This is a genomic window from Paracoccus sp. Ld10 (genome assembly GCF_045064235.1).
GTDB lineage: Bacteria > Pseudomonadota > Alphaproteobacteria > Rhodobacterales > Rhodobacteraceae > Paracoccus.
Genome location: NZ_JBISHD010000023.1, coordinates 169,347 through 279,360, shown reverse-complemented (window position 1 = coordinate 279,360; position 110,014 = coordinate 169,347). Strand labels below are relative to the sequence as shown.

General features: G+C 66.8%; 112 protein-coding genes and 1 tRNA gene (2 of these 113 only partly in view). 63 read left to right on the top strand and 50 right to left on the bottom strand.

Going from position 1 to position 110,014, the window contains the following annotated elements; translation table 11 throughout:
• The 4 genes in view from ACJJVR_RS06690 to ACJJVR_RS06675 are tightly spaced (at most 54 nt apart) and all read left to right on the top strand, a layout consistent with a single transcriptional unit that may run on beyond the window.
• Positions 1 to 17, top strand: the final stretch of a protein-coding gene (locus ACJJVR_RS06690; protein WP_405403216.1) for a response regulator. 682 nt of this gene lie to the left of the window's left edge; the window shows 17 of its 699 coding nt (coding positions 683-699); its start codon lies off the left edge, out of view; it ends in the stop codon at positions 15 to 17.
• A gap of 27 nt (positions 18 to 44) precedes the next feature.
• Positions 45 to 851, top strand: coding sequence for a uracil-DNA glycosylase family protein (locus ACJJVR_RS06685; RefSeq protein ID WP_405403215.1), 807 nt, complete (start codon positions 45 to 47; stop codon positions 849 to 851).
• Between the two features lie 54 nt (positions 852 to 905).
• Positions 906 to 2,234 (top strand): efflux RND transporter periplasmic adaptor subunit, encoded by a 1,329-nt coding sequence (locus ACJJVR_RS06680; protein ID WP_405403214.1) that lies wholly within the window; start codon positions 906 to 908, stop codon positions 2,232 to 2,234.
• A complete protein-coding gene (locus ACJJVR_RS06675; RefSeq protein ID WP_405403213.1) occupies positions 2,227 to 5,568 on the top strand; it encodes an efflux RND transporter permease subunit in 3,342 nt (1,113 codons plus the stop codon). The genes ACJJVR_RS06680 and ACJJVR_RS06675 overlap by 8 nt, the downstream gene beginning before the upstream one ends.
• Here the strand turns inward: ACJJVR_RS06675 and ACJJVR_RS06670 are convergent.
• Positions 5,565 to 6,365, bottom strand: a complete 801-nt coding sequence (locus ACJJVR_RS06670; protein ID WP_405403212.1) for a protein-disulfide reductase DsbD domain-containing protein — start codon at positions 6,363 to 6,365, stop codon at positions 5,565 to 5,567. The genes ACJJVR_RS06675 and ACJJVR_RS06670 overlap by 4 nt on opposite strands.
• Positions 6,366 to 6,465: 100 nt before the next feature.
• On the opposite strand from ACJJVR_RS06670, the gene ACJJVR_RS06665 reads away from it, so the two are divergent.
• Positions 6,466 to 7,062, top strand: a complete 597-nt coding sequence (locus ACJJVR_RS06665) for a YqgE/AlgH family protein (protein ID WP_405403211.1) — start codon at positions 6,466 to 6,468, stop codon at positions 7,060 to 7,062.
• 151 nt (positions 7,063 to 7,213) lie between these two features.
• Here the strand turns inward: ACJJVR_RS06665 and map are convergent, their stop codons facing one another.
• Positions 7,214 to 8,011, bottom strand: coding sequence for a type I methionyl aminopeptidase (map, locus tag ACJJVR_RS06660; RefSeq protein ID WP_405403210.1), 798 nt, complete (start codon positions 8,009 to 8,011; stop codon positions 7,214 to 7,216).
• Between the two features lie 101 nt (positions 8,012 to 8,112).
• Here map and ACJJVR_RS06655 point away from each other — a divergent pair, with 101 nt between their 5' ends.
• Entirely contained in the window at positions 8,113 to 8,853 is a 741-nt protein-coding gene (locus tag ACJJVR_RS06655; RefSeq protein ID WP_405403209.1) for a competence/damage-inducible protein A, read from the top strand.
• On the top strand, positions 8,850 to 9,572 hold the full coding sequence (locus tag ACJJVR_RS06650) for a GNAT family N-acetyltransferase (RefSeq protein ID WP_405403208.1): 723 nt from the start codon (positions 8,850 to 8,852) through the stop codon (positions 9,570 to 9,572). The genes ACJJVR_RS06655 and ACJJVR_RS06650 overlap by 4 nt, the downstream gene beginning before the upstream one ends.
• A gap of 274 nt (positions 9,573 to 9,846) precedes the next feature.
• Here the strand turns inward: ACJJVR_RS06650 and ACJJVR_RS06645 are convergent, their stop codons facing one another.
• The 7 genes from ACJJVR_RS06645 to ACJJVR_RS06615 all read right to left on the bottom strand — a co-directional run bounded on the left by ACJJVR_RS06645 (position 9,847) and on the right by ACJJVR_RS06615 (position 17,648).
• Complete coding sequence (locus ACJJVR_RS06645) at positions 9,847 to 10,065, bottom strand: hypothetical protein (protein ID WP_405403207.1); 219 nt, start codon at positions 10,063 to 10,065, stop codon at positions 9,847 to 9,849.
• Positions 10,066 to 11,009: 944 nt separating this feature from the next.
• A complete protein-coding gene (locus tag ACJJVR_RS06640; RefSeq protein ID WP_405403206.1) occupies positions 11,010 to 11,264 on the bottom strand; it encodes a hypothetical protein in 255 nt (84 codons plus the stop codon).
• A gap of 146 nt (positions 11,265 to 11,410) precedes the next feature.
• Positions 11,411 to 11,539: a hypothetical protein gene (locus tag ACJJVR_RS06635; protein WP_405403203.1), complete on the bottom strand. Its 129-nt coding sequence runs from the start codon at positions 11,537 to 11,539 to the stop codon at positions 11,411 to 11,413.
• 1,609 nt (positions 11,540 to 13,148) lie between these two features.
• Positions 13,149 to 13,520: a hypothetical protein gene (locus ACJJVR_RS06630; RefSeq protein ID WP_405403202.1), complete on the bottom strand. Its 372-nt coding sequence runs from the start codon at positions 13,518 to 13,520 to the stop codon at positions 13,149 to 13,151.
• A 174-nt stretch (positions 13,521 to 13,694) separates the two neighbouring features.
• A complete protein-coding gene (locus tag ACJJVR_RS06625) occupies positions 13,695 to 14,039 on the bottom strand; it encodes a hypothetical protein (protein ID WP_405403201.1) in 345 nt (114 codons plus the stop codon).
• Between the two features lie 1,182 nt (positions 14,040 to 15,221).
• Entirely contained in the window at positions 15,222 to 16,490 is a 1,269-nt protein-coding gene (locus ACJJVR_RS06620; protein WP_405403200.1) for a DUF4202 family protein, read from the bottom strand.
• 96 nt (positions 16,491 to 16,586) lie between these two features.
• A complete protein-coding gene (locus ACJJVR_RS06615; protein ID WP_405403198.1) occupies positions 16,587 to 17,648 on the bottom strand; it encodes an NAD(P)/FAD-dependent oxidoreductase in 1,062 nt (353 codons plus the stop codon).
• On the opposite strand from ACJJVR_RS06615, the gene mnmD reads away from it, so the two are divergent.
• The 3 genes from mnmD to ACJJVR_RS06600 all read left to right on the top strand — a co-directional run bounded on the left by mnmD (position 17,647) and on the right by ACJJVR_RS06600 (position 20,132).
• Positions 17,647 to 18,330: a tRNA (5-methylaminomethyl-2-thiouridine)(34)-methyltransferase MnmD gene (gene mnmD / locus ACJJVR_RS06610; RefSeq protein ID WP_405403197.1), complete on the top strand. Its 684-nt coding sequence runs from the start codon at positions 17,647 to 17,649 to the stop codon at positions 18,328 to 18,330. The genes ACJJVR_RS06615 and mnmD overlap by 2 nt on opposite strands.
• Before the next feature lie 108 nt (positions 18,331 to 18,438).
• Positions 18,439 to 19,368 (top strand): ABC transporter ATP-binding protein, encoded by a 930-nt coding sequence (locus ACJJVR_RS06605; protein ID WP_405403195.1) that lies wholly within the window; start codon positions 18,439 to 18,441, stop codon positions 19,366 to 19,368.
• A 2-nt stretch (positions 19,369 to 19,370) separates the two neighbouring features.
• Positions 19,371 to 20,132: an ABC transporter permease gene (locus ACJJVR_RS06600; protein WP_405403561.1), complete on the top strand. Its 762-nt coding sequence runs from the start codon at positions 19,371 to 19,373 to the stop codon at positions 20,130 to 20,132.
• Here ACJJVR_RS06600 and ACJJVR_RS06595 read toward each other — a convergent pair.
• Positions 20,129 to 20,599, bottom strand: coding sequence for a hypothetical protein (locus ACJJVR_RS06595; protein WP_405403194.1), 471 nt, complete (start codon positions 20,597 to 20,599; stop codon positions 20,129 to 20,131). The genes ACJJVR_RS06600 and ACJJVR_RS06595 overlap by 4 nt on opposite strands.
• A 247-nt stretch (positions 20,600 to 20,846) precedes the next feature.
• Here ACJJVR_RS06595 and rimO point away from each other — a divergent pair, with 247 nt between their 5' ends.
• From rimO to ettA, 3 genes are read left to right on the top strand one after another with little or no spacing between them, the layout of a single operon-like run.
• Positions 20,847 to 22,217 carry a 30S ribosomal protein S12 methylthiotransferase RimO gene (gene rimO, locus ACJJVR_RS06590; protein ID WP_405403193.1) on the top strand — a complete coding sequence of 457 codons (1,371 nt, stop codon included), beginning with the start codon at positions 20,847 to 20,849 and terminating at the stop codon, positions 22,215 to 22,217.
• Positions 22,207 to 23,106: a sulfotransferase family protein gene (locus tag ACJJVR_RS06585; RefSeq protein WP_405403192.1), complete on the top strand. Its 900-nt coding sequence runs from the start codon at positions 22,207 to 22,209 to the stop codon at positions 23,104 to 23,106. Before rimO ends, ACJJVR_RS06585 begins: the two co-directional genes overlap by 11 nt.
• A gap of 55 nt (positions 23,107 to 23,161) precedes the next feature.
• Positions 23,162 to 24,817, top strand: coding sequence for an energy-dependent translational throttle protein EttA (gene ettA / locus ACJJVR_RS06580; RefSeq protein ID WP_405403191.1), 1,656 nt, complete (start codon positions 23,162 to 23,164; stop codon positions 24,815 to 24,817).
• Positions 24,818 to 24,886: 69 nt separating this feature from the next.
• On the opposite strand, the gene ACJJVR_RS06575 is transcribed toward ettA, so the two are convergent.
• On the bottom strand, positions 24,887 to 25,468 hold the full coding sequence (locus ACJJVR_RS06575; protein ID WP_405403189.1) for an outer membrane protein: 582 nt from the start codon (positions 25,466 to 25,468) through the stop codon (positions 24,887 to 24,889).
• A 504-nt stretch (positions 25,469 to 25,972) separates the two neighbouring features.
• Positions 25,973 to 26,293: an HNH endonuclease gene (locus ACJJVR_RS06570; RefSeq protein WP_405403187.1), complete on the bottom strand. Its 321-nt coding sequence runs from the start codon at positions 26,291 to 26,293 to the stop codon at positions 25,973 to 25,975.
• 60 nt (positions 26,294 to 26,353) lie between these two features.
• On the opposite strand from ACJJVR_RS06570, the gene ACJJVR_RS06565 reads away from it, so the two are divergent.
• Positions 26,354 to 26,971, top strand: coding sequence for a DsbA family protein (locus tag ACJJVR_RS06565; RefSeq protein ID WP_405403185.1), 618 nt, complete (start codon positions 26,354 to 26,356; stop codon positions 26,969 to 26,971).
• On the opposite strand, the gene zapE is transcribed toward ACJJVR_RS06565, so the two are convergent.
• Entirely contained in the window at positions 26,968 to 28,077 is a 1,110-nt protein-coding gene (gene zapE / locus ACJJVR_RS06560; RefSeq protein WP_405403184.1) for a cell division protein ZapE, read from the bottom strand. The genes ACJJVR_RS06565 and zapE overlap by 4 nt on opposite strands.
• Before the next feature lie 130 nt (positions 28,078 to 28,207).
• Between zapE and ACJJVR_RS06555 the strand changes: the two genes are divergently transcribed.
• Together ACJJVR_RS06555 and ACJJVR_RS06550 are read left to right on the top strand one after the other, a co-directional pair.
• Complete coding sequence (locus ACJJVR_RS06555; RefSeq protein ID WP_405403182.1) at positions 28,208 to 28,816, top strand: 5'-methylthioadenosine/S-adenosylhomocysteine nucleosidase; 609 nt, start codon at positions 28,208 to 28,210, stop codon at positions 28,814 to 28,816.
• Positions 28,817 to 28,886: 70 nt separating this feature from the next.
• Positions 28,887 to 30,686 (top strand): ABC transporter transmembrane domain-containing protein, encoded by a 1,800-nt coding sequence (locus tag ACJJVR_RS06550; protein ID WP_405403180.1) that lies wholly within the window; start codon positions 28,887 to 28,889, stop codon positions 30,684 to 30,686.
• On the opposite strand, the gene ACJJVR_RS06545 is transcribed toward ACJJVR_RS06550, so the two are convergent.
• Positions 30,683 to 31,159, bottom strand: coding sequence for a CAP domain-containing protein (locus ACJJVR_RS06545; protein WP_405403178.1), 477 nt, complete (start codon positions 31,157 to 31,159; stop codon positions 30,683 to 30,685). The genes ACJJVR_RS06550 and ACJJVR_RS06545 overlap by 4 nt on opposite strands.
• A 60-nt stretch (positions 31,160 to 31,219) precedes the next feature.
• Complete coding sequence (locus ACJJVR_RS06540) at positions 31,220 to 31,756, bottom strand: CAP domain-containing protein (protein ID WP_405403177.1); 537 nt, start codon at positions 31,754 to 31,756, stop codon at positions 31,220 to 31,222.
• 169 nt (positions 31,757 to 31,925) lie between these two features.
• Between ACJJVR_RS06540 and lysM the strand changes: the two genes are divergently transcribed.
• Together lysM and ACJJVR_RS06530 are read left to right on the top strand one after the other, a co-directional pair.
• On the top strand, positions 31,926 to 32,426 hold the full coding sequence (gene lysM, locus ACJJVR_RS06535; RefSeq protein WP_405403176.1) for a peptidoglycan-binding protein LysM: 501 nt from the start codon (positions 31,926 to 31,928) through the stop codon (positions 32,424 to 32,426).
• 159 nt (positions 32,427 to 32,585) lie between these two features.
• Positions 32,586 to 34,469 (top strand): acyl-CoA synthetase, encoded by a 1,884-nt coding sequence (locus ACJJVR_RS06530; protein ID WP_405403175.1) that lies wholly within the window; start codon positions 32,586 to 32,588, stop codon positions 34,467 to 34,469.
• A gap of 19 nt (positions 34,470 to 34,488) precedes the next feature.
• Here ACJJVR_RS06530 and ACJJVR_RS06525 read toward each other — a convergent pair whose 3' ends face one another.
• Genes ACJJVR_RS06525 through accD form a run of 3 tightly spaced genes read right to left on the bottom strand, consistent with a single transcriptional unit; the run spans position 34,489 to position 37,131 of the window.
• Positions 34,489 to 34,854, bottom strand: a complete 366-nt coding sequence (locus tag ACJJVR_RS06525) for a DUF983 domain-containing protein (RefSeq protein WP_405403173.1) — start codon at positions 34,852 to 34,854, stop codon at positions 34,489 to 34,491.
• 27 nt (positions 34,855 to 34,881) lie between these two features.
• A complete protein-coding gene (locus ACJJVR_RS06520; protein ID WP_405403171.1) occupies positions 34,882 to 36,150 on the bottom strand; it encodes a bifunctional folylpolyglutamate synthase/dihydrofolate synthase in 1,269 nt (422 codons plus the stop codon).
• 57 nt (positions 36,151 to 36,207) lie between these two features.
• A complete protein-coding gene (accD, locus tag ACJJVR_RS06515) occupies positions 36,208 to 37,131 on the bottom strand; it encodes an acetyl-CoA carboxylase, carboxyltransferase subunit beta (protein ID WP_405403169.1) in 924 nt (307 codons plus the stop codon).
• Between the two features lie 88 nt (positions 37,132 to 37,219).
• Here accD and cls point away from each other — a divergent pair, with 88 nt between their 5' ends.
• Complete coding sequence (gene cls, locus ACJJVR_RS06510) at positions 37,220 to 38,647, top strand: cardiolipin synthase (protein WP_405403167.1); 1,428 nt, start codon at positions 37,220 to 37,222, stop codon at positions 38,645 to 38,647.
• Here the strand turns inward: cls and ACJJVR_RS06505 are convergent, their stop codons facing one another.
• Positions 38,648 to 39,109, bottom strand: a complete 462-nt coding sequence (locus ACJJVR_RS06505; protein ID WP_405403166.1) for an Lrp/AsnC family transcriptional regulator — start codon at positions 39,107 to 39,109, stop codon at positions 38,648 to 38,650. It lies immediately after the preceding gene.
• A gap of 120 nt (positions 39,110 to 39,229) precedes the next feature.
• Here ACJJVR_RS06505 and phhA point away from each other — a divergent pair, with 120 nt between their 5' ends.
• The 7 genes from phhA to ACJJVR_RS06470 all read left to right on the top strand — a co-directional run bounded on the left by phhA (position 39,230) and on the right by ACJJVR_RS06470 (position 45,538).
• Entirely contained in the window at positions 39,230 to 40,021 is a 792-nt protein-coding gene (gene phhA, locus ACJJVR_RS06500) for a phenylalanine 4-monooxygenase (protein ID WP_405403165.1), read from the top strand.
• 13 nt (positions 40,022 to 40,034) lie between these two features.
• A complete protein-coding gene (locus ACJJVR_RS06495; protein WP_405403164.1) occupies positions 40,035 to 40,373 on the top strand; it encodes a 4a-hydroxytetrahydrobiopterin dehydratase in 339 nt (112 codons plus the stop codon).
• 134 nt (positions 40,374 to 40,507) lie between these two features.
• Positions 40,508 to 41,293: a DUF6478 family protein gene (locus tag ACJJVR_RS06490; RefSeq protein WP_405403162.1), complete on the top strand. Its 786-nt coding sequence runs from the start codon at positions 40,508 to 40,510 to the stop codon at positions 41,291 to 41,293.
• A gap of 10 nt (positions 41,294 to 41,303) precedes the next feature.
• Positions 41,304 to 41,696, top strand: a complete 393-nt coding sequence (locus ACJJVR_RS06485) for a hypothetical protein (protein WP_405403161.1) — start codon at positions 41,304 to 41,306, stop codon at positions 41,694 to 41,696.
• A 111-nt stretch (positions 41,697 to 41,807) separates the two neighbouring features.
• A complete protein-coding gene (gene nspC, locus ACJJVR_RS06480) occupies positions 41,808 to 42,902 on the top strand; it encodes a carboxynorspermidine decarboxylase (protein WP_405403559.1) in 1,095 nt (364 codons plus the stop codon).
• Between the two features lie 35 nt (positions 42,903 to 42,937).
• Complete coding sequence (locus ACJJVR_RS06475; RefSeq protein ID WP_405403159.1) at positions 42,938 to 44,164, top strand: saccharopine dehydrogenase NADP-binding domain-containing protein; 1,227 nt, start codon at positions 42,938 to 42,940, stop codon at positions 44,162 to 44,164.
• A 126-nt stretch (positions 44,165 to 44,290) separates the two neighbouring features.
• On the top strand, positions 44,291 to 45,538 hold the full coding sequence (locus tag ACJJVR_RS06470) for an AI-2E family transporter (protein WP_405403157.1): 1,248 nt from the start codon (positions 44,291 to 44,293) through the stop codon (positions 45,536 to 45,538).
• Between the two features lie 53 nt (positions 45,539 to 45,591).
• Here the strand turns inward: ACJJVR_RS06470 and ACJJVR_RS06465 are convergent, their stop codons facing one another.
• Positions 45,592 to 46,008: a pore-forming ESAT-6 family protein gene (locus ACJJVR_RS06465; RefSeq protein ID WP_405403156.1), complete on the bottom strand. Its 417-nt coding sequence runs from the start codon at positions 46,006 to 46,008 to the stop codon at positions 45,592 to 45,594.
• 316 nt (positions 46,009 to 46,324) lie between these two features.
• On the opposite strand from ACJJVR_RS06465, the gene ACJJVR_RS06460 reads away from it, so the two are divergent.
• Entirely contained in the window at positions 46,325 to 46,744 is a 420-nt protein-coding gene (locus ACJJVR_RS06460) for a hypothetical protein (RefSeq protein WP_405403155.1), read from the top strand.
• 124 nt (positions 46,745 to 46,868) lie between these two features.
• On the opposite strand, the gene ACJJVR_RS06455 is transcribed toward ACJJVR_RS06460, so the two are convergent.
• The 8 genes from ACJJVR_RS06455 to ACJJVR_RS06420 all read right to left on the bottom strand — a co-directional run bounded on the left by ACJJVR_RS06455 (position 46,869) and on the right by ACJJVR_RS06420 (position 53,980).
• Positions 46,869 to 47,300 carry a MarR family winged helix-turn-helix transcriptional regulator gene (locus tag ACJJVR_RS06455; RefSeq protein ID WP_405403154.1) on the bottom strand — a complete coding sequence of 144 codons (432 nt, stop codon included), beginning with the start codon at positions 47,298 to 47,300 and terminating at the stop codon, positions 46,869 to 46,871.
• A gap of 59 nt (positions 47,301 to 47,359) precedes the next feature.
• The gene (locus tag ACJJVR_RS06450) at positions 47,360 to 48,367 is read right to left on the bottom strand and encodes a YeiH family protein (protein WP_405403152.1); all 1,008 of its coding nucleotides are present in this window, start codon (positions 48,365 to 48,367) and stop codon (positions 47,360 to 47,362) included.
• Between the two features lie 50 nt (positions 48,368 to 48,417).
• Positions 48,418 to 49,464, bottom strand: coding sequence for a TRAP transporter substrate-binding protein DctP (gene dctP / locus ACJJVR_RS06445; RefSeq protein ID WP_405403150.1), 1,047 nt, complete (start codon positions 49,462 to 49,464; stop codon positions 48,418 to 48,420).
• 20 nt (positions 49,465 to 49,484) lie between these two features.
• Positions 49,485 to 50,774 carry a TRAP transporter large permease gene (locus ACJJVR_RS06440; RefSeq protein ID WP_405403148.1) on the bottom strand — a complete coding sequence of 430 codons (1,290 nt, stop codon included), beginning with the start codon at positions 50,772 to 50,774 and terminating at the stop codon, positions 49,485 to 49,487.
• The gene (locus ACJJVR_RS06435; RefSeq protein WP_405403146.1) at positions 50,774 to 51,367 is read right to left on the bottom strand and encodes a TRAP transporter small permease; all 594 of its coding nucleotides are present in this window, start codon (positions 51,365 to 51,367) and stop codon (positions 50,774 to 50,776) included. Before ACJJVR_RS06435 ends, ACJJVR_RS06440 begins: the two co-directional genes overlap by 1 nt.
• Positions 51,368 to 51,430: 63 nt before the next feature.
• Entirely contained in the window at positions 51,431 to 51,937 is a 507-nt protein-coding gene (locus tag ACJJVR_RS06430; protein WP_405403145.1) for a flavin reductase family protein, read from the bottom strand.
• Positions 51,934 to 52,824: an aldo/keto reductase family oxidoreductase gene (locus tag ACJJVR_RS06425; RefSeq protein ID WP_405403143.1), complete on the bottom strand. Its 891-nt coding sequence runs from the start codon at positions 52,822 to 52,824 to the stop codon at positions 51,934 to 51,936. Before ACJJVR_RS06425 ends, ACJJVR_RS06430 begins: the two co-directional genes overlap by 4 nt.
• Position 52,825: 1 nt before the next feature.
• Positions 52,826 to 53,980 carry an LLM class flavin-dependent oxidoreductase gene (locus tag ACJJVR_RS06420; protein ID WP_405403141.1) on the bottom strand — a complete coding sequence of 385 codons (1,155 nt, stop codon included), beginning with the start codon at positions 53,978 to 53,980 and terminating at the stop codon, positions 52,826 to 52,828.
• 92 nt (positions 53,981 to 54,072) lie between these two features.
• Between ACJJVR_RS06420 and ACJJVR_RS06415 the strand changes: the two genes are divergently transcribed.
• The 4 genes from ACJJVR_RS06415 (at position 54,073) to ACJJVR_RS06400 (ending at position 57,820) form a co-directional block, all read left to right on the top strand.
• Complete coding sequence (locus ACJJVR_RS06415) at positions 54,073 to 54,789, top strand: GntR family transcriptional regulator (RefSeq protein ID WP_405403139.1); 717 nt, start codon at positions 54,073 to 54,075, stop codon at positions 54,787 to 54,789.
• 16 nt (positions 54,790 to 54,805) lie between these two features.
• Positions 54,806 to 55,906, top strand: coding sequence for a Gfo/Idh/MocA family protein (locus ACJJVR_RS06410; protein WP_405403558.1), 1,101 nt, complete (start codon positions 54,806 to 54,808; stop codon positions 55,904 to 55,906).
• Between the two features lie 88 nt (positions 55,907 to 55,994).
• Positions 55,995 to 57,149, top strand: coding sequence for a cytochrome b/b6 domain-containing protein (locus ACJJVR_RS06405; RefSeq protein WP_405403138.1), 1,155 nt, complete (start codon positions 55,995 to 55,997; stop codon positions 57,147 to 57,149).
• 92 nt (positions 57,150 to 57,241) lie between these two features.
• Positions 57,242 to 57,820 carry a YceI family protein gene (locus tag ACJJVR_RS06400; RefSeq protein WP_405403137.1) on the top strand — a complete coding sequence of 193 codons (579 nt, stop codon included), beginning with the start codon at positions 57,242 to 57,244 and terminating at the stop codon, positions 57,818 to 57,820.
• 174 nt (positions 57,821 to 57,994) lie between these two features.
• On the opposite strand, the gene ACJJVR_RS06395 is transcribed toward ACJJVR_RS06400, so the two are convergent.
• Both ACJJVR_RS06395 and ACJJVR_RS06390 read right to left on the bottom strand, forming a co-directional pair.
• A tRNA-Met gene (locus ACJJVR_RS06395) sits at positions 57,995 to 58,071 on the bottom strand.
• 78 nt (positions 58,072 to 58,149) lie between these two features.
• Positions 58,150 to 58,833 carry a FadR/GntR family transcriptional regulator gene (locus ACJJVR_RS06390; RefSeq protein WP_405403136.1) on the bottom strand — a complete coding sequence of 228 codons (684 nt, stop codon included), beginning with the start codon at positions 58,831 to 58,833 and terminating at the stop codon, positions 58,150 to 58,152.
• A 144-nt stretch (positions 58,834 to 58,977) separates the two neighbouring features.
• On the opposite strand from ACJJVR_RS06390, the gene ACJJVR_RS06385 reads away from it, so the two are divergent.
• The 5 genes from ACJJVR_RS06385 to hydA are packed head-to-tail and all read left to right on the top strand — an operon-like array spanning position 58,978 to position 63,888.
• Entirely contained in the window at positions 58,978 to 59,778 is an 801-nt protein-coding gene (locus tag ACJJVR_RS06385; RefSeq protein ID WP_405403134.1) for a transporter substrate-binding domain-containing protein, read from the top strand.
• Between the two features lie 45 nt (positions 59,779 to 59,823).
• Positions 59,824 to 60,495, top strand: coding sequence for an amino acid ABC transporter permease (locus ACJJVR_RS06380; RefSeq protein WP_405403133.1), 672 nt, complete (start codon positions 59,824 to 59,826; stop codon positions 60,493 to 60,495).
• A gap of 1 nt (position 60,496) precedes the next feature.
• A complete protein-coding gene (locus ACJJVR_RS06375) occupies positions 60,497 to 61,234 on the top strand; it encodes an amino acid ABC transporter ATP-binding protein (RefSeq protein ID WP_405403130.1) in 738 nt (245 codons plus the stop codon).
• 12 nt (positions 61,235 to 61,246) lie between these two features.
• The gene (locus ACJJVR_RS06370) at positions 61,247 to 62,488 is read left to right on the top strand and encodes a cysteine desulfurase-like protein (RefSeq protein ID WP_405403127.1); all 1,242 of its coding nucleotides are present in this window, start codon (positions 61,247 to 61,249) and stop codon (positions 62,486 to 62,488) included.
• Positions 62,485 to 63,888 (top strand): dihydropyrimidinase, encoded by a 1,404-nt coding sequence (gene hydA, locus ACJJVR_RS06365; protein WP_405403124.1) that lies wholly within the window; start codon positions 62,485 to 62,487, stop codon positions 63,886 to 63,888. The genes ACJJVR_RS06370 and hydA overlap by 4 nt, the downstream gene beginning before the upstream one ends.
• An 877-nt stretch (positions 63,889 to 64,765) precedes the next feature.
• Here hydA and ACJJVR_RS06360 read toward each other — a convergent pair.
• The gene (locus tag ACJJVR_RS06360) at positions 64,766 to 65,806 is read right to left on the bottom strand and encodes an NAD(P)-dependent alcohol dehydrogenase (protein ID WP_405403121.1); all 1,041 of its coding nucleotides are present in this window, start codon (positions 65,804 to 65,806) and stop codon (positions 64,766 to 64,768) included.
• A 236-nt stretch (positions 65,807 to 66,042) separates the two neighbouring features.
• Between ACJJVR_RS06360 and ltnD the strand changes: the two genes are divergently transcribed.
• The 8 genes from ltnD (at position 66,043) to ACJJVR_RS06320 (ending at position 74,392) form a co-directional block, all read left to right on the top strand.
• On the top strand, positions 66,043 to 66,951 hold the full coding sequence (gene ltnD / locus ACJJVR_RS06355; protein ID WP_405403119.1) for an L-threonate dehydrogenase: 909 nt from the start codon (positions 66,043 to 66,045) through the stop codon (positions 66,949 to 66,951).
• A complete protein-coding gene (gene otnK, locus ACJJVR_RS06350) occupies positions 66,948 to 68,195 on the top strand; it encodes a 3-oxo-tetronate kinase (RefSeq protein WP_405403118.1) in 1,248 nt (415 codons plus the stop codon). The genes ltnD and otnK overlap by 4 nt, the downstream gene beginning before the upstream one ends.
• Positions 68,192 to 68,818: an aldolase gene (locus ACJJVR_RS06345; protein ID WP_405403116.1), complete on the top strand. Its 627-nt coding sequence runs from the start codon at positions 68,192 to 68,194 to the stop codon at positions 68,816 to 68,818. The genes otnK and ACJJVR_RS06345 overlap by 4 nt, the downstream gene beginning before the upstream one ends.
• Position 68,819: 1 nt before the next feature.
• Positions 68,820 to 69,608: a 2-oxo-tetronate isomerase gene (otnI, locus tag ACJJVR_RS06340; RefSeq protein ID WP_405403114.1), complete on the top strand. Its 789-nt coding sequence runs from the start codon at positions 68,820 to 68,822 to the stop codon at positions 69,606 to 69,608.
• Positions 69,605 to 70,387 carry a DeoR family transcriptional regulator gene (locus tag ACJJVR_RS06335; RefSeq protein ID WP_405403112.1) on the top strand — a complete coding sequence of 261 codons (783 nt, stop codon included), beginning with the start codon at positions 69,605 to 69,607 and terminating at the stop codon, positions 70,385 to 70,387. Before otnI ends, ACJJVR_RS06335 begins: the two co-directional genes overlap by 4 nt.
• The gene (denD, locus tag ACJJVR_RS06330) at positions 70,384 to 71,313 is read left to right on the top strand and encodes a D-erythronate dehydrogenase (RefSeq protein ID WP_405403110.1); all 930 of its coding nucleotides are present in this window, start codon (positions 70,384 to 70,386) and stop codon (positions 71,311 to 71,313) included. The genes ACJJVR_RS06335 and denD overlap by 4 nt, the downstream gene beginning before the upstream one ends.
• Positions 71,314 to 71,362: 49 nt before the next feature.
• On the top strand, positions 71,363 to 72,760 hold the full coding sequence (locus tag ACJJVR_RS06325; protein WP_405403108.1) for a GntP family permease: 1,398 nt from the start codon (positions 71,363 to 71,365) through the stop codon (positions 72,758 to 72,760).
• Positions 72,761 to 72,895: 135 nt separating this feature from the next.
• Positions 72,896 to 74,392 carry a phospholipase D-like domain-containing protein gene (locus tag ACJJVR_RS06320; protein ID WP_405403106.1) on the top strand — a complete coding sequence of 499 codons (1,497 nt, stop codon included), beginning with the start codon at positions 72,896 to 72,898 and terminating at the stop codon, positions 74,390 to 74,392.
• Here the strand turns inward: ACJJVR_RS06320 and ACJJVR_RS06315 are convergent.
• Complete coding sequence (locus tag ACJJVR_RS06315) at positions 74,389 to 74,994, bottom strand: autoinducer binding domain-containing protein (protein WP_405403556.1); 606 nt, start codon at positions 74,992 to 74,994, stop codon at positions 74,389 to 74,391. The two genes, ACJJVR_RS06320 and ACJJVR_RS06315, sit on opposite strands and share 4 nt — an antisense overlap.
• A 405-nt stretch (positions 74,995 to 75,399) precedes the next feature.
• On the opposite strand from ACJJVR_RS06315, the gene ACJJVR_RS06310 reads away from it, so the two are divergent.
• Both ACJJVR_RS06310 and ACJJVR_RS06305 read left to right on the top strand, forming a co-directional pair.
• Entirely contained in the window at positions 75,400 to 76,458 is a 1,059-nt protein-coding gene (locus ACJJVR_RS06310; protein ID WP_405403104.1) for an aldo/keto reductase, read from the top strand.
• A gap of 57 nt (positions 76,459 to 76,515) precedes the next feature.
• A complete protein-coding gene (locus tag ACJJVR_RS06305; protein ID WP_405403102.1) occupies positions 76,516 to 77,463 on the top strand; it encodes a DnaJ C-terminal domain-containing protein in 948 nt (315 codons plus the stop codon).
• Here ACJJVR_RS06305 and ACJJVR_RS06300 read toward each other — a convergent pair.
• The 3 genes from ACJJVR_RS06300 to ccmI all read right to left on the bottom strand — a co-directional run bounded on the left by ACJJVR_RS06300 (position 77,427) and on the right by ccmI (position 79,435).
• Positions 77,427 to 77,612: a DUF1289 domain-containing protein gene (locus tag ACJJVR_RS06300; RefSeq protein WP_046001294.1), complete on the bottom strand. Its 186-nt coding sequence runs from the start codon at positions 77,610 to 77,612 to the stop codon at positions 77,427 to 77,429. The two genes, ACJJVR_RS06305 and ACJJVR_RS06300, sit on opposite strands and share 37 nt — an antisense overlap.
• A 120-nt stretch (positions 77,613 to 77,732) precedes the next feature.
• Positions 77,733 to 78,209: a Holliday junction resolvase RuvX gene (gene ruvX / locus ACJJVR_RS06295; RefSeq protein WP_405403099.1), complete on the bottom strand. Its 477-nt coding sequence runs from the start codon at positions 78,207 to 78,209 to the stop codon at positions 77,733 to 77,735.
• Positions 78,206 to 79,435, bottom strand: a complete 1,230-nt coding sequence (gene ccmI / locus ACJJVR_RS06290) for a c-type cytochrome biogenesis protein CcmI (RefSeq protein ID WP_405403097.1) — start codon at positions 79,433 to 79,435, stop codon at positions 78,206 to 78,208. The genes ruvX and ccmI overlap by 4 nt, the downstream gene beginning before the upstream one ends.
• Before the next feature lie 173 nt (positions 79,436 to 79,608).
• On the opposite strand from ccmI, the gene ACJJVR_RS06285 reads away from it, so the two are divergent.
• From ACJJVR_RS06285 to der, 9 genes are all read left to right on the top strand, one after another.
• Positions 79,609 to 80,874: a sarcosine oxidase subunit beta family protein gene (locus tag ACJJVR_RS06285; protein ID WP_405403095.1), complete on the top strand. Its 1,266-nt coding sequence runs from the start codon at positions 79,609 to 79,611 to the stop codon at positions 80,872 to 80,874.
• A gap of 91 nt (positions 80,875 to 80,965) precedes the next feature.
• A complete protein-coding gene (locus tag ACJJVR_RS06280; protein ID WP_405403092.1) occupies positions 80,966 to 81,214 on the top strand; it encodes a hypothetical protein in 249 nt (82 codons plus the stop codon).
• A gap of 165 nt (positions 81,215 to 81,379) precedes the next feature.
• Positions 81,380 to 81,727, top strand: a complete 348-nt coding sequence (locus ACJJVR_RS06275) for a sarcosine oxidase subunit delta (protein WP_405403090.1) — start codon at positions 81,380 to 81,382, stop codon at positions 81,725 to 81,727.
• Entirely contained in the window at positions 81,724 to 84,654 is a 2,931-nt protein-coding gene (locus ACJJVR_RS06270) for a sarcosine oxidase subunit alpha family protein (protein WP_405403088.1), read from the top strand. The genes ACJJVR_RS06275 and ACJJVR_RS06270 overlap by 4 nt, the downstream gene beginning before the upstream one ends.
• Positions 84,647 to 85,165: a sarcosine oxidase subunit gamma gene (locus ACJJVR_RS06265; RefSeq protein WP_405403086.1), complete on the top strand. Its 519-nt coding sequence runs from the start codon at positions 84,647 to 84,649 to the stop codon at positions 85,163 to 85,165. Before ACJJVR_RS06270 ends, ACJJVR_RS06265 begins: the two co-directional genes overlap by 8 nt.
• A 111-nt stretch (positions 85,166 to 85,276) precedes the next feature.
• Positions 85,277 to 85,876: a superoxide dismutase gene (locus tag ACJJVR_RS06260; protein WP_405403084.1), complete on the top strand. Its 600-nt coding sequence runs from the start codon at positions 85,277 to 85,279 to the stop codon at positions 85,874 to 85,876.
• A 130-nt stretch (positions 85,877 to 86,006) separates the two neighbouring features.
• On the top strand, positions 86,007 to 86,648 hold the full coding sequence (locus ACJJVR_RS06255; protein ID WP_405403082.1) for a tetratricopeptide repeat protein: 642 nt from the start codon (positions 86,007 to 86,009) through the stop codon (positions 86,646 to 86,648).
• A gap of 26 nt (positions 86,649 to 86,674) precedes the next feature.
• Positions 86,675 to 87,991, top strand: a complete 1,317-nt coding sequence (locus ACJJVR_RS06250) for a PQQ-binding-like beta-propeller repeat protein (RefSeq protein WP_405403080.1) — start codon at positions 86,675 to 86,677, stop codon at positions 87,989 to 87,991.
• Positions 87,988 to 89,472: a ribosome biogenesis GTPase Der gene (gene der / locus ACJJVR_RS06245; RefSeq protein ID WP_405403078.1), complete on the top strand. Its 1,485-nt coding sequence runs from the start codon at positions 87,988 to 87,990 to the stop codon at positions 89,470 to 89,472. Before ACJJVR_RS06250 ends, der begins: the two co-directional genes overlap by 4 nt.
• Positions 89,473 to 89,478: 6 nt before the next feature.
• Here der and ACJJVR_RS06240 read toward each other — a convergent pair whose 3' ends face one another.
• From ACJJVR_RS06240 to ACJJVR_RS06230, 3 genes are all read right to left on the bottom strand, one after another.
• On the bottom strand, positions 89,479 to 90,222 hold the full coding sequence (locus ACJJVR_RS06240) for a hypothetical protein (protein ID WP_405403076.1): 744 nt from the start codon (positions 90,220 to 90,222) through the stop codon (positions 89,479 to 89,481).
• A gap of 54 nt (positions 90,223 to 90,276) precedes the next feature.
• Entirely contained in the window at positions 90,277 to 91,569 is a 1,293-nt protein-coding gene (gene serS, locus ACJJVR_RS06235; protein WP_405403074.1) for a serine--tRNA ligase, read from the bottom strand.
• An 86-nt stretch (positions 91,570 to 91,655) separates the two neighbouring features.
• Positions 91,656 to 92,054, bottom strand: coding sequence for a SoxS protein (locus ACJJVR_RS06230; RefSeq protein ID WP_405403072.1), 399 nt, complete (start codon positions 92,052 to 92,054; stop codon positions 91,656 to 91,658).
• A gap of 124 nt (positions 92,055 to 92,178) precedes the next feature.
• Between ACJJVR_RS06230 and meaB the strand changes: the two genes are divergently transcribed.
• The 4 genes from meaB (at position 92,179) to ACJJVR_RS06210 (ending at position 95,262) form a co-directional block, all read left to right on the top strand.
• On the top strand, positions 92,179 to 93,150 hold the full coding sequence (meaB, locus tag ACJJVR_RS06225) for a methylmalonyl Co-A mutase-associated GTPase MeaB (RefSeq protein ID WP_405403070.1): 972 nt from the start codon (positions 92,179 to 92,181) through the stop codon (positions 93,148 to 93,150).
• A gap of 65 nt (positions 93,151 to 93,215) precedes the next feature.
• The gene (locus ACJJVR_RS06220) at positions 93,216 to 94,250 is read left to right on the top strand and encodes a bifunctional transcriptional activator/DNA repair enzyme AdaA (protein ID WP_405403069.1); all 1,035 of its coding nucleotides are present in this window, start codon (positions 93,216 to 93,218) and stop codon (positions 94,248 to 94,250) included.
• Positions 94,251 to 94,377: 127 nt separating this feature from the next.
• Positions 94,378 to 94,674, top strand: coding sequence for a 50S ribosomal protein L28 (rpmB, locus tag ACJJVR_RS06215; protein WP_405403067.1), 297 nt, complete (start codon positions 94,378 to 94,380; stop codon positions 94,672 to 94,674).
• Positions 94,675 to 94,788: 114 nt separating this feature from the next.
• Entirely contained in the window at positions 94,789 to 95,262 is a 474-nt protein-coding gene (locus ACJJVR_RS06210; RefSeq protein ID WP_405403065.1) for a copper chaperone PCu(A)C, read from the top strand.
• Between the two features lie 6 nt (positions 95,263 to 95,268).
• On the opposite strand, the gene ACJJVR_RS06205 is transcribed toward ACJJVR_RS06210, so the two are convergent.
• Together ACJJVR_RS06205 and ACJJVR_RS06200 are read right to left on the bottom strand one after the other, a co-directional pair.
• Positions 95,269 to 95,913, bottom strand: coding sequence for an arylesterase (locus tag ACJJVR_RS06205; RefSeq protein ID WP_405403063.1), 645 nt, complete (start codon positions 95,911 to 95,913; stop codon positions 95,269 to 95,271).
• Entirely contained in the window at positions 95,910 to 98,141 is a 2,232-nt protein-coding gene (locus ACJJVR_RS06200; RefSeq protein ID WP_405403062.1) for a heavy metal translocating P-type ATPase, read from the bottom strand. Before ACJJVR_RS06200 ends, ACJJVR_RS06205 begins: the two co-directional genes overlap by 4 nt.
• 125 nt (positions 98,142 to 98,266) lie before the next feature.
• Between ACJJVR_RS06200 and ACJJVR_RS06195 the strand changes: the two genes are divergently transcribed.
• The 3 genes from ACJJVR_RS06195 to yghX are packed head-to-tail and all read left to right on the top strand — an operon-like array spanning position 98,267 to position 100,881.
• Complete coding sequence (locus tag ACJJVR_RS06195; RefSeq protein WP_405403060.1) at positions 98,267 to 98,827, top strand: L,D-transpeptidase; 561 nt, start codon at positions 98,267 to 98,269, stop codon at positions 98,825 to 98,827.
• Positions 98,828 to 98,829: 2 nt separating this feature from the next.
• A complete protein-coding gene (mnmH, locus tag ACJJVR_RS06190; protein ID WP_405403059.1) occupies positions 98,830 to 99,939 on the top strand; it encodes a tRNA 2-selenouridine(34) synthase MnmH in 1,110 nt (369 codons plus the stop codon).
• Positions 99,940 to 99,996: 57 nt separating this feature from the next.
• Entirely contained in the window at positions 99,997 to 100,881 is an 885-nt protein-coding gene (gene yghX / locus ACJJVR_RS06185; RefSeq protein ID WP_405403057.1) for a YghX family hydrolase, read from the top strand.
• Here yghX and ACJJVR_RS06180 read toward each other — a convergent pair.
• The 9 genes from ACJJVR_RS06180 to ACJJVR_RS06140 form a co-directional block, all read right to left on the bottom strand.
• Positions 100,869 to 101,675: a purine-nucleoside phosphorylase gene (locus ACJJVR_RS06180; RefSeq protein ID WP_405403056.1), complete on the bottom strand. Its 807-nt coding sequence runs from the start codon at positions 101,673 to 101,675 to the stop codon at positions 100,869 to 100,871. The genes yghX and ACJJVR_RS06180 overlap by 13 nt on opposite strands.
• Positions 101,659 to 102,687 (bottom strand): ABC transporter permease, encoded by a 1,029-nt coding sequence (locus ACJJVR_RS06175; RefSeq protein ID WP_405403053.1) that lies wholly within the window; start codon positions 102,685 to 102,687, stop codon positions 101,659 to 101,661. Before ACJJVR_RS06175 ends, ACJJVR_RS06180 begins: the two co-directional genes overlap by 17 nt.
• Positions 102,684 to 103,790: an ABC transporter permease gene (locus tag ACJJVR_RS06170; protein ID WP_405403052.1), complete on the bottom strand. Its 1,107-nt coding sequence runs from the start codon at positions 103,788 to 103,790 to the stop codon at positions 102,684 to 102,686. Before ACJJVR_RS06170 ends, ACJJVR_RS06175 begins: the two co-directional genes overlap by 4 nt.
• Positions 103,790 to 105,436 (bottom strand): ABC transporter ATP-binding protein, encoded by a 1,647-nt coding sequence (locus ACJJVR_RS06165; RefSeq protein ID WP_405403051.1) that lies wholly within the window; start codon positions 105,434 to 105,436, stop codon positions 103,790 to 103,792. The genes ACJJVR_RS06170 and ACJJVR_RS06165 overlap by 1 nt, the downstream gene beginning before the upstream one ends.
• A complete protein-coding gene (locus ACJJVR_RS06160) occupies positions 105,436 to 106,425 on the bottom strand; it encodes a BMP family protein (RefSeq protein WP_405403049.1) in 990 nt (329 codons plus the stop codon). Before ACJJVR_RS06160 ends, ACJJVR_RS06165 begins: the two co-directional genes overlap by 1 nt.
• A gap of 80 nt (positions 106,426 to 106,505) precedes the next feature.
• Positions 106,506 to 106,925: a GNAT family N-acetyltransferase gene (locus tag ACJJVR_RS06155; protein ID WP_405403047.1), complete on the bottom strand. Its 420-nt coding sequence runs from the start codon at positions 106,923 to 106,925 to the stop codon at positions 106,506 to 106,508.
• Positions 106,922 to 107,530: a tRNA (adenosine(37)-N6)-threonylcarbamoyltransferase complex dimerization subunit type 1 TsaB gene (gene tsaB, locus ACJJVR_RS06150; RefSeq protein WP_405403046.1), complete on the bottom strand. Its 609-nt coding sequence runs from the start codon at positions 107,528 to 107,530 to the stop codon at positions 106,922 to 106,924. Before tsaB ends, ACJJVR_RS06155 begins: the two co-directional genes overlap by 4 nt.
• The gene (locus ACJJVR_RS06145) at positions 107,523 to 108,086 is read right to left on the bottom strand and encodes a NifU family protein (RefSeq protein ID WP_405403044.1); all 564 of its coding nucleotides are present in this window, start codon (positions 108,084 to 108,086) and stop codon (positions 107,523 to 107,525) included. Before ACJJVR_RS06145 ends, tsaB begins: the two co-directional genes overlap by 8 nt.
• A 62-nt stretch (positions 108,087 to 108,148) precedes the next feature.
• Positions 108,149 to 108,607 carry a universal stress protein gene (locus tag ACJJVR_RS06140; RefSeq protein ID WP_405403042.1) on the bottom strand — a complete coding sequence of 153 codons (459 nt, stop codon included), beginning with the start codon at positions 108,605 to 108,607 and terminating at the stop codon, positions 108,149 to 108,151.
• A 162-nt stretch (positions 108,608 to 108,769) separates the two neighbouring features.
• On the opposite strand from ACJJVR_RS06140, the gene ACJJVR_RS06135 reads away from it, so the two are divergent.
• Positions 108,770 to 109,564 carry a sugar transferase gene (locus tag ACJJVR_RS06135; RefSeq protein ID WP_405403040.1) on the top strand — a complete coding sequence of 265 codons (795 nt, stop codon included), beginning with the start codon at positions 108,770 to 108,772 and terminating at the stop codon, positions 109,562 to 109,564.
• On the opposite strand, the gene truA is transcribed toward ACJJVR_RS06135, so the two are convergent.
• Positions 109,525 to 110,014, bottom strand: the 3' portion of a protein-coding gene (truA, locus tag ACJJVR_RS06130) for a tRNA pseudouridine(38-40) synthase TruA (protein ID WP_405403038.1). 299 nt of this gene lie beyond the right edge of the window; 490 of the gene's 789 nt are visible here — the last part of the coding sequence; the start codon falls outside the window, past its right edge; the stop codon is at positions 109,525 to 109,527. The genes ACJJVR_RS06135 and truA overlap by 40 nt on opposite strands.

The window sequence follows — 110,014 nt, the reverse complement described above, 5'->3', positions numbered from 1 at the left end:
TGCTGGTGGTGGACTAGGGCGGTCCGCGGCCCTAGCGTGCGGCGATGAACGATCAGGCCACATATCGGGGAATCACGCTGGACGGCGACAGCGCGCTGGCGCTGCTGGACTGGCAGTTGGAGATGGGCTGCGACGTGCCCATGCTGGATGCGCCGGTCGACCGGTTCGACCTGCCGACGCGCGTGGCCCCCGCCGCCCCCGTGGCGCAGGCACCCCTGCCGCCCGCCGATGACGATCTGGCCGGTCGTGTGGCGCAGGCGCAGGCGCTGGCCGACGGGGCCGGCACGCTGGCCGCGCTGGCCGAGGCGCAACAGGGGTTCGACGGGATCGAACTGAAAAAGGGCGCGCGCAATTTCTGCTTTGCTGACGGCAACCCCCGCACCCGCGTCCTGATCCTGGGAGAGGCGCCCGGCGACGAGGAGGACCGGCAGGGCCGTCCCTTTGTGGGTCGCGCGGGGCAGATGCTGGACCGCATGTTCGCGGCCATCGGGCTGGCGCGCGACGGGGTCGATGCCGAACATGCATTCTATGTCACCAACGTGCTGACATGGCGCCCGCCCGGCAATCGCGACCCCGAGCCCGATGAAATTGCCGTGAGCCTGCCGTTCCTGCGGCGCCATGTCGACCTGGTGAACCCCGACCTGATCGTGCTGATGGGCAACATCGCCTGTCAGGCCGCGATCGAGAAACGCGGCATCCTGCGCCTGCGCGGCCAGTGGGTGCAGGCGTTCGGGCGTCCTGCGCTGCCGATGACGCACCCGTCCTATCTGTTGCGCAACCCTGCCGCCAAGCGCGACGCATGGGCGGACCTTCTGTCGCTGCAGGCGCGGCTGGAATCGCTTTCCGTTTAGGTTTCGTTTGCCCATCATGCGCTATCCCGGCCATCCCATAGATGGACCATCCGCATGCGTTTCCTGTCCCGCAGCCTTTTGGGGCTGTTCCTGACCTTTCTGACGCTGGCCCTGCTGCTGCTGGCAGCGGGGATGGTGTGGCGTGCCGTGACCCCGGACGGGGACGGTGCCACCGCGCGTGCGCCCGCCGAACAGGTCTATGCCGCGCGGCTGGTGACGGTCGCGCCGGTGGTGGTCCAGCCCCAGATGGAGGTCTTTGGTCAGGTCTGGTCGCGACGCGAATTGCAGCTGCGCGCGGGCGCGGGGGGGCGGATCGTCCAGCTGGACCCGGCCCTGCAGGAGGGCGGCACGGTGGTCGCGGGCCAGTTGCTGGCGCGCATCGACCCCGCGGCCGCGCAGGCGGCGCTGGACAGCAGCCAGGCGGAACGCGCCGACGCCCAGGGCACGCTGGAGGATGCGGGCCGCCGCGTCGACATCGCGGCCCAGGACGTGTCCGCCGCGGAACGCCAGGCCGAGCTGCGCGAGGCCGCCGTGACGCGGCAGGAACAGCTGGCCGACCGGGGTCTGGGCACCAGCCTGGACCGGGAGACCGCCGAACTGGCCGCATCCACGGCCAGCCAGACCGTGATCGCCGCCCGCGCGGCCCAGGCCGATGCGCTAAGCGCCGTCACCGCCGCCGAAAACGCCCTGCGTCGGGCCGAGATCGCCGTGACCGAGGCCCGCCGCGGCTTGGTCGACACCGAACTGCGCGCGGGGTTCGACGGGCACGTCACCGCCGTGACCGCGGTCGAGGGCGCGTTGGTCAGCGTGAACGAACAGCTGGCGACCGTCATCGACCCCGGCGCGCTGGAATTGCAGATCCCGCTGTCGCTGGACCAGTTCGGACGTCTGCTGGACCCGGATGGGGCGCTGTTGGACCGAACCGTGACGGTCACGCTGGACGGCAGCGCGGGCCCGCTGGTCGCGCAGGCCCGGCTGGACCGGGCGGCGGCATCCGTGGCCGAGGGGACGACGGGGCGGGTGGTCTATGCCCGGCTGATCGACGGGGCGCAGGCGTTGCGTCCGGGCGATTTCGTGACCGCGTCGATTGCTGAACCGGCGCTGTCCGACGCCGCGATCATTCCTGCGGCGGCACTGGGGTCGGACGGCGCGGTGCTGGTGGCGGGGGACGATGGGCGCCTGCAGGCGACCCCTGTGACCGTGCTGCGCCGCCAGGCCGACGACCTGATCATCGCGGTGCCGGCCGATCTGGCGGGCGCGCGCATCGTCGCCGAACGCGCGCCGCAACTGGGCACCGGCATCCGCGTGCGCGACGCGGCCGACCCTGCCCCGGCGCGGGCGCCCGATCAGCGCGTGCAGGGCCGGGGCCCCGCTCGTGGATAAGCGCCCCGGCCTGATCGGCACCTTTGTCCGCCACGCCACGCTGGCCAACCTGCTGTTGGCGGTGATGGTCGTGGCGGGACTGTATTCCGCCCCGCGCCTCAGGGCGCAGTTCTTTCCCGACACCGTGGTTCAGCAGATCCAGGTCGTCGTCCGTTGGGACGGGGCTGGGGCTGACGACGTGGACCGGTCCGTTGTCGGCGTGCTGGAGCCCGCGCTGATCGCGGTCGAGGGGGTGTCCCTGACCGAGAGTCAGTCCAGCCAGGGCGCCGCCCGCATCACGCTGGAGTTCGAGCCGGACTGGGACATGTCCCGCGCCACCGGCGAGGTCGAGGCCGCCATCGCCGCCGCGGGCGACCTGCCCGAGGGCGCCGAGGACCCCGAGGTCACCCGCCGCGCCTGGCGCGATTCGGTGACCGATGTGGTGATCTCCGGCCCCGTCGGTCTGGATCAGCTGGGCCGCATCGCGGACGACCTGACCAACCGCCTGTATGCCCGCGGGATCACGCGGCTGTCCGTCACCGGCCTGTCCGCCCCAGAAACCCTGGTCGAGCTGCGCATGGCCGACCTAGTGCGCCACGACGTCACGCTGGAACAGATCGCGTCCACCATCGCCGCCGCCGCCGCGCCGACGCCTGCGGGTGATGTGGCGGCGGGCCTGTCGCGCGTGCGGACGGGGGCGGACACGCGCACGCCCGAACAGGTCGCGGCACTGGTGCTGTCAGCCGCGCCCGACGGCACCCAACTGACCATCGGCGACGTGGCGCAGGTGCGCGACACCGGCATCGACCGGGGCGTGGCCTATTTCGTCGAGGGCAACCCGGCGGTCACCATCTCTGTCCAGCGCAGCGCGTCGGGGGACGCGATCGGCATGCAGCAGGAGGTGCAGGCCGCGGTCGATGCCGTGGCCCCGACCCTGCCGCAGGGGGTCACGGCGGACCTGATCCGGGCGCGGGCCGAACAGATCTCGGCCCGGCTGTCGCTGTTGATGGACAACGCCGTGCTGGGTCTGGGGCTGGTGCTGGGGCTGTTGTTCCTGTTCCTGAACGCGCGCACCGCGATCTGGGTCGCGGCGGGTATCCCGGCCGCGCTGCTGGCGGCGGTGGCGATGATGTACGCGGTGGGCATGACGATCAACATGATCTCTCTGTTCGCGCTGATCCTGACACTGGGCATCATCGTGGACGATGCCATCGTGGTGGGCGAACACGCCGATTACCGCGCCCGCAAGCTGGGCGAACCGCCCCTGATCGCCGCCGAACGCGCCGCGGGCGCGATGGGCGCGCCTGTGATCGCATCGACCCTGACCACAATCATCGCGTTCGCGGGGCTGGTGCTGATCGGCGGACAGTTCGGATCGCTGGTGTCCGACATCCCGCTGACGGTGATTCTGGTGCTGGCGGCATCGCTGATCGAATGTTTCCTGGTCCTGCCCAACCACATGGCCCACGCGCTGGCCCATCACGGCAAGGACCGCTGGTACGACCGGCCATCGGTCTTTGTGAACCGCTGGCTGGACCGTTTCATTGCCACGCTGCTGCGACCGCTGGCGCGGGTGGTGCTGTTGGCGCGCTATCCGGTGCTGGCTCTGGTCATGGTGGGGTTCGCGTGGTCTGCGGCGGCGCTGATCAGCGGGTCGGTGCCGTGGCGGTTCTTTGATTCGCCCGAACAGGGCAGCGTGTCGGGCAATTTTGCCATGCTGGAGGGCGCCACCCGTGACGACACCCTGCGTGTCATGGGGCTGGTTCAGGACGCGGTCGATCAGGTCGCGGCGACCTATGAGGACGAATACGGCATCAACCCGCTGACCCATGTGATGACCCAGGTGGGCGGCAATTCGGGCCGTCCCCTGCCGGGGGCCGAGACCAAGGACGCCGACCTGCTGGGTGCCGTCCAGATGGAACTGATCGACCCCGATTTCCGCCCCTATTCCAGCTTTGAACTGGTCGCCGCCCTGCAGGAGGCGATGCCCGCCGATCCGCGTCTGGAAACGATCAGCTTTCGCGGCGGCCGATCGGGGCCGGGTGGCGATGCGATTTCGGTCGTGATGACCGGGGCCGAGGCTGCGACCCTGAAGGCCGCCGCCGAGGCGCTCAAGGCGCGGCTGGCCGAGGCACCGGAGGTCTCCGCGCTGGAAGACAGCCTGGATTACGACAAGGACGAACTGGCCCTGCGCCTGACGCCGCAGGGCGAGGCCGTGGGGTTCACCACCGACGGTCTTGCGCGCGAATTGCGACAGCGCCTTGGCGGGATCGAGGCCGCGACATGGCCCGAAGGCACCCGCACCGGCGCCATCACCGTCGAGCTGGCCGAGGACGACCGCCGCGCCGATTTTCTGCAGCGGATGCAGATGCGCACCGCGTCGGGGGCGTGGGTGCCGTTGGGCGATATCGTCTCGGTCACCACCGAGGCCGGGTTTTCCGTCGTCCGCCGCGAAAACGGAGAGCGGATGATCGAGGTCACGGGCGACATTTCCGGCGATGATCCGGCCCGCGCGGCGGCGATCACCGCCGACCTGCAGACCCGCCTGCTGCCCGACATCGCCGCCGAATTCGGCATCAGCTATGACGTGACCGGTCTGGCCCAGCAGGAACGCGAGTTCCTGTCAGAGGCGCTGATCGGGTTCGCGATGGCCCTGACCGGGATCTACATGGTGCTGGCCTGGATCTTTGCCAGTTGGACGCGGCCGCTGGTCGTGATGTCGGTCATTCCGTTCGGGCTGATCGGTGCGGTCTGGGGACATGCGGCATGGGGCCTGCCGCTGAGCCTGTTTTCGGTCGTCGGGCTGATCGGCATGTCCGGCATCATCATCAACGATTCCATCGTGCTGATCTCGACCATCGACGAATACCGGACCACCCGCGCCTTGCGGCCCGCGATCATCGACGCCGTCTCCGACCGGTTCCGGCCCGTGCTGCTGACCACCGCAACGACCGTGCTGGGGCTGGCGCCGCTGCTGTATGAACGGTCGTCGCAGGCGTTGTTCCTGAAGCCAACCGTGGTGACGCTGGCCTATGGGCTGGGGTTCGGGATGGTGCTGGTGTTGTTGGTCGTGCCGGCGGTGCTGGTCGTGGGCGACGATCTGGCCCGCGCCCGCCGCGCCTTTCGCCGCAGCCTGCGGGCGGGGCCATTGCGTGGCGCGATGCGCGGGGCTGTCGTCGCGGCTGTTGCGGGGCTGGCGCTGTTGCTGGGTCCGGTGACGGTGCTGCCCGCGATGGGATTTGCCGCCCCCGGCTGGTGGCCGGGGGCCGGGGGCGCATTGCTGGCCTATGTGGTGCTGTTGGCCATGGTGATGCTGATCACCACAATGGCACAGGGCAGGCGTGCGCGGACCTAGTCGGCCGCGCAGCCGGTTGTTTCTGTGGCGCGGCCCCCGTCGGCGGGGATCACTGTCAGGCGCAGCGCGTCGCGGTCCAGATCGAACGGCTTGCCCGAGGGCGCGACCATTTCAACGACCGCCTGCAGCCCCTTGGGTCCGGGAACGATATCGGCTGCCGACACCCAGACCTGCGGATTATCGGTCAGTTCGACCGCGGCCAGCGTGGCATCACCCTGCGGCAGGTCCATCGCAACGCGCAGCCCGTCGGCCAGCGGCGTGATGTAGCATGCGGGGTCGCTGTCCAGCCGCTGTGGTTCTGCGGCCAGCGCGCGGGTGATCACCGGGTCGGACTGGGTGCCGACCGGTGGCGCGCGCAGTTCCAGGTGGACGGGAACGCAGATGTTCTCGCACACGCCGACGTCGATCTGGGCGGTGATATCGACGGGCTTGCCGGGATCCTGCGGATAGGCGGTCAGCGGCAGGACCAGGCGGTCGTGATAGCCCATCTCCAGCGTCTCTCCGGACCGGATTGCCTGGGGCGCGGGCCAGTGCATCGTGACGTGGGACAGATTGTCCGACCCAACCCAGTCCAGCTGTGGCGGCAACCCGGTGTCGCCGGGGCTGCGCCAGTATGTCTTCCAGCCGGGTTCCAGCAGCAGTTCCAGTGCCAGGACCCGCGCGCCGTCCGGTTCGGTCCATCCGGGCAGCAGTTGCGCACCGCGAAGGCCCGGCGGCAGTTCGTTCTGTGCGATGGCGGGACCGGCCAGGACAAGCGCCAGGGCGGCGGCAAGGGGTATGCAAGGGCGATGTGTCATGCCCTTGTCCTAGCGCCCGCGCGGCAACGGCGGAAAGTCACAATTGCGCGCAAGCCTTGCAACATCCCGTCCCAGTCCCGATCTGTCATGAAAAGGAGACATGATGACCAGCATCCCCGGTGATTCCGCCCAAGACCGCAACCTGACCGGCAAGATCCTGATCGCCATGCCCGGCATGAGCGATCCGCGATTCGAACGGTCGGTGGTATTGGTGTGCGCGCATTCGGATGAAGGCGCGATGGGACTGGTGCTGAACCGCCCGCTGCCCGAGATCGGTTTCGGCGATCTGTTGGAACAGCTAGGCATCGAGGCCGAAGAGGACGCCCGCCCCATAGAGATCCGCTTTGGCGGTCCCGTTGAACCCGGACGCGGGTTCGTGTTGCACAAGGTGGCGGAGCACGGTGAAGACCCCGAGGGGCGCATGCGCATCGGGCATGCGCTGGCAATGACAACGACGCGCGACATCCTGGTCGAGCTGGCGCAGGGCTATGGTCCTGACCCTGCGGTGCTGGCACTGGGCTACGCCGGTTGGGGCCCCGGGCAGTTGGAGACAGAGATGCTGGCCAACGGATGGCTGACGGGGGATGGCGCTGAAGACCTGATTTTCGATTTGTCGCACGAGGACAAGTGGCAGCGCGCGCTGCGTGCACAGGGGATCGACCCGTCGCTGCTGTCGGCGGCGGCTGGTCGCGCCTGACCCTTGCGTCCCGCGCGGCGCCCGGGGGGTTCCACCCCCCGGACCCCCGGGGGCGGAGGACGCCGCGTTTAGGCCTCTCACCCATGGGCTGTCGCAACGCCCGGGGGGTCCGGGGGGCGGAGCGCCCCCGGCCACCGCGGGACGCTATTGGTCAGGACAGTTCGGGGAAGAACCGGTCCGACGGTGTAAAGATCTCGCATCCGTCCACATTCACGCCGATCGAATGTTCGAACTGTGCCGACAGCGATTTGTCGCGCGTTACGGCTGTCCAGTCGTCGGCCAGCACCTTGGTCTCCGGGCGGCCCAGGTTGATCATCGGCTCGATCGTGAAGAACATGCCCTCTTCCAGCACCGGCCCTTTGCCCGCGCGCCCGAAATGCAGCACGTTCGGCGGCGAATGGAATACCCGCCCGATTCCGTGGCCGCAGAAATCGCGCACCACGGACATGCGTCGTTCCTCGGCATAGGTCTGGATGGCCGCGCCGATGTCGCCGAAGGTCGCGCCGGGGCGCACGGCCTCGATCCCCTTCATCAGCGCGTCGTGGGTCACCTGCAGCAGCCGCTGCGCCTTGAGCGACGGCTTGCCCGCCACGTACATCCGGCTGGTATCGCCGAACCAGCCGTCCAGAATCACCGTCACGTCGATGTTCAGGATATCGCCGTCCTTGAGGCTCTTGTCCCCCGGAATGCCGTGGCACACCACGTGGTTCACACTGATGCAGCTGGCGTGCTGATATCCGCGATAGCCGATCGTGGCGGATGTCGCGCCCAGTTCCGTCACCCGGTTGCGGATGAAGTCGTCCAGCGCACCGGTGGTGACGCCCGGTGCGACCATCGGCCCCACCTCGTCCAGGATCCGCGCGGCCAGGGCGCCCGCCGCCCGCATGCCTGCGAAATCCCCGGGCATGTGCAGGCGGATGCCTTCCCTCGTGATACGGCCTTCGTCCATCGCTGATCCTTTCTGTCTGCCGCCCTAGATAGAGACGCGCGCCCACTTGTTCCAGCCCCGCCCGCAGGCATAGATGAGACCCACACCCAAGGGAGAGCCTCATGCAGTCCGACAACCCCACAGCCGCCATCCTGGTCATCGGCGACGAGATCCTGTCGGGCCGCACCCGCGAGGGGAACGCCCACCATCTGGCCCAGGTGCTGACCGCCACCGGCATCGACCTGCAGGAAATCCGCGTCGTGGCGGACGACCCCGAACGCATCGTGGACGCGATCCGCGCGCTGGACCGGACCCTGGGGGGCGCCTACGACCTGCTGTTCACGTCGGGCGGCATCGGGCCCACGCATGACGACATCACCGCCGACGCGGTTGCCGCCGCCCATGCGACCACGGTCGAGGTCAACCCCACCGCCCGCGCCCTGTTGCAGGATCGCTGCGACCGCATGGGCGTCGATCTGAACGAGAATCGCCTGCGCATGGCCCGCATCCCGGTGGGCGCCACGCTGATCGACAACGCCGTGTCCGCGGCCCCCGGCTTCTCGATCGGTGCGACCCATGTGATGGCCGGCGTCCCCGAGGTGTTCCGCGCCATGGTCGCCTGGCTGATCCCGCAGCTGCCCGTGGGTCGCCCGGTGCAGTCCCTGACCGTCGAGGTCCGCCGCGGCGAAAGCGAGGTGGCCGAGGACCTCAAGGCCGTCGCCGCCGATTTCGCCGACCTGTCTCTGGGGTCGTACCCCTTTCGTGATGACAGCGGGTGGGGCACGAACCTTGTCGTGCGGGGCCTGGACGCCACGCGTGTCGATCAGGCGATGGCCGCATTGCGGGCACGCATCGGGCTGTGAGCAGGCCCGACCCCGATCTGGTGGCCGCGTTCGAGGCGACCTGGCCGCCCGCCGAATCAGTCCGCTGCGGCGGGTTCCTGGTCGGGCGCGGCGCGGGTGCTGGTGGACGTGTCAGCTCGGCCATCGCAGTCGGGCCATGGGCGCATGACGATATTGATGCCGCCTGCGCGCGCCACGCCTCATGGGGGCAACCGCCGCTGTTCCGCGCTTGGGGCGACGAGGCGGACTTGATTGCCGCCCTGACCGCGCGCGGCCTGACCGCCCATACTCCGACGCTGATCATGGCGGCGCCCCTGTCTGCGCTGACCGACCGGCCCGTCCCCCCCGTGACCGCCTTTGCCATCTGGCCCCCGCTGGCGATCCAGCGCCAGATCTGGGTCGCAGGCAACATCGACGCTGCGCGCCAGGGCGTCATGGAACGCGTTTCCCAGCCCAAGGCCGCCTTGCTGGGCCGCATCAGCGACCGCGCCGCGGGCGCCGGTTTCGTCGCACTGCATGACCGGGTCGCAATGGTCCATGCGATCGAGGTCCTGCCCGCGTTTCGCCGTCAGGGCCTTGCCGGCTGGATGATGCGCCAAGCGGCGCATTGGGCGCAGGATCTGGGCGCCACGCGCGCCGGCCTGGCCGTCAGCCGCGCAAATACAGCGGCCCAGGCCACCTATGCCAGCATTGGCTTTGCCGTGGCGGGCAGCTACGCTTATTACGGCCGCACCGCCTGACCCCTGATCGACCGCACCCGGGCCGCAGGTCCGGGTGCCACCGACGGCCGCGGCCCCGGCCGTCGACGGCCGGTCAGGCGCGGCCGTCCACCCCCCCCAAGGATGTCCGGGGACTGTGCTATGTCCAGCATCCGACGCTGATCGGTCACACGGCGTCGTGTACCCCGATCGGCGCTTGAACCTGACGACCCTTCCCACAGTCATGACACGGTCGAACCGTCGGCGCCGAAATCGATCCGCAAAACAGATACGCGTTCCGGCAATCTCGGACAGGTCAAATACGGTGGCGGATCGCATCGTCGCGCCGCCCGCACAGGATCAGATCAGCTAGGCCCGCGTCGCCAGATCGAACCTTGCCACCCCAGACCGCGCCGCAAAACGACAGCCGTGCGCAGTCTGGGGCGGTGACAAGATAGGGGCCATTTGCATGCAGTGCGATCATTGCGGTGTCCGGGCTGCTGGCGATGCGCATGGTCAGCTGGAACCAATGCATGCGGAACCCAACGATTTCGGCCAGCGTGGGGCGTCAATTGACGTACTCCCGCAAGGTTATGATGCGCAGCACGTCCCTAGGGGAGTTCAGCAATGCCATGATCCGCCTTACGCGCATCACCATCTTTTAGGGCGGGCCCAGTCGCCCCGGGCGCGTCCGTCGCGCGCAGTTCCCACCTTCGACAGTACCAGCGTCATCCAAACTCCGGGTATCTGCTGGCATGACGAACCGCATCGCATCATGCACGATCACATCGCGGCTGGGGGCTGTCAGTCGCCGATGTGGCCCACGGTAATTGCCATGGGGCATGCGCCGTCCGACGACATGCGGGCACCCTCATCTGCGGGGTCGCATAGTCATTGCTCAGCCTGATCTTCCGGATCTTGCCAGTCTGTGTTCTTGAAAGCGCCGCGGGTACAGGACCGGGCGGGGATACACACGACCACGGTCCTGACATCGCGCTGCAGCTTTTCTGTCGTGGCGATTCCGAGGGCGGGCGCATGGCCCTGCACGACATGGGCCCGACGGTCCGGCCCACATTCCGCATCGACGGCACGGATCAGCGTGCATTCCACAACGTCGCTACCCGCACGTGGCGCGGCCTCTTTGCCCTGCCCGCCGGTATCGTCACAGCGTGCAGTGGCATGGAACCGCGCGCCCTGATATTGCCGGGTTTGCACCGGCAGTTTCCCGTCTTCCTGACGACCTTCCGTTGGCTGGACAGGTCGGCCCCCCCGGAGCTAATGGCGCAGCATCCTCCGCCACGCCGCGGCCGCGTCGGGGTCGACGTATTCTCCAGCAGCACCGCGCTGGCCCCAAGGCGCAGGCGCCAGCACGCTGGGGCCATACGGACAAGCTCACGATGGCGCGCCTCCGAACACATCGGCTGAAATCTCTTTCGACACGTCGCACGCATCGGCGTCCGCGTTCAGCAGTTTTTAGCATCAGAAATGCCATCGTGGCTGCAATCTTTCCGACCGCCCCCCAAGGTCCATGCCCGACAGCGTCAATTCGTCATGCCCGATCCGCATGGCCTGAATGCGCGCCGGTTTCGTCAGGGCGGGACAGCCCGGCTCCACGCTGCGGATGCCCGTCCCGTCGAACCCTACCACCGTCGTCAGTGTGGCCGCCGCCATCCGCCGCGTGTGGCATATCGTATGATGCACGCGCGCCCTGTCGATGACCTGCGACAGCGGCATCGCGGCTTCATGCGCTTGGTGTCGATAAGCATCGCCCCGCTGTCCGCCGATCGGACCCACGCACGGTTACCGCGTAGTGATCCGCGAATAGCGCATCGGTCAGGCGCTTCGGTCACTCCAACGGCTTTTCAAAGGTTCGCGCCCGCTCATTGCGCGACCAGAGCCCTGAATCCCCGACCGACCATGACACAGGTCGCTTCCGCCACGGCGTTCAGCCAGTCGGCATAGTCGCATCCCGACACGTCGATCCGCGGACAGGCGTCTGGCGGGGGCATGCTGTCGCGCGGTCGCGTATCCTCATGGCCACGTGGCCGCAGCATGCCGGTCACGGTGATCGTACGCGATCGCAGCGGCTTGGATTCCCATCGTGGTGGAGTCTGCGATCATGGCCGCGAACTGTGCGGGTGCCATGGCCCGATACCGTCGCCCAATAACGCCCCGATATGCTGCGCCGCCCTTGCGCAGGGCTGTGACGATATTGTTGTGCGCTTGAAACCTGTCCCGCGAAGTCACCGGGGTTGGTCTGGGTCGCAAGCCACCAGCCCCCACACCATGATCCCGGTGGTATGGCCGGATGCAGGTGATCAACCATCGTGCGTGCTCAGCACGGGCCGGGAGGGATGCTCGACCGTCGGGATTCATTCGTTCCGGTCAGTCGGGTGGAACATAGTGTGAAACGACACTACCATTCGCAACGGTCTGTACGCCCGTTCGCGTCCCATATTGGTCAGAGCCTGTTGGGATACAGGTGCTCGCCCGTGCCACGGGGATGCGGCAGGCACAGTGGCCCTTGGTTCAGGCCGCCCGACAGATCAGCAGGGCGCCGATCGTCAGGACTATGTCGGTCAGATGCCCCCGGACCCTCTGAAGTTCCACCATCGACGTGCGTGGTTCTGTCGCGGCCGCAGCGGGCCGGCGGCCCGTCCAGCGCCCTGCGCGCAAACACCGGTACCCTTGCCCGCCGCAGCATGGAGACAGTCCAGCAGCGTGACGGCGATCCTGACCGTCTGTTCCGGCTGCCCTATGTCCGCGTAACGGGCCAAACGCGCGCCCGTCAGGCACAGACGCTCCAACGGATGCCGGGCCATGACCTGAATCCGATTGATGGCGTCCAGCCGGGTCGTGTTCGCGAACAATAGACAGGCCGACAGCCCTCTGCGCGAACACAGTCGAACCATAGGGTCTTTCCCCGTTCAGACACCACCCGTCACCACCGCGCCGCGCCGTGGTCGCCACCGCGCGCACGGCAACGGTGAGATCCGCCATCCAACCAGGACGCACCAGCGTGTCGCGGATCAGGCACAGCGTGGGCGGGTTCATCGCATCTCCGCCGGAAAGACGCGATTGGTCGGCTGCTTCGTTCAATACGCGATAGATCGGCCTTCTTTAAATCAACGGGACGGCTCTGACGACAGGGGCACGACAGGCGCGTCTGACATTGCGCGTCCTCATGCCGATGGCCTTGGCCTCGGGCGCAATCGCAGGATCCAGCGCGATGATTCATTTTATCGACAGTAGCATCCTGGTGATGCCATGCCCCTATCGCGCGCCAGATCCATCGCTGCCGCGAAAACGTCGTCATGCGGGCCGGTTCAGCGCCCCATTCGCCCTCACGGGCGGGCGCAGCACGTAGCCTGGAGGCAATTGCTGTGCCGTCCGGCCCTTGCCCACGCTCCACTGCAGCGTCCATATCGCATTCCGCACCGTTCACTCAGATGGACGCTGCCCCCGGCTGCATGTCGCTGAGCATCGCCATGATCGCACTGCTCCCGACCGCGCCGATCACCGTCCCGCTGCGATGGATCGTCGCGCCGATCATTCTCTGTCATCCGGGCAGCGATCAACGGCTGCGGCATGTCCACCCCGACCAGCGGGCCGACGACATCACGGACGTCGCCGCCAGAACGGGGTTATCCGCCATGGCTGGCCTGCATCGCCATATCCAACGCCAAGGCAAATATTGTCTTGCGATGGGTCGGCTAGTGGTGACGGGGGCCATTCGGTCCCTCTGGCCCGGAACAAGATGGCCTGCAGCGCCTGCGGATCGGGCTGGGACAAACGCCCCATGATCGCGGCGACCTTGATTTTGTGGTCGCGGGGCATGATCTTGAACGCATCCGCCCCTTGGGGGCAGGCGACGACCGCCGTGACGGTGCCATTTGACACCAGCAACAGCCGCGACAGTTCTGACATGACCGCGCCGTCGCGCCTGCGCCACGGCGCGGACCCATACGCGCGGCGCAGACCATCACGCATGTGGTTCCTGGCCCCCCGCGTCACGCCCAGCATACGGATTCAGGCCTAGAGCTGCGGCTTGGACGGGTCGCTTATGCGCGCATCATTCCGTTGAGGATCACGGCATTTACGTCGGCCCCTGCATTGGAGGCCAGACACAGCGTCACCCCGATGGACCTCATCCGGTGCGGTCAGTCAGCCATAGACGTATCCCCGCCTGCACCGCCATGCCATGCCTGTGGCAGAGGTCGCGCCCCGCAGCCCGACCGCGATCAACCGGTCCCCCGCCCACAACTGCGCCAAGGCTCTCCGAACGATCAGGCACGCATCCGTCAGCGTCACCGCGATGATGTAGCGCAGCTGGTCACGCGCGGTGCGGGCAGATGGCGCGGCTCCGGCGATGTGGGCATTGCAGATCATCACAGGGCATGGGGCGACGGAGTTCTCTGTGGCGTGCACCTGATCTTCGTCGCTGACGTCGCCCGGCACGGCACGGATCAGGCCGACCGCCAGCGCGTCCGGATCTGCGGGTTTGGCCATCAGGGTGCCGTTAGGCCGTTGGCCGGGCATGCTATTTCTCGCCGCCATCATGTCCAGCCATGCGTCGTGGGGGGATGCGGTCGCAAAAGGCGTGTGGAACAGATGGCCACGAACTGGCCGCGCGCCGGGCGTCGTCTGTCTGGCGGACACCTCGACGGTATCCGCGCCCCGTCGCGCAAGGCGCCTGAATCGTCCGGCATGATGTCGGCACCGGTTCGGTCGGTAACCAAGATGCGGACGGACATCGACCTGCTGTCCGGTCAGACGACGCGGGTGGCGGCGACCACCCCCGGCAACCACCGCGGTCGGTTCTGCAGGCTGGCGTTGTTGTCGTCGCACACAGGCAGGGCGCGATGGGTTTGCAGAGTGCCCCCGCCAGCGGCTGGTTCATCCCCTGAGACCCGATGCGGGCGGACCCGCTGCGGCCCGCTGGTCGATCTGACGGCAAATCCTCGCATCGGTTTCCGCAACATGAACAGTGGTGATCCCCTGCCACGCCCGCTTATTGTCGGCGGCACAGGGGCCACGCCAGGCTGGCGTGACGCGGCCATCGGGGCTGACGGTGGCCAACAGGGAAACGCTCGGCCTTGCGCCGCCCTTGGCACGTTCCCCGTAGCGGACGGCGCGCCAGTTAATCGGAACGCAGGACTGCGCCGTGGACAAGACGATGACGCGGTGCGGGGCCAGCCGCGCCGCGGACTCCATGGGGGCATGCCCTGTCGCTGCCGCGTCACCCATCGGTACGGCGTTCGATAGCCGATCGTCCGCTGCCAGCCGGTTCCTGCACGCGTTGCGTCAGGTGCGGGCGATCTGAGCCTTCGTCACGACCTTGGATGCCATCGCGTTCAGGGTGGCTTGGGGCATTTGACGATGAAGGTCGCGACGTCGATCGATGAGACATGCGCCGACTGTCAGCCGCCGGAACCTGCCGGGGCCTGTCGCGTATCATCGTGATGTCGCCCCCATAAAAACGTGGTCGTGGATCGCCTGTGCCTCCGTGCTCTGTGTCTCGGCCACGCAGGGCACGGAGGCATCACGCCGCGCCACCGCCCACCGTGGCCCGTTGCGTTCCGTGCCATTCACACCGCGCAGCGTTATCGACATCTCGAAAGAAAGGCCCGCAGGTTCGCCGCCCGGACAGAACACGCATCCCTTGCACAGCGGGCCGGTCCGGGCGCAGGATCATTTCAAGTTTGAAACCTCCGCGGCGATCGAGGCCGCGATCATCGCTGGCACTTCGGGCGCCAGACCCACCGGGTCCAGCCGTGGACCGGCAAAACCCGCCTGATCCAGCGCCTGCGGCAGGTCGTCCAGCACATGTTCGGCACGCAGCGCGAACAGCGGCAGGCTGATGGCCTGACCCAGATCGCGCGCCGCGTCGGCGATGAAGGGTTCCTGTTCGACGAATCCCGCAACGACGCGGGCGAAATGCGGTGCGATGCGCGCGGCCAGCGCCATGGTGATGTCGTGGCTGGCCTGCCCGCGCTGCGACCCGTGCGCCGACAGCAGCAGCGTCGTGTCCGACAGCGCCCAGCCCTGTGCATCGGCCGCCTGACGGGCCTTTTCGACGACCAGCGCATCCAGGCCCGGATCGGTGCCAAAGGGGCGCATGATATGCGCACCCGGCGCCCCGGCCTGGGTCAGGCGGCGGGGCAGTTCGATGCCGGTGAACCAGCCCTCGGCCATGAACATCGGATAGATGATGCAGTCACTGCGGCAGGTGCCGGGCAGGGCGTCAGGGTCGGCCAGGGTCGCGCCCAGCACCTCGACGCCCGGGGCATGGGCAGCAACTTGGGCGGCCAGCGCCTCGATCGCCTGCTGTTGGGGGGCGGGGTCGCCGGGCTGGCCGTGCGAGACGATGACGGCGCGCGACAGGGTCTGCGGTTGGTCGGCGTCGTGGAAATACTGCGCCAGCGCGTCGGGCATCGGAAATTCGGCCAGCGCGCGGGCGCGGGCATCGGCGGACATCTTGCGGGCGGTCTTTTCGATGATGCGGGGGATCTTGTGGTCGGGCTGTTCGGCCATGAAATCGCCCAGATACCAGCGGATGAAGGTGAAGCAGATCACATCCTCCAGCGCCTGAACCCGAGGATCGCGCTTGATGCCCTGTTTCGTCAGCATCCTGCGCGCGTGGTCGATGTCGTCGGTGGAATAGCCCGCATCCGCCATGATGCCCGCAATGCGGTCGGCATGCCGCCGTCCCTGTTCCTGGCGCCATGCCAGATAGCCGGGGCGGTTCATCGGATAGTCACTGCGCGGCAGCAGCCACCGTTCGACATGCTGTCCCCGGCAGGCGATGCGCAGGGCATCATCGGCGTCGGGGAACAGGCGTTGCTGTTCCGCGGTCATCCGCTGGCCATAGAGCAGGTTGGCGGGTTGCCCGTCATCCAGATTAGGGTCCTGTGCATTGGCGGCGTCGATGGCGGTAAAGGCGTGGTCGAGGCGGGTCATCGCGGGCTCCGGCTGGTTTCGGGCAACTGTGCGCATGGGGGGGCGGGGTGGCAAGCGCCGAAGGGTGCCGCCCGGCGCAGGGCGCGCAAACAAGTATCAGGGCAGGGCAAAGAGATCCGGAATGTCCTGCCGCTCGTCCAGCAGGATCTGTGCCGTCAGGTCGGCGATCAGCGGGGCCATGCCAAAGCCGATCTTGAAACCGCCATTGGCGATCAGGTGGCCGGGGCGACCGGGCCACGGGGCCAGAACCGGCGCGCGTGACCGGGCACGGGGGCGCAGACCCGCCCAGATGTCGAGGACGGGCGCGTCCGCCAGCGCCGGACAGATCGCTGTGGCGCGGGTCAGCAGGGCCTGGGCCTGGTCGTCGGGCGCATCATGGTCCCAGGTGTTTTCCGAGGTCGAGCCGATGGCCGTGGTGCCGTCGGCATGGGGGACGATGTGCAGCCCGTCGGCAAAGACCTGGGGGCTGTCGGGGGCAGCGTGCGACAGCAGCAGCGATTGTCCCTTGACCCCTTGGCCGATCTTGCGGTCCAGCGCGGTGGTCAGCGCCATCAGGCCCGCCGTGCCGGTGGCCCAGATCGTGGGGGCGTGGTCGTCGGGGGCAGGGGTGTGTTCATGGACTTGGCCGCCCCCGGCGCGGATTGCCGCGGCCAGCGCCTGCAGGGCGGCGCGTGGGTTCAGGCGGGCGGTCAGGCCGTCGGTCAGCCACAGCCCGGTGGGGCTGGGCGGGATCAGTGGGCCGTGCGGGTCGTGGGTCAGGGCCATGCCCATGGCGGCGGGCCATTGCCGCGCGGCGGCCGCGATTCGGTCGGGCAGGCGGGCGGCGGTGTCCGCGTCGGGCACGGGCTGCAGGCGGCCTGTGCGGGCATAGCCGGTGGGCAGGCGGGATGCCTGTTCGACACCCGCCCAAAAGGCGGGGGCGGCCAGCAGGCTGTCCAACTGCAGCTGTTTCTTGGTGTTCCAGGGGTCGGGTGCGTGGGGGGCCAGTGCGCCGACATGCCCGCCGGATGACCCCGCGCCGATGGTCGCCGCCTCGAAAACCGTGACGCGCGCACCGCGCCGGATCAGCGCCCACGCGCATGCCAGCCCAAAGATGCCGCCGCCCGCCACATGGATCACCCTTGCCAAAGCCGCGCCCTTTCCCGACAGATGTGCCATGAGCGACCTAACCCATCCCCGCCCCGATGACGAGCCTGCGCTGGACTGGTGCGACGGTGGCGTTCCCGTGTCGCAGCAGTTCGACGACCCCTATTTCAGTCTGGGCGGCGGCCTGGACGAGACGCGGCACGTATTTCTGGCGGGCAACGACCTGCCCGCGCGGCTGACGCCGGGGTTCCACGTGGCCGAGACGGGGTTCGGCACCGGGCTGAACGCGCTGGCCCTGGCGCAGGTGGCCATGGTGCCGGTGCGGATGACCAGCTTTGAGGCATGGCCGTTAAGCCGCGCCCAGCTGGAACAGGCCCATGCAGCCTTTCCCGATCTGGCCGACCTTGCGGCGCAACTGCGCGACGGCTGGGGGCAGGGGACGGTCCGGGTGGGGCAGGTCGACCTGACGGTGATCCTGGGCGATGTGCGCGATACGTTGCCCGCGTGGGGGCAGGCGGCGGATGCGTGGTTTCTGGACGGGTTTTCCCCCGCCAAGAACCCGCAGATGTGGGGGGCGGATGTGATGGCGCAGGTGTGCGCGCATACCGCGCCCGGCGGCACCTTCGCGACCTATACCGCCGCGGGCCATGTCCGCCAATCGCTGTCGGATGCGGGGTTCGACGTCGTCCGCAGCCCCGGTTTCGGGCGCAAGCGCCACATGAGCCGGGGGCGGCTGACCGCGCAAAACGGCTGAATCCGGCGTGCCGGACTGGCAATCGGGTCGGGCAGGACCTATCTGCGGGACCGGACACCCGTGCGCGGCCCGCGCTCTTGTCCCCGAACTCACCTATAGGAGAGGCGCATGGGCGCGATCATCGACATCGACCACCTGTCCAAGGAATACGGCAGCGGCACCAAGGCGCTGGACGACGTGACCCTGTCCATCGACGAGGGAGAGATCATCGCCCTGCTGGGCCCCAACGGGGCGGGAAAGACCACGTTGATTTCCATCATCTGCGGGCTGGTGGTACCGACCGGCGGCACGGTCCGCGTGGGCGGGCACGACATCCGCACCGACTGGCGCGCCGCGCGCAAGCTGATCGGCCTGGTCCCCCAGGAGATCGCGCTGGAGCCGTTCGAAAAGGTCATCAACTGCGTCCGCTTTACCCGCGGGCTGTACGGCATGCCCCCGGACGATGCCTATATCGAACGCATCCTGCGGTCGCTGTCGCTGTGGGACAAGCGCGACGCCGCCACGCGCGAGCTGTCGGGCGGCATGAAGCGCCGTGTGCTGATCGCCAAGGCGCTGTCGCACCAGCCCAAGGTGCTGTTCCTGGACGAGCCGACCGCCGGCGTCGATGTGGCCCTGCGGCGCGAGATGTGGCAGGTGGTGGGCGATCTGCGCCGCGAGGGTGTGACGATCATCCTGACCACGCATTATCTGGAAGAGGCCGAAGAGATGGCGGACCGCATCGGCGTCATCGCCAAGGGCCGCCTGCTGCTGGTCAAGCCCACCGCCGACCTGATGGGCGATTTCGGGAAAAAGACCCTGTCCATCGAACTGGATCAGCCCCTGACCGCGATCCCCGACGATCTGGGCGGGCGCGGGCTGACCCTGTCGGATGACGGGCGGCGGCTGTCGTTCGAATACGACACGCGGGCCGAACGCACCGGCATCGCGCGCCTGCTGGGCGACCTGGCAACACACGGCATCACCGTGCGCGACGTGTCCACGCGGCAATCCAGCCTTGAGGACGTCTTTCTGTCTCTGGTCTCCGAGGACGCGGCATGAACATCAACTGGTTTGGCGTCTGGTCCATCTTTCACCACGAGATGATGCGGTTCTTTCGCACCATCTGGCAGTCGCTGGCATCGCCCGTGCTGTCCACGGTGCTGTATTTCGTGGTCTTCGGTGCGGCCATCGGCGGGCGCATCCAGTCGGTCGAGGGGGTCGAATACGCGGCCTTCATCGTGCCCGGCCTGATGATGCTGACGGTGCTGCAACAGGCCGTCAGCAATGCCAGCTTTGGCATCTATTTCCCGAAGTTCAGCGGCACGATCTATGAATATCTGGTGTCCCCCGTCGGCTGGATCGAGGTCACGATGGGCTTTGTCGGCGCGGCGGCGGTGAAATCGATCTTGATCGCGCTGGTGATCCTGCTGACCAGTTTCGTCTTTGTCGGCGTCCACATCCTGCACCCGTTCTGGATGGTGGCGTTTCTGGTCCTGTCCTCGATCGGCTTCAGCCTGCTGGGCTTCATCATCGGTCTGTGGGCGAAATCGTTCGAACAGCTGCAGATCGTGCCGATGATGATCATCATGCCGTTGGTCTTTCTCGGCGGGGCCTTCTATTCGGCCAGCATGCTGCCCCCCTTCTGGGAGGGAGTGGCCAAACTGAACCCGGTCCTGTACCTGATTTCCGGGTTCCGCTGGTCGTTCTTTGGGCTGGCCGATGTGCCTGTCGGGGTGTCGCTGGTGGCGGTGGGGATCATGGTCGTGATCTGTCTGGCCGTGATCCGCTGGATCTTTGCCACAGGCTGGCGGCTGCGCGACTAACCGCGGATGCTGTCGCAGATGCGTGCCTGCGGGTCCAGACGGACGTATTCGCGGGCGGTGATGATCTGCATCTTCATCGACCGGTTCCAGCCGCCGAACCACCGGTCACGAATGCCGCCGCGATAGAAGTTGCCCATGATCTGGTCGACATAGGGCGGAATGATCTGGGTGCCCTGAATGCGGGGCGCATGAAACCCGATCCGCGCCTGCGGCCCCAGACAGGCATTGGGCATCGTGGTCAGGATCGTGCAGGCCGACCGGCAATAGCCGCGGATGCGCACGGTCCGCCCCGACGACGCCAGCTCCTGCCGGGTCTGCACCATCTCCAGCACATTGCCGCCACGGTTGTTCCAGACGTCGATGAACGCGTCGGCGCGTTGGATGCCCTGCGGTTGCTGGGCCATGGCGGGGGCGGCGGCCGTCAGCGCGACAGCAAGGATCAGGGCAAGGCTGGGTGTCTTGGTCATGGTGACATCTGGTCCTATTTGCGGGCGCGGGTGAAATCACGTTCCGGCGACGGTGGGCATCGGGAACGCACATCGCCATGAACCGGTTGCCCATCGGTGACGTTGGGTCCGTCAACCCACACCGGAGAGCCCCATGTTCCGCCTGCTCAAGCTGTTTGCCATCTTCAAGATGATCCGCCGTTTCATGCGCCGCCGCTGATCGCGGAACGGACTTTCCCCGCGACCCCGAATCGCTTATGTGCGGCGGATGCAGCAGAACCCGCCCGAACTTCGCCCCGACCTTGCGCGTGCGCGCGTCCCGGATGCCCGTCGTGACGGTCAGCCGACCATCGGCATGGTCAGCCTTGGCTGTCCCAAGGCGTTGGTCGACAGCGAACGCATTTTGACCCGGCTACGGGCCGAGGGCTATGCGATCAGCGCCGATTACCACGGTGCCGATGCGGTCGTGGTCAATACCTGCGGGTTTCTGGACAGTGCCAAGGCTGAATCGCTGGATGCCATCGGCGAGGCGCTGCGCGAGAACGGTCGCGTGATCGTCACCGGCTGTCTGGGGGCGGAGCCTGATTACATCACCGGCGCGCATCCCAAGGTGCTGGCCGTGACCGGCCCGCATCAGTACGAACAGGTGCTGGACGCGGTCCACGCCGCCGTGCCGCCACAGCCCGACCCGTTCATCGACCTGCTGCCTGCCAGCGGGGTCAGCCTGACACCGCGCCATTACAGCTATCTGAAGATCTCGGAGGGCTGTAATCACAAGTGCAAATTCTGCATCATTCCCGACATGCGCGGTCGTCTGGTCAGCCGCCCGGCCCATGCCGTGGTGCGCGAGGCCGAACGCCTGGTGCAGGCCGGTGTGCGCGAACTGCTGGTGATCAGCCAGGATACCAGCGCCTATGGGCTGGACCTGCGGCACGCGACCGACCGAGGGCATCGCGCCCACATCACCGATCTGGCGCGTGATCTGGGCAGCCTGGGGGCGTGGGTGCGGCTGCATTACGTCTATCCCTATCCGCATGTGCGCGATCTGATCCCGCTGATGGCGGACGGTGTTGTGCTGCCCTATCTGGACATCCCGTTCCAGCACGCCCACCCGGACGTGTTGCGCCGCATGGCGCGGCCCGCCGCCGCCGCCCGGACGCTGGACGAGATCGCCGCATGGCGCGACGTCTGTCCCGACATCACGCTGCGGTCGACATTTATCGTGGGCTATCCCGGAGAGACAGAGGCAGAGTTCCAGACCCTGCTGGACTGGCTGGACGAGGCTCAGTTGGACCGCGTCGGCGCCTTTCAGTACGAAAACGTCAAGGGCGCGCGGGCCAACGATCTGCCCGACCATGTGCCCGCCGAGGTCAAGCAGGACCGGTTCGAACGGTTCATGCAAAAGGCCCAGGCCATCAGCGCCGCCAAGCTGGCCGCCAAGGTCGGCCAGCGCATCCAGGTGATCGTGGACGAGGTCGACGAGGACGGGGCCACCTGCCGCACCAAGGCCGATGCCCCCGAGATCGATGGCAACCTGTTCATCGATCAGGGGTTTGACGCCTTGAGCCCCGGCGATATTGTGACCGTGACGGTGGACGAGGCGGGCGATTATGACCTTTGGGGAACACTTGAGCGCTGACGCCGTGTCGCGCCTGATCACGACGCTGACGATCAGTCCGGCCTTTGACCCCCAGGGCCAGCCCCGCAAGCCCGGCGCACTGTGCATCGGGGCGCAAAAGGCCGGGACCAGCTGGCTGGCGCAGATGCTGGGCCAGCACCCGCAGGTCTGGATCCCGCCCTTCAAGGAGGTGCAGTATTTCAACCAGCTGCACATTCCCGAACACCGCCGTTGGATCGCCTGGCATTACCGCAACAAGCCGCAGGAGATCCGCGACCGACACAAGACGCGCAAGGTGGCGCTGCAGCCGGAACTGGACGCCTATCTGACCGCCATCACCAGCGGCAAGATGTTCCACAACCAATGGTACAAGCGCGTGTTTGCCCCCGCCCCCGAACATGCCATGCCGATGGATTTCACCCCCGAATATTCCGGCCTGCCGGACGAAGGGGTGCAGGCGGTCCGCGACCTGCTGCCCAAGGCCCGCGTGATCTATCTGATCCGCCACCCCGTCGATCGTGCCATATCCCAGCTGCGCATGAACCTGCGCCGCGAAAAGCGCACCCCCGTGACCGAGGCCGACTGGCTGGCCGAGGTCGCGAACCCGGTTCTGGACGAACGCGGCGATTATGCCGCCTATCTGCCGCGCTGGCTGGCGCGCTATCCCGACATGCTGGTCCTGCCGTTCGGCCGGATCGCGCGGGCCCCGCACCAGGTCATGGACGCGGTCGAGGCGCATTTGGGGCTGGGCCCGTGCTTTTACGCCAACCTGACCCAAAAGGTCTTTGCCAATCCCGACGGGCCGATGCCGCCCCCCCGCGCCATCGCCGCGCTGGAGGCCCGGCTGGCCCCGCAGATGAAGGCACTGCGCGACATCATGGGCGCCGATTTCGCGGACGAGGTGCGCTGATCTTCCCTCGGACGCCCGTTTCCCTTACAAAGCGGCAAAATTACAGGAGTTTCCGATGGCGTCCTATCAGTTCGTCTACCACATGGATGGCGTGTCCAAGACCTATCCCGGCGGCAAGAAGGTGTTTGAGAACATCAAGCTGAACTTCCTGCCGGGCGTCAAGATCGGCGTCGTCGGCGTCAACGGATCGGGCAAATCCAGCCTGATGCGCGTGATGGCCGGAATCGACAAGGATTTCACCGGAGAGGCCTGGGCCGCCAAGGGCGCGACCGTCGGCTATCTGCCGCAGGAGCCGCATCTGGACGAATCTCTGGACGTGCGCGGCAACGTGATGTTGGGCGTCGCGGCCAAGCAGGCCAAGCTGGATCGTTATAACGAGCTGGCGATGAACTATTCGGACGAGACCGCCGAAGAGATGTCGGCCCTGCAGGATCAGATCGACGCGGAAAACCTGTGGGATCTGGACAGCCAGGTGGATGTCGCGATGGAGGCCCTGCGCTGTCCGCCCGACGATGCGGACGTGTCGACGCTGTCGGGCGGCGAGCGCCGCCGGGTCGCGCTGTGCAAGCTGCTGCTTGAGGCGCCGGACATGCTGTTGTTGGACGAACCGACCAACCACCTGGACGCGGAAACCATCGCCTGGCTGCAAAAGCACCTGATTGAGTACAAGGGCACGATCCTGACCGTGACCCACGACCGCTATTTCCTGGACGACATCACGACCTGGATCCTGGAGCTGGAACGCGGCCGTGGTCTGCCGCACGAGGGCAATTATTCGTCCTGGCTGGAGGCCAAGGCCAAACGCGTCGCCCAGGAGGCCCGCGAGGACAAGTCCAAGCAGAAGGTTCTGGAAAAGGAACTGGAATGGATCCGCGCCGGTGCCAAGGCCCGTCAGGCCAAGCAGAAGGCCCGCGTCAACGCCTATAACGAAATGGCCAACAAGACCGAAAAAGAGCGTATCACCAGCGCCCAGATCATCATCCCCAACGGCGAACGCCTTGGCGGCAAGGTGATCGAGGTCATCGGCCTGAAAAAGGCGATGGGCGACAAGCTGTTGATCGAGAATCTGGACTTTACCATCCCGCCCGGCGGGATCGTCGGCGTGATCGGTCCGAACGGTGCGGGCAAATCGACCCTGTTCCGCATGCTGACCGGACAGGAGCAGCCCGACGAAGGCACGATCACTCTGGGTGATACGGTCCAGCTGTCTTATGTCGACCAGTCGCGCGACGCGTTGGGCGACGGCCACAACGTCTGGGAAGAGATCAGCGGCGGCGCCGAACTGATCGCCCTGGGCGATGCGACGATGAACAGCCGCGCCTATTGCAGCGCCTTCAACTTCAAGGGCAGCGACCAGCAGAAAAAGGTCGGCACCCTGTCGGGCGGCGAACGCAACCGCGTGCACATGGCCAAACTGCTGAAATCGGGCGGCAACGTGTTGCTGCTGGACGAACCGACCAACGATCTGGACGTCGAGACCCTGCAGGCGCTGGAGGCGGCGCTGGATGATTTCGCGGGCTGCGCGGTGATCATTTCGCACGACCGTTTCTTTCTGGACCGCCTGTGCACGCATATCCTGGCGTTCGAGGGCGATGCCCATGTCGAATGGTTCGAAGGCAACTTCGAGGCCTATGAGCAGGACAAGATCCGCCGTCTGGGCCCCGATTCGGTGAACCCCAAGCGCGTGAAGTACAAGAAATTCACCCGCTGAGCGTCCCGGTCGCGGCAATGAAAAAGGCGGCCCCCGCGGGGGCCGCCTTTCGCGTTCGGATTGCGGAGATCAGAACCGGAACGAGGCGCGCACCTGCACCATGTCGGTATCCAGATCGCCGCCCGACAGGTCGGCCACGTCGTCGAAGTCCTGGCGGGTGTATTCTGCACCAACCGTCACACGCTCGGTCACCTTGAAATCGGCGCCGATGCCATAGGTAAAGGCGGTTTCCGACAGATCGTCGGCGTCGACATGCGCAGCGCCAAGCGAGACGTAGGGCAGGAAGCGGCCCAGGTCATAGCCTGCGCGGCCCCGCAGGCGGACCAGGTCGCCTTCGCCGGCATCGTCCAGTTCAATGCGGTTGTAGTCCAGCTCTCCGCCCAGCACGAACCGGCCAAAGTCGCGGTCATAGCCGCCGTGCACGCCGTAGGCGTCGAAATCGGTCGACACGCTGTCGCCGTCGAACGAGACGTCGGCATCGCCCTGGCCGTACTGCAGACCGGCATAAAAGCCGGTCCAGTCGGACACCGGCGTCACGGCCGATGCGGTGATGGGCGCGGGCGCGGGCTCGACCACGGGGGCAACATAGCCCCCGGCATGGGCGGTGACGGCAAACAGGCTTGCGCCAAGGGTCGCGAGTGCAAGTTTCATGACAGGTCCTTCTCAGTCTGATGACGAGGCACAGGTAACTGTCTGGCAGGCCTGCCGAAAGGTTTGCGACCGCGATACCCTCGTGCCCCGTTGCAGGGTCGCAACCACATGCTTGTGACCCTGCGTGAGCGGTGCAGGCCGAACTCCCGCACCGGACTGCGAAAGGGGCATGCGGCGTTCACGGGCGGTCTTTCCACGACGCGCGCGATGGTCAACGCTGTCGGTTCAGCGCGATACGGGGTCTTGCCGAACCCATGCGCATGTCAGGAGGTGACGTGCCGAGGGATCGCCCGCAGGGTACCGCCGGACTGTCGGGCATGGATGCGTCGTGGGTCCGGGCGTCAGGGTTGACGATGATTACGGGGCCAAGGCCGCGGGGCCGGTCAGGGCGCCCAAGGCCAGCGCGGTCAGGATCAACCGGGGCATCGGACAGTTCTTTCGCAACGGACGACCGCCCCAGGGCGCATCCCGATCCCGCTGCCGCGAGGGGAATAAACCCCGGTTTCAGCGTGTCTTGCCGGAAAAGCCCGGTGGGCGGCGGGCGATCCAAGCCCAGAAGGGGGCCAGGTCGGGATGGTTGCGCAGCGCCTCGACCGTGTTCACGGTGCGGGCCAGTTCGGTCTCGCGCAGGGTCTTGTGGATCGTCTTGTGGCAGATGTGGTGCAGCAGAACCGTGGGCCCGCCCTTGCCGCCGCGCAGCTTGGGGATCAGGTGATGGCGGCTTTGCGGCACGTCGGGCGGGATCGGGCGCAGGCACAGGGGGCAGACCGGGTCGGGGTCTGACGCCATCGTGACCGCTGGTTCGGTATATCTGGATTTACGCATCTGTCCGCCGTCGGTTAGGCCCAAGGGCATCTGACCCCGGACCCGCCGAAAGGACAAGCCATGCCGACCCGCCGCTTTCTTCTGGCCTCTGCCGGCGCCTTTGTGGCGATGCCCGCCCTGGCGCAGGACCGTGCCAACCCGATGCCCGACGACCTGCGTCAGGCGCTGGAACGCGACCCCACCGCGCCGGTGCTGGGCAACCCCGACGGCAACATCACGCTGACCGAATTCTTTGATTACAACTGTCCGCACTGCAAGACGATGCTGCCGGTGATGTCACAGCTGGTGCGGTCTGACCCGCAGCTGCGGGTGGTGCTGCGCGAATGGCCGGTCTTTGGCGCGGGGTCGGAGTTTGCGACCCGTGTGTCGCTGGCGACGCTGCCCACGGGCAACTACTGGCGCCTGCACGCCGCCCTGTTGGGCATGCGCGCCCGCGCCGAAGAGCCGACCGTGATGCGTGCCGTCCGCGATCTGGGCCTGGACGAGGCCGCGATCCGCGTTGGCATGGATGCCGAATCCGTGGAACGCCACATCACCTACAGCCACCTGCTGGCCGACCACATGGGTCTGATGGGCACGCCCAGCTTCATCTGCGGGGACGAGGCCGCATTCGGCGCGATGACGCTGGAGGAGCTGCGCGCGCTGGTCCAGCGCGGTCGGCAGACGATGGGGGTCTAGTCCCCCGTCTGGTCCCGCCGCCCCCAGGATGCGTCCTGCATCTCGCGCAGGCGGGATGCGGTGCGTTCGAATTCGAAACTGCCCTCGCCTTCGTTGTACAGCTGTTCGGGCTGGTCGGCGCCGCTGGCGATCAGGCGGACCCGCGCCTCGTACAGCGCGTCGATCAGGGTCACGAACCGCTTGGCCTCGTTATAGTTCGACGCGGACAGTCGCGGCACCCCGTCGATCAGCAGCACGTCCACCGCATGCGCCACCGCCAGATAATCGGCAGGTCCCAACGGCCTGCCGCACAGGTCCCAAAAGCTGGACCGCGCGGCGCGACCGACATGGGCGGGCAGGGTGACCTGTCGCCCCTGCACGGGCAGGACCAGAGGTTCGGGGGTGGCGCCATCGGTCAGATCGGCCCAGACCGCGTCCAGTGCCGCCCGCGCCGTCGCATCGGCGGGGGCGAACCAGACCTGGCCCCCCTGGCGATTCTGGCGATAGTCGGTCTGGCTGTCCAGACACACCACCTGCATCCGCTGGCGGATCAACGCGATGAAGGGCAGGAACAGCTGTCGGTTCAGCCCGTGCTTGTACAGGTCGTCCGGTTCGCGGTTCGACGTGGTGACCACCGTCACCCCCTGATCGAACAGCACCTGGAACAGCCGCCCCACGATCATCGCGTCGGCGATGTCGGTGATCTGCATCTCGTCAAAGCACAGCAGCCGGACCTGGGCCGCGACGGCCTCGGCCACGGGGCGGACGGTGTCCTGTTCGCCGCGCTTGCGGGCCTCGTTCAGGCCAGCCTGAATTTCCTGCATGAAGGCGTGGAAATGCACCCGGCGGGTGGGAATGTCGCCGGCCGCGTCCGCCATCAGGTCCATCAGCATGGATTTGCCGCGCCCGACGCCGCCCCACAGGTACAGCCCCTGCACCGCGGGATTGGGCGCGGGGCTGCCCACACCCAGAAACGCCCGCCATGCCGACCGCTGTTTCGGCGGCTCTGCTGCCTGCAACTGGTCCAGCACGCGGTCCATGTGCGGCAACACCCGCGCCTGCGCGTCGTCATGGCGCAGCGCACCCGATGCGATGCGCTGGCGGTAAAGATCGCTGACCCTGCCCATGGCGTGCCCCTGTCCTGTGACCGATGCACCCCTGCCACGGCGCGGCCCGTGCCTGCAAGGGTCTGCGGCCTTGACCGTTGCAAGGGCGCCGTGCGACCCCGGCATGATCCCCGCTGACAAAGGTGCGCCCATGACCGACCTGCCGATCCTGTTCGTGATGGCCGCCCAGCCCGAATACGGCCCCGCCCTGCGCGCGCGCATCGAGCCCCTGATGACCGGCATCGGCCCGGTCGAGGCCGCGGTCCAGCTGACCGCCGCGCTGGCCCGCATGGACCGGCTGCCCCGGCTGATCGTGTCCCTGGGTTCGGCCGGATCGGCGCGGTTGACGCAGGCAGAGGTCTATCAGGTCGGCGCGGTCGCGTGGCGCGACATCGACGCAAGCGCATTGGGGTTCACGCGCGGCTGCACGCCATTGCTGGACCTGCCGCGGGTGATCGAGCTGCCGCATCGCATCCCCGGCCTGCCCGTGGCCAGCCTGTCCACCGGCGCCGATATCGTCAGCGGCCCGGCCTATGCCGCGATCGAGGAGGACATGGTCGACATGGAGACATTCGCCCATCTGCGCGCCGCCCAGCATTTCGACGTGCCGCTGATAGGGCTGCGCGGCATTTCCGACGGCGCGGCGGATCTGGGCGGGATGGACGACTGGACCCGCCATCTGCAGGTGATCGACGCCCGTCTGGCGGCGGCTGTGGACCTGTTGCGCGACGCGCTGGCGCAGGGGCGACTGGTCCTGTGACAGGGCGTGCGCTTGTCCTTGGGGCGGCGGACCCCTAAACCGGGGCGGCAACTGACAAAGACGGGCGATCATGGCACGCGGCGCAAGCAATCTGGAAGACCGGCCCACCAGCCGTCAGGTGGGGGCGCTTGGCGCGCTGTGGCCGTTCGTGCGACCCTATCGCGGGCAGATGGTCCTGGCGCTGGTGGCGCTGGTGGTGACATCGGCGATCAGCCTGATCCTGCCCCTGGCCGCGCGCCGGGTGGTTGATAATTTCGACGACGGCGCGGGTCTGCTGGACAAGTATTTCGGCGCCGCGCTGATGATCGTGGGGCTGCTGGCCCTGGGCACGGCGGCGCGATATTTCTTTGTCACGCGATTGGGCGAACGGGTCGTGGCCGACATCCGCAAGGCGGTCTATGCCCGCGTCATCACCCTGTCGCCCGCGTTCTTCGAACGCGTGATGACGGGCGAAATCCTGTCGCGCATCACGACCGACACCACGCTGATCCAGTCGGTCGTGGGGTCGTCGCTGTCCATCGCACTGCGCAACATGCTGATCCTGGCGGGGGGCATGGCGATGCTGGCCTGGACCTCGGTCAAGCTGATGGGGCTGGTGCTGCTGATCGTGCCCGCGATCCTGATCCCGATCATCGTGCTGGGTCGCAGGTTGCGCACGCTGTCGCGCGCCAACCAGGACTGGATCGCCGCATCATCCGGCACCGCATCGGAAACCCTGCTGGCCGCCCAGACCATCCAGGCCTATACCGCCGAGGCTCGCAGCATGGTGCGGTTCGACGACGTGACCGAACAGTCCTATGTCGTGGCCCGCACCCGCATCGGCACGCGGGCGGTGATGACCGCCATCGTGATCTTTCTGATCTTTGCGGGGGTCATCGGCGTGTTGTGGATCGGCGCGCGCGATGTGCAGGACGGTGTGATGACCGCCGGACAGCTGGTGCAGTTCGTGATCTATGCGATTCTGGTCGCGGGTGCCGCGGGCGCGCTGTCGGAAATATGGGGTGAATTGCAGCGTGCGGCGGGGGCCACAGAGCGCTTGGCCGAACTGCTGTCGGCCACGGACACGCTGACCGATCCGGCCCGCCCGGTGCCCCTGCTGCTGCCTGTCCGCGGAGAGATCGTGTTCGAGGATGTCGCGTTTTCGTTCCCGTCGCGCCCCGACGCCCCGGCGCTGCACGAGATCGACCTGACCATCCGGCCAGGCGAAACCGTGGCGCTGGTCGGCCCGTCGGGTGCCGGCAAGACGACCGTGATCCAGCTGATCCAGCGGTTCTGGGACCCGCAGTCGGGCCGCGTGACGATGGACGGCACCGACCTGCGCCAGCTGGCGCGCGTCGATCTGCGCAGCCATATCGCGTTGGTGCCCCAGGACCCGGTGATCTTTGCCGCCTCCGCCGCCGACAACATCCGCCTTGGGCGCCCCAACGCGACCGATGCGCAGGTGCAGGCGGCGGCGCAGGCGGCGCATGCGCATGACTTTATCGCGGCGCTGCCGCAGGGGTACGACACCGCCCTGGGCGAACGCGGCGTGATGCTGTCGGGGGGGCAACGCCAGCGCGTCGCAATCGCCCGCGCGATCCTGCGCGACGCGCCGGTGTTGCTGTTGGACGAGGCGACCAGCGCGCTGGATGCGGAATCGGAATCGCTGGTTCAGGCCGCGGTCAACCGTCTTGCCGAGGGGCGGACGACCGTGGTGGTGGCCCACCGTCTGGCGACGGTGAAAAAGGCCGATCGCATCGTCGTGCTGGATCAGGGGCGCATCGTGGCCACCGGCAGCCATGACGAACTGGTGGCGCAGGGCGGGCTGTATGCCCGGCTGGCACGGATGCAGTTTACCGACGGTCCGGGACAGGTGGCCGAAACCGCCTAACGCGGCGCGGCCAGCACCATCGCCCAGAACACCGTTCGTCCGTCCGCCGCCAGCGCCTTGCCGATGCCCACGTGGTGGACGCGCGCATGCAGCATGTTCGAGCGGTGCCCGGGAGACCTGGCCCAACTGCGCATTGCGGCATCTGCGTTGTGTTGGCCTGCGGCGATGTTCTCTGCCACAACCGAGGCTGCATAGCCTGCGGACCGGGCACGCGACTTGACCCCGCCGCCACCTTGATGGCTAAGCCTGCCGCGGGCGGCCATCCGGCAGGCCTGTTGCGTTGCGGCCGCCGTCAGTGCGGGATCGACGGTCACTGGCCCCAACCCTTCCTTTGCCCGCATCTGACTGACCGCGGACGCGATCGCCTGGCTGGCCAAAGGTGTCGGCATTTCGCAGGAGGTCGTCGCATGGGCAGGCCAGGCGCCGGCCACGATCATCGCCACCGCGGCAAAGCAGGAAAGATGTCGGGTCATGCCAACCTTGTGGTGCTGAGGGTCCGAACGCGGCCTGTGCCTTTGGGGCTTTGCCATGCGCTAGCGTGGCGCCGCATAGACGGCCGCCCAATATGTCGTCCGCCCATCCTGGGATGTCGCCTGCCCCACGCCAAAGTCGCGTACCTGCGGCAGCATGATGTTGCTGTTATGCTCTGCGGATGCGGTCCATTCCGCAAGAACCCGCGGCAGAGAGAAGGGGCCCGCGGCGATGTTCTCGGCCGAGATCGTCGGCTGATAGCCCGCCTGCTTCAGCCGCATGGCGGGCCCGGTGGTGGTGCTGCCCAGATGGGTCATGCGCCCGCGTTGCGCCATGTCGCAGGCGTGGCGGGCCGCAACACGGGCCAGATTGGCGTTGGCCCGCACAGGGGCCAGTCCGGCACGCGCACGGGCGCGGTTCGTCACCTGTGCCCCCATCGCGTTCTGGGCGGCCCCGGTCGTGACGCATTGCGCCTGGCCGGGTGGGCCGACCTGAACGGCATAAGGGTCGCTGCCTGTCGGCGGCTGTGGGGTTGTCGCGCATCCCGCCAGCAGCGCCGCGCACAGGATCAGCATCGATCCCGGTCCGTGTCCTGTCATGTATGTCATGCCGTACGATAACCTCGTTGCCAAGCGCGCCTTGGTTCTTATAGCCGGGCCGGGTTAACAAGCGATTTCGCCCAGACTGCCGCGCTGGACGGCCGCTTTGGCGGAACCGTGCCGACGCGGTGGTCGTTCAGAGGGCAGGACATCACAAGGATATCATGACATGGCCATATGGGATTTCGTGAAAGACGCCGGCAAGTCGGTCTTCGGCAAGGCAGAGGCCGCCACGCCCAAGCCGGCGGCCCCCGCCCCCGCAGCAGCCCCCGCGCAGCCTGCGTCGGACGATGATACCCAACGCAAGGTTGCCGCGCTGAAGGCGGAACTGCGCGCATTGAACCTGGATGGCGACGACGTGCATCTGCGCCTGCGCGGTGACACGGTGGTTGTCGAGTCCAAAGGTGCCGACCGCGAGACGCTGGAAAAGCTGATCCTGGCCGTCGGCAACATCGAGGGCATCGCCAAGGTCGAGGCCGACCTGCCCGCCGACGCGCCCCAGCCCGTCTTTCACACCGTGAAGAAGGGAGAGACCCTGTCGGCCATCGCCAAGGAGCATCTGGGCAGTTCGAACAAATATACCGCGATCTTTGAGGCGAACCGCCCGATGCTGAGCGATCCGGACAAGATCTATCCGGGCCAGATGCTGCGCATTCCTGCAGCTGACTGACACGGTCATCGTGACCTCTGACGCCGCGTCGACCACGTGTTGACGCGGCGTTTTACGACCGCCTGGACCGGTCAGGCCTTGCCCCCTCCGGCGTTGTCGGACCATCTTGTGCGCAAGGGAGGGACCGCAGCCGATGTGGTCCAATAAAAGGGGGACCAGATGGGCAAGTTCGGCAGCTATGCGGACCGCGACAGGATCGAGCAGGAAAGCAGCTTTGACGCACGCGGCCTGCCGGTCACGATCTATGATTTTCTGGCGCGCACGGCGCAGCGTTTCCCACAACGCCCCGCAATGTCATTTCAGCTGTTGTCGGGGCCTGCGGATCACGCCGTCACCCTGTCATGGCAGGACGTGCTGGAGCGTGTGACGGAAACGGCAAACCTGTTCCGCAGCCTTGGCGTGGGACCGACCGATACCGTCGCCTATCTGCTGCCGAACACCATAGAGACGCCGATCGTGCTGTTGGCCGGTGCCACGGCGGGGATCGTGAACCCGATCAACCCGCTGCTGGACGCCAACCAGATCGCAGGCATCCTGCGCGAGACGAATGCCAAGGTGCTGGTGACGCTGAAGGCATTCCCAAAGACAGACGTGGCGCAAAAGGCCGCCGACGCCGTGGCCGATGCCCCGAACGTCACCCATGTGATCGAGGTCGACCTGAACCGCCACCTGCGCGGGTTGAAACGGTTCATCGTTCCGCTGGTCCGCCCCAAGGTCAAGGTGCGCCACAAGGCCCGGGTCCTGGATTTCGAGGCCGCGACCAGCGCGCGCAAGCATACCGGTCTGGATTTCGACGACCCGAAAACCGACCGCGTCGCCGCCTATTTCCACACCGGCGGGACCACCGGCACCCCCAAGGTCGCGCAGCACAAGTACAGCGGCATGATCTATAACGGCTGGCTGGGGGGAACCCTGCTGTTCGACGAGACCGACGTGCTGATGTGCCCGCTGCCGATGTTCCATGTCTTTGCGGCCTATCCCGTGCTGATGTCGTGCATCGCGTCGGGGGCGCATGTGGTCATGCCCACGCCCGCCGGATACCGGGGCGACGGCGTCTTTGACAACTTCTGGAAGCTGATCGAGCGGTGGCAGGTGACGTTCCTGATGACCGTGCCCACCGCCATCGCCGCGCTGATGCAGCGTCCGGTGAATGCCGATGTCAGCAGCCTGAAAACCGCCATCTCGGGGTCGGCGCCGCTGCCGATCGAGCTGTACAACCGCTTCAAGGCCGCCACCGGTGTGGAGATCGCCGAAGGGTACGGCCTGACCGAGGCCACCTGTCTGGTCAGCTGCAACCCCGTCGACGGGTTGAAAAAGGTCGGGTCCGTGGGCATCCCGTTGCCGCATACGCATGTGCGCATCCTGAACCACGACGATGCGGGGCGGGTGCATGAATGTCCCGCCGATGTCGTCGGAGAGATCTGCGTGGCCAATCCCGGCGTTTTCCCCGGTTCGACCTATACCGAGGCCGACAAGAACCACAAGCTGTTCGCCGATGACCGGTACCTGCGCACAGGGGATCTGGGTCGGATCGACACGGATGGCTATCTGTGGATCACCGGGCGGGCCAAGGATCTGATCATCCGCGGCGGCCACAACATCGACCCCGCCGAGATCGAGGAGGGGATGCTGTCGCACCCTGCCGTGGCATTCGCCGGCGCCATCGGCCAGCCCGACGCATTCGCGGGCGAGCTGCCCTGTGTCTACGTCGAACTGGTGGACGGTGCGTCCGTGACCGTCGACGAGCTGACCAGCCATGCCCGCAACCATATCCATGAACGCGCCGCCGTGCCCAAGCACATAGAGATCCTGTCCGAGTTGCCCAAGACGGCTGTCGGCAAGATCTTCAAGCCGGACCTGCGCCGCCTTGCGATCAGCCGCGTCTATGACACCGCCCTGCAGGGGACAGGCGCCCGCGTGGTCGAGGTTCGCGAGGACAAGAAACGCGGTCTGGTCGCCCGCCTGTCCCGCGAGGGCGACGTGGCCGAGGATCAGGTCCGCGAAAAGTTGGGCCAGTTCACGACGCCTTGGGATTGGGCCTGAACCACGGGGCCGGGGTCGTTCAGGCGCCCCGGTCCTGTTCGTCCTTGGCCCACAGATAGCCGATGAACGCGCCCTTGATCAGGCGCAGCAGCACCAGTGTCATCACCGTGGTGATCAACCCGGTGATGGCCAACAGGGTGACGGGTTCGGGACGCCAGACGTTCCAGATGATGCCGAACAGCGGGATCAGCACCAGCAGCATCACCGTCATGGTGAAAAACGCAGGCCCGTCCGCCGCCGGATAGCGGCCAAGGGGCGCCTGGCAATGCGTGCAGACCGGGTTCACCTTCAGATAACCCTGCAGCAACTGGCCCTCGCCGCAGGACGGGCAGCGGTTCATCACGCCCCGCAGAATGGCGGCGCGGCTGTCTCTGATCTCTGTCATGGGCTGTTCCTTGGGTTCGGGCGTCGCCTAGCCGTTGTCGCGCAGGACGCGCCCGGCCAGATACAGGGATCCGCAGATCAGGATACGCGCGCCGGGGCTGCGGGCCACCAGATCGCCCACCGCCTGCGCGGCATCCTGCGCGACATGCGCGGTCATGCCGACCTGTCGCGCGGCGTCGGCGGTCTGGGTGGCGGGCAGGGTGTTCGGCTCACCGGGAATGTCGATGGCGGTCAGGCTGGCGGCATGGGCGGCCAGCGGGCGCAGGTAACCGGCGACGTCCTTGGTGTTCAGCATGCCGCAGACCAGATGCGTTGGACGCGCGGGCATCGCGGCCAGCGTCGCGGCCAGCGCCTGTCCGCCCGCCGGATTGTGCCCGCCGTCCAGCCACAGTTCCGCCGCCGTCGCCAGGTCGACCAGGGGGCCGTGCCGCAGACGCTGCATCCGGGCGGGCCATTCGGCCTGTGTGACCGCGGCGCGGGCCTGCGCGTCATTGGCGCCAAGCGCGCGCAGGGCGGCCAGCGCGGTGCCCGCGTTCTGGATCTGGTGCGGGCCGATCAGGTTCGGGAGGGGCAGGTCCCACAGCCCGTGATCGTCCTGGAACACCATGCCGTCGCGTTCGGGTTGAATCATCCAGTGCTGGCTATGGGCCACGATGGGCGCGGACAGGCCCATCGCGCGCGCCTCGATCACGCGCAGGGCGTCGTCGTGTTGTGGTCCGACGATGACGGGGACGCGGGGCTTGATGATCCCGGCTTTTTCCGCGGCGATCAGGGGCAGGGTGTCGCCCAGATACTGGGTGTGGTCGATGGACACGGGCGTGATGACCGTCAGGCGCGGCGCGTCGATCACGTTGGTCGCGTCCAGTCGTCCGCCCAAGCCCACCTCCAGCAGAGTGTAATCCGCGGGGGTGCGGGCAAAGGCCAGAAAGGCCGCGGCGGTCGTGATCTCGAAAAAGGTGATGGGCTGGCGGTCATTGGCGGCCTCGACCTCTGCCAGCAGGTCGGCCAGCGCGTCGTCCTCGATCAGGGTACCGGACAGGCGGATGCGTTCGCGGAACTGCGCCAGATGCGGCGAGGTATAGGCATGGACCTGCGCCCCGCCCGCCTGAAGGCCCGCGCGAATCATCGCCTGCGTGCTGCCCTTGCCGTTGGTGCCCGCGATGTGGATCACCGGGGGGATGGCGCGTTCGGGATGGCCCAAGGCCGCCAGCAGCCGGTGCATCCGGTCCAGTGACAGGTCGATCACCTTGGGGTGCAGCGCCATGAGGCGCGACAGGATCGCATCGGATGTGTTCATGTCATGCACCGGGGCCAGCCCCCGGACCCCCGGAGTATTTCAGCAAAGAAGAACGGCTTAACCGGCAGGGACCGGCGCGGGCATCGGTTCCGTCACAGGCTCTGGCGCGGGCAGGTCGGCGCGGGTGGGGGCGGGCAGGCCGCCCAGCATCCGCAGGATCGACACCAGTTCGTCACGCAGCTTGCCACGATGGGTCACACGGTCCAGCATGCCGTGTTCCAGCAGGTATTCGGCGCGCTGGAACCCTTCGGGCAGCTTTTCGCGGATGGTCTGTTCGATCACGCGCGGCCCGGCAAAGCAGATCAGCGCGTTGGGTTCCGCGATGTGGATATCGCCCAGCATCGCATAGCTGGCGGTGACGCCGCCCGTGGTCGGGTGGGTCAGCACGACGATATAGGGGATGCCGGCCTCGCGCAGCATTTCCACCGCGACGGTGGTGCGGGGCATCTGCATCAGGGACAGGATCCCTTCCTGCATGCGGGCGCCGCCGGCGGCCGAGAACAGGATCACTGGCTTTCTGACCTTGATCGCGCGTTCGGCGGCGGCCACGATCGCGTTGCCCACATACATGCCCATCGACCCGCCCATGAAGCTGAAGTCCTGGCCCACGGCGATGACCGGGGTGCGGCCGATCTCTCCCTCGGCGACCAGCATGGCGTCCTTCTCGCCGGTCGATTTCTGGGCGGCTTTCATGCGGTCGGGGTATTTCTTTTGATCGCGGAACTGCAGCGGGTCGGCGATGGGCTCGGGGACCTTGACCTCGATGAAGGCGCCACCATCGAACAGCGCGCCGAAACGGTCACGCGGCGTGATCGCCATATGGTGGTCGCAGTTCGTGCAGACGTTCAGATTGTCCGACAGTTCGCGGTGGAACAGCATCGTCCCGCATTCGGGGCATTTCGTCCACAGGTTCTCGGGGACTTCGCGCCGCGAGAACAGCGAGTTGATGCGCGGGCGGACGTAGTTCGTGATCCAGTTCATCGCGAATTGCCTTGGCTGTTGCAGGCCCTCAGATAGGCCCCCACGCGGGGAATTGCAATTGCCGGGGGGCGGGCGGATGATGTCGTCCATGTGGACCACCCTGTTCTTTGCAACGCATACGACGCTGTCGCTGGTCATCATTGCCCGCGTGCTGCTGCGTCCCAGGGTCGAACCCTCGGTCCGGCTGGCCTGGATCATGGTGATCGAGGCGGTGCCTCTGGTGGGAATCGTCGCCTATCTGCTGTTCGGAGAGATCCGGACGAAGCAGGCAGAGGTCCAGCGCATGTCCGACGTGCGCGACCGCCTGACCGGGTTGCGCACCACCGCGCCCGCCGTCCGGGCCGATCGGTCCGACCCGGCAGGTGCGGTCATCGCCGCGAACGAGGCCGTCGGCGGCATGCAGGCTGTCCACGGCAACAGCCTGCAGTTGTTGGAGGAAAGCGACGCGGCCATCGACGATCTGGTGGCGGCGATCGATGCGGCGACCGATCATGTGCATTTGCTGTTCTATATCTGGTTGCCCGATGTCAGCGGCACCAAGATCGCCCAGGCCCTGTGCCGGGCCGAGGATCGCGGCGTGCAATGCCGCGTGATTGTCGACGCCCTGGGGTCGCGGACATTGGTACGATCCGAACTGTGGGACCAGATGAGTCAGGCAGGCGTCGAGTGCGTCACCGCGTTTCCCTGGGGCCTGCCCTTCATCAGCATCCTGTTCCAGCGGTTGGACCTGCGCAATCACCGCAAGATCCTGGTGATCGACAACACCGTTGCCTTTACGGGCAGCCGCAACTGCGCGGATATGGCATTCGCGATCAAGGCGCGTTTCGGCCCCTGGGTCGACATCCTGGTGCGGGTCGAGGGACCGGCGGTGCGCCAACTGCAGGGCGTGTTTCTGTCAGACTGGATGAGCTATACGGGCCGCGACCTGGGGCCGATGCTGCAACCCGTGGCGTCGGTTGCCGATCCGGGCGTGGCGGCGCAGGTGGTGGCCACCGGACCCGACCTGCGCGCGGGCACCGTGTCGGACTGTCTGAACGCGATGCTGCACGCGGCGCGCGACCGGGTGGTGATCACCACGCCGTATTACGTCCCCGACGATGCGCTGGACGCCGCGATCCGGGCCGCGGCGCGGCGCGGGGTACAGGTCACGATGATCCTGCCCGCCCGCAACGACAGCCTGATCGTCGGGGCGACCAGCCAGGGGTTCTATTACGGGCTGCTGGCCGCGGGGGTGCGGCTGATGCTGTTCCATGACGGGCTGCTGCATTCCAAGATCATGACCGTGGACGGGCGCATGGCGATGATCGGCAGTGCGAACCTGGACCGCCGCAGCTTTGAGCTGAACTATGAGGTCAACATGGCCGTCTATGACGCCGAGTTCGTGGGACTGCTGGACGCGCGGCAGGCCAGCTATGTTGCGCGGGCCGATGCGATCACGCTGGATCAGGTCCGCGCCTGGTCTCCGTGGCGGCGCATCCGCAACAACGCGCTGGCCCTGGCATCGCCGCTGTTGTGATCACAGGGGAAGGGCGGTCGTGTATTTCGTCTGGCGCAGCACGAAATGCGTCACCGTGCTGCGGATGATGCCCAGGGACAACATCCGGCGCATCAGGAAATGTTCCAGCCCCTCGGGGTCGGCGGCCACGATCTTCAACTGGTAATCGAAGGTTCCGGTGATGGTCGCGCATTCCAGGATCTGCGCCTCGGTCTGCACGAAGCGGTCGAACCGTGCCAGCGTCGCCTCGGTATGGTCCAGCAGCGAGACCTGGACATAGGCCAGCGCGTGCAGCCCCGCCTTGGCTGGCGGGACCAGCGCCACCTGCCGGTCGATCACCCCGGTCTCGATCAGCCGCCTTAGCCGCCGCCATGCCGGAGAGGTCGACAGCCCCGCCGCATCGGCCAGCCCCTGGGTCGAGAGTGTGGCGTCCTGTTGCATCAGGCGCAGGATGCGCCGGTCGGCATCGTCCAGATCGGGCATATCTTGCCTCCAGAATGGTATTTATCAGTATTTTGTGCCGGCCCGGGTGCAGGGACAACACAGTTCGGCAACGAATTCCCCCGCCTTGCGGTAATCTGGACCACAGGAGGAGGACATGTCATGCCGAAATCGACCGAATATGCCGCCAAGGTTGCCAACGACCGGGGTTTCATCGCCTATGACGCCGAGGAGGATGCCGTCTGGCGCGACCTGATGGCGCAACAGTTGCCCGCAGTCCGGGCGCACATGGCGTCACCCTATCTGCGGGGGCTGGACCTGTTGGACCTCCCACGGGACCGCGTCCCGCAATGCCCCGACGTGTCGGCCAAACTGGACCCATTGACCGGGTGGCGGGTCGAGCCGGTGCCCGCGCTGATCGGGTTCGGGCGGTTCTTTGGCATGCTGGCCGACCGGACGTTCCCGGCCGCCAGCTTTATCCGCAAGCGCAAGCATTTCGATTACATCGAAGAGCCGGACATCTTTCACGAAATATTCGGCCACACACCCCTGCTGACCGATCCGGCCTTTGCCGCCTTCAGCCAGGCGATCGGTGCGGCGGGCACCCGCTGCGACAAGGCCGATTACGCCTGGCTGATCCGCCTCTATTGGTTCTCGATCGAGTTCGGGCTGATGCGCGAGGACGGACAGCTGAAGGCGTTGGGGTCGGGGCTTGCCAGTTCGGTCACCGAACTGCCCTGGGCGATTTCCGGTCAGCCGGAACAGCGGCCCTTTGACGTGATCGACATCCTGCGCACGCCATATCGCATCGATATCCACCAACCGGTCTATTTCGTGATAGACGATCTGGATGACCTGTTCGCTGCTGCCCGGCGCGACCTGCTGGCCGACATCGCGCAGGCCCGCGCCCTGGGGCTGCACGCGCCGAAATATCCGCCCAAGACCGCCGCCTGAAAGGACCGATGCCATGACCACCTGCAATCTTGCCGCCCGTGATTGTGAACCCTGCAAGGGGGGCGTGGCCCCCCATGACCCCACGACCGCCGCCACGATGCTGGCGCAGTTGACGGACTGGACCATGCCGGATGACGCGACCGCCATCACCCGGCGGTTCACCTTCAAGGGCTTTGCCAAGGCGGTCGAGATGGCGAACCTGGCCGCATGGCTGGGCAACAAGCAGGGCCACCACCCCGACATTGCGTTTGGCTGGGGATATTGCGCCGTGACGTTCACCACGCACGAGGCGGGGGGGCTGACTGACAACGATTTCATCTGTGCCGCCCGGCTGGACGCACTGGTCGCGTGATCCGCACGCGTCAGGGTTGTCCGGCGGCGCATCACGGTCTATCCCCGACAAAGGGAATCCAGCATACGGGCCGTGCCGCATGACGAATCGTAGCCTTGTCCGGGATGTCCGGCGTCAGACCGGAGGGCGCAGCCATGTCTGGCCATGAGACCGGATGGCTGTCGCGTCGCAGGCGGGGCTATGCCGCCCGCCATTGGTCGCGGATGCTGAAATCGGTCACGCGCCGCGACAGCCCCCTGGACCCCGACCTGCGCGACGAGGCGCGCGACCTGCATCAGGTTCTGTCCCGCCTGTTGCATGCCACTGATGCCCGCAGCACCAGCGCGCGCGGTTCGCTGGCGCGGATCGAACTGCCGGCGGGTACCGACTGGCGCTGGCGCCCCCAGATCCTGCAGGCGCGCAACGCAGCCCCTGCACTGATCGGCCCCGATACCGGCAAATGGCTGTCCCCCGAGGTGGCGCTGTTCCATGACTGCCCGCAACGCGCCCTGATCATGCGACAGGTGCGCAACCGGCGCGCCACCGACCTGTCCGATTACGGGCTGGCCCTGGAGGTCATGGGCTTTTCCGGCAGCTTCCTGTCGTTTTCGCTGTCGCTGCCGCCCGAGGCGTTGGCCGATCTGGCCGGGCATCACATCATCCGATTGGACGCGACGCTGCAGGCGGAACGTCCCATCGCAGTCTATGCCCGGCTGAACATCCAGCAGGGGCCCAACACCGAAACCATGCTGCGCCAGATGGGCGAGCCGATCGAGGGCCGCAACTGCGCCCGCACCGTGGAATTCGACCTTGGCTATGCCGAACTGTCCGCCCGGACGGTCGAGAAGGCATGGCTTGACCTGATCTTCGAGGCGCCTTTCATGAACGCGGTCGGGCTGCGCGACGTGATCCTGTCGCGCCATCCCCGCGCCCAGATCTGAGGATATCGCCATGCCGCATTTCGACAATCACGGCCTGAAGGGCGGCGTCTGGCGCGGGCATCTGTCGGGTATCGACGCGCCCGAGGTTCGTGTGGTGCTGGTTCACCACGCCGAGATCCTGGCCGAGGCCCGCCTGACACCGGATGGCCCCGGCTGCTGGCAGGTCGAGACGGACCTGCCCGCCGATGTCCTGTCGGACGGGCTGCAGACGCTGCTGTTGAAGACCGCCGCCGCGTCGGGCGCGGACAGTGGCCCCGACGGGCATGTGCTGGCGCGACTGTCGCTGATGGCGGGCCAGCCCTTGGACGAGGATCTGATTGCCGAGATCGCCGCCCTGCGCGCCGAGCTGGAGCTGGTCAAGCGAGAGCTGCGCCGGTTTGCCGCCGGCGTGGCGGGACGCTAGGCACCGTCACCCTGCCGTCATGGTTCCTTGCGAAAAGCGGGGGGCGTGGCTATATCGCGGCTTCGCGACCCGCCCCCGCCTATGTTCCTTGACGTGAGGTTGACCATGACGCTGCCGCAGACGCCGTATTACCTGATGGACATGGCCCGTCTGCGCGCCAACATGGAAAAGGTCGCCTGGCTGCGCGAGGCGTCGGGCGCCAAGGCGCTGTTGGCGTTGAAATGTTTCGCCACATGGTCGGTGTTCGACCTGATGCGCGAGTACATGGACGGCACCACATCGTCGTCGCTGTACGAACTGCGCCTGGGGCATGAGGAATTCGGCAAGGAAACGCACGCCTATTCCGTGGCCTGGGCCGACCACGAGATCGACGCGGCGGTGGGTTATGCGGACAAGATCATCTTCAACAGCCTGTCGCAGCTGGACCGGTACGGCGACAAGGCCGCGGGCATCGCCACCGGTCTGCGCCTGAACCCGCGCTTTTCGACCAGCGGGTTCGATCTGGCCGACCCGGCGCGCCCCTTTTCCCGTCTGGGCGAGGGAGAGGTGTCGCGGTTGGAAAGCGCGCTGGACCGCATCAGCGGCGTGATGATCCACTACAATTGCGAAAACGGCGATTTCGACCTGTTCGACCGCCAGCTGACCCGCATCGAGGAAGAGTTCGGCGCGATCCTGCACCGGCTGGACTGGGTGTCCTTGGGCGGCGGCATCCATTTCACGGGCGAGGGCTATCCGCTGGACCGGCTGGCCGCGCGGCTGCGCGCGTTTCAGGACCGGTTCGGCGTGCAGGCCTATCTGGAACCCGGAGAGGCCTGCATCACCAACACCGCCACGCTGGAGGTCAGCGTGCTGGACATCATCGACACCGGCAAGCCCGTGGCGATCGTGGACAGCAGCACCGAGGCGCATATGTTGGACCTGCTGATCTATCGTCAGGAGGCCCGCCTGCCGCAGGATGGGGACCACCGGTATCAGATCGCGGGAAAGACCTGTCTTGCGGGCGACATCTTTGGCGAGGCGGGGTTCGACCGCCCCCTGCAGATCGGCGACCGGGTCAGCATCGCGGATGCCGCGGGCTATACGATGGTCAAGAAGAACTGGTTCAACGGCGTCGCCATGCCCTCGATCGCGATTCGCGACGAGGATGGAACGATCCGCACCATCCGCAGCTTCGGCTATGACGAATTCAAAGGCAGCCTGTCCTGAGGCGACCCATCCTCTGCCACCTGAAGGAGACAGAATTGGCGAAGAAGAACGTGCTTATCATCGGTGCCGGTGGCGTGGCCCAGGTAACGGCGCACAAGGTCGCGCAATGGGCGACGGAATTCGGCGATCTGCACATCGCGAACCGGACGCAGTCGCGTGCCGATGACATCATCGCATCGCTGCGCGACAAGGGTCACGACATGGCGTGGACCAGCCACGCGCTGGACGCGATGGACGCCGATGCGGTGGAATCGCTGATCCGGCAGGTGAATGCGGGCATCGTCATCAACGTGGGCACGGCCTTTATCAACATGACCGTCCTTGAGGGCTGCATCCGCGCAGGCGCGGCCTATATCGACACGGCCATCCATGAGGACCCGTCCAAGGTATGCGAGACGCCGCCCTGGTACGGCAATTACGAATGGACGCGCCGCGAAGATGTGGCCGCGGCGGGGATCACCGCGATTCTGGGTGCGGGTTTCGATCCGGGCGTCGTGAACGCCTATGCGCGGCTGGCCGAGGACGAGTACTTCGACACGATCGACAGCATCGACATCGTGGACATCAATGCCGGGTCGCACGGTCGATGGTTCGCCACGAATTTCGACCCCGAGATCAATTTCCGCGAGTTCACCGGCATGGTCTATTCCTGGCAGCAGGGTGCGTGGCAGGAAAACCGCATGTTCGAGGTGGGGCGGGAATGGGACCTGCCCGTGGTGGGCAAGCGCACCGCGTATCTGTCCGGCCATGATGAGGTCCACAGCCTGGCGGCCCGTTACCCGGATGCCGACGTGCGGTTCTGGATGGGGTTCGGAGAGCATTACATCAACGTCTTTACCGTCCTGCAAAAGCTGGGGTTGCTGTCCGAACAGCCCGTGACGCTGGCCGACGGCACCGATGTCGTGCCGCTGAAGTTGGTCAAGGCCGTGCTGCCCGACCCCGCCAGCCTTGCACCGGACTATGAGGGCAAGACCTGCATCGGCGATCTGGTGCGCGGCACCCGCGACGGCAAGTCGGCCGAGGTGTTCATCTATAACGTCGCCGACCACAAGGAAGCGTTCCAGGAGGTGGGCAGCCAGGGCATCAGCTATACCGCTGGCGTGCCGCCCGTCGCCGCTGCGATCCTGATCGCACGCGGCCCATGGGACGCCGGCAAGATGGCCAATGTCGAGGACCTGCCCGCGCGGCCGTTCCTGGACCTGCTGGGCCAGATGGGCCTGCCGACACGCGTCATCGACGCATCGGGCGATCATCCGGTCTGATCACCGCTGAACCAGAATGCTGGCATGAAAACGGCGGCCCGGAACATCCGGGCCGCCGATTGCGTTTGCGCAGTACATCGGTGTCATCTGCGTTGGGGAACGCGGCACCGGCATCGGGGGTTCGACATGCCAAGTCCTTCAGGACATCTCTTTCCACGTTTCTCACAGCGCGCCGACAGCAAGGTTCCGGCGCTGGCAAATTGGGCCGTGATCGGCATCTTTCTGGTCATGGCTTTTGGGGCCATCGCGGCGGGCCGCGACTTTCTGATGCCTGTGACCATGGCCATGCTGCTGTTCTTTGTCTTTACGCCGCTGCGCCGGTTTGCCGAACGACGCGGCATTCCCGATGCGGCGACGGCGGCGGGCATCACGCTGTCGATCCTGCTGGCCGTGGGGATCATTGCCTATGCGGCCAGTGGCCCGCTTAGCCGGGCGATGACCAACATGCCGCTGATCAGCGCGCAGCTGGAACAGAAATTCGACAGCGTGCGCGACAGTCTTGCCGACCTGCGCGACGCCGCGCAGCGTATCGACGAGGCGCAGAGCGCCGATCCCGACCCCGAGGAGCCGGCCGCGGTCCGCGTCCAGTCCGAGGGTGAGACAACCCTGGGCACTGTCATGCAGATGGCGCCGCTGTTGGTGGGGCAGGTGTTGTTCACGCTGATCTTGCTGTTTTTCCTGATCGCATCCGGTGACCTGTTGTATCTGAAGATCGTGCAGAGTTTCGACCGGATGCGGGACAAACGCGGCGCGTATCTGGCGCTGCGCCAGATCGAGGATTCGCTTGGCAATTACCTGGGTGCGATTAGCATCATCAACGCGGGCCTGGGGCTGGCGGTGGGGCTGGCGATGTGGGCATGGGGCATGCCGGGCGCGCTGCTGTTCGGGATCGGGGCGTTCCTGTTGAACTTCATCCCCTATCTGGGGGCGATCACTGGCGTCGCCATCGCCGGGATGGTCGCGCTGGTGGTGATGCCGGGGCTGTTCTGGCCCGCGATGGTCGCGTTGACCTATCTGGGCCTCACGTCGCTGGAAGGACAGATCATCACGCCGTTTTTCGTGTCACGGCGGCTGCAGATGAACACCGTCGTGGTGTTTCTGGGTGTCGCGCTGTGGGCCTGGCTGTGGTCGGTCATCGGGATGATCATTGCGGTCCCGGTGCTGGTTGTCCTTCGCGTTCTGGCCGACCATATCCCCGGATGGGAAAAATTCGGAAACTTTCTGGCGGGCGACGCCCCTCCCGCGCTGACCGACGAGGATGAGGAAGAGGCGCGCGAACTGGTTCAGGCCGGTGCCACGGCCGAAGATGGTCCCGCCGCCCACGTCGCAACCGCAGAGGTGGTCGCGACACATGTTTCCCGCGATGGACCATAAGAGAACGGGCCGGCGATTGCCGGCCCGTTTCGCTGTGTGGCCAGACCTGCGGATCAGCCGGCCGGCAGGGTCGGCGCGATCTCGTTGACGGCGGCCTCGATCTGCTGACAGGTCGCCTCTACCGTGCTTCCTTGGGCCTCGACGGCCTCGGCCAGCGACAATTCGTTCCCACCGACAGACACGGTTCCCTCGGCGCCCTTTTGCTCTGCGGCGCTGCCGACGGCCTCGTCACCTTCGGGCAGCAATCCGACCAGCTGGCCTTGCGCCTCGACAGCTTCGGCGCCGGTGAAACCCTGCTCCTGACAATATTGCAGGATGCCCAGCTGATTGCGCGCAGCCTCGTAGGTTGCGGCAGGATCAGCGGGGGCAGCCTGCGCAGGGGCCGGATCGGCGGGGGCTGCGGCGTCCTGGGCGAAAACAGCGGCGGGCAGCAGGCCCAGGCCCATGGCGAATGCAATCTTGCGGATCATATCGTTTCCTTTTCTTGCGTACCCGGCGGTGATCCGGGCGACGTCGGTGTGACGCTAAAACGCCGTTTTCAGAATGACCCGCGCTTGTTGCGTCGGCTCGCAAAAGCGGCAAGACCCTGCCGGAACGCTATAACCCGACCGTCTGGTTTAGGCGGGTTCCGGCGCAGCCTGTCGACGGTCGATCACATCAGGACACAAAGGCATCAGCCATCGCCTTAGCACAGCGTGACGCGGGCGTGATTGAACCGCGCGACCGCGCGGTTCGTTGGTCATCATACTGCGGCTGATGCCGCGCAGGCAGTTCCCGGAGAAAACGATGACCCACCTGATCACAGCCATGAAACTGGGCGGCAAGGCCGCTGTTCTTGCCATTGTGATGGCTTCCGCGTCCGGTGCGCAGACTGCGGCGCCTGTCGACGGAATGACAACGATGGAGGAAATTCAGTTTCCCACCCTGGACGGATTCGCAACCGACCAACAGGTGATCGACAGCCTATCGGCACAAGGCTATGAAAACGTTGCTGTTGTCAGGGGCGCAGACGCGTTGGTCGTCAGTGGCGAGCGTGGCGGACTGCCGACAGAGCTGATCTTCAGCGCGATGGACGGCACCTTGGTGATGGTCGATGGCATCGAGCCGGTGCCAGCGGGCGCCGTCGCCGAACCAGCAACCGTACCGCCCACGGATGACAGAGCGCCCGAAACCGATTCCCCTGCCGCCAGCAATTTTGGCAACTAGCGCAGGTGCCGAATGTGATGGAGCAATGCAGACGAGCCAATGCCGCGTCGCGTGACCGTTCGTCTTAAAGGCGCGAAAGCACCGGCGACAGGTCGTGAAGAAGTGGTTCGCATTGCCTGATGGATCATGGGGTTTGCGCGTCTTGGGTCAGGCGGTCCAACGCGGCCAGTAACGACGTCGCGTCGGGGCCCAGTTCGGCCAAAAGCTGGTCCTGAAACCCTTGCGCCAGATCCTCTAGTCGCGCCATCAGCTCGCGTCCCTGTGGCGTCAACTGAAGCGCGATCAGACGCTGATCACCGGCGTGATCGGATTTGCAGACCAGCCCCGCCTGTTCCAGTCGCGTCGCGGCACGGCTGACCACGGATTTGTCCAGATTGACGCGGGCATGGATGTCCCGGACGCTGACGATCCCCGAATGATTCAGATGCGCCAGTACGCGCCATTCGGGAATCGTCAGCCCAGCCTCTGCGGCATAGAGGCGGGCAAAACGGCGGCTTACCAGTTGGGCCGCGACGGCCAGACGGTAGGGCAGGAACTGGTCCAGGTGAAAGGTCATCGGATCCCCGTCGATACGCGATCAGATGACCCCAATCCGGGGGTGGGGGCAACCGTTCGTCAGACCAGCCCCAGAATCATCGGCACCGCGATCAGCGCGGCCAGTGTCGCTGTCTGCACCAGCAGCATCGCGATGGCGGTCGGTCCGACATCGGCCAGCTTTGCCAGTGCTGTCTTCATGCCGACCGCGGCCACCGCCGCCACCAGCAGCGCCCGCGACAAGGTCGATGCGACATCGGTGACCGGCGCTGGCACCAGATGCGCCGAATTGATCGCCGCCAGCACAAGGAACGCCAGCACAAATCCCGGCAACAGCGGCGGGCGCGTGGCCCCCGCGGGGTTCGACCGGCGCAGGACAAGCGCGGCGATCAGCACCACAGGCGCCAGCAGCGTCACGCGGATCAGCTTGACCACGGTGGCGATGTCGCCCGTATCCTCGGACACGGAATAGCCCGCGCCCACGACCTGCGCCACGTCATGGATCGTGGCGCCCAGAAACAGACCTGTCTGATGCTGATCCAGCCCCAGCCCTGCGGCCAGCATCGGATAGACGATCATGGCGACGGTCGACATTGCGGTGACGGTGATGACGGTAAACGACAGGTCGCGTTCCGTGCTGGCGCGGCCCGGCAGGACCGAGGCGATGGCCATCGCAGCCGATGCGCCGCAGATGGCCACCGAGCCCCCCGTCAACAGGCCAAAGGCCCGGTCCTGACCGACCCGGCGGGCCAGTGCGACCGATCCCAGGATCACCGTCGCCACCGATGCCGCAACCAGCGTGACAAAGGGCCAGCCGATTGCCGTCACCATGTCCAGCGACACGCGCAGGCCCAACAGCGCGACCCCCGCGCGCAGCAACGTGCGGGCGGCAAAGTCGATGCCCGGACCGGCGCGATCATCCTCGGTCAGGAAATGCAGCGGCATGCCCAGCAGGATCGCCATCAGCATGACGGGCACACCGTAATGGCCTGACAGGAACTGTGCGGCCATGGCGACGGTGACGGCCAGCATCAGGCCGGGTGCCAGCGTGCGGGCGCGCGCGGCAAGGAGGGGAGGGGAAAGGGTCATGGTCGTCCCGAAAGGGGTGGGGGGCCGCGGTGACGGCCCCCGCGCCAGGGTTACTGGATGTCGCGGGCGCGTTCTTCGGCCAGCGAGGTTTCGGCCTCGGCCACGGCCTCGCGGAAGCTGGCCAGGATCTCGTCGCCGCCGTCGATGCTGCCGGTGAACCAGTCATAGACCGGGGCCGCGGCTTCGGTGAAGGCGGCCTTTTCCTCGGCGGTGGGCACATAGACCTCGCCGCCACCGGCGCGGAAGTCCTCATAGGCGGCGATGGACTTGCGCTTGGGCGAGGCGAACGTCGCCTGCTGCAGCTGGGCAAAGCCGTCGACGACGATGGCGCGCATGTCTTCGGGCATTTCCATGAAACGCTCGTTCGACATCCACCACATCGCGCCCATATAGGCGTGCCCGTCCAGCGTCAGGTATTGCAGCCCCGCCTCGGGAAAGCGCATCGACATGATGTCGGTGATGCCGTTCGCGGTGCCCTCGACCACGTTGGTCTGCAGCGACGTGAACAGTTCAGCCCACGGGATCGGCGTGGGCGACGCGTCCAGCGCGCGGACCAGCTCCTGCGGCAGGTCGGCCACCACGGTGCGCATCTTCAGGCCCGACAGGTCGGCGGGCGTCTGGATGCGGCGTTCGGTGTTGGCAAAGTTGCGCCATCCGCCGGTATTGCCGATGGTCATCAGCCGCAGCATGCCGCCCGAATCCTCCAGCGTCATGTCCCGCAGCTGGCGCGTGAAATCGCCGGTCAAGACACGCTCGGCCACCCGGTCGTCGGCCATGATATAAGGCAGGTCCAGCACCTGCAGATAGGGGAACAGGCCCGCCGCCCCGTCCGAGGTCGAGATGTAGACGTCGATCGATCCGTCGGCCACGCCCTGCAGGCATTCCGCACCGTTGGAGCACAGCTGCGTGCCCATGAAGATCTCGACCGCGATGGCGCCGTTGGACGCCGCCTCGACATGGGACTTGAAGACCTGCAGGCCGTCGAAATCCTCGTCGTTCTCGTTGGAGTTGGCCACGGCGCGCAGGGTGTATTCCTGGGCCATGGCGGGGGTGGCCAGCGCCAGCGCGGCGGCCAGGGTCAGTGCAGATTTCAGCATGGTATCCTCCCTTGGTGGTCTTAGTTCGCAAATCCGGTCAGACGCGGAATGGTCATGGAAATGGCCGGGACAAAGGTAATCAACATGATCACCAGCACTTCGACCAGCAGAAACGGCAGGATGGCGCGGGCGATGGTCATGACCTTTTCACCCGATACCGCAGAGGCCACGAACAGCACCAGCCCCATGGGCGGCGTCGCCAGCCCCACCGTCAGGTTGACGCACATGATGATTGCGAAATGCACACTGTCGACGCCCATGCCGGTGAACACCGGCCCCAGGATCGGCGCCAGGATGATGATCGCGGGACCCGCGTCCAGGAACATGCCCACGACGAACAGGAACAGGTTGATCAGCAACAGCAGGACCAACGGATTGGCGGTCAGCGTCAGGATCCAGTCGGCCATCATCTGCGGCGTCTGCGACAGTGAGATGACCGTCTTGAACGACATCGCTGCCCCTACCAGCAGCAGAACCACCGCCGAGGTCAGCGCCGCGCGGCCCAGCACGTCGGGCAGTTCCGATATCCGCATGGTGCGCAGCACGAACAGGCTGATGACCAGCGCATAGACGGCGGCGACGGCGGCGGCCTCGGTCGGCGTGAAGACGCCGCCCAAAATGCCGCCCAGAATGATCACCGGGGTCATCAGCGGAAAGAACGCCTTGAGGCTGGCCTGTCCGCGCTGGCCCCAGCTCTGGCGCGGCGAGGCGATGGGAAAGTCGTATTTGTCGGCCATCACCTTGACCATCAGCATCAGGCCGCCGCCGACCAGGATGCCGGGCACGATGCCCGCCAGAAACAGTGCCGCGACGCTTTCGCCCATGACATAGGCATAGATGATCATGATGCCCGACGGCGGGATGATCGGCCCGATGACCGAACTGGCCGCGGTGATCGCGGCGGCGAATTTGCGGGTATAGCCCTGCTTTTCCATCGCCGGGATCAGCATCGAACCCAACGCCGAGGTGTCGGCCACGGCCGAACCGGACAGGCCCGCGAACAGCATCGACGACAGGATGTTCACATGCGCCAGCCCGCCGCGGAAATGGCCCATCAGGGCCTGGGCGAATTCCACCAGCCGCAGCGTGATGCCACCCCGGTTCATCAGTTCGCCCGCCAGCATGAAGAACGGGATCGCCATCAGCGGAAAGCTGTCCATCCCGTTGTACAGGTTGCGGTACAGCAGCGTCAGGTCGCGTTCCTGGCCGTTCAGCATCAGCAGGATGCCCGGCGCGGCCAGCATCCCGAAGAACACCGGCAGTCCGATCAGCAGGAAGGTCAGAAACAGTGGCAAAAACAGGATCAGCATCACTCGGCCCCTCGCAGGCCCGCATCCAGCCCCTCGATCGGGGGCAGGTCGCGGGCGCCGCCCAACTGCGCCAGAATGCGCAGGATCAATTCGACATTCACGGAAATCAGCAGCATCAGCCCGACCGGGATCGACGCCATCATCCACGACCGCGGCACCCGGTACCAATCGCTGAAATCCAGCGACATGGGCAGGAACAGCGATGCGCTGGCAAAGCGTCCGCCAAGGCCCGTCACCTCGCGCCAGCCGATCTGCACGGCCATGACCAGCACCGCCAGCGACACGACCAGCAGAATCAGGTTCAGCAGGCGCGCAAGGGTGGCCGACAGCATACCGGGCAGGAAATCGATGGCGACAAAGCCGCCGCGCCGGAACGCGGTCGGGGCCATCAGCCCGGTCATCCACAGCATGCAGAACCGCGCGGCCTCGTCGGGCCAGGCCAGCGCGCTGTTGAACCCATAACGGGCCACGACCTGGACGATGGTCACCACGACCATCAGGCCGATGGCCACGATGCCCACCGCCCGACCCGCACGCAGCAGGTATTCGTTGATCCGGGCCAATGGCCGGACAATGCCCGTCAACAGGCGCATGTTGGGTGTCTCCTCCCCCTTTGTTCGTGACGGCGCCGGGCTTCCTCCTGCCCGGCGCCGCTTTTATCCTTTGGCGATGCCCGCGGTCTGGCCGCCGAAAAAGGCAAGCGGATCGCCTTCTGTGATCTGGGCGTGCAGCACGCGCCCGACGATGATCATGTGGTCGCCCGCCTCGTGCATGGCGAACAGGTCGCAGTCGAACCGCGCCAGACAGCTGTCCAGCACCGGCACGCCATGCGCATTGGTCGACAGTCCCGCCTGATCCAGCGCGTTGCGGTTGCGCGCGACGGTCCAGGCCAGGTCGCCCTGATCGGCGGCCAGCACGTGGATGGCGAAGTGGCGCGCCTGCGCAAAGACCGGAAAGCGAGAGCTAGCCAGTGCGGGCGACCACATCACCAACGGGGGGTCCATAGAGATGGACGAAAAGCTGTTGGCCGTCATCGCCGCACAGCCATCATCGCTGGCGGCGGTGACCACGGTGACGCCGGTCGCAAAGCGGCCAAAGGCGTCGCGCAGCATCCGCCCGTTCTGCGGATCGGGCACGAAACTGTGCGGGATCGGTCGCGTCATGGCACCTCTTGCCCAAGGGCTGCTTGGTAAAGGCGGAACCACTGCACGCGGTCCAGCCGGACCTTGTCGGCATCGGCGATCCGGGCGATCCGCGCAAGTGAATTGGTGCCCATGACGGGCATGATGGTCGCCGGATGGCGCAGCAGGAACGCCACCGCCACCGCCGCGCGGTCAACGTCGAATTCCGCCGCCAGCGCGTCCAGTTCGGCGGCCACGGCCCCGTGGCCGGTCATCAGGCTGCCGCCGCCCAGGGGCGACCAGGCCATCACCGGGTCGCGGCGACGCTGATGGAACGCCAGATCGCCGTTGGTGAACGGCTGGATCGCCGCCAGCGAGACCTCGATCTGGTTGGTCACCAGCTTGGTCTGCATCGATCCCTGCAGCAGGTCCACGTCCCAGGGACGGAAATTCGACACGCCCACGGCGCGAACCTTGCCCGCCGCGACCAGCGCGTCCAGCGCCGCGCCCGTGTCGTCGGCGTCCATCAGCGGGTCGGGACGGTGGACCAGCAGCAGATCGATCCGGTCCGTGCCCATGTCGCGCAGCGAATTGTCGACCGATGCGCGGATATGGTCGCCCGAAGTGTCGTAATGCTTGCAGGCCGCATCGCTGTATTTGCCGATCGGCGCGATGATGTCGCATTTCGTGACGATCTCTATCCGGTCGCGCAGGCCGGGGGCTGTGCGCAGGGCGGCACCCATGATGGCCTCGGCGGTATAGGCGCCATAGATGTCGGCCTGATCCATCGTGGTGATGCCCTGATCCAGGCATGCCTCGATCTTGGCCTGGACATGGGCGGGGCTGGTATCGGCATCGTCGCCGATTCGCCACATTCCATAGACCAGGCGGGACAGGGTCAGGTCGTCGGTCAGCGTCACACGGTTCATCTCAGCGCCTTTCGCCGGTGCCCAGGGGCGTTGGTGGGGTGGTGTCGGGCACGCGGCCCCAGACACGGTTCAATTGGCAGGTGTTCATCTGCGGCAGGACGCGGCTGCCGAAATGGCAGGCCTCTTCCTTGTGGGGATAGCCCGACAGGACAAAGGACCGGACGCCCATGCGGCGCAGTTCCTCCAGCTTGGTCAGGACCTGGTCGGTCGATCCGACGATAGCCGCACCACAGCCCGACCGCGCCCGGCCGACGCCGGTCCACAGGTTGGGCTCGATATACCCCTCCAGGTCGGCCAGTTCGCGGTTGCGCGCCTGCCGGCTGACGCCGAGCGAACCCGCGTCCAGCGCGCGTTCGCGGATCAGCCGGCCCTGATCGTCATCCAGCTGACTGACCAGATCGCGGGCATATTCGCGGGCCTCTGCCTCGGTGTCGCGGACGATCACATGGGCGCGAAAACCGTAGTCCAACGTGCGGCCATATTTTTCCGCCGCAGCATGGGCAGCCTTCATGCGGTCGGCGATATCCTCGGTCTTTTCAGGCCACATCAGATAGACGTCGCAGTGCTGGCCGCACAGGTCCAGCGCGTCGGGGGAATAGCCCCCGAAATACAGCATCGGGCCGCCGGTCTGATAGGGCTGCACCGGGTCCGTGGTCAGGCCGCTGAACTGATAGACCTGGCCCTCATAGTTGATCTCGTCCAGGGTCCAGGCCTGTTTCAGGATCTCGACCACCTCGCGACTGCGCTGATAGCGAAAGGGGCTGGGTTCCTTTTGGCCAGGGAAATCGCTGCTGATGATGTTGACCGTCAGGCGCCCCTCCAGCATGTGGTCCAGCGTGGCGATGGTGCGGGCCAGCATGATCGGCTGCATCTCTCCGCAGCGGACGGCGGCCAGCATGTTGATGCGGTCGGTGATCGGCGCGCAGCCCGCGACGAATGACAGCGTGTCCTGTCCGACCTGATAGCTGGACGGGCACAGGATGTTGCCGAATCCCTGCTGTTCCGCCGTTTTGACGATGTCGCTGCAATGCGCCCAGGACGACCGCAACGACCCGTCGGGAACGCCCAGATGGCGATAATCGTCGGAACAGAGGGCCGAGAACCAGGCGACCTCGACGGCGTCCAGATCGGATGATGTGACGGGGACGACGGACATGGTTTCCTCCGGGGGCGGCGTCAGATTTCTGATTGCATAGCGCCGTCCATCATGTAAATCAATGGTGCATCAATTTTACCGGGGAGACAGTCGTGGCAGGGGCAGGGGAACATCGGTCGGACGCATTGCCGATCCACCTGCAGATCACCGAGATGATGATTCGCGACATCGCCGCGGGTCGTCTGATCGATGGTCAGAAGCTGCCGCCCGAACGCCAGATGGCCGAGGCGCATGCCACGACCGTGCGCACCCTGCGCAAGGCCCTGGCCGAACTGGAGGCCCAGGGCCTGCTGGACCGCCGGCAGGGGTCGGGCAACTATATCCGTGCGGGTGAACCGACGCGGGCCGTCTATTCGATGTTCCGGCTGGAACATGCGCAGGGCGGCGGCGGGCTGCCGCGCGCGCGGCTGTTGTCTGTCGGCTGGCATCCCAAGGATGCGGACCAGCCCCGTTATGGCACCTCTGATCACGGCACGCGGTTCCGGCGGCTGCGGTTTCTGGACGACACCCCCATCGCGGTCGAGGAGATCTGGCTGGATGGCGGCGTGGGCGCCGTCCCCGCCGACATGGTCCAGGATTCTCTGTACCTGACCTACAAGCGGGCGCTGAAACTGTGGATCACCCGGGCCGAAGATCGCGTCGGCCTGGGCACCGTGCCCGATTGGGCGACGCCCGAATTTGCGCCCCGCCCCGGCAGCACCACCGCCTTTATCCAACGCCTGTCCTGGGCACAGACCCGGGATGCGGTCGAATTTTCGCGCACTTGGTACGACAGCGACCGCGCGCTGTACGTCCAGCGCCTCGTCTGAGGGAGATGACATGACCATGCAAGACAGCCGCCTGATCACCTATGGCGTGATCGGTTGCGGGATGATGGGCCAGGAACACCTGCGCAACATCGCCCTGCTGCCCGGAACCGCCATCGGTGCCATATTCGAACCCGACGCCGAGATGCGCGCGCGTGCCGCCGCGCTGGCCCCCGGCGCGCGCATGGTCGACAGCGTGGCCGAACTGCTGGCCCATCCGGGACTCGACTGCCTGCTGATCGCCAGCCCGAACCATCGCCATGTCGAACAGCTGCAGGCCGTGGCCGCACACAGGCCCCTGCCGGTGCTGGTTGAAAAGCCGCTGTTCACACAGGCCGCGGACGCGGCGGCGGTGGCGGCGCTGGCGGAACGCCACGCGGCGCCCGTCTGGGTCGCGATGGAATACCGCTATATGCCCCCCGTCGCCCGGCTGCTGGAGATGGCCCAGGATGCGACCGGCGGCATCCGCATGCTGACCATCCGCGAACACCGCTATCCGTTCCTGTCCAAGGTCGGAAACTGGAACCGCTTCAACCGCTACAGCGGTGGGACGTTCGTGGAAAAGTGCTGTCACTTCTTTGACCTGATGCGGTTGGCCCTGGGGTCGGACCCGGTCCGCGTCATGGCCACCGGCGGTCAGGCCCTGAACCACCTGGACGAGACGCATGACGGCCAGACGCCCGACATCTTTGACCACGGCTATGTCGCGGTCGATTTCGCCGATGGCACCCGCGCCATGCTGGAACTGTGCATGTTCGCCGAAGGGTCCCGCTGGCAGGAAGAGATCAGCGCCGTCGGTCCCCGCGGCAAGATCGAGGCCTTTGTGCCCGGTCCCACCCGTTTCTGGCCCGCGCATCTGGGCGATCCGCCGGTGGCGCAGGTGGTCGTGTCGCCGCGCGAACCCAGTGGCCCGCAGGTTCATGTGATTCCCGTCGACCCGACGCTGCTGGATGCGGGCGACCACAACGGTTCGACCTTCTATCAGCATCGGCGTTTCCTGGAACTGGTGCGCGGCCAGCGTGCCCAGCCCGACGTCAGCGTTCAGGACGGCATCTGGGCGGTGCGCATGGGATTGGCAGCACAGACCGCGATGATCGAACGGCGCGTCGTCGAACTGTAATGCTCCGCACAGCCGATGTGCGGCCAATGCAGTGCCGCACATCCGCGAAATGCGCTATCAGGGGGGAAATCCGCATCAAAGGACTCCCATGCGCCAGAACACCGAGACCGGCTATGGTAGCGTCGCCCGCAGCCTGCACTGGCTGACCGCCCTGATCATCCTGTCCAACATCGGGCTGGGCCTGTGGGCCGAACGCATCCCGCTGGACCAGATGACGCTCAAGGTGCAGGTGTTCTCGGTTCACAAATCCCTTGGCCTTGCGGCGCTGACCGTCGCGCTGGTGCGCATCGGATGGGCGCTGACCCAGACCCGTCCGGCGCCCGTCCACCCAGAACGCCGGCTGGAGACCCTGCTGGCCGAGGCGGTGCACTGGACGCTGTACGGGTCGATGGTGCTGGTACCGGTGACGGGCTGGATCGAACATGCCGCGACCGATGGTTTCGCGCCGATCCTGTGGCCCTTGGGGCAGGGGCTGCCGCTGGTGCCGAAATCCCCCGCGCTGGCGATTATCATGGCCCAGATACACCATGTCTTTGCGTTCCTGCTGATCGGGTCGGTGGTTCTGCATGTGGCAGGCGCGGTGAAACACGCGCTGATCGACCGCGACGGCGTGCTGGGCCGCATGACGCGGGGCGTGCCCGCAGGCCGTGGTATCGCCACGCGCCATGCGCTGCCGGCGGTGATCGCGGCGGCGGTGTTCGGTGCGGGGGCGGCCTATGCGCTGGCCACCGCCCCCCGCGAGGTGGCGACAGCGGCCCCGCTGGAGCAGGCGGCATCCGAATGGCAAGTCACCGACGGCCAGCTGGGCTTTGCCGTGCGCCAGATGGGATCGACGGTGACCGGCAGCTTTGCCGACTGGACGGCGGCGATCGCGTTTGACCCCGATGCGGGCACGGGGCAGGTCACCGTGACCATCAACATGGACAGCGTGACCATCGGCACCGTCACCGATCAGGCCAAGGGGGCCGACTTTTTCGACGTCGCGACCCACCCCACCGCCGTCTTTGAGGGCACCATCCGCCCCGATGGCGAGGGCTATGTCGCCGAGGGCCCGTTGAAATTGCGCGACCAGCAGATGCCCGTCACGCTGCCGTTTGACCTGACCATCACGGACGGCGTCGCGCAGATGCAGGGCCAGGCCGTGATAGACCGCCGCGACTGGCAGGTGGGGGCCGGATATGCCGATGAAAGCACGGTAGGATTCCAGGTCGACCTGACCGTCACGCTGACCGCCACACGGTGATGTGCATGGGCGGACAGGCCCTGTTCGCGCATCGCCAGTTGCCCCAAGGGCCCGTTGCAAGGATGCTGGCCCGATAACAAACGGAGAGTCCGATGCTGAAAACGACCGCCCTGACCGCCGCCTTTGCCCTTGTCGCCGGTGCCGCGCTGGCCGAACCGCAGGCCTACAGCCTGGAAACCTCGCACAGCCAGATCGTGTTCGACTATAGCCATCTTGGTTTTTCGACCACGACGGGCATGTTCAGCGACATCACCGGCACGATAATGTTCGACCCCGAGGATCCGGCCGCATCCTCGGTCGAGGCGACGTTCCCGGTCGCGTCGATGATGACCGGTTTCGCACAGCGCGACCAGCATTTTCAGTCGCCTGATTTCCTGGGCGCCGAGGGTGCTGCCCCCGAGGTGACCTTTGTCTCGACCGGGATCGAGGTCACGGGCGACACCACCGCCATGATCACCGGCGACCTGACCCTGAACCGCGTCACCAAGGAGGTCGTGCTGGACACCACGCTGAACCAGCAGGGCACCCACCCGATGGAGAACAAGCCGTGGCTGGGCTTTGACGCGACCACCACTCTGCTGCGCAGCGATTTCAACGCCGGCATGTTTGCCCCGGCTGTGTCCGACGAGGTTCAGGTCCGCATCTCTGTCGAGGCGATGCCGGCAGAGTGATGACCGTTCTGGCGTGACAACAGGGGCCCGCGACGTCGTTGCGGGCCCTTTGGTCATGGCGCCGCTTTGACCGACCGATGACAAAACCCCTGTACCGGGCGTTCGCATGCGGCGACGGACCAGAAACCGTATCAGAGTTCCGGTGGTCGGTTTTTTTACCTGAAGGGGAATGACTGGTAGCGGAAGAGGGACTCGAACCCCCGACACGCGGATTATGATTCCGCTGCTCTAACCAACTGAGCTACTCCGCCACGAGTAGCGGCGATTTAGGGGACTGACGCAGAGTCGTCAAGCGCGATTTTCCAGAAACCGCACACAGAGCCGCCGCGCTAGATCTGCAGGCCGGCGCAACGTGCGGTGTTGCGGATGTGGTCGCGCATCTGCTCTTGCGCCGCATCGGCGTCCCGGCGGTCCAGCGCGGTCAGGATGGCGCGGTGTTCGGCGATGGATTGGGCCATGCGATCGGGGTCGGTATTCGGGATGGGCTGGCGCTGTGTTTCGGTCAGCAGTTGGCTGACCGTGCTGTACAGCGTGGCCAGCATCCTGTTCGGACAGGCCTGCGCAATGCCCTGATGCAGGGCCAGATCCGCATCGACATGCGCGACCAGGTCACCCTGCGCCCAGGCCTGTTCGAACTGCGCGGCGGCGGAATGCAGACCGGCCAGCGCGTCGGGGGTGATGGCGGTGGCGGCCAGACGGGCCAGTTCCCCCTCGATCAGCAGGCGGGTCTGGAACACCTCGCGCAGGTCGTGGGCGTCGTCATAGCGCCAGATCGTTTGCGCGGGACGCGTGGCCGGGTCCATCACGAACGTCCCCCGCGCGGGCAGGGTCTGGACCAGGCCCAACGTCTCCAGCGTCAACAGCGCCTCGCGCAGCGACGGGCGCGACACGTTCAGCTGTTCCGACAGCACCCGCTGCGACGGCAGCTTTTGCCCCGCGCTGAGTTCGCCCGACCGGATCATTTCCTGCAGGCGACGCGCGATCGTCTGCGTCACTGGCGCTTTGTCCCACATCACCCGCGCATTGCCCTTTCTGTTGGCACCTGATCCGGCATCCATCTGCACAGGAACCACGGCCATTGCAAACCGGATCGACCCGTGGCTTGATACTGGTCAGACCGGTTAGGCCGGTCAATCCAGAATCATAAAGACGGGGAGATGATCATGCACGGAAAAAAGATGCGCGGCACGGCTGTTGCACTGGCGCTGCTTGCCGGTTCGGCCTGTGCTGCTGTGGCACAGGATACGCTGACGGTCGGCGCCAACATCGGCAACGTCCCGTGGGAGTTTCAGGACGATGCCGGCGAGTTCGTGGGTTTCGAGATCGACCTGGTCGCCGCCGTGGCCGACCGCATGGGCGCCGAGGTCGAGACGGTGAACATTCCCTTCAACGGGCTGTTCTCTGCCGTGCAGTCCGGGCGGATCGACATCGCGACCAGTTCGATCACCATCACCGACGAACGCCTGGAATCGGTGACCTTTGCCCAGCCCTATTACGACAGCGACCAATCGCTGACCGCGCTGGCCGAGGGGCCGAAGTCGCTGGCAGAGATGGAGGGCAAGGTCGTCGGCGTCGACACCGGATCGACCGGCGACATGTGGGCCACCGAAAATCAGGCGGAATACGGGTTTTCCGACATCCGCCGCTATGAGGGGCTGGCACCCGCGATGCTGGACCTGCAGGCGGGGCGGATCGACGGCTACGTGTCGGACATCCCGGCGCTGCAGTATTACGTCAAGGACAAGCGGCAGATGGTCGTCGTCGAGCGCATCCCCACCGGAGAGCAGTATTCGATGATGTTCGCCAAGGACGCCGAACTGGCGACCGAGGTCAACACCGTGCTGGACGCGCTGAAGGCCGAGGGCGTGGTGGCCGACCTGCACGAAAAGTGGTTCGGCGTCGCCCCCGATGCAGGGTCGTCGACCGCAACCGTCCGGCCGATGCCGTCGCTGGACTGACCCGCGACCCCGGGTCCGGGCCGTCCCGGACCCGAAAGGATGCACATGGATATTTTCGACACCTTTCTGAACGCCGAGGTGATGCGGCGCACCTTTCCCATGCTGATGCAGGGTCTGTGGATCACGCTGCAACTGGGGGCGGCCAGCATCGTTGCGGGGCTGGTGCTGGGTCTGGCGCTGGCGATGGCGCGGCTGTACGGGCCCGGGCCGTTGCGGTTCGTGACGCGGCTGTATATCGACATCTTTCGGTCGATCCCGCTGCTGGTGCTGCTGATCATCGTCTATTACGCGCTGCCCTTTCTGGGCCTGCGCCTGTCGCCGTTCCTGTCCGCGATGAGCGCGCTGACGCTGGTGTCGGGCGCCTACACGGCCGAGATCTTTCGCGCGGGCATCGAGGCGATCCCCAAGGGCCAGTTCGAGGCATCCGCCGCCCTGGGCCTGAACGGCCGCCAGACGATGGCCGACGTGATCCTGCCGCAGGCGGTGCGGATCGTCATTCCGCCGCTGACGAACAATTCGATCAACGTCGTCAAGGACACCGCGCTGGCATCCGTCGTCGCCATGCCCGACCTGCTGAAACAGGCGACACAGGCGCAGGCGCTGGCCGCGAACCCCACGCCGCTGATCGTGGCGGCGGTAATTTATATCGCGTTCCTGTGGCCGCTGGTCGCGCTGGTATCACGCATGGAACGCCGCTTTGCGGCACGGGGGCGCTGAGATGACCGGTTTCGTCAGCATCCGCAACCTGCGGAAATCCTATGGCACCTTCGAGGCGTTGCGCGGCATCGACCTGGACGTCGCCCGCGGCGAGGTGGTGTGCATCATCGGCCCGTCGGGGTCGGGAAAATCGACCCTGATCCGCTGCATCAACCGCCTTGAGGGTTTCGACCCGGCCAGCGAGATCCGCGTGGACGGCACCCCCGTCACCACCGGCCGCGCGCTGGCCCGCGTGCGCGCCGAGGTTGGCATGGTGTTTCAGTCCTTCAACCTGTTCCCGCATCTGACCGTGCGCGAGAACGTCATGCTGGCACCCCGCCGCGTGCGGGGCACGTCCCGTGCGGATGCCGCGGCCCAGGCCGACCGCCTGCTGGCCCGCGTCGGTATCGGCACCCAAGCCGACAAGTACCCCCAGCATCTGTCCGGCGGCCAGCAGCAGCGCGTGGCCATCGCCCGGGCGCTTGCGATGGAGCCGCAGGTGATGCTGTTCGACGAACCGACCAGCGCGCTGGACCCGGAAATGGTGGGCGAGGTGCTGGACGTCATGCGCGATCTGGCCCGGACCGGTGTCACCATGATCGTCGTCACCCACGAAATGGGGTTCGCGTCGCAGGTGGCCGATCGCGTCATCTTCATGGATGCGGGCCAGATCGTCGAACAGGGACCGCCCGCGCAGGTGCTGTCCGACCCCCAAGAACCACGCACGCGCAATTTTCTGGGCGCTGTGCTGAATCACTGAAGGACGACCCCGATGACACAGCTGGACATGGCCTATGTGCAGTCTCAATTCCCCGGCCTGACGCAGGACTGGGTGCTCTTTGACAATGCGGGCGGCGCACAGATCGCACAGCCCGCGCTGGACCGCATGGTCGAGTTCCTGACCCACAGGAACGTCCAGACCGGCGGCAGCTATGCGGTCTCGCTGGCCGCGGCTGATGCGTTGATGGCGGGGCGGCGGGCGGCCGCCACCCTGATGAACGCTGCCCGCCCCGAAGAGATCGTGTTCGGCCCGTCCACCACGGTGCTGATGGGCAACCTGATGCAGGCCATGCGCCGCCAGTTCGCCCCCGGTGACGAGGTGATCGTCACCATGGCGGACCATGAGAGCAACATCGGCCCCTGGACCCGGCTGGAGGAGTTCGGCGTCACCCTCAAGGTCTGGCCGCTGAACGCGGATACGATGGACCTGCAACTGGCGGACCTTGAACCGCTGATGACCGACCGCACCCGGCTGGTCTGCGTCACGCATGTGTCCAACATCCTGGGGCAAGTGCATCCCATCGCCGATTTCGCGCGGTTCGTGCATGACAATGGCGCGCAGATCTGCGTCGATGCGGTCGCCTATGCGCCGCACCGGCTGATCGACGTGCGGGCCTGGGATGTCGATTACTATGCCTTCAGCCTGTACAAGGCCTATGGCCCGCATGGCGCGGTGATGTACGGCAAACACGACCTGCTGGCCGAGTTGGACGGGCTGTACCATTATTTCTATGGCAAGGACAAAGTCCCGGCCAAGCTGGAACCCGGCAACCCCAGCTATGAGGCCGCCTTTGCCACCGACGGCATCCTGGCCTATCTGACCGGTCTGGCCCGCCATCATGGTGCCGTGGGCGACGACCGCGCCCTGCTTATCGCGGCCTTCGATCTGATCACCGCGCAGGAGGATGCGCTGACCGACCGCCTGCTGGCATGGCTGTCGGCGCGCAACGACTGTCGCATCATCGGCGGGCAGGTGAACCGCGACAGCACCCGCGTGCCCACCATCGCATTCAAGTTCGACGGCGTCGATTCCGGCACCGTGGCGCGGGCCATGGACGATCACGGCATCGCCATGCGGTTCGGCGATTTCCATTCCCGCCGCCTGGTCGAACATCTGGGAGAGGACCGCGATGGCGGCGTGCTGCGCGTATCGATGGTGCATTACAACACGCTGGAACAGGTGGACCGCCTGACCGGCGCGTTGGCCCAGATCATGTCGCGGATCGTCGCATGAGCGGGCTGGACCTGGTCATCGCGGGCGGCACGGTCGTCACCGCCGCCGACAGCTATGCCGCCGATATCGGCATCCGCGACGGGCGCATAGCCCAGATCGGGCAGGGGCTGACCGGCACTGATCGGATCGACGCCACCGGCCTGTTGGTCCTGCCCGGCGGGATCGACGCGCATGTGCATCTGGACCAGCCGACATCGGACGGCACGACCATGGCGGACGGGTTCGCCAGCGGCACCCGATCGGCGGCGGCGGGCGGCAACACGACGGTGCTGCCCTTTGCGCTGCAGATCAGGGGCCAGTCCCTGCGCGCCTGCGTCGAGGACTATCACCGCAAGGCGCAGGGCAACTGTCACACCGACGTGTCGTTCCACCTGATCGTCAGCGACCCGACGCCCCAGGTCCTGGGGCAGGAGCTGCCGGCGCTGGTGCGCGATGGGTACACGTCGTTCAAGGTCTTCATGACCTATGACGACCTGGTGCTGAACGATGCGCAGATCCTGGACGTGTTCGAGGTCGCGCGCCGCGAACGCGCGCTGGTCATGGTCCATGCCGAAGGCCATGACGCCATCCGCCACCTGACCCGCCGGCTGGAGGCCGAGGGTCGCACCGCGCCGTATTACCACGGTCAGGCCCACGCCCAGATCGCCGAACGCGAGGCCACGCACCGCGCCATCAGCCATGCCCAATTGATCGATGTGCCGGTGGTGATCGTCCACGTGTCGGGCCGCGACCCGATGGAACAGATCCAGTGGGCGCGCGCCCGCGGCCTGAAGGTTCACGCGGAAACCTGCCCCCAATACATCGCCCTGACCGCCGACGACCTGCGCGGGCTGAACATGGATTTCGACGGTGCGAAATACGTCTGTTCCCCGCCGCCGCGCGATGCGGACAGCCAGGCGGCGATCTGGCAGGGGCTGCGGGACGGGACGTTCGACATCTTTTCGTCCGACCATTGCCCGTTCCGCATCGACGGCACCGGCAAGGACACGCCCCGCGCCCGAACGTCGTTCAAATACGTGCCGAACGGCATCCCGGGGGTCGAAACCCGCCTGCCGATCCTGTTTTCCGAAGGCGTTTCCAAGGGTCGCATCAGCCTGCAACGTTTCGTGGCACTGACATCGACCAACCCGGCGCGGCTGTATGGCCTGTACCCGCAAAAGGGCAGCATCGCCATTGGTGCCGATGCCGACCTGGCGCTGTGGGACCCGGCCCTGACCCGGCCCATCCGGCAGGCCGACCTGAACCACGGCTGCGATTATACCCCCTATGAGGGGCTGGAGATCACCGGCTGGCCGGTCCGGACCCTGCTGCGCGGCCAGACCATCGCGCAGGACGGCGTTCCGGTGGGCGGTCCCACTGGAGGGCACCTGTCGCGCGGCACCAGCGAGGCATTCGCCTAGACCGCGATGGTTGCGGCAATGCCATTCTGTCGTTGATCATGACGGTGGGCGGCCACCAGAACGCCTGCGTCCCTGACCGCGTATCCGCAGCATTTGCGCGCCTTTGCCCTGTCGGCCGGTGCGGCCCCGGACCAGGACCTGTCGGCATGCGGCCGGTCGACCGCCCGACACGGGTCATGGCGCGCCAGACTCCGGGCGCAGCCACTGGCGATGGTCGGGCCTGTGCGTGCCGGATCACGCGGCATGCCGCCGCGATGCCTTGGTTGGACAGGATGCCTGACCACGAACATCACAGGGCCCGACCGCAGCATGGCGCGATGCCATGCAAGGGTTGCGACATCAGTGACGTTGCCCAAGGGTTCGCCCGTCCTGATCGGCTCCGGGGTGACGGCATCGGACACCACACCGTGCCGGTACCGGCGGTTCGCATGACACCTGACCGATCAGCGTCGTGAGGTGATTGGTCGTGGCCTCGGATTGGCCGCAGGGCCCGCGTCGTTCAGCGCCATCGGCACGTCCTGTCGGGTGACAGTGGTCGGCCGTTGGGCCGACAGCGATGCCGCGCATGGTCGCGAAAACAGGGCGCGCACCGGGTGGTACGGCTGGCAGACACCCGGGATTGCGCCTGCCCGGTCCGTTCCTGAATGCCGCAATGACCAGAGGCGATCATCAGCCCGTTGCTTCAGGCGTCCCGCACCCGCGGCGGCGCGCACAGGCATGTCGTGCCGTCGCGGGCGCGGATCCGGCGGCAGCACGACTGCCAGGGCGGTGCAGATTCGTTTCCCTCCGCGCCTTTTCGGCAGGATCGCCACGGCGCTGACCGCCGCAGGCGCGCGCCAACGCGACCGTCATGGCACGCGCGGCAGCGGTCGGCGTTTTAGTCCGGCATGCGGATCTGAATCTTGACGTCGGTCTCGCGCGCCTCGACCGCGCGGTCGAATGCGGCGATGCTGTCTGCAAACGGGATCGTCGCCGAGATCAGCGGTGACAGGTCCACCTTGCCCGCCGCGATCAGCGAGATCGCGCGGTCATAGACGTTGGCATAGCGGAACACCGTCTCGATGCGCAATTCGCGGGCCTGCAGGCTGACGATATCCACCGGGACGGGATCAACCGGCATGCCCACCAGCACGACCGTGCCGCCCGGACGCGCCAACGCCGGCAGGCCCAGAACCGCGGGGGCCGCGCCCGAACATTCGAAAACGACATCCGCGCCCCATCCACCGGTGGCCGATGCGATCGCTTCGGCGGCGGGGGTGGTGCGGATGTTGACCGTCTCGATGCCGGGATAGGCGGCGATGATGTCCAGCTTGGGCTGGGCCAGATCGGCCACCAGCACCTTGGCGCAGCCCCCGGCCAGCGCCGCCAGCGCGGTCATCATGCCGATCGGTCCCGCGCCCGTGACCATCCCGATATCGCCCGGCTGGATGCGCGCGCGCATCGCGGCCTGCATGCCGATGGCAAAGGGTTCCACCATCGCGCCCTGTGCCAACGACACGTGATCGGGCAGCAGATAGGTATAGTCCGCCGGATGGACGACATGGGGCGTCAGACAGCCGTGAACGGGCGGGGTGGCCCAGAACCGCACCGCAGGATCGACATTGTAGATCCCCAGCTTGGAGGCGCGCGATGTCGGGTCCGGAATGCCCGGCTCCATGCAGACCCGGTCGCCGGGCCTGAGGTGGGTGACCTGGGTGCCGACCTCGACCACGATGCCCGATGCCTCGTGGCCCAGCACCATCGGCTGTTCGACCACAAAGGGGCCGATCTTGCCGTGCGTATAGAAATGGACGTCCGACCCGCAGATGCCGACAGTGTGGACCGCGATGCGGACATCGGTTGGTGACAGGTCCTGATTCAGCGCGATGTCGCGCAGCGCCAGTTGACCTTTGCGTTCCAAGACCAGCGATGTCGCCATGTCGTTTTTCCCCCCTGATGATCCTTTGGTGTCCCGACAGAACCCCGGTCATGCGGCGGTGTAAACGTGTTTGATGAGGGCAATGGGCCTGCATCAGGCCGAACGCATCATGCCTCGTCGAAAAAACCGTGTATCAATTTCTCCGATGTTAAAAATCGTGACCGATTGATGTGAAATGTTGCAATCCGTGTTCATCTGTGACTGATTGCCCCCAATCTGATCAGGGAGAAGCACAGATGTCCGTCCCGTCCGACTATCGAGTTTGCGTCGTAGGCCTTGGATCCATGGGCATGGGGGCGGCGCAGTCCTGCCTGCGTGCCGGGCTGGCCACAAGCGGCATCGACCTTGATGCGGGTCGCCGCGACGCCTTTGCCGCCCAAGGGGCCGAGGGCGTGGCCGACGGGATCGCGGGCCTGACCGGCGATTTCCACGCGGTCATCGTGCTGGTCGTGAACGGGGCGCAGGCCCGCCAGGTCATCCTGGGTCAGGGGGGCGTCGCCGACCGCATCGCACCCGGCGGTGCAATCATGGTCAGTTGCACCCAATCGGCCGACGATGCGCGCGCGCTGGGCGCCGATCTGGCCGCGCGTGGCGTGCTGATGCTGGACGCGCCGGTATCGGGCGGGGCCGCCAAGGCCGCACAGGGGGCGATGACGGTCATGGCATCGGGTTCAGATGCAGCCTTTGACGCGCTGGCCCCGGTGCTGGAGGCAGTGGCCACCAAGACCTATCGCATCGGCGCGGAAATCGGGCAGGGGGCGACGGTCAAGGTCATCCACCAGCTGCTGGCCGGTGTCCACATCGCCGTGGGCGCCGAGGCGATGGCCCTTGCCGCCCGCGCCGGCATCCCGCTGGACACGATGTACGACGTGGTCACCAACGCGGCCGGAAACTCCTGGATGTTTGAAAACCGCATGAAGCACGTGGTCGACGGCGATTACACACCGACATCTGCCGTGGACATCTTTGTCAAGGATCTGGGGCTGGTCACGGAAACCGGGCGCGCCCTGGGGTTCCCGCTGCCGCTGGCCTCGACCGCGTTCGCGATGTTCCAGCAGGCCTCGAACATGGGCCACGGACACGAGGATGACAGCGCGGTCGTCAAGACATTTTCCGGGATCACCCTGCCCGAGGGCAAGTCGTGAAGATCGGCGTCATCGCGGATGATTTCACCGGGGCGACCGACATCGCCGGTTTCCTGGTCGCGGGTGGGCTGACCACCACGCAGATGATCGGCGTGCCGGGTGCGGATGCGCAGGTCGACGCCGATGCTGTGGTGATCTCGCTCAAAAGCCGCTCGAACCCGGCGTCAGAGGCGGTGGCCGACAGTCTGGCGGCGCTGGACTGGCTGCGGGCACGGGGCTGTGCGCAGGTCTATCAGAAATATTGCTCGACCTTTGATTCCACGGCCGACGGCAATATCGGCCCGGTGACGGACGCACTGATGGCGGCGATGGGAACCGACATCACGGTGATCTGTCCGGCGCTGCCGGTGAACGGGCGGTCGGTCTATCTGGGTCATCTGTTCGTGGGCCAGGACCTGCTGCAGGATTCGGGCATGCGCGATCATCCGATCACGCCCATGCGCGACAGCAGCCTGATCCGACTGATGGAGGGTCAGGCGCAGGGCCGCTGTGGCCTGGTCGATGCCGCGACGGTCGATCAGGGGCCACGCGCGGTGCGCGCCCGTATCGCCGCGCTGCGGGCGGACGGTGTCCGGTATGTCGTGCTGGATGCGATCAGCGATGCGCATCTGGCGACGTCGGGTCAGGCCGTGGCGGACATGGCGCTGGTGACCGGCGGGTCGGGGCTGGGATACGGCATCGCACGTGCGGTGTCGGGCGGGGCCGATGCGCTGGCCCAGGATGCGGGCGCGCCGCTGGCGGGGCCGGCGGTGGTGATCTCGGGGTCGTGTTCCGTGATGACGAACCGGCAGGTCGCGGCCTATCGCACACTGGCGCCGACGCTGGAGGTCGCGGTCGACCGCTGTCTGGAGGACGCCGACGCCTATGGCGCCGAACTGGCCGAATGGGTGCTGTCGCAGCCACAGGACCGCGCGCCGATGATCACCGCGACCGCCGACCCCGCGCGCCTGCGCGAGATCCAGGCGCAGCACGGCGCCACCGCGTCGGACGCGGTCGAGCGTACCTTTGCCGCCGCCGCCGAACGGCTGGCCGCAGGTGGCATCACCCGCTTCATCGTCGCCGGAGGAGAGACGTCGGGGTCGGTCACGCAGGCCCTGCAGGTCACCGGTTTCGCCATCGGCCCTCAGATCGCGCCCGGCGTGCCATGGGTCCGCGCGGTGGACAAGCCGCTGTCACTGGCGCTGAAATCCGGCAATTTCGGGGCCGAGACATTTTTCACCGACGCCCAGCAGGTCCCCGCATGAGCGCCGCCGACCGCATGGTGATGCTGTGCCGCAGCCTGTTCGAGCGCGGCTATTCCGTGGGCGGTGCGGGCAATGTTTCGGTCCGTAACCCCGATGGCGGTTTCATCGTGACCCCCACGGGCAGCAGTCTGGGCCGCCTGTCGGCCGATGCGCTGTCGGTGATCGGCGCGGATGGCGAACCGCTGCCGGGGCCGAAACCGTCCAAGGAATTCGCGTTCCATCGCGCATTGTACGATGTGCGGCCGCAGGCTGGGGCGATCGTGCATCTGCATTCGACCTATCTGACCGCGCTGTCCTGCCTTGAGGGGCTGCCCCGCGACAACGCGATCCGACCGTTCACCCCCTATTACGTCATGCGCATCGGGCACATGCCGGTCATCCCCTATTCTCGCCCCGGATCGCCGCAGATCGGGCTGGACCTGGCCGCCGCCGCCGCGGGCAGCACCGCACAGGCGTTCCTGATGGCGTCACACGGGGTCGTGGTTCTGGGCCGCGATATCGACGATGCCGTGAACAATGCCGAAGAGCTGGAAGAGACCGCCAAGCTGCAGTTCATCCTGCGCGGCGAAAAACTGCACTACATGACCGAGGCCGAGATCGCCGAACTGGGCGGAGGATACTGACATGACACGCATTGCCGCAAACCTGTCCATGCTGTTCACCGACGCGCCATTTCTGGACCGGTTCGACCGGGCCGGGGCGGCGGGGTTCGACGCGGTCGAGTTCCTGTTCCCCTATGACCACGCCATCGAGACGGTGAAGACCCGGCTGGACCGCAACGGTCTGCGCCTGACACTGATCAATGCGCCCGCGGGCGATTGGGCGGCGGGCGAACGCGGCTTTGCCGCACGGCCGGCCAAGCGCGCCGAGTTCCGCGCCAGCGTCGAACAGGCGATCACCTATGCCACGGGCCTGGGCTGTCCGCGCATCCATGTAATGTCGGGGATCACCGCCGATGAACCCGACCGCGCCGCCTGTGAGGCGGTCTGGACCGAAAACATGCGCGAGGCTGCCGACATGGCTGCGGCAGCAGACCTGTTCATCAGCATCGAGCCGCTGAACACCCGCGACGTGCCGGGATACTTTATCGCGAACCAGGACCCGACGCTGGCCCTGATCCAGGGGCTGGACCGCCGCAACGTGCTGTTGCAGTTCGACGTCTATCACGCGCAGATCATGGACGGCGACATCACCCGCCGGATCGAGCGCCTGAAGGGCGCCTATGGCCATGTCCAGATCGCGGGCGTCCCCGACCGGCACGAACCCGACACGGGCGAACTAAATTACGGCGACATCTTTGCGGCCTTTGACCGGACCGGGTTCGACGGGCATCTGGGTTGCGAATACAACCCGCGCGTCCGCACCGAGGATGGTCTGGGCTGGGCCGCGCCCTATCTGCGCGCGGTGCCATGATCCCGGCCGAACGCCAACAGTTCATCCTGTCCTGTCTGGCCGAACGCGACATCGTCAGCATTGCCGACATGGTGGACCGTCTGGGCGTGTCGCACATGACCGTGCGCCGCGACATCCAGGTGCTGGAGGATGCGGGCCGCGTGACATCGGTCACCGGCGGCGTCCGCCTGTCGCGCCGTCTGGCGCAGGAGCTGCCGCACCGTCAAAAGGCCGAGATGAACACTGACGCCAAGCGCGCGGTGGGACAGGCGGCCGCCGATCTGGTCCACGACGGCATGGTGATCTATCTGGACGCGGGCACGACACTGCTGGAACTGGCGCGCCAGATCGCCGGGCGGCGCGGGCTGACGGTGGTCACGAACGACTTTGTCATCTGCGCCTGGCTGTCCACGCATTCCGACTGCACGCTGTATCACAGCGGCGGGCTGGTCGAACGCGCCAACCAGTCCTGCGTCGGCGGACCCGCATCCGAGGCGCTGGCGCGGTTCAACTATGACATCGCCTTCGTCTCGACCTCGTCCTGGACGGTGGCGGGGCTGAGCTCGCCCTCCGAGGCCAAGGGGCCCGTCAAACGCGTCGCTGTGGACCGCGCACGCTGTGCGGTGCTGGTGTCCGATTCGACGAAATACGGCGCGGTGGCGGCGATGAACATCCTGTCCATCTCGGTCTTCGACACGGTCGTGACCGATGCGGGCATCGACGTAGGGGCGGCGGACGCCCTGCGCGACATGGGCATCCAGGTGATCCTGGCCCCCGATCTGAACGGAGAGACGACATGACCATCGTGGTGACCGGCGGCGCCGGGTTTCTGGGCGCGCGCCTGATCGCGGCCCTGTTGCAGGGCGGCGCGGACCGCATCGTGTCGCTGGACCGGGTGGCCTGCCCGGTCGAGGACGCGCGGGTGGAAAGCCGGGTGGGGTCCATCGACGACCCTGACGCGGTGGCGCAGGCGCTGTCGGGCGGGGCCGACACGGTCTATCACCTGGCCGCCGTGCTGTCGGGTCAGTCGGAACAGGATTTCGACACCGGCCTGCACATCAACGTCGACGCCACCCGCCTGCTGCTGGAGGCGTGCCGCAAGCTGGACCGCGCGCCGCGCCTTGTCTTTACCAGTTCGCTGGCGGTGTTCGGCGGGGACATGCCGCAGGTGGTGCCTCCGACCATGGCCCTGATGCCCCAGTCCTCCTATGGCTGCGGCAAGGCCATCGGGGAACTGCTGGTCGGCGAATACAGCCGCAAGGGGTTCGTCGACGGGCTGGCCGTGCGCCTGCCCACGATCTGCGTGCGCCCCGGCGCGCCCAACTCCGCCGCCTCCAGCTTTGTGTCGGGGATCATCCGGGAACCGGTGGCGGGGCAGGCGTCGGAATGCCCGGTGCCGCTGGACACGCGGCTGTGGATCAGTTCCCCCGGCGTGGCGGTGGAAAACCTGGTCCGCGCGGGCCGCGTGCCGGCCGCCGATCTGGGCATCAACCGCGTCATGGACATGCCCGGCATCACCGCGACACCCGCCGAAATGCTGGACAGCCTGGAACGGCTGGTGGGCGCGGACGCCCGCGACCGTGTGGCGCTGACCCCCGATCCGCGTATCGCGGACATCGTCTGCAGCTGGCCCGGCGCCTTTGACGTGACCCGCGCACGTGCCCTGGGCTTTGGCGCAGATGCCGATTTCGACGCGATCCTGCGCCAGTTCCTGGCCGATCGCTGACCATTTTCAACTGGAGGCGCCCCGTCGGGGTGCAGTGGAGGAGTACCCCATGGCTGAACCCGGAATGGAGTTCCAGCTGATCGCAGGACTTGGCTTTGCCATCTTTCTGTTGATCTTTCTGGTCGTCAAAACCAAGGTCCACGCGATCATCGCGCTGATCATCGCCGCATCCGTGTCGGGCCTGATCGGCGGCATGATGCCCGCCGAGGTGATCACGTCGATCACCACCGGGTTCGGGCGCACGCTGTCCACCATCGGTCTGGTCATCGGTTTCGGCGTCATGATGGGCCGCATCCTGGAGGTGTCGGGTGCGGCCGAGCAGATGGCCTATTCGCTGATCCGGTGGGTCGGCAAAAAGCGCGAGGACTGGGCGATGGTCCTGACGGGCTATATCGTGTCGATCCCGATCTTTTGCGACAGCGCGTTCGTCATCCTGTCGCCGCTGGTCAAGGCGCTGGCGCGGTCGTCGGGCAAATCGGTGCTGACGCTTGGCATCGCGCTGGCGGGCGGGCTGATGCTGACCCACCATGCCGTGCCGCCGACCCCGGGCCCCCTGGGCGTCGCGGGCATCTATGACGTCGATCTGGGCCTGATGATCCTGTGGGGCGTCGTCTTCACGATCCCTGGCATGGCGGTGATCGTGCTTTACGCGCGCGCCATGGGCCCCCGCATCGAGCGGATGATCCAGACCGACACCGGAGAGGACCTGGCAGCGACCTATCGCCAGTTCGAAACCGCCGTGGACGACCGCCAAAAGGTCCTGCCGTCTCTGGGCCTGTCGGTGCTGCCGCTGCTGCTGCCGATCGTTCTGATCTTTCTGAACACCATCGCCACGACGCTGGTGGGCGCATCCGACAACCCCGACCTGGCCACCAGCCTGCCGGTGCAGGCGATGTCGTTCTTTGGCAACCCGGTCATCGCCGTGGCGATGGGTCTGCTGGTCGCGATCTATACCCTGCTGCCCGGCCGTCCGCGTGACGAGGTGCTGGGCTATATGGAGCAGGGCGTCGAAAGCGCGGGCATCATCCTGCTGGTGACCGGTGCGGGCGGTGCTCTGGGTTCGGTCCTGCGCGATTCGGGCGCGGGCGACGTCATCGGCCAGGCTGTGGCCGGGCTGGCCATCCCCGCCGTGCTGATCCCCTTTGTCATCAGCTCGCTGGTGCGCCTGATCCAGGGGTCGGGCACGGTGGCGATGATCACGGGCGCGTCGATCTCGGCACCGATTTTGATGAACATGCCGGACGTGAACATGGTTTTTGCCGCACAGGCGGCGGCCATCGGGTCGATGGTGTTTGGTTACTTCAACGACAGCTATTTCTGGGTCATCAACCGGATGCTGGGCGTCAAGCAGGCGAAACACCAGATGCTGCTGTGGTCGGTCCCGACCACGCTGGCATGGGGATCGTCGCTGATCATGCTGTTGATCTGCAACGCGCTGTTCGGCTAGGGGTCGATGTGCTGCCGCGCGGTCGCCCTTGATCGCGCGGCGGATAATCCCCTAATGATGCCCAAGGTCGCCCCGTGTGTCGCGCAGTCGCGCCGCATGGCGGGGCAGCGGCAATAAGGACGGCGGGACAAGACCATGAATGCTTCGAGTGATCGGCTGGCCCGTCCGGGATGGAATTGCTGGCGGGTCGAGCAGTCGGAGCGTTTCACCTTCATCGTCGATGCCGACGAATACTTTCGCGCCGTTCGTCAGGCCATGCTTCAGGCGCGCCATTCGATCCTGATGATCGGATGGGATTTCGACGCCCGCATCCATCTGGGCGACGCGTCCGACGGCGGGCCGCCGGCCCTGGGCGATTTCGTCATGTGGCTGGCGCGCAGGCGTCCCACGCTGCATATCCGGCTGTTGCGGTGGGATACCGGCGCGCTGAAATCGATGTTCCGGGGCAGCACGCTGTGGACGATCCTGCGCTGGAAGATGCACCCGCGCATCACGCTGCGCCTGGACGGCAAGCACCCCCTGGCCAGTTCGCACCATCACAAGATCGTCGTGATCGATGACTGTCTGGCGTTCTGCGGCGGCATCGACATGACCGAGGGACGGTGGGACACGCGCGAACACAAGGATGACGATCCCCGTCGCACCAGTGCCAGCGGCAAGCCGATGAAGCCGTGGCATGACGCGACCAGCGCCTTTGACGGACCCGCCGCGCGGGCGATGGGCGATCTGGCCCGCGACCGCTGGCAGATCGCCTGCGGAGAGGAGTTGTCCCCGATCAGCGATTCCGCGGAATGCTGGCCCGAGGTGCTGAAGCCCACGTTCCGCGACGTGGCGCTGGCCATCGCGCGGACCCGTCCGGACATCCCCGAGGTCGAGCCCGCCTATGAGATCGAGCAGATGTATCTGGACCTGATCGCCCGGGCGGAACGGGTCATCTATGCCGAGAGCCAGTATTTCGCATCGCGCCGCGTGGCACAGGCGATCGCCCGGCGCCTGGTCGAGGAGGACCCCCCAGAGATCGTCATCGTCAACCCGGTCAGCGCACAGGGCTGGCTGGAGCCGATGGCGATGGACACCGCCCGCGCCCAACTGGTCGAGGCGCTGCGCAAGCTGGACCATCGCGACCGGCTGCGCATCTATCACCCCGTGACCGATGCGGGGGCCGAAATCTATGTCCATGCCAAGGTGACCGTAATCGACGACACCTACCTGCGGGTCGGGTCGTCGAACTTCAACAACCGCTCCATGCGGCTGGACACGGAATGCGACGTGATGCTGGCGGCTGAAAGCCCCGATGCCGACGCAACGCGCAGCACCATCATCGCGCTGCGCGATGATCTGTTGGCCGAACATCTGGCGATGACACCCGAGCAGGTGACGCAGGGCATCAGGGACCACGGCAGCCTGATCGCAATGATCGAGGCCAATCGCGGGCCGCAGGGACAGGGACGCACCCTGATCCCCTATGAAATCCCGGAGTTGAGCGGGTTCGAGACCTGGCTGGCCGATAACGAGATCATGGACCCCGAAGGTCCTGAAAAGATCTTTGAGCCGTTGGGCAAGCGCAAGGGCCTGATCCGACGCTGGCACTGGCCACGGCGCCTGAAATGGCGCCGACGCAAGGCGACCTAGTCTTGATCGGGCTGGGTGGGCAGTCCCTTGCTCAGCCCGGACAGGCTGATCCCGTTCAACAGGCCCGCATCGATCGCCTTGCGGATTGCGTTCGGGTTGTCCTCGACGCCCAAAGCGGCGCGTGCCATCCGCAGCCGATATCGCAATGCGGTGCGCGAAATGCCAAGCGTCTGGCATGCCTGGTCATAGGTCATTCCGCACGCGATGGCGTCCAGCGCCTCGACCAGGATCGGGCGCAGCATGGCGGTGCGGTCGACGATGTCATGTGCGTGCTGCAACAGTTCAGCCATCCGGTCGATTTCAGCATCAGAAAATTCGCGGTCGTCGCGTGCAGCGCCAATATAGGACCGGGATTCCGCCGGTCCCAGGGACAGGGCCACACCATGGATCAGGCCATGATCACGGGCCTGACCCATGACGTTCAACGGATCGGCTATGACGCGGGACAGTTCGCTCCACCGGATCTGTCCCTCATGCATCACGCACCAGATCAACATCGGATCGCCGACACCCAGATTGCTGCGGGTATAAGTTTGCATCCACCGCGACGGATAAGTTGACACACGCCTGACGGGACGTGAATAACGTATATGCAACCCCATGCTGAAACCGCGGGGGGCTATTGCCGATAATCTGTCATCGATCTGAGCGAGGGAATTCACTGACATGCTTATGGAACCTTGGCGAAAACGACGGTAGCCGCAGTAAACTGAATTGTACTGACATTTATCCGCGGGCGCGAGTTGCAACAAGCGACGCTTTTTAAGCGTGTGTTGCCTCGGCGCAACATAGCCTTATGGGGCTATATCCCGGGCATTCCGATGCCACTATCTGGTGTGATGCGCACGTCGTTCCGGTCGGGACGGTTAGCGGGCGTAGTGCATTATTTCAGTTCGTTCAGGACACCCCCGCGGGGGTGTCCTTTTTCATCTGGTGTCTGACATCGGCTTGCGCCTGCGGGACGGATCGCTAGCCTGCGCGTAAATCGCAAGCAGGAAAGTGGTCCGATGGAACGTGTGAAACTGGGCGGCAGCGCCGTTGAGGTCAGCCGGATCTGCCTGGGCACGATGACCTTTGGCAACCAGACCGCCGAGGCGGAGGCCCACGCGCAGATGGACGCGGCGCTGGAGGCCGCGATGACCTTTATGGATTGCGCCGAGATGTACCCGGTCAACCCCGTCCGCAGCGAGACGATCGGCGTGTCCGAAGAGGTCATCGGCCGCTGGCTGGCACGGACCGGAAACCGCGACAGGGTCGAGATTGCGACCAAGATCACCGGGCCCAACCAGAAGGTCCGCAATGGCGCGCCCTTTGACGGGGCGACGGTCGCGGCCTGCATCGACACATCGCTGCGCCGGCTGCAGACGGACCGGATCGATCTGTACCAACTGCACTGGCCCGTGCGTGGATCGTACGGGTTCCGGCAGAACTGGGCCTTTGATCCGTCGGGGCAGGACAAGGCGCGGACACTGGCGCATATGCACGACGTGTTGGGCGCACTGTCTGACGCGGTCAGCGCGGGAAAGATCCGCGCCGTGGGCCTGTCGAACGAATCAGCCTGGGGACTGGCGCGTTGGTGCGATGCGGCCGACGGGATGGGTGGGCCGCGTGTGGCCGCGATGCAGAACGAGTATTCGCCGCTGTACCGTCTGTACGACACCGATCTGGCCGAAGCGGCGGTGAACGAAGATGTCACCCTGCTGTCCTATTCGCCGCTGGCGGCCGGGCTGCTGACCGGAAAATACGCGGGCGGCGCGGTGCCCGAGGGCAGCCGCGTGGCGGTCGACAAGGCATCGGGCGGGCCGGGTAACCTGGGCGGGCGCAAGACGGAACGCGCGCTGGCCGCAGCCGAGGCCTATGGCCGCCTGGCGGCGGAACACGGTTGGGACGTGATCCACATGGTCATCGCCTGGCAGCTGACGCGGCCCTTCAAGGTGGTGCCGATCATCGGGGCCACGACGATGGACCAGCTGCGCCATCTGATCGCCGGTCTGGACCGCGACCTGCCCGACGAACTGCGCCGCGGGATCGAGCGTCTGCACCGCGTCCACCCGCTGCCCTATTGATGTGACCCGGACCGTCGCTATCTTACTGACAAGACGGATGAACACAAAGGACCAGGCATGGCAGGCGATCCCTATGCAGCACTTGGCGTGTCGCGAAGCGCCAGTGCCGATGAGATCAAGAAGGCCTATCGGCGCATCGCAAAGACCGATCACCCGGACCTGAACCAGGATCCGGCCGCCGCCAAACGGTTCGCCGCGGCGTCGGCGGCCTATGATCTGCTGAAGGACGCCGACCAGCGCCGCCGCTTTGACGCGGGAGAGGTCGACGCCCAGGGTCAGGACCGCGGCCCCCGCTGGCAGGGGCGTCCGGGTGCGGGCGGCAACCCCTTTGGCGAAGCGCCGGGCCATGGCGGGGACCCCGATCTGTCGGACGTGTTCGCCGATCTGTTCGGTCAGCGCGCGGCACCGCGCGGTGGCGCAGGCTTTGGCGGGTTCGGGGGCTTTGGCGGGTTCGGCGGTGGCGGACGCACGGCGGACATGCGTGGGCAGGACCTGCGGCTGGCGCTGCAGGTTGATTTCCTGACCGCGGCGCGCGGCGGACGCAACCGCATCACGCTGCCGCAGGGCGGCACGCTGGAGGTCGCAATTCCAAAGGGCGTGCGCGACGGGCAGGTGATTCGCCTGCGCGGCAAGGGCGAACCGGGCATGGGTCGCGGAGAGCCGGGCGACGCCTATCTGGAGGTTCGGGTGACCAGTCACCCGCAATTCACGCGCGACAACGACGATATCCATCTGGTGTTGCCGATCAGCCTGGACGAGGCGGTTTTGGGTGGCAAGGTCGCGGCACCGACCATCGACGGACCGGTCAACCTGACCATCCCGCCCGGCGCCACGTCGGGCCAACGTCTGCGGTTGCGGGGGCGCGGCGTGAATGGCGGCGACCAGCACATCGAGCTGCGCATCGCCATGCCGCCCAAGGTGGACCCCAAACTGACCGAGTTCTTTGAGACCTGGCGGCGCGAGAACGCCTATGATCCGCGGCGGGGCATGTCCGAGGCGTCCTGACGCGCAGGCAGCACGGCCATGATGCGGGCGCGGGCGTCGGGGGTCATGCGACCCCAGGCCGCGATCTCGGCCAGCGTGCGGTGGCATCCGAGGCACAGATCGCGGTCCGCATCGATGCGGCACAGTTTGATGCAGGGGCTTTCGATCATCGGTGGCCGTTTCCCTGATGCGCGTGCGAAATTGCGGGCCGCGGGGGGCGGGCCGTGCACAGCACGCCCCGGACGCTGCCGCCCGGCTCTGCGCCGCGCTGGCGCGCGGCGGTTGCGCGCCTATCCATGGGCGGCGATGTGGCGCAGGCGGTCCAGCGCGCCTTGCAGGATATAGCCGGCGGCGACCTGGTCGATGACCTCGGCCCGGCGTTTGCGCGAGGTGTCGCCCTCCAGCAGGGCGCGTTCTGCGGCCACGGTCGACAGGCGTTCGTCCCAATAGGCGATGGGCAGGTCGGTCAGCCGCGTCATGTTGCGAGCAAAGGCGCGGGTGGCCTGCGCGCGCGGTCCTTCGGAGCCGTCCATGTTGCGGGGCAGGCCCAGCACCAGCCCGACCAACCCCCGGTCCGCGATCAGCGCCAACAGGGCCTGTGCGTCCAGGGTAAATTTCGTCCGGCGGATCGTGGTGATGGGGGATGCAACGCCGCGCATCACGTCACTGACCGCGACGCCGATGGTCTTGGTTCCCAGGTCCAGCCCGGCCAATGCGCCAAAGCGCGGCAGGCTGGTGGCGAAATCTGTCATGTCTTCGTGGATCATCCGTCCAACCCCGCATCGGTGGCAGCCTGTTCGATAGGGGCCAGAGCGTCGGGGGTGCTGCCAAAGCGTTGGCGGGCCTCGGCCAGAATGGCCGTCGCCTGGTCGCGCTGGTCCAGCACGACCAGCGCCGCGATCAGCCGCGCCCATTCCTGTGGCGTGCCGCCTTGGGTCGCAAGGCGGTCCTGCAGGCGGTCGACCATGCCCTGGACCATCTGGGCGCGTTCGTCGGGGGGCAGGTCACGGGCAGCGGACAGGGCGTCGGCATCGGGGCCGGGCAGGTCGGCTGCGGGGGCTGCGGGTGCGCGATATTCGTCGTCCCCGGCCAGCCAAGCCAGATCCTGGATCGCGGCACGGATCGGGGCGATCCAGGGCGCGTTTTCTGGGCCTTCGTCCAGCAGGCCGCGCCACAGCGGAAAGGCGCGATCCGGACGGCCGTTCTGGATCAGCAGCACGCCCTGCAGATAGCGGGCCTGTGGCTGTGTTGGGTCCTGTGTCAGTGCGCGCTGCAGGACGGCCTCGGCCTGGGGGGTGATGACGCCGCCTGTGGCATCGACCATCAGGGTTGCCAGCTGCATCAGCTGGACGGCATCGGCCTGATCGCCGCGCAGGTCGACCAGGCGCTGCTGGGCATCGCGGGCGGCGTTCAGGTTGCCCAGCCGCATCTCGTTGCTGGCCAGCAGTGCCAGGCCCTGCTGGTCATTGGGGTTGCGTTCGACAGCGGCGCGCAGCTGGTCGATCATCGTCAGGTATTCGGGATCGGCCTGCGCCAGGTCGGGCGCGGGGCGGGCGGGGGCCGCGGCCTCGGCCTGCTGCTGGCTGGGGCGGTTGCGATAGGCGGCATCGGCGGCGGCGATGCGGTCGGCCAGCGGCATGTCGGGCGCGCCGGGCACCCCCTCGCGCAGATACAGGGCCACGGCCCCGGCCAGCATCGCGGCCAGCACGACGGCGGGCCACAGCAGATGGCCGCCCCGCGCCACCGGGGCCGACAGGGCGGCGCGGCGGTCGGCGTCCAGCACCTTGCGGCCGATCTCGGTGCGCAGACGCTGCGCATCGTCCGGGCCGATCACGCCGCGGTCCAGGTCGCGTTCGACCTCGGCCAGCTGGTCGCGATAGACGCGCAGATCATATTCTGCGGCGGGGGCCGCCCCTGTGCGACCCCGCCGCAGAGGCGACAGGATGGCGAATGCCGTGATGGCCGTCAGTGCGGCAGCCAGGATCCAGAACATGCGTCACCTCCGGTTGGCCCCGTTCCTAGCGCGGTTGGCGGCGGACCGAAAGCGCGGTGCGACAGGGCTGTCCGAATGTCGCATGTCGCATTTCGCCGCGATCTGCCGCAAGGCGCCTTGAGGGCCGGGCCCGCCGCAGCCATGGTGCACCGGACCCATCCCTGAGAGGCACCATGCCCGACGCCCCACGCGCCCGACGTTATTCCGTCTTTGCCATCGCCCGCGAGGCGCTGCGTCAGCACAAGGGCTGGACGCGGGCCTGGGCCAGCCCGGAACCGAAATCGCGCTATAAGGTGATCGTGGTCGGCGCTGGCGGGCACGGGCTTGCCACGGCCTATTACCTTGGCAAGAACTTTGGCATCACCGATGTCGCGGTCATCGAAAAGGGCTGGCTGGGCGGCGGCAACACCGGCCGGAACACAACGATCATCCGGTCGAATTATCTGCAGGATCCGTCGGCGGCGATCTATGAAAAGGCCCGCAGCCTGTATGAGAACCTGTCGCAGGACCTGAACTACAACATCATGTTCAGCCCGCGCGGGCTGATCATGCTGGCGCAGACCGAACACGAGATCCGCGGATACAAGCGTACCGTCTATGCCAACAACCTGCAGGGCGTTCAGACCGAATGGCTGGACCCCCAGCAGCTCAAGGCCAAGGTTCCGATCATCAATCTGGACGGACCGCGATACCCAGTTCTGGGCGGGCTGTATCAGGCCCGCGGCGGCACGGCGCGCCACGACGCGGTGGCCTGGGGCTATGCCCGCGCCTGCAGCGATATGGGCATGCACATCATCCAGAACTGCGAGGTGACCGGGGTCGAGACCGAGGGCGGACAGGTCCGCGCGGTCAACACGTCTAAGGGACGCATCGGCTGCGACAAGATGGCGATCGTGGTCGCGGGTCATTCCAGCCAGCTGGCCGCGATGGCCGGGTTCCGCCTGCCCATCGAATCCGTCGCCCTGCAGGCGTTGGTCAGCGAACCGATCAAGCCCTGCATGGACGTCGTGGTGATGGCCAACACCGTCCACGGCTACATGTCGCAATCCGACAAGGGAGAGATGGTGATCGGCGGGGGCACCGACGGGTTCAACAACTTTACCCAACGCGGCAGCTGGCAGCATGTCGAGGAAACCGTCCGCGCCCTGGTCGAGACGTTTCCGATGATCAGCCGCCTGAAGATGCTGCGCCAATGGGGCGGCATCGTGGACATGACCGGGGACCGGTCCCCGATCCTGTCATCGACGCCGGTCGGTGGCGTCTTTGTGAACTGTGGTTGGGGCACCGGCGGCTTTAAGGCGATCCCGGGTTCTGGCTGGGCGATGGCCGAACTGGTCGCCAAGGGCACGCCCGGACCGCTGGCTGCCGATTTCGGACTGAACCGGTTCCGCGAGGGCCGGTTCATCGACGAATCGGTCGCCGCCGGCGTCGCGCATTAGGCGGGCGGACGCCAATGTATCGCCCCTACGGAACCCTTGGTGCCACCCGCGACTTGGCTTGTCATGACAGGTCCGACAGAAGGGGTTCATCATGGCTGACCGCAACAACAACGGCCTTTATTTCATCGTCGGCGGCATCGTCGTCGCCGTGGCTCTGCTGTTCTTCTTCATGTCCGGTGGGGATGACGGCATGGCCACGACCGATCCCGCCGCAGGCGGCGATACCAACATCAGCGTCGAAACGCCCGCAGCCGAACCTGCCGACACGCCGGCCGTCTCGGTTGAAACCGACAGCCCACCGGCTGTCGACGCTCCGGCTGAACCGGCCCCGGCCAACTGATGCCCTGAACCGCGCGGCGGTCTTGCCGTCACGCGCGGCAGCGGGCGTCCGGGGGCTGGCCGCCCTGACACTGCGTCCGACGACATGTCGGACGGACGGCACCGCCGGCACATGCCGCTGCGGTGCCTTTTCGCATCCGCAACATTCGCCCCTCGAGGAAGCCCGATGCTGATCCTGACCTGTCCCTATTGCGGTGTGAACGCCGAGGAAACCGAACTGCATCCCGGCGGAGAGGCGCACCTGGCCCGCGTCGGCCCGGACGGCACCGACGAGGATTTCGAAAGCTATCTGTTCGATCGCAAGAACGCCAAGGGCGTGCATTTCGAACGCTGGCGACACGCGTATGGCTGCGGCAAGTGGTTCCTGGCCGCGCGCTGCACCGCGACGCTGCAGGTGTTCGGCACCTATCGGGCGCAGACGCCCCATCCCCCCGCCGACATCGTCGATGCGATCCGCAAGGCCCGCCCCGATTGGACACCCGACTGGACCCCCGCCGAAGGCACCGCCGAATGACCCACACACCCCCCTTTCGCCTGCCTGCCGGTGGCCGCCTTATCGACCGTGCCTGGCAGGTGCCGTTCCGTTTCGATGGTCGCCATCTGCGCGGCCTGACGGGCGACACCATCGCCTCGGCTCTGTTGGCCAACGGCCAGATGCTGATGGGCCGGTCGTTCAAGTATCACCGCCCGCGCGGGCCCATCGCCTCGGGCGCCGAGGAGCCCAACGCCTTGCTGGGTCTGGGGCAGGGCGGCCGGTTCGAACCGAACCAGCGCGCCACGACCACGCCCCTGACCCATGGCATGATCACGCGCAGCCAGAATTGCTGGCCCAGCCTTGATGCCGATGTGGGCGCGGTGAACAACTGGCTGTCGCCGGTCTTTCCGGCGGGATTTTATTACAAGACCTTCATCCACCCGCGCCCCTTCTGGAAACACCTGTTCGAACCAATCATCCGCCGCAGCGCGGGGCTGGGCAAGGCACCGACGGATCCCGATCCCGACCGCTATGAACAGGCCTACGGCTTTGCCGATACGGTCGTCGTCGGTGGCGGCATTGCCGGTCTGACCGCCGCGCGCGACGCCGCAGCGGCGGGCGGGACTGTGCTGGTGCTGGAACAGGACGGGCATTGGGGCGGGCGCACGCCCACCGACCATGACGGCGGGCAGGCGGCGATCGACGCGGCTTTGGCCGACCTGCGGGGCCGGGACAATGTCACGCTGCGCCGCAACACCATGGCCACGGGCCTGTATGACCACGGCTATCTGATCGCGCGGGAATCGCTGGCCGATCACGACCCGAACCAGGGCATCCCCCGCCAGCGCCTGTGGCGCATCAGGGCGGGCCGGGTGATTGCCGCGACCGGCGCGCTGGAACGCCCGCTGTCCTTTGCCTGCAATGACGTCCCGGGCGTGATGCTGGCCAGTGCGGTCCGTGATTTCATCGCGGATTACGCCGTGGCACCGGGCCGGCGCATCGTCGTGGTCACGAACAACGACGACGCCTATCGCACCGCCCTGACCGCGCATGCCGCGGGGCTGGAGGTGCCGGCGATCGTCGACGCGCGGTCCACCGCCGACGGTGCATTGCCCCAGGCCGCGCGGGCCGCGGGCATAACCGTCCTGACCGGCACCGCCATCGCCAAGGTCAAGGGGGCCAAGCATGTCGAGGGTGTGATCCTGTGCGACCACCAGTCCGACGGCACGCCACGGCAGACCATCGAATGCGATGTGGTCGCCATGTCGGGCGGCTGGTCGCCGGTCGTGCATCTGTATTCGCATTGCGGCGGCAAGCTGATCTGGGACGAGGCGCAATCGATGTTCCGGCCCGACCCGGACCGCCCGCCGTTGGGTGCGGACGGGCAGGGGAACGTGACCGTCGCGGGCGCCGCCAATGGTGATCTGCACTGTGCCGGCGATCTGGAACAGCCCGCGGACGCGACCATGCCCGTCTGGGTCATGCCCGCCCGCGCATCTTATAAACTGCGCGCCAAGATGTGGCTGGATTTCCAGAACGACGTCAAGGTCACCGATGTCGAACTGGCCGCCCAGGAGGGTTATGCCAGTGTCGAACATACGAAACGCTATACCACGTTGGGCATGGCGACCGATCAGGGCAAGTTGTCCAACATCAACGGTCTGGCGGTGCTGTCGAATGCGCTGAACCAGCCAATTCAGGCGACCGGCACCACGACGTTCCGCCCGCCCTATACGCCGCTGACCCTGGCCACCATCGCGGCCGAGGCCAAGGACGACGCCTTTCAGCCGCTGCGCAAGACGCCGATGCACGCGTGGCACGACCGCAACGGCGCCAGCTGGGAGCCGGTGGGCCACTGGCGCCGCCCCTATGCCTATCCCCGCGCGACCGAGGACAGGCATGCCGCTGTCAACCGGGAAATCCTGGCCGTGCGTGCGGGTGTCGGCACGCTGGACGCCTCGACACTGGGCAAAATCATCGTCAAGGGGCCCGATGCCGGGCGGTTCCTGGACATGCTGTACACCAACATGATGTCCACCCTGCCGGTCGGCAAATGCCGCTATGGCCTGATGTGCAGCGAGAACGGTTTTCTGATGGATGACGGCGTCGTTGCGCGCCTGTCCGACGACACCTGGCTGTGCCACACCACCACCGGCGGCGCGGACCGGATCCATGGCCACATGGAGGATTGGCTGCAATGCGAATGGTGGGACTGGAAGGTTTACACCGCCAACCTGACCGAACAATTCGCCCAGATCGCCGTCGCCGGACCCAAGGCCCGCGCCCTGCTGGAACGTCTGCCCGGCAGCATCGATCTGTCGGCCGAGGCGCTGCCCTTCATGGGCTGGTCGCAGGGTGACATCGCCGGCATCCCGGCCCGCATCTTCCGCATCAGCTTTTCGGGCGAACTCAGCTATGAGATCGCCGTCCCCGCCAATCGGGGGCTGGAGCTGTGGGAGCGTTTGCACGAGGTCGGCCGCGACCTGGGCATCACCCCCTATGGGACCGAGGCGATGCACGTCATGCGCGCCGAAAAGGGTTTCATCATGATCGGGGACGAGACCGACGGCACGATCATCCCGCAGGATCTGGGGCTGGACTGGGCGATCTCGAAGAAAAAGGCCGACTATATCGGCAAGCGCGCCCAACGCCGCAGCCACATGACCGACGGCACCCGCTGGAAGCTGGTGGGCCTGGAGAGCCTGTCGGGCAAGGTCATCCCCGACGGCGCCTATGCGGTCGCCGAGGGTACGAACGGCAATGGCCAGCGCAAGACGCAGGGCCGCGTCACCTCCAGCTATCATTCGCCGACGCTGGACAAGCCCATCGCGATGGGGCTGGTCCGCCATGGCCCCGCCCGCATGGGCCAGGTCCTGGATTTTCCGATGCCGGGCGGCGCGGTGATGCAGGCGCGGATCGTCGATCCGGTCTTTTACGACAAGGAAGGAAGCCGTCAGAATGGCTGAAGCGCTGGCCCTGATCACCCCCGTCGCGGGGTTGGGCATGATCACCATCCGCGCCGACCTGGACCGCGCCGGCGATGTCCTGGCCGAGGCCGCGGGCCTGGCCATCCCCGGTGCCACCGGCACCGTGACCGACGGCACCCGCACCCTGGCATGGATGTCGCCGGACGAGCTGTTGCTGATGCTGCCGGTGGCAGAGCTGTCCGCGGCGCTGTCGGACCTGTCTCAGGCGCTGACGGGCGAACACGGGCTGGTCGCCGACGTGTCCGATGCCCGTGCGGTCTTTGACGTGACCGGGCCGCATGCGGCGGATGTCATCGCCAAACTGGCGCCGGTCGATGCCGCAGGTCTGCCTGTGCAGGCCTTGCGCCGGACGCGCATGGCCCAGACCGCCGCAGCGTTCTGGCGTATCGACGGCGGGTTTCGCGTCATCGGGTTTCGATCCACGGCTGATTACTTGTCGCTGATCCTGACCAATGCGGCCACGGCCGGCAGCCATCTGGCCCCGCGCTGATCGTTTTGCCGCAAGGGGTGGGCCGGAACTCGGGCCCACCCCTTGCGTTGGTCCCCCGAATGCGCGACCGTTCGCGCCGAACCGAACCAACCCTTTCGAAAGGACCGCAAAATGGCCTTCACCCTTCCCGATCTTCCCTATTCGCATGATGCCCTGGAAGCCGGCGGCATGTCGCGTGAGACGCTGGAATACCACCACGACAAGCACCACAACGCCTATGTCACCAAGCTGAACGAGCTGGTGGCGGGGACCGAGTGGGACGGCAAGTCGCTGGAGGACATCGTCACCGGCACGTATCAAAAGGGCGCCGTTGCGCAGAACGGCATCTTCAACAATGCCAGCCAGCATTGGAACCATGCCCAGTTCTGGGAGATGATGGGTCCGAACCCCGGCCCGATGCCCGCGAACCTGGAAACCGCGATCAAGGACAGCTTTGGCTCGGTCGAGGATTTCAAGAAAAAGTTCTCCGAAGCCGGTGTCGGCCAGTTCGGTTCGGGCTGGGTCTGGCTGGTCCGCAACAGCGACGGCTCTTTGGAGATCACCAAGACCGAAAACGGCGTGAACCCGCTGTGCACCGGCCAGACCGCGTTGCTGGGTTGCGATGTGTGGGAGCATAGCTACTACATCGATTTCCGCAATGCGCGCCCCAAGTACTTGGAGAACTTCCTGGACAAGCTGGTGAACTGGGAAAACGTCGCCTCGCGCATGTGAAATCTGCACGATCGCGATTGCAAGGCCCGCCCCACGGCGGGCCTTTTGCGTGGTACCCGCGCCGGCATTGGCATTTCCGCGCGTCGCGGTATAAGACCACGAGAACACAGGACAGATCGGCAGGGCGGGCATGGCCAACCAAAGCGACACCTTTATCGACGAAGTCACCGAAGAGCTGCGGCGCGACCGTCTGTACGGAGCCATGCGCCGCTATGGCTGGATCGTCGTCGCGGTGATCGTCACGGTGGTCGGTTTCACCGCATGGCGCGAATACAGCAATGCCCAGGACCGCAAGACGGCCGAGGATTGGGGTGACGCCGTTCTGGCGGCCGAGGCCGAGGGTGATCCCGCTGCCCTGCTGGCCGTCGATCCGCGCGGATCCGCCGGGCGACAGGCGCTGACCGGGCTGTTGGCCGCGGGCACGGCGACCGACGCACAGGCAGGGGTGCAGGCGTTGCAGGGCGTGGCCGATGCCCAGCCCGACAGCGTGCTGGGAGAATTGGCGCAGCTGAAGTTGGTGATGGCGCAGGGCGCGCAGATGGACGCCGCCGAACGCGACGCGATCCTGACCCGCCTGTCGCGCGCAGGTGCCCCGTTCGAGCTGCTGGCGCTGGAGCAGAAGGCCGTCGCGCTGATCGGCGCCGGACGCCCCGAGGACGCCATTACCCTGATCCGTCAGATCCAGGACAAGGACGGCCTGACCGAGGCCTTGCGTCGCCGCCTGTCCGAGATGATGATCGCCCTGGGCGAGACGCCCGAACCGACCGAATAACGGACTGAATGACAGGGATGACCGCCATGCTGCGACTGACCTTGGCGATGGCCGCCGGACTGGGACTTGCCGGGTGCGGCGACCGCGACACCATCCTGCCCGGAGAGCGTCTGGACCCGCTGGCCGTGACCTCGGCCGATGGTCCCTCGGTTCAGGGCGCGCCCGGCATCACCGGGACCGCCCTGTCACTGTCCGCACCGGTCACCAACGGCGAATGGACCCATCGCGGTGGCAATGCCGCCCATGCGCCCGGCCATCTGGCCCTGGGTGCGGGCAGCACCGCCCTGTGGTCGGCTTCCATCGGCCAGGGCGAAAGCCGCCGGCACCGCATCACCGCCGATCCCGTCGTGGCGGCGGGCCGGGTCTTTACGCTGGACAGTCGCGCGCGGGTCACAGCGACCGGGCTGAACGGCGGACGCGCATGGTCCACCGACGTGACCCCCGCGCTGGAGAACACCGACAGCGCGTCGGGCGGCGGTCTGGCCTATGAGGGCGGGCGCATCTTTGTCACCACCGGGTTCGGCGAACTGGTCGCGCTGGATGCGGCCAGCGGCGCTGTCCTGTGGCGCCAGCGGGTCGAGGCCGCGATCAGCGGCGGCCCGGCCGTGCAGGACGGCGTGGTCTATGTCGCGGCCCGCAATGCTGTGGGTTGGGCCGTGCGCGCCAGCGACGGACGCGTGTTGTGGCAGGCGGCGGGCACGCCGTCGGGATCGGGCGTCATGGGTGTCGCGGTCCCTGCGGTGCAGGGCGATACGGTGGTATTCCCATTCTCGTCCGGCCAGATCGTGGCGGTGGACCGCCAGTCTGGACTGACCAACTGGACATCGCAGATCGCGGGCACCCGGCCGGGACGATCCATCGCGGTGATCCGCGACGTGACCGGCGATCCGGTGATTTCGAACGGGCGCGTTCATGCGGGCACCTCATCGGGGCGGATCAGCGCGGTCGATCTGTCGACCGGGCTGGGCGACTGGACCGCTGACGAAGGCGCGAACAGCCCTGTCGTCGTGGCGGGCGGATCGGTGTTCGCCGTGAACGACCAGGCACAGCTGGTGCGGCTGGATGCGGCCACCGGCGGCGTGATCTGGCGCCAGCCCCTGCCGTATTACACGACAGAGCGTGTGCGGCGTCAGGATGCGGTCCATGCGCATTACGGCCCCGTGCTGGCAGGGGGGAGGTTGCATATAGCCTCCAGCGATGGCATGTTGCGCAGCTTCGATCCCGCCTCCGGCGCGCTGGTCGGTCAGGTGGCGATTCCCGGTGGGGCGGCATCGGCCCCCGTGGTTGCCGGTCAAACCCTTTACGTCGTTGCACGCAACGGCCAGTTGCACGCGTACAGATGACATTCACCCTTGCGATCGTCGGACGGCCCAATGTGGGCAAGTCCACCCTGTTCAACCGTCTGGTTGGCAAGAAACTTGCGCTGGTCGATGACCAGCCCGGCGTGACCCGCGACATCCGCGAGGGCGCGGGTCGCCTTGGCGACCTGCGTTTCGTCGTGATCGACAGTGCCGGTCTGGAAATGGCCGAGGATGACAGCCTTCAGGGCCGCATGCGCCGCCTGACCGAACGCGCCGTGGACGAGGCCGACATCTGCCTGTTCGTCGTCGACGCCCGCATCGGCATCACCGCCGCCGATGAATATTTCGCCGAGATCCTGCGTCGCCGGGCGAAACATGTGATCGTCGCCGCCAACAAGTCCGAGGGCCGCGCCGGAGAGGCGGGCGCGATGGAGGCCTATGCCCTGGGCCTGGGCGAACCCCTGCGCATTTCGGCCGAACATGGCGAGGGGATGGACGATCTGTACCGCGTCCTGATGCCCCTGGCCGATCAGATCGAGGCTGACCGTCCCGCGCCGATCGAGGCTGTGACCGACCTGGACCTGTCCGAGGAGGACGCCGAATCGGGCGAAGGCGCCGAGGACTGGCGCCCGTCCGAGGCACGGCCGCTGCAGATTGCGGTGATCGGCCGTCCCAATGCTGGCAAATCGACCCTGATCAACAAGATCCTGGGCCAGGACCGCCTGCTGACCGGACCCGAGGCCGGGATCACCCGCGACTCGATCAGCGTGACGACGAACTTCATGGGCACGCCCATGCGCATCTTTGACACGGCGGGAATGCGCAAACGCGCCCGCGTGACCGAAAAGCTGGAAAAGCTGTCGGTGGCCGACGGGCTGCGGGCCGTGCGCTTTGCCGAGGTCGTGGTCGTGTTGCTGGATGTCGAGATCCCGTTCGAGACACAGGACCTGCGCATCGCCGATTTCGCTGAAACCGAGGGCCGCGCCGTCGTCATCGCCGTGAACAAGTGGGATACCGAGGACGACAAGTCCCACAAGCTGAACGAAATGCGGGCCAGTTTCGAAAAGCTGCTGCCACAGTTGCGCGGCGCCCCGTTGATCACCGTGTCGGCCAAGACCGGCAAGGGTCTGGACCGTCTGCACAACGCCGTCATCAAGGCGCACGAGGTCTGGAACCGTCGCGTGCCGACAGCCCGCCTGAACCAGTGGCTGGGTGCGATGACCGAAAGCCATCCGCCCCCGGCACCCGGTGGTCGCCGCATCCGCCTGCGGTATATGACGCAGGTCAAGACGCGCCCGCCCGCGTTCATCGTGAAATCGACCCATACCGACCAGATCCCCACCAGCTATCAGCGGTATCTGATCAACGGTCTGCGGACCGATTTCGACATGCCCGGAACGCCGATCCGGCTGTTCTTTCGCGATCAGGGCGGGGAAAACCCGTTCAAGGCCAAAGCGACCAAGATCGTGCAGTCGGGCGCGTTGTCCAAACACAAGCAGCGCCAGAAGCCCAAGGGCAGCTGACCCCGCTCAACTGGCCGCGCGGATCAGCACCGTGGCCATCGCACTGATCCCGATGATCGCGGCCAGCGCGATCATCGGATCGCTGCCCATCGTCGAAATAGCCAACCCGCAGAACGCCCAGATCAACGCTGCGGAATAGCCGACGCTGCGCCCGATCCAGCTCTGTGCGGCCATTCCGAACGCGGCCGCAGGCAGGATTGCCAGTGCCGAAACCGCCTGTGCGGACAGATCAAACTGTTCTGCTGCCAGTTGGGCCAATGCGGCCGAGGCCAATGCCGTGGCCCACCCTGCAAAGAAACCGATCATCGGGCGGTGCCTACCTGTCGCACGGCGGGCGCCGATGGTTGCAGCCACCGCGCCAGTGATCGACGCAACCGTCAGGACTGCCGGATGCTCTGTCAGCGAGGGCCACGCAGCGCCCAACACCAATGCCCCCAGCAGCATCGGCCAGACGCGGAGGCGTCCTGCGCGAACCTGTTCGGCATCGGATGGGTCAATCCATTGCCCGACCGCGTCCAGGATCACCATCAGCCAGATGGCGATCAACAGCATCCACATCAACAGGTTGTCCGGGTTCAGGTACAACTGTGGAATGGCGATGCCGGTGGGCAACGCCGATGGCATCATGGGTGCAGCCAACCGCGCCGCATCCGAGATGATCCGCGGGTCGGGATGCATTGCGAATGCGACGCCGCAGATCACAAAGACCGCCGCGACCATCAGATGTAAGACTGAACCGATCCTTTTCATGCAGGCCAACGCGCGCCGGGGTGCGGCAGTTTCGCGGCGCGCGCAATCGTGCGGTCAGGCCAGCGTCCCTTGGGCGGTCAGCGTGGTCGCGCCCCGCAGATAAGGGTGCAGGGCGGCGGGCAGATGGACCGATCCATCGGCCTGCTGGCCGTTTTCCAGCACCGCGATCAGCGCACGCCCGACGGCCAGGCCCGACCCGTTCAGCGTGTGCACGAATTCCGGCTTGCCCCCGCCCGCCGGGCGATAGCGCGCGTTCATCCGCCGCCCCTGATAATCGCCGCAATAGCTGACGCTGCTGATCTCGCGATAGCGGTCCTGACCGGGCAGCCACACCTCCAGATCATAGGTGATTCGGGCACCCGCACCCATGTCGCCGCTGCACAGGATCATCGTGCGATAGGGCAGTTCCAGCGCCTCCAGAACGGATTCGGCACAGCGGGTCATGCGGTCGTGTTCGGCCAGCCCGGTGTCGGCGTCGGTGATGGACACCATCTCGACCTTTTCGAACTGGTGCTGGCGCAGCATGCCGGTGGTGTCGCGGCCCGCGCTGCCCGCCTCCGAGCGGAAGCACTGGCTGTGCGCGACCATGCGGCGGGGCAGGGCGGATTGTTCCAGCAGATCGCCGTTCACGGTGTTGGTCAGCGTCACCTCGGATGTCGGGATCAGCCAATACCCCTCGCGGGTCAGATAGCTGTCCTCGCCGAACTTGGGCAGTTGGCCGGTGCCCAGCATCATCTGTTCAAGCACCAGAACCGGGGTCCAGGTCTCCTCCAACCCGTGCTGATCGACATGCAGGTCGACCATGAACTGTGCCAGCGCGCGATGGATGCGGGCGACCGTGCCCTTCAGGACGACAAAGCGGCTGCCGGACAGTTTCGCGCCGGTCTGGAAATCCATGCCCGGCACGACGCCCGGGATCTGAAAATGCTCGACCGGGGTGAAATCGACCGCCGCGGGCGTGCCCCACCGGCGCAGCTCGACATTGTCGGCCTCGTCCCGGCCCTCGGGGACGCGGTCCAGCGGCAGGTTGGGAACGCCCAGCAGCAGGTCGCGCAGCTGGCCGTCCAGATCGGCAGCCTCGGCCTGCATGCGGGCAATGTCTGCCTTGGTCGTGGCGACCAACGCGCGAAGGCGTTCAAACTCGGCGTCGTCGCCCCGCGCCTTGGCGGCGCCCACGTCCTTGCTGGCCTTGTTCTGGTCCGCCTGCGCGGTTTCCGCGGCGGCGATGCGACCCCGGCGGGCCTCGTCCAGCGACAGGATCTGCGCGGTCAGGCCGGTCAGCCCACGCCGGTTCAGCGCCGCCTCGAAGGCGTCGGGATTGTCACGGATCGCACGGATGTCATGCATGGCGGCACCTTCGCAAATTGTCTGGGTGCCTGACTAGCGCATGCCGGTCGCAACAGAAAGCCCGCCGCACCGTCCCTTCCGGAATATCACGGGCGCAGTGTCAGCCCTGCATCGCGCATCATCTCCTCCAGCACGGGATGGAAATAGCGTTCGCCGACATATCCCTCGATCCGGCCGGCTTCGGCCCCGTCGGACAGCAGGATAAAGGTCGGCGTGATCCACGGACGCCGCGCCAGGGCCAGCCCGTCGGGATAGGGGCCATCGATATCGACATGCATCATGGGCGCGGCCCGCCCGGCGGCGGATGCGGCATAGCCGGGCCCGATCTGCGCGTGCCAAGCACGGCAGTGGTGGCACGAATCCGATTCGACCATCATCAGCCGCCAGCCGGGGGGGGCAGCGGCCCGACCCGCGACCGGCCCCGCGACGGGCAACATCGCGACCGCGGCGCCCATCAGAACAGTGCGGCGGGACAGAGGGGGCATGGCGGAACCTTTGCGCAGGATGGTATCCAGATTAGGCCCATGCCCCCAGTGGCACAAGGTCGACGGGGATTGCCCCCCCGCGGCGACTGGTCCAGTGTTTCGGGCGAAACGGGACAGGGCGGCGATGGCGGACGATCTTTTGACACCCTTGCTGCGGGGCGATCGGCGGGCGCTGTCGCGCGCGATCACCCTTGTCGAATCGACCCGGTCCGATCACCGCGACCGTGCGCGGCGCCTGATCGCGGCGCTGCCCGACAGCACCGCGTTGCGGATCGGGCTGTCGGGCACCCCGGGGGTGGGCAAGTCGACCTTCATCGAGGCGTTCGGCACGATGCTGACCGCGCAGGGCATGCGTGTCGCGGTTCTGGCGGTCGATCCGTCGTCGACCCGGTCGGGCGGGTCGATCCTGGGGGACAAGACGCGGATGGAGCTGCTGTCGCGCAACCCGCGCGCCTATGTCCGGCCCAGCCCGTCCAGCGCCCATCTGGGCGGCGTCGCCCGCCGCACGCGCGAGGCGATCCGCCTGTGCGAGGCTGCGGGCCATGACGTCGTCCTGATAGAGACGGTGGGCGTCGGTCAGTCCGAAACGCTGGTCGCGCAGATGTCCGACCTGTTCATCCTGCTGCTGGCCCCTGCGGGTGGCGACGAATTGCAGGGCGTCAAACGCGGCATCATGGAGATGGCCGACCTGATCCTGGTGAACAAGGCCGATGGCGATCTGTTGTCGCCTGCCCGCCGCACCGTCGCCGATTACGCGGGCGCACTGCGCCTGCTGCGCAAGCGGGCGCAGGACCCGGAGGGCTTTCCCAAGGCCATGCCCGTCAGTGCCACCACGGGCGGGGGTCTGGACGAGGCCTGGTCCTGCATGCGCCATCTGGCCGACTGGCGCCGCAATGCCGGTCATTTCGACCGCATCCGCGCCGAACAGGCCTGCGACTGGTTCATGGCCGAACTGCAGGGGGGGCTGTTGGCGCAACTGGACGCCCCGGCCGCCCGCGCGCGCATCAGTGATCTGGGCGACCGCGTCACCCAAGGCGCGCTGCCCCCGGTCGAGGCTGCACGCCAGATGCTGGACTGGCTGCGGGCGCCGCGATGAACTGCCCGGAAACGCGCCCCGGCCTGCCCGCGAATCGGCTAGACCGGACCGGACAGGAGGGGGCGATGCCGAACGATGACGATCTGTATGCCGCGCTGCTGGCGCGCGATCCGGGGTTTGACGGGCGGGCGCTGGTGGGCGTCACCTCGACCGGGATCTTTTGTCGGCTGACCTGCCCGGCGCGCAAGCCGCGGCGCGACAATTGCCGGTGGTTCGCGGATGCCGCCGCCGCGCGGGCCGCGGGGTTCCGCCCCTGCCTGCGTTGCCGCCCCGAGGGGCAGGTGCCGCCGCTGGTCGCCACGCTTGGCGCGGCGCTGGCCGCCGACCCCGCCCGCCGCTGGTCCGAGGCGGACCTGATCGCCCTGGGGCACGACCCGTCGACCGTGCGGCGGCTGTTCCGCCAGCATCTGGGCACCAGCTTTCTGCAACTGGCGCGGGCGGCCCGCCTGCGCGCGGGGCTGACCACGTTGACGCAAGGAGGCAGGATGATCGACGCACAACTGGATGCGGGATTCGATTCGGCATCGGGGTTCCGACACGCGTTCGCCCGCCTGTTCGGGCATGCCCCGCACCAGATGCAGGGGATGGCCGACCTGCGCGCGGACTGGATCGACACGCCCCTGGGCGGAATGATCGCGATTGCCGATGACGACGCCCTGCACCTGTTGGAGTTCACCGACCGCAAGGCGCTGCCGCAGGGGTTGCGGCGGCTGTCGGCGCTGGCGGGGGGGCGCATCGGGCTGGGCCGCACGGCGGTGACCGACCGGGTCCAAGCCGCGCTGGCCGGGTTCTTTTCGGGTGGCGACGGGCGGCTGGACCTGCCGGTACGCCTGCGCGGCACGCCGTTCCAGACCCGTGTGTGGCAGGCATTGCAGGCGATCCCGGCGGGGCAGACGCGCAGCTATGGCCAACTGGCCGCGGCCATCGGGCATCCCACCGCGGTCCGCGCGGTTGCGGCGGCCAATGGGGCCAACCGGCTGGCGCTGGTCGTGCCCTGTCACCGGGTGATCGGCGCCGACGGGACAATGACGGGATATGCGGGCGGTCTGTGGCGCAAGGAACGCCTGATTGCACTGGAACGCAGCTATGGAATCACCTGACAAGGCTTGACGGCGGACCCCGTTATGCGTTAGCCACCCGCGAACGGAATTCCGGGCGCTGCCTCGCGGCGCCCTTTCACATTGGGACGGACCCCCCGCCCGCACAGCTGAGACGAAGGAACACACCATGTCGCGCGTCTGCGAACTGACCGGCAAAGGCCCGATGAGCGGTAACAATGTCAGCCATGCCAACAACAAGACCCGTCGCCGGTTTTTGCCGAACCTGAACGAGGTCACCCTGCTGTCCGAAAAGCTGGGCCGCGGCTACTCGCTGAAGATCTCGGCAGCGGCGCTGCGTTCGGTCGATCACCGTGGCGGTCTGGACGCGTTCCTGGCCAAAGCCAAGGACACCGAACTGTCGGACCGCGCGCAAAAGATCAAGCGCGACCTGGTCAAGGCCGAATCGGCTGCCGCGACCGCGTGATCCGATGACTGTCTGATGCTGCAGGGCCCTGCCGATACGGCGGGGCTTTTGCATGTTTGCGACCCTGTTGCCACGACCTGCGCGTGTCATTGCCCCAATCAAGGATACTGTCGAATGAAACTGTCGATCCTTGCCGCCATCGCGGTGCTGACCCCCATGGCGGCTGTTGCCCATGACGGCATGCACGCCAATGACGCCTATGCCCGCAGCACCAACCCCAAGGTGGGCGCGGTCTTCATGCAGCTGGAAAACCATCGGCAGGTCGCCTGCACCCTGCAAGGCGTGTCGTCGGATGCGGCCGAGCGGGTCGAACTGCATACGCATACCCAGGAAGACGGCATCATGAAGATGTCCCGCCTTGAGGATGGCATCGCCGTCGCCGCCGGCCAGATCCACGACCTGAACCGGGGCGGTGATCATGTCATGATGCTGGGCCTGTCGCAGCCGCTGACCGATGGTGACACGCTGACCCTGACGTTGGATTTCGGCGATTGCGGCACCGAGGAGGTGCAGGCCGTCGTCGACAACCAGCGCGAAGAGACAGTCGCCCCGGACGATCACGACCACGGCGACCATCAGGGCCACTGATAAACGTCAGACTGTCCGCTGAACCAGTTCGGCGGCCACCGGGCCCAGATGCTGCACGATCAGCGCAACGCCCTGGGCCGAGGGGTGGACCCCGTCCTGCAACAGCAGGGGCGCGCGGTCAGGCGCCGGAACCCGCGCCAGCGGCGCGTACAGGTCCTGCAGCAGCAGCGCGCCGTGACGTTCGGCAAGGCGGGGCCAGATCCCGCTCCAGGCGCGGCGCCATTCCGGTTGGCCCGCCGGGGCATGGATGCCGACCAGCAGCAGGGGTCTGCCGCCGCTGCCCGCCGTCTGCAGGATCGCGTCCAGGTTCGCTTCGGCGTCGGCGGGTTGCCAACGGCGCAGCATGTCGTTGCCACCCAGTTCCACCATGACGGCGTCGGGGCGGTGGCGGCGCATCGAAACCTCGATCCGCACGCGGCCACCATAGGTCGTGTCCCCCGACAGACCCGCGTCGATCAGATCCGCCGGACGCCCGGCGGCGGCCAGCCACCCGGACAGTTGCGGAACCAGCCCTTCATCACGGTCCAGACCGAAACCCGCGGTCAGGCTGTCGCCGAAACACAGGATGCGCGGCAGCGCCTGTGCCTGAGCGGGACGAACCAGCGTGGCGGTGGCGGCGGCGGCCAGCAGGTGGCGGCGGGTCAGGGTCATGCGGCAGTCCTCAGGCGAAGGGCATTGCTCACCACGAAGACCGAGGACAGCGCCATCGCGCCCGCCCCCAGCATGGGCGACAGTTGCGGCCCACCAAAGGGCACCAGCACGCCCATGGCAACCGGGATCAGCGCGGCATTGTACGCAAATGCCCAGAACAGGTTCTGGCGGATATTGCGCATGACCGCCCGCGACAGGCGAATGGCGCGGACCACGCCCTGCGGATCGCCCGACATCAGCACGGCATCTGCGGTTTCGATGGCGATGTCGGTGCCGGTGCCGATGGCGATGCCCGTATCGGCGGCAGCCAGTGCGGGGGCATCATTGATACCGTCGCCCACAAAGACGCTGCCCGGCCCCATGGCCCGGATCGCCTGCAGCTTATCGTCTGGGGTCAGCCCACCTTGCACCTGGTCGATGCCAAGCCGCGCGCCCACTGCGCGGGCCGTGGCGGGCAGGTCGCCCGACAGCATCAGGGTCCGCAGGCCTATGTCGTGCAGGGCCGCGATGGTCGCGGCGGATGTCGGGCGTTCCGGATCGGCCAGCGCAAAGGTCGCCACATGGTACCCATCCGCCGCCAGATGCACTGGCGTTGCGCCCTCTGCGGAGGCGGCATCGGCCTGTGCGGTCAGCGCGGCGTCCGGCGCGATGCCCGCTGTCTGGAGCGCAGTGGCGTTGCCAATCAGCAGCGACCGCCCCTCGACCGTGGCGGTCAGGCCGCGGCCGGGCAGGGCGGTGACCGATTGCGCCGGGGGCAGGGCCATGCCGTCGGCCTTGACCAGGATCGCCTGCGCCAGCGGATGTTCGGACCGCGCCTCGGCGGCGGCGGTCAGGCGCAGGGCGTCGTCGCGGTCGATCCCCCGGGTCCAGATCTGCGTCACGCGGGGGCGACCTTGGGTCAGCGTGCCGGTCTTGTCAAAGGCCACGACCTGCGCGCCCGCCAGCTTTTGCAGGGCATCGCCCTGACGGAACAGGATGCCGAGCCGCGCGCCGCGTCCACTGCCAACCATGATCGACATCGGCACCGCCAGCCCCATCGCGCAGGGGCAGGCGATGATCAGCACCGACACCGCCGCCACGACCGCGTGGGCCAGATCAGGCCCAAACGCCAGCCACAGTACGAATGACAGCGCCGCCAGTCCCATGACCACCGGCACAAAAACGCGCGTGACCCGGTCGACCAGCGCCTGCACCGGCAGGCGGGCGGCCTGCGCCTGTTCGACCAGCGCCACGATGCGCGACAGGACGGTGTCCTGCCCCGTGGCCGTCACGCGATAGGTCAGCGCGGCGGCGCCGTTGACCGTGCCGCCGGTGATCCCGTCGCCGACCGTGCGCAGGACTGGTACGGGTTCGCCTGTCAGCATGGATTCGTCGACATGGCCCGCGCCTTCGGTCAGCACGCCGTCCAGCGCGATGCGTTCGCCGGGGGCCAGTTGCACCAGATCGCCCGGCTGCAGGTCGGCCACCGCGACCCGCATGGGGCGTCCGTCGCGCAATGCGGTCGCATGATCGGGCGTCAGCGCCAACAGCGCGCGGATCGCGGTGCCGGCCTGTCCCTTGGCGCGCGCCTCCAGCCAGCGGCCGGTCAGGATCAGGGTGACGATTACCGCCGCTGCCTCGAACCAGACCTGACGGGATGCGGCGGGGACCAGTCCGGGGGCCAGCGTGACGACCGTGGAGAACGCAAAGGCCGTGCCTGCGCCAAGCGCCACAAGGCTGTTCATCTCGGGTGCGCCACGCCGCAGGGCGGCCAGCCCGGTGCCAAAGAACCGCCGGCCCGGCCCGGCCAATACCGCCAGCGTCAGGATCATCTGGACCACCCATAGCGCGCGGACGGGCACCAGCCCATGCAGCCAGTGGTGAAAGGCCGGGACCAGATGGCCGCCCATCTCGACCACCACCACGGGCAGGGTCAGGACGGCGGCAGTCAGCGCGGCACGCCGCAGGGCGGGCGCCTCGTCCGGGGGCGGGGGGGCACGATCGGCGATGACGGTCGCGGGATAGCCCAGGTCGGTCACGATCTGCGCCAGCGCATCCGGGGTCAGGGCAGGGTCGTGCGTCACCTGCGCACGATGCGTGGCCAGGTTCACCTGTGCCTGCGTCACGTCGGGGCGCGCCGACAACACGCGGCCCACGCGGCCGGAACAGGCGGCACAATTCATGCCCTGGATGGACAGGCGGGTGACGGGCATGCCGTCGTCAGGGGTCGGGGCTGCGGCTTGGGTCATGGGTCACAGATGTGGCGCGGAGGACGCGCGATCAAGACCGCGAAGGAGCCGAACGCCGTCGTGAGTTGCGGGCAGGGGTGGTTTCGCTGTATCCGGGGCAAAACCAAACCGATTGGAACTGCGCCATGAACCGTCGTCAGATGATCTCTCTGGCCGCCCTGATGGTGGCCGCACCCGCCCTGGTCCCGACGCTGGCCGGTGCGCAGGAGGCCGCGGCCGACCCCTATGCCCCGATCGAGGTCGCCATCCGCGAGGACTTCGAGACCGGCAGCATCGTCGTCGTCAGCCGCGACTTTTTCCTGTACCACGTGGTCGCACCCGGCAAGGCCGTGCGTTACGGCGTGGCTGTCGGCACCGCCGAACTGGTCTGGAAGGGCAAGGCCACGATCGGCCGCAAGGTCGAATGGCCCAGCTGGCGCCCGACCAATGACATGATCGAACGCAACCCCGACGCCTATGCCAAATATGCCGACGGCATGCCGGGCGGCCCGCAGAACCCGTTGGGCGCGCGGGCGCTGTACCTGTACGACGACCGCGGCAACGACACGGCGATCCGCATCCACGGTACGACCGATCCCGGATCGATCGGCAAGGCCGTGTCCAATGGCTGCCTGCGGATGCGCAACGAGGCCGTGATGAGCCTGTTCGATCAGGTGCCGATCGGCACGACCGTCTACGTCTTCTGATCTTGGACCTGACGCTTGCCAGTGCGGCGGACCCGGCCTTGGCCGGGTTCGACGACATCATCGATGTCCGCGCCCCGGCGGAATTCGCCGAAGATCACCTGCCCGGTGCGATCAACCTGCCGGTCCTGACCGATGCGGAACGCGCCCATGTGGGCACGATCTATAAACAGGTGTCGCCCTTTGATGCACGAAAGCTGGGCGCGGCGCTGGTCGCGGCCAATTCCGCGCGTCACCTGCAGGACACGCTGGCCGATCGGGGCGGCGCGTGGCAGCCACTGGTCTATTGCTGGCGCGGCGGGCAACGGTCGGGCAGCTTTGGGACGATCCTGAGCCAGATCGGCTGGCGCGTGGCGCGCGTCCAGGGCGGCTACAAGGCGTGGCGGTCACTGGTCGTCGACCGTGTCCAGAACGGGCCGATTGCGGCACCCGTGATCGTGCTGGACGGCAATACCGGCAGTGCCAAGACCGCGATCCTGCAGCGGCTGGCCCTGCGTGGTCATCAGGTCATCGACCTGGAGGGACTGGCCCATCACCGCGGCAGCCTGTTCGGCGGCCATCCCGACGGCCAGCCCAGCCAGAAGATGTTCGAGGGTCGTCTGGCCGTCGCGCTGCAGGGGCTGGACCCCGCGCGCCCCCTGCTGGTCGAGGCCGAGAGCAGCCGCATCGGCCAGATCACCGTCCCCAAGGCCATGTGGCAGGCGATCTGTGCCGCGCCCCGCCTGCAGCTGCAGGTGCCGGTCGCGGCCCGTGCGGCCTTTACCGCCGCAACCTATCGCGACATGGTCGACGACCCGGCCCGCGTATCCGCGATCCTGGACCTGATGGCGCCGCTGCACCCGGTCGAACGGGTCGAAGCGTGGCGGCAGGCGCTGGCCCAGGGCCGGTGGCAGCAGCTGTCCGAAGGATTGCTGCGCGACCATTACGACCCCCGCTATGACAAGCACCGGTCGCGGCATGACGACGGGCGCGGACAGATTGTCGCAGTCGACGGGCTGACGGATCTGGACGCCGTCACCGGTCGGGTCGAGGCTGCGCTGGCGCGCATGACCGTGGGTGGTGCGTATTCGGTATCGGCTGGTGGCTATATCGGCACGCAGGTCTCTGATTTGTGATCGGCCTTGGGCGCGGGCTGGCCTAGGCTGTCCGCGACCCGATGTCAGGAGAATGCAATGACCCGAATGAGTGCCAAGGATTTCCCGCAAGAGCTGTTGGAGCTGTACGACTTTTACGCCCATGGCCGCATCACCAAGCGGCAGTTCCTGGATCGCGCTGGCAAGTTCGCGGTGGGTGGCGTGACCGCGATGGCGCTGTTGAACATGCTGCGCCCGAACTATGCGCTGGCCCAGCAGGTCAGTTTCACCGACCCCGAAATTCTGGCGGAATACGTGACCTATCCCTCGCCCGAGGGGCATGGCGACGTGCGCGCCTATCAGGTGACCCCGGCAGGCGATGGGCCGTGGCCCGCCGTGCTGGTGATCCACGAGAACCGTGGCCTGAACCCCTATATCGAGGATGTCGCGCGGCGGCTGGCCAAGGCGGGCTATCTGGCGATGGCGCCCGACGGGCTGACCTCCAGGGGCGGCTATCCCGGCAATGACGAGGAAGGTCGCGTCCTGCAGGCAGAGGTCGATCCGACCAAGCTGATGAACGATTTCTTTGCCGGGGCCGAACACCTGATGGCGCATGACCAGGCGACCGGCAAGGTAGGCGCGGTGGGCTTTTGCTATGGCGGGGGTGTGTGCAACGCGCTGGCTGTGGCCTATCCGGAACTGGGCGCGTCGGTGCCATTCTATGGCCGACAGGCCCCCGTGGCGGACGCCCCCAAGATCGAGGTTCCGCTGCTGTTTCAGTTCGCCGAGATCGACGAGAACGTCAACGCCACCTGGCCCGCCTATGAGGCAGCGCTGAAGGAGGCCGGCAAGACCTATGAGGCGCATGTCTATCCGGGCACCAACCACGGGTTCCACAACGATTCCACGCCCCGTTACGACCCCGAGGCCGCGGAACTTGCGTGGCAGCGAACGCTGGACTGGTTCGCCCGCTACCTGGCCTGACCCCGCAGGAAACGGCGCAGCACCGTTTCCAGCTTGGCCGCCCCCAGGGGGGCCATCGCCTTGGTATGGTCGTGGCTGATCGATTCGTCGGACAGCCCGGCCCCCATGTTGGTGATCACCGATATGGCCGCCGCCCGGAGGCCCAGGAACCGTGCCAGGATGATTTCCGGCACGGTCGACATCCCCACCGCATCCGCGCCAAGCGTGCGCGCGGCGCGGATCTCGGCGGGGGTCTCAAAGCTGGGGCCGGAAAACCAACAATAGACGCCCTGTGGCAGATCCACCCCTTCGGCCTCTGCGGCGGCCACCAGGGCCTCGCGCATGGCGGTGTCATGGGCGTCGGTCATCGGCACGAACCGCGCATCCGTCGCCTCTCCGATCAGGGGGTTGGTGCCGGCGAACGCGATGTGGTCGTTCAGCAGCATCAGCCCGCCGGTCGGAATGTCGGGGCGCAGCGACCCGGCGGCATTGGTCAGGATCAGCTTTTCGCACCCTAGGGCCTTCAGAACCTCCAACGGCAGACGCATCGCGTCCGCCCGCCCCGATTCATAGTAATGCGACCGCCCGCCGAACACGGCGACGCGCACCCCCTCCAACTGGCCGATGACCAGTTGTGGCACATGACCCGAGACGCCCGCATGCGGAAAGCCCGGCAGGTCATCATAGGGAATCGCCACGCCGTCGACGCATGCCGACAGATGGCCCAGCCCGGACCCCAGGATCAGCCCGTATTCGGGGGCCTGTGGACCCGCACGGTCGCGGATCAGGGCGGCAAGTTCAGCGCTCTTTGACATAGGGCTCTCCTCCGGCGCGGGGCGGGATGGCGCGGCCGACAAAGCCCGCCAGAATCACCACCGTCAGGATATAGGGCAGGGCGTTCATGAACATCGACGGCACCGTGATGATGCCCAGGTCCAGATCGGGGTACAGGTTCGCGATCGCCTCCAGCAGACCGAACAGGAAGGTCGCGAACAGCGCCTGCCACGGCCGCCATTTGGCAAAGATCAGCGCCGCCAGCGCGATGAAGCCGCGCCCGGCAGTCATTTCCTTGACAAAGCCCGCCGACAGGCCGGTCGCCAGATAGGCCCCGGCGATGCCGCACAGCACCCCGGCAATGGCGACCGCGGTATAGCGCAGCCGGGTCACCGACACGCCCGCCGTGTCCACCGATGCGGGATTTTCCCCCACCGCGCGCAGGCGCAACCCGAACCGCGTGCGGTACAGCACCCACCACGTGATCGGCACCAGCGCGAAGGCGACATAGACCAGGATCGTCTGACCCGAGATCAGCCCGGAATAGATCGGGCCCAGCACGGGCACCTCGCGCACGGCCTCGGCACCCGGCAGGGTGATCGGGCTGAACCGCCCCGCGCCGGTCAGCGCCGGCGTGCGCCCGCCCAGACCGAACGCGTTCTGCCCGATCAGCACCGTCAGCCCCGAGGCCAGAAAGTTGATCGCCACGCCGGAAATCAGCTGATTGCCCATGAAGGTGATCGAGGCCAGCCCATGGATCAGCGACAGCGACAGCGATCCGGCAATGCCCGCGGCCAGGCCCAGCCACGCGCTGCCGGTCAGATAGGCGACGGATGCGGCGGTGAACGCCGCCATCAGCATCTTGCCCTCCAGCCCGATGTCAAAGACGCCGGCGCGTTCGGAATACAGCCCCGCCAGGCAGGCCAGCAACAGCGGCGTCATCAGGCGCAGCGCGCTGCCGATGCCCTGCTGGGCGGCGGCGCCGTCGGCAAACGCCCAGGTCACGCAGATGGCCAGCACGATGATCGCGATCAGCGATTCCCGGATGTTCATTTCACCGCCCCCCGACCGGTCCGCCGCATGGTCAGGAACAGCCGTTCCAGCGGCATGCGGACCATGTTGTCCAGCGCACCCGTGAACAGGATGACCAGAGCCTGAATGACGATGATCAGTTCACGCGGAATGGTGGTCCACAGGGCCAGCTCTCCTCCGCCCTGATACAGGAACCCGAACAGCAGCGCCGCCAGCAGGACGCCCAGGGGGTGATTGCGGCCCATCAGGGCGACCGCGATGCCGATGAAGCCCGCACCCTCGACCGCGTTCAGGACCAGGCGTTCGGACTCGCCCATGACGTTGTTGATCGCCATCATCCCGGCCAGCGCGCCCGAGATCAGCATGGCGATGACCGTGATGCGCACCGGGTTGATGCCCGCATAGACCGCGCCCGGTTCGGATTTGCCAAAGGCGCGGATCTGATAGCCCAACCGCGTGCGCCAGATCAGCACCCAGATCAGAAAGCACGCCGCCAGCGCCACCAGAAAGGTCACGTTGGCCGGCGTGTTGCGCCCCCATTCGAAACCCATCCCTGCTGCGATGTCTGTCAGCGCAGGCAGGTTCGTGGCCTCGGGGAACCGGGCCGATGCCGGGTCCATGCTGCCCGTGGGACGCAACTGGTTCACCAGCACATAGTTCAGCGTGGCCGCCGCGATGAAGTTGAACATGATCGTCGTGATCACGATGTGGCTGCCGCGTTTCGCCTGCAGGATCGCGGGAACGAACGCCCAGGCCGCACCGAATGCCGCCGCGCCCAGCATCGCCACCGGCAGCGCGATCGCCCAATGCGGCAGCGGCAGGAACAGCAGCACCAGCGCGACCCCCAGGCCACCCATCGCCGCCTGACCCTCGCCGCCGATGTTGAACAGGGCCGCGTGATAGGCGACCATCACCGCCAGCCCGGTAAAGATGAAATTGGTCGCGTAATACAACGTAAAGCCCCAGCCATAGCTGGAGCCAAGCGCGCCCTGGACCATCGTGGTCAGCGCCATCCACGGGCTTTCCCCGATGGCCAGGATCACCAGCGCGGAAATGCCCATCGCCAGCACCAGAGAGATCAGCGGCGTCAGGATGACGTCCGCCCATTTCGGCATCTTGTCCATCAACGCGCCCCCTGCGTCTGGCCCGGCAGGGCAGTTTCCGGCGGAATGCCCGCCTCGTCGGGGACGTGCCCCGTATCGGTGATGCCCGCCATCAGCAGGCCCAGTTCGCCCGTGGTCGTCTGTCCGGGCAGGCGTTCGCCCATGATGCGCCCGTCGAACATGACGGCGATGCGATCGGACAGGGCCAGGATCTCGTCCAGCTCGACGCTGACCAGCAGGATCGCCTTGCCCGCATCGCGCAGGGCCACGATCTGCTGGTGGATGAACTCGATCGCGCCGATGTCCACGCCGCGCGTCGGCTGTCCGATCAGCAGCAGGTCGGGGTTGCGCTCGATCTCGCGGGCGACGACGATCTTTTGCTGGTTGCCGCCCGAGAAATTGCGCGCCGCCAAGTGGCAGTCGCGCGGGCGCACGTCGAATCGCTCCATCTTGGCCTGGGCGTCGCGGCGGATGGCGTCATTGTCCATCAGCCAGCCCTTGCTGAACTCGGGTGCGTCCTGCCAGCCAAAGGCCACGTTCTCCCACGCGGTGAAATCCATGATCAGCCCCTCGACCTGGCGGTCCTCGGGGATGTGGCCCACGCCGTCGCGGCGGCGCTGGCCCGCGTCGCATCCCGACCCCGACAGGGGCAGGGCCGCATCGTTCATGCGAACGGTACCGCCGACGCGGGCACCCTTTTCGGGGTATCCGCCCAAAATCTCCAACAGCTGGGTCTGTCCGTTGCCGGACACGCCCGCGATGCCCAGGATCTCTCCCGCGCGGATGTCCAGGTCGATGCCGCGCAGGCGCTCCACGCCCTCGATATCGACCATGGTCAGACCGCGCACCTCAAGGACCGGGGCCTGTGGCCGCGCCGGTTGCTTGTCCACGTTCAACAGGACCTTGCGGCCGACCATCAGCTCGGCCAGCTGTTCGGGGCTGGTTTCCTCGGTCCTGACCGAGGCGACCATCTCTCCGCGGCGCATGACGCTGACGTTGTCGGTGATCTCCATGATCTCGCGCAGCTTGTGGGTGATCAGGATGATCGTCTTTCCCTCGTCGCGCAGGCCTTTCAGAATGCGGAACAGGTGGTCCGCCTCGGCAGGCGTCAGAACGCCTGTGGGCTCGTCCAGGATCAGGATGTCGGCCTGCCGGTACAGCGCCTTGAGGATCTCGACCCGTTGCTGGTGACCGACGGAAAGGTTTTCCACCACCTCGTCGGGGTCCACGTTCAGCTGGTATTCGGCGGCCAGACGCTTCATCGCGCCACGGGCCTTGGACAGGGACGGGCGCAGCAGGGCGCCGTCTTCGACCCCCAGAATGATGTTTTCCAGCACGGTGAAATTCTGCACCAGCTTGAAGTGCTGGAACACCATGCCGATACCTGCGCGGATCGCGGTCTGGCTGTCGCTGATGGCGATGGGCGTGCCGTCCACCAGAATCTGCCCCTGATCAGGCTTGTAGAAACCGTACAGGATCGACATCAGCGTCGATTTCCCGGCGCCGTTCTCTCCGATGATACCGTGGATCGTGCCCTTGGGCACGGCCAGGTTGATGTCGCGGTTCGCCTGCACGGCCCCGAACGCCTTCGAGATGCCGCGCAGCTCGATGGCAGCGGGGGCGGCCGTGTCCGACCGCCCCCCCAGCATGTCGCCCGCTGTGGTCATTACGACGCCGGGCAGGCGTTGTCGGTCATGAAGTCGTGCACGGCAACCTCGCCCGAGGCGATGCCCGCCTTGGCCTCGTCCACGGCGGCCTGCATCTCGGCGTTGACCAGTTCGGCATTGCTGTCGTCGACCGCGACATCCACGCCGCCTGCGGCCAGGTCCATGACCTTGACGCCCGGCTCCAGGTCCGCGCCTGCGGTAAAGGCGTCAAAGACCGCGTTGTCGACGCGCTTGACCATCGAGGTCAGGATCTGCCCCGGGTGCAGCGCGTTCTGGTTGCTGTCCACGCCGATGGCCAGGATACCCTCGTCGGCGGCTGCCTGCAGCACACCGATGCCGGTACCGCCCGCGGCGGCATAGATCACGTCCGCACCCTGCGATTTCTGTGCACGGGCCAGTTCGCCGCCCTTGACGGGGTCGTTCCACGCCGCGGGCGTCGTGCCGGTATAGTTGCTGACCAGCGACCCTTCGGGCTGCACCGACTTGAACCCTTGGGCAAAGCCGCATTCGAACTTGCGGATCAACGGGATATCCATGCCGCCGATGAACCCGACGGTCCCGGATTCGGACGCCATTCCGGCCATGACACCGGCCAGATAGCTGCCCTGTTCCTCGGTAAAGACGACCGATTGCACGTTCGGTGCCTCGACGACCATGTCGATGATGGCGAATTGCGTGTCCGGGTAATCGCCCGCGACCTTGGTCAGCACGTCGCCAAAGGCAAAGCCGGTCATCACGATGGGGTTCGAACCGCTTTCGGCCAGACGGCGCAGGGCCTGTTCGCGCTGTGCCTCGGACTGCATCTCCAGCTCGCGATAGGTGCCGCCGGTCTCCTCGACCCAACGCTGCGCACCGCCAAAGGCCGCCTCGTTGAACGACTTGTCGAACTTGCCGCCCAGATCATAGATCAGCGCCGGATCCGCCAGCGCGACACCGGCCGTCAGACCAGTCATGGCCGCACCAGCCAAAAGCGATTTCGTCAGGGACATATAGGAACCTCATCCTGTTTTTCGCGGGCGATTCAACGGGCCCGCTGATCGCACGATTAGGGCGCATCGCATGGGGCCGGTCAACCGCCTTCTTGGGTCGCACGCAGCGTCAGACGCATCACGATCGCATCCGTCGCAGGCCCGTAATATCGCCGCCTGACGCCTGATTCCAGCCATCCCGTAGCCGAATACAGGGCGCGTGCCGCAAGGTTGTCATGCGCGACCTCCAGAAAGGCGTCCTCTGCCCCCATCGACGCGGCCCTGCCCGCGAATGCGGCAACCAGCGCGCGCCCGGTTCCGGCCTGCCGCGCCTCCGGGGCCACGGCCACGGTCAGCAACTCAGCCTCGCCGGCAATGGCACGCCCCATCAGAAAGCCCTGTGGTGCCTCCAGCAGGAACGTCCCGGATGATGTCAAAAGGCCCGTGAATTCGTCGGCCGACCAAGGACGCGGGTTGCGAAAACAACGCGCGTGCAGCGCCGCCAGATCGTTCGGCGTCACGCCAGGATCACCGGCGGCGCGCCCCGCCCAGGCGCCGCATCGGCGGGGCGCAGATAGACAGGCGCGGGCCGCGGTTGCGGCAGATGGGCGCGGTCTGCTGCCAGTCGCGCCACCCCCTCGGCGATCCCCACCGCCGGCACAGCCGGCGCAGGGCCGGGCGGCAGCGCGCCGGTCGCAGCTTGCTGCGGCCGGCCCTCTTTCTCTCTCTCGGCAAAGTCCTGCCAGGTGACCATGTCGCCCCGCCCCGCGATCACCACACGACAGGGCCGCGCCAGCCCACAGGCCAGCGCTTCCGGCGCCTCCACCCCGATTGCGGGGATGCCTAGGGACAATGCCAGTCCGCGCGCCGCCGCGACCGCCATACGGATGCCGGTGAAATTGCCCGGCCCCGTGCCGACCCCGATCACGTCAAGGTCGCGCCAGCTCAGGCCCGCACCCGCCAACAGCTCCTCCAGCATCGGCATCAACCGTTCGGCCTGACCCTTGGTCATGTCCTCGTGCGCCGCCGCCAGCACCGTATCCCCGCGCAGCAAAGCGGCCGCGCAATGCGCGGCCGATGTGTCGAACCCCAGAACCACTGAGTTGGGGGTGATCCGGTCAGGCAACGGGCCTGACCTCGACCACCTCGGGAATGTAATGGCGCAGCAGGTTCTCGATCCCCATCTTCAGCGTCAGCGTGGATGACGGGCAACCGGCGCAGGCACCCTGCATGTGCAGATAGACGATGCCCCGGTCAAAGCCGTGAAATGTGATGTCGCCGCCATCCTGCGCAACCGCGGGACGGACGCGCGTGTCCAGCAGCTCCTTGATCTGCACGACGATCTCGGCATCGGGGCCTGCCTCGTGGGCGACATGGCCGCCGGTATCGGCCGCCGCACCCTCGATCGCCGGGGCGCCCGACTGAAAATGCTCCATGATCGCGCCCAGAACCGACGGCTTCAGGTGATCCCACGGCATCGCGTCGGCCTTGGTCACGGTCACGAAATCGCGGCCCAGGAACACGCCGGTCACGCCGTCAACCGCAAAGATCCGCCGCGCCAGAGGCGATGCGGCACCGGTATCCGGCGAGGGAAAATCGGCCGTGCCGCTGCCCAGCACCGTCTCTCCGGGCAGGAATTTTAGCGTCGCGGGGTTCGGCGTCGTCTCGGTCTGGATGAACATGGGGGCGCTCCTTTGATCCCGATATGGCGATCCGGGGCGCTTGGGTCAAGCCGCAGGGGCCCTTAGGTGATCGCCTCCAGCCGCTCCTTGGACAGATCGCCCGGGACCAGCGATATTGCGCAGGGCAGGGCGGTCGGATCGCGCATCAGCCGCGTCAGCACGGGGTTGGCGCTGCTCTTGTCAGAGGCCAGGCCCAGAACGACGACGCCGATCTCTCCGTCTTCGGTGATCTGCGCCAACAGTTCCTCGGCGGTGTCCCCCTCGCGGATGACCAGCTCCGGCTCGACGCCCGGACGCGACCGCATCCACTTTGCAAAGACCTCGAAATGCGCCTCGATCCGCTCGCGCGCTTCGGCACGCATCACGTCGGCCACCCCAAATCCGTGCTGGATCTCCTCGGCGGGGATGACCGACAGGATCACCACAGCCGCGCCCTGGGACTTGGCCGCACGCATCGCGGCAAAGCGCATCGCGTTCAGGCACTCCCTGCTGTCGTCCAGAAGGACCAGAAATTTCCGCATCGTACTGTCGGCCCTCCCGCCTTTGTCGCGATGACAGTGGCTTAACTGCCATGCCCGCGCAAGTCAGTGCGCAGGAAAGCGCCACCCCCGTTTCCAATCCTTGCATGTCATGCTAACCGCAACGAGGTTGACTGGCGTGAAATGTGCAATGCGGACGGTGTCGTGACGATCCACCATGATTGGGAAAAGGCCGATGCCGCGCATCTGGGGCCGCTGAGCGCGCCCCGCATGGCATGGTTCATTGGCGAGGCGCGGGCTCCCGGCGTCAATCCCATGCCTTTGTCCAAACGCGCGTTCGATGTGATCCTGGTGCTGATCCTGCTGGTGCCGTTGTCTGTGGTGATGCTGACGGTCGCGGCGTTGCTGTTGCTGCTGCAAGGGCGCCCGATCCTGTATGCCGCGCACCGCATGCGCGCCCCGAACCAGCCCTTCACGCAATGGAAATTCCGCACCATGCTGTGCGAAGAGCACGACTTTGGCGCCACCGGCGCGCACAAGGCCTGGCGCATCACGCCCATGGGGCGTTTCCTGCGCCGGTCGCGCATCGACGAGCTGCCGCAGCTGTTCAACATCCTGCGGGGCGACATGAGCTTTGTCGGACCCCGCCCGCCGCTGCGCGAGTATGTCGAACGCTTTCCCGCCGTCTATGCCCAGGTGCTGCATTCGCGGCCCGGCGTCACCGGCCTTGCCACGCTGATCTATCACCGCCACGAAGACCGGATCCTGGCCCGCTGCAAGTCGGCCCAGGCGACCGAGACGGCCTATTACCGCCGCTGCCTGCCGGCCAAGCTGAAGATCGACCTGATCTATCAGCGCCATCGCAGCCTGCGGCTGGACCTGTGGATCCTGTGGAACACGCTCAAGATCGTGATTTCGCGCCGCGACGAACGCCCGCGCCGCCGCCGCCGCGGCCGGATCTATCTGCCGATCGGCCCTTCAAAGGGATCGCAGGGGTAACCCACCCCGGTCAGGTACAGGCCCTGCGGCGGACAGACCGGCCCGCAGGCCGCCCGGTCGCGCGCCGCCAGCGCCTGCCCGACCCGTTCGGGCGCCCACGACCCCGCGCCCACCCGTTCCAGCGTGCCGACGATGGACCGCACCTGATTGTGCAGGAACGACCGCGCGCGCAGGTGGAACCGGTATTCGCGGCCCTGCGGGATGTCCGCGACCTCTATCCTGATCTCGTCCAGCGATTTCACCGGGCTTTTCCCCTGACAGATCGACGACCGGAACGTGGTAAAGTCGTGATGGCCGACCAGATGCGCCGCACCCGCCCGCATTGCATCCACGTCCAGCGGGTTCAGCACCTGCCAGACCTGTCCGCGCCCATGCGTCAGCGGCGCGCGCCGCGCCACCAGCCGGAACAGATAGCGCCGTTCCATGGCCGAGAACCGGGCGTGGAAATCG

Excerpts from the sequence above, each read along its gene's own strand:
- ACJJVR_RS06685 (WP_405403215.1), top strand. The coding sequence starts at position 45 with ATGAACGATCAGGCCACATATCGGGGAATCACGCTGGACGGCGACAGC.
- ACJJVR_RS06680 (WP_405403214.1), top strand. The coding sequence starts at position 906 with ATGCGTTTCCTGTCCCGCAGCCTTTTGGGGCTGTTCCTGACCTTTCTG.
- ACJJVR_RS06670 (WP_405403212.1), bottom strand. The coding sequence starts at position 6,365 with ATGACACATCGCCCTTGCATACCCCTTGCCGCCGCCCTGGCGCTTGTC.
- ACJJVR_RS06665 (WP_405403211.1), top strand. The coding sequence starts at position 6,466 with ATGATGACCAGCATCCCCGGTGATTCCGCCCAAGACCGCAACCTGACC.
- map (WP_405403210.1), bottom strand. The coding sequence starts at position 8,011 with ATGGACGAAGGCCGTATCACGAGGGAAGGCATCCGCCTGCACATGCCC.
- ACJJVR_RS06655 (WP_405403209.1), top strand. The coding sequence starts at position 8,113 with ATGCAGTCCGACAACCCCACAGCCGCCATCCTGGTCATCGGCGACGAG.
- ACJJVR_RS06645 (WP_405403207.1), bottom strand. The coding sequence starts at position 10,065 with ATGCATTGGTTCCAGCTGACCATGCGCATCGCCAGCAGCCCGGACACC.
- ACJJVR_RS06640 (WP_405403206.1), bottom strand. The coding sequence starts at position 11,264 with ATGCCGCTGTCGCAGGTCATCGACAGGGCGCGCGTGCATCATACGATA.
- ACJJVR_RS06635 (WP_405403203.1), bottom strand. The coding sequence starts at position 11,539 with ATGCCCCCGCCAGACGCCTGTCCGCGGATCGACGTGTCGGGATGCGAC.
- ACJJVR_RS06630 (WP_405403202.1), bottom strand. The coding sequence starts at position 13,520 with ATGCGTGATGGTCTGCGCCGCGCGTATGGGTCCGCGCCGTGGCGCAGG.
- ACJJVR_RS06625 (WP_405403201.1), bottom strand. The coding sequence starts at position 14,039 with ATGGCCAAACCCGCAGATCCGGACGCGCTGGCGGTCGGCCTGATCCGT.
- ACJJVR_RS06620 (WP_405403200.1), bottom strand. The coding sequence starts at position 16,490 with ATGACCCGCCTCGACCACGCCTTTACCGCCATCGACGCCGCCAATGCA.
- mnmD (WP_405403197.1), top strand. The coding sequence starts at position 17,647 with ATGAGCGACCTAACCCATCCCCGCCCCGATGACGAGCCTGCGCTGGAC.
- ACJJVR_RS06615 (WP_405403198.1), bottom strand. The coding sequence starts at position 17,648 with ATGGCACATCTGTCGGGAAAGGGCGCGGCTTTGGCAAGGGTGATCCAT.
- ACJJVR_RS06605 (WP_405403195.1), top strand. The coding sequence starts at position 18,439 with ATGGGCGCGATCATCGACATCGACCACCTGTCCAAGGAATACGGCAGC.
- ACJJVR_RS06595 (WP_405403194.1), bottom strand. The coding sequence starts at position 20,599 with ATGACCAAGACACCCAGCCTTGCCCTGATCCTTGCTGTCGCGCTGACG.
- rimO (WP_405403193.1), top strand. The coding sequence starts at position 20,847 with ATGCAGCAGAACCCGCCCGAACTTCGCCCCGACCTTGCGCGTGCGCGC.
- ettA (WP_405403191.1), top strand. The coding sequence starts at position 23,162 with ATGGCGTCCTATCAGTTCGTCTACCACATGGATGGCGTGTCCAAGACC.
- ACJJVR_RS06575 (WP_405403189.1), bottom strand. The coding sequence starts at position 25,468 with ATGAAACTTGCACTCGCGACCCTTGGCGCAAGCCTGTTTGCCGTCACC.
- ACJJVR_RS06570 (WP_405403187.1), bottom strand. The coding sequence starts at position 26,293 with ATGCGTAAATCCAGATATACCGAACCAGCGGTCACGATGGCGTCAGAC.
- ACJJVR_RS06565 (WP_405403185.1), top strand. The coding sequence starts at position 26,354 with ATGCCGACCCGCCGCTTTCTTCTGGCCTCTGCCGGCGCCTTTGTGGCG.
- zapE (WP_405403184.1), bottom strand. The coding sequence starts at position 28,077 with ATGGGCAGGGTCAGCGATCTTTACCGCCAGCGCATCGCATCGGGTGCG.
- ACJJVR_RS06555 (WP_405403182.1), top strand. The coding sequence starts at position 28,208 with ATGACCGACCTGCCGATCCTGTTCGTGATGGCCGCCCAGCCCGAATAC.
- ACJJVR_RS06550 (WP_405403180.1), top strand. The coding sequence starts at position 28,887 with ATGGCACGCGGCGCAAGCAATCTGGAAGACCGGCCCACCAGCCGTCAG.
- ACJJVR_RS06545 (WP_405403178.1), bottom strand. The coding sequence starts at position 31,159 with ATGACCCGACATCTTTCCTGCTTTGCCGCGGTGGCGATGATCGTGGCC.
- ACJJVR_RS06540 (WP_405403177.1), bottom strand. The coding sequence starts at position 31,756 with ATGACAGGACACGGACCGGGATCGATGCTGATCCTGTGCGCGGCGCTG.
- lysM (WP_405403176.1), top strand. The coding sequence starts at position 31,926 with ATGGCCATATGGGATTTCGTGAAAGACGCCGGCAAGTCGGTCTTCGGC.
- ACJJVR_RS06530 (WP_405403175.1), top strand. The coding sequence starts at position 32,586 with ATGGGCAAGTTCGGCAGCTATGCGGACCGCGACAGGATCGAGCAGGAA.
- ACJJVR_RS06525 (WP_405403173.1), bottom strand. The coding sequence starts at position 34,854 with ATGACAGAGATCAGAGACAGCCGCGCCGCCATTCTGCGGGGCGTGATG.
- ACJJVR_RS06520 (WP_405403171.1), bottom strand. The coding sequence starts at position 36,150 with ATGAACACATCCGATGCGATCCTGTCGCGCCTCATGGCGCTGCACCCC.
- accD (WP_405403169.1), bottom strand. The coding sequence starts at position 37,131 with ATGAACTGGATCACGAACTACGTCCGCCCGCGCATCAACTCGCTGTTC.
- cls (WP_405403167.1), top strand. The coding sequence starts at position 37,220 with ATGTGGACCACCCTGTTCTTTGCAACGCATACGACGCTGTCGCTGGTC.
- ACJJVR_RS06505 (WP_405403166.1), bottom strand. The coding sequence starts at position 39,109 with ATGCCCGATCTGGACGATGCCGACCGGCGCATCCTGCGCCTGATGCAA.
- phhA (WP_405403165.1), top strand. The coding sequence starts at position 39,230 with ATGCCGAAATCGACCGAATATGCCGCCAAGGTTGCCAACGACCGGGGT.
- ACJJVR_RS06495 (WP_405403164.1), top strand. The coding sequence starts at position 40,035 with ATGACCACCTGCAATCTTGCCGCCCGTGATTGTGAACCCTGCAAGGGG.
- ACJJVR_RS06490 (WP_405403162.1), top strand. The coding sequence starts at position 40,508 with ATGTCTGGCCATGAGACCGGATGGCTGTCGCGTCGCAGGCGGGGCTAT.
- ACJJVR_RS06485 (WP_405403161.1), top strand. The coding sequence starts at position 41,304 with ATGCCGCATTTCGACAATCACGGCCTGAAGGGCGGCGTCTGGCGCGGG.
- ACJJVR_RS06470 (WP_405403157.1), top strand. The coding sequence starts at position 44,291 with ATGCCAAGTCCTTCAGGACATCTCTTTCCACGTTTCTCACAGCGCGCC.
- ACJJVR_RS06465 (WP_405403156.1), bottom strand. The coding sequence starts at position 46,008 with ATGATCCGCAAGATTGCATTCGCCATGGGCCTGGGCCTGCTGCCCGCC.
- ACJJVR_RS06460 (WP_405403155.1), top strand. The coding sequence starts at position 46,325 with ATGACCCACCTGATCACAGCCATGAAACTGGGCGGCAAGGCCGCTGTT.
- ACJJVR_RS06455 (WP_405403154.1), bottom strand. The coding sequence starts at position 47,300 with ATGACCTTTCACCTGGACCAGTTCCTGCCCTACCGTCTGGCCGTCGCG.
- ACJJVR_RS06450 (WP_405403152.1), bottom strand. The coding sequence starts at position 48,367 with ATGACCCTTTCCCCTCCCCTCCTTGCCGCGCGCGCCCGCACGCTGGCA.
- dctP (WP_405403150.1), bottom strand. The coding sequence starts at position 49,464 with ATGCTGAAATCTGCACTGACCCTGGCCGCCGCGCTGGCGCTGGCCACC.
- ACJJVR_RS06440 (WP_405403148.1), bottom strand. The coding sequence starts at position 50,774 with ATGCTGATCCTGTTTTTGCCACTGTTTCTGACCTTCCTGCTGATCGGA.
- ACJJVR_RS06435 (WP_405403146.1), bottom strand. The coding sequence starts at position 51,367 with ATGCGCCTGTTGACGGGCATTGTCCGGCCATTGGCCCGGATCAACGAA.
- ACJJVR_RS06430 (WP_405403145.1), bottom strand. The coding sequence starts at position 51,937 with ATGACGCGACCGATCCCGCACAGTTTCGTGCCCGATCCGCAGAACGGG.
- ACJJVR_RS06425 (WP_405403143.1), bottom strand. The coding sequence starts at position 52,824 with ATGAACCGTGTGACGCTGACCGACGACCTGACCCTGTCCCGCCTGGTC.
- ACJJVR_RS06420 (WP_405403141.1), bottom strand. The coding sequence starts at position 53,980 with ATGTCCGTCGTCCCCGTCACATCATCCGATCTGGACGCCGTCGAGGTC.
- ACJJVR_RS06410 (WP_405403558.1), top strand. The coding sequence starts at position 54,806 with ATGCAAGACAGCCGCCTGATCACCTATGGCGTGATCGGTTGCGGGATG.
- ACJJVR_RS06405 (WP_405403138.1), top strand. The coding sequence starts at position 55,995 with ATGCGCCAGAACACCGAGACCGGCTATGGTAGCGTCGCCCGCAGCCTG.
- ACJJVR_RS06400 (WP_405403137.1), top strand. The coding sequence starts at position 57,242 with ATGCTGAAAACGACCGCCCTGACCGCCGCCTTTGCCCTTGTCGCCGGT.
- ACJJVR_RS06390 (WP_405403136.1), bottom strand. The coding sequence starts at position 58,833 with ATGTGGGACAAAGCGCCAGTGACGCAGACGATCGCGCGTCGCCTGCAG.
- ACJJVR_RS06385 (WP_405403134.1), top strand. The coding sequence starts at position 58,978 with ATGATCATGCACGGAAAAAAGATGCGCGGCACGGCTGTTGCACTGGCG.
- ACJJVR_RS06380 (WP_405403133.1), top strand. The coding sequence starts at position 59,824 with ATGGATATTTTCGACACCTTTCTGAACGCCGAGGTGATGCGGCGCACC.
- ACJJVR_RS06375 (WP_405403130.1), top strand. The coding sequence starts at position 60,497 with ATGACCGGTTTCGTCAGCATCCGCAACCTGCGGAAATCCTATGGCACC.
- ACJJVR_RS06370 (WP_405403127.1), top strand. The coding sequence starts at position 61,247 with ATGACACAGCTGGACATGGCCTATGTGCAGTCTCAATTCCCCGGCCTG.
- hydA (WP_405403124.1), top strand. The coding sequence starts at position 62,485 with ATGAGCGGGCTGGACCTGGTCATCGCGGGCGGCACGGTCGTCACCGCC.
- ACJJVR_RS06360 (WP_405403121.1), bottom strand. The coding sequence starts at position 65,806 with ATGGCGACATCGCTGGTCTTGGAACGCAAAGGTCAACTGGCGCTGCGC.
- ltnD (WP_405403119.1), top strand. The coding sequence starts at position 66,043 with ATGTCCGTCCCGTCCGACTATCGAGTTTGCGTCGTAGGCCTTGGATCC.
- ACJJVR_RS06345 (WP_405403116.1), top strand. The coding sequence starts at position 68,192 with ATGAGCGCCGCCGACCGCATGGTGATGCTGTGCCGCAGCCTGTTCGAG.
- otnI (WP_405403114.1), top strand. The coding sequence starts at position 68,820 with ATGACACGCATTGCCGCAAACCTGTCCATGCTGTTCACCGACGCGCCA.
- ACJJVR_RS06335 (WP_405403112.1), top strand. The coding sequence starts at position 69,605 with ATGATCCCGGCCGAACGCCAACAGTTCATCCTGTCCTGTCTGGCCGAA.
- denD (WP_405403110.1), top strand. The coding sequence starts at position 70,384 with ATGACCATCGTGGTGACCGGCGGCGCCGGGTTTCTGGGCGCGCGCCTG.
- ACJJVR_RS06325 (WP_405403108.1), top strand. The coding sequence starts at position 71,363 with ATGGCTGAACCCGGAATGGAGTTCCAGCTGATCGCAGGACTTGGCTTT.
- ACJJVR_RS06320 (WP_405403106.1), top strand. The coding sequence starts at position 72,896 with ATGAATGCTTCGAGTGATCGGCTGGCCCGTCCGGGATGGAATTGCTGG.
- ACJJVR_RS06315 (WP_405403556.1), bottom strand. The coding sequence starts at position 74,994 with ATGGGGTTGCATATACGTTATTCACGTCCCGTCAGGCGTGTGTCAACT.
- ACJJVR_RS06310 (WP_405403104.1), top strand. The coding sequence starts at position 75,400 with ATGGAACGTGTGAAACTGGGCGGCAGCGCCGTTGAGGTCAGCCGGATC.
- ACJJVR_RS06305 (WP_405403102.1), top strand. The coding sequence starts at position 76,516 with ATGGCAGGCGATCCCTATGCAGCACTTGGCGTGTCGCGAAGCGCCAGT.
- ACJJVR_RS06300 (WP_046001294.1), bottom strand. The coding sequence starts at position 77,612 with ATGATCGAAAGCCCCTGCATCAAACTGTGCCGCATCGATGCGGACCGC.
- ruvX (WP_405403099.1), bottom strand. The coding sequence starts at position 78,209 with ATGATCCACGAAGACATGACAGATTTCGCCACCAGCCTGCCGCGCTTT.
- ccmI (WP_405403097.1), bottom strand. The coding sequence starts at position 79,435 with ATGTTCTGGATCCTGGCTGCCGCACTGACGGCCATCACGGCATTCGCC.
- ACJJVR_RS06285 (WP_405403095.1), top strand. The coding sequence starts at position 79,609 with ATGCCCGACGCCCCACGCGCCCGACGTTATTCCGTCTTTGCCATCGCC.
- ACJJVR_RS06280 (WP_405403092.1), top strand. The coding sequence starts at position 80,966 with ATGGCTGACCGCAACAACAACGGCCTTTATTTCATCGTCGGCGGCATC.
- ACJJVR_RS06275 (WP_405403090.1), top strand. The coding sequence starts at position 81,380 with ATGCTGATCCTGACCTGTCCCTATTGCGGTGTGAACGCCGAGGAAACC.
- ACJJVR_RS06270 (WP_405403088.1), top strand. The coding sequence starts at position 81,724 with ATGACCCACACACCCCCCTTTCGCCTGCCTGCCGGTGGCCGCCTTATC.
- ACJJVR_RS06265 (WP_405403086.1), top strand. The coding sequence starts at position 84,647 with ATGGCTGAAGCGCTGGCCCTGATCACCCCCGTCGCGGGGTTGGGCATG.
- ACJJVR_RS06260 (WP_405403084.1), top strand. The coding sequence starts at position 85,277 with ATGGCCTTCACCCTTCCCGATCTTCCCTATTCGCATGATGCCCTGGAA.
- ACJJVR_RS06255 (WP_405403082.1), top strand. The coding sequence starts at position 86,007 with ATGGCCAACCAAAGCGACACCTTTATCGACGAAGTCACCGAAGAGCTG.
- ACJJVR_RS06250 (WP_405403080.1), top strand. The coding sequence starts at position 86,675 with ATGCTGCGACTGACCTTGGCGATGGCCGCCGGACTGGGACTTGCCGGG.
- der (WP_405403078.1), top strand. The coding sequence starts at position 87,988 with ATGACATTCACCCTTGCGATCGTCGGACGGCCCAATGTGGGCAAGTCC.
- ACJJVR_RS06240 (WP_405403076.1), bottom strand. The coding sequence starts at position 90,222 with ATGAAAAGGATCGGTTCAGTCTTACATCTGATGGTCGCGGCGGTCTTT.
- serS (WP_405403074.1), bottom strand. The coding sequence starts at position 91,569 with ATGCATGACATCCGTGCGATCCGTGACAATCCCGACGCCTTCGAGGCG.
- ACJJVR_RS06230 (WP_405403072.1), bottom strand. The coding sequence starts at position 92,054 with ATGCCCCCTCTGTCCCGCCGCACTGTTCTGATGGGCGCCGCGGTCGCG.
- meaB (WP_405403070.1), top strand. The coding sequence starts at position 92,179 with ATGGCGGACGATCTTTTGACACCCTTGCTGCGGGGCGATCGGCGGGCG.
- ACJJVR_RS06220 (WP_405403069.1), top strand. The coding sequence starts at position 93,216 with ATGCCGAACGATGACGATCTGTATGCCGCGCTGCTGGCGCGCGATCCG.
- rpmB (WP_405403067.1), top strand. The coding sequence starts at position 94,378 with ATGTCGCGCGTCTGCGAACTGACCGGCAAAGGCCCGATGAGCGGTAAC.
- ACJJVR_RS06210 (WP_405403065.1), top strand. The coding sequence starts at position 94,789 with ATGAAACTGTCGATCCTTGCCGCCATCGCGGTGCTGACCCCCATGGCG.
- ACJJVR_RS06205 (WP_405403063.1), bottom strand. The coding sequence starts at position 95,913 with ATGACCCTGACCCGCCGCCACCTGCTGGCCGCCGCCGCCACCGCCACG.
- ACJJVR_RS06200 (WP_405403062.1), bottom strand. The coding sequence starts at position 98,141 with ATGACCCAAGCCGCAGCCCCGACCCCTGACGACGGCATGCCCGTCACC.
- ACJJVR_RS06195 (WP_405403060.1), top strand. The coding sequence starts at position 98,267 with ATGAACCGTCGTCAGATGATCTCTCTGGCCGCCCTGATGGTGGCCGCA.
- yghX (WP_405403057.1), top strand. The coding sequence starts at position 99,997 with ATGACCCGAATGAGTGCCAAGGATTTCCCGCAAGAGCTGTTGGAGCTG.
- ACJJVR_RS06180 (WP_405403056.1), bottom strand. The coding sequence starts at position 101,675 with ATGTCAAAGAGCGCTGAACTTGCCGCCCTGATCCGCGACCGTGCGGGT.
- ACJJVR_RS06175 (WP_405403053.1), bottom strand. The coding sequence starts at position 102,687 with ATGAACATCCGGGAATCGCTGATCGCGATCATCGTGCTGGCCATCTGC.
- ACJJVR_RS06170 (WP_405403052.1), bottom strand. The coding sequence starts at position 103,790 with ATGGACAAGATGCCGAAATGGGCGGACGTCATCCTGACGCCGCTGATC.
- ACJJVR_RS06165 (WP_405403051.1), bottom strand. The coding sequence starts at position 105,436 with ATGACCACAGCGGGCGACATGCTGGGGGGGCGGTCGGACACGGCCGCC.
- ACJJVR_RS06160 (WP_405403049.1), bottom strand. The coding sequence starts at position 106,425 with ATGTCCCTGACGAAATCGCTTTTGGCTGGTGCGGCCATGACTGGTCTG.
- ACJJVR_RS06145 (WP_405403044.1), bottom strand. The coding sequence starts at position 108,086 with ATGTTCATCCAGACCGAGACGACGCCGAACCCCGCGACGCTAAAATTC.
- ACJJVR_RS06140 (WP_405403042.1), bottom strand. The coding sequence starts at position 108,607 with ATGCGGAAATTTCTGGTCCTTCTGGACGACAGCAGGGAGTGCCTGAAC.